General features: G+C 72.5%; 104 protein-coding genes and 3 pseudogenes (2 of these 107 running past the window's edge). 59 read left to right on the plus strand and 48 right to left on the minus strand.

Features of this window, described 5'->3' with window-relative positions; genetic code table 11:
- Together ACGFWJ_RS05570 and ACGFWJ_RS05575 are read right to left on the minus strand one after the other, a co-directional pair.
- Positions 1-1,267 carry the 5' portion of a hypothetical protein gene (locus ACGFWJ_RS05570; protein WP_392945572.1) on the minus strand. It extends 134 nt beyond the left edge of the window, so only the first 1,267 of its 1,401 coding nucleotides appear in the window; its start codon is at positions 1,265-1,267; its stop codon lies beyond the left edge, outside the window.
- A 327-nt stretch (positions 1,268-1,594) separates the two neighbouring features.
- On the minus strand, positions 1,595-3,028 hold the full coding sequence (locus tag ACGFWJ_RS05575) for an FAD-dependent monooxygenase (protein ID WP_392945574.1): 1,434 nt from the start codon (positions 3,026-3,028) through the stop codon (positions 1,595-1,597).
- Between the two features lie 400 nt (positions 3,029-3,428).
- On the opposite strand from ACGFWJ_RS05575, the gene ACGFWJ_RS05580 reads away from it, so the two are divergent.
- Complete coding sequence (locus ACGFWJ_RS05580; protein WP_392945576.1) at positions 3,429-3,857, plus strand: hypothetical protein; 429 nt, start codon at positions 3,429-3,431, stop codon at positions 3,855-3,857.
- Positions 3,858-4,095: 238 nt separating this feature from the next.
- The gene (locus ACGFWJ_RS05585; RefSeq protein WP_392945578.1) at positions 4,096-5,580 is read left to right on the plus strand and encodes a SulP family inorganic anion transporter; all 1,485 of its coding nucleotides are present in this window, start codon (positions 4,096-4,098) and stop codon (positions 5,578-5,580) included.
- Positions 5,581-5,680: 100 nt separating this feature from the next.
- On the opposite strand, the gene ACGFWJ_RS05590 is transcribed toward ACGFWJ_RS05585, so the two are convergent.
- Genes ACGFWJ_RS05590 through ACGFWJ_RS05600 form a run of 3 tightly spaced genes read right to left on the minus strand, consistent with a single transcriptional unit; the run spans position 5,681 to position 8,081 of the window.
- Positions 5,681-6,721, minus strand: coding sequence for a hypothetical protein (locus ACGFWJ_RS05590; RefSeq protein WP_392945580.1), 1,041 nt, complete (start codon positions 6,719-6,721; stop codon positions 5,681-5,683).
- Positions 6,718-7,644 carry an ABC transporter ATP-binding protein gene (locus ACGFWJ_RS05595; RefSeq protein ID WP_392945582.1) on the minus strand — a complete coding sequence of 309 codons (927 nt, stop codon included), beginning with the start codon at positions 7,642-7,644 and terminating at the stop codon, positions 6,718-6,720. Before ACGFWJ_RS05595 ends, ACGFWJ_RS05590 begins: the two co-directional genes overlap by 4 nt.
- Positions 7,645-7,652: 8 nt before the next feature.
- On the minus strand, positions 7,653-8,081 hold the full coding sequence (locus ACGFWJ_RS05600) for a GntR family transcriptional regulator (protein WP_392945584.1): 429 nt from the start codon (positions 8,079-8,081) through the stop codon (positions 7,653-7,655).
- 223 nt (positions 8,082-8,304) lie between these two features.
- Between ACGFWJ_RS05600 and ACGFWJ_RS05605 the strand changes: the two genes are divergently transcribed.
- A complete protein-coding gene (locus ACGFWJ_RS05605; protein ID WP_392945586.1) occupies positions 8,305-9,270 on the plus strand; it encodes a TIGR03557 family F420-dependent LLM class oxidoreductase in 966 nt (321 codons plus the stop codon).
- A gap of 32 nt (positions 9,271-9,302) precedes the next feature.
- On the opposite strand, the gene ACGFWJ_RS05610 is transcribed toward ACGFWJ_RS05605, so the two are convergent.
- Positions 9,303-10,244, minus strand: a complete 942-nt coding sequence (locus ACGFWJ_RS05610; protein ID WP_392945588.1) for an alpha/beta fold hydrolase — start codon at positions 10,242-10,244, stop codon at positions 9,303-9,305.
- 91 nt (positions 10,245-10,335) lie between these two features.
- On the opposite strand from ACGFWJ_RS05610, the gene ACGFWJ_RS05615 reads away from it, so the two are divergent.
- Entirely contained in the window at positions 10,336-11,004 is a 669-nt protein-coding gene (locus tag ACGFWJ_RS05615) for a TetR/AcrR family transcriptional regulator (protein WP_392945590.1), read from the plus strand.
- Between the two features lie 22 nt (positions 11,005-11,026).
- On the opposite strand, the gene ACGFWJ_RS05620 is transcribed toward ACGFWJ_RS05615, so the two are convergent.
- Positions 11,027-11,593, minus strand: coding sequence for a type 1 glutamine amidotransferase domain-containing protein (locus tag ACGFWJ_RS05620; RefSeq protein ID WP_392945592.1), 567 nt, complete (start codon positions 11,591-11,593; stop codon positions 11,027-11,029).
- A gap of 337 nt (positions 11,594-11,930) precedes the next feature.
- On the minus strand, positions 11,931-12,506 hold the full coding sequence (locus ACGFWJ_RS05625) for a hemerythrin domain-containing protein (protein WP_392945594.1): 576 nt from the start codon (positions 12,504-12,506) through the stop codon (positions 11,931-11,933).
- A 119-nt stretch (positions 12,507-12,625) separates the two neighbouring features.
- Here ACGFWJ_RS05625 and ACGFWJ_RS05630 point away from each other — a divergent pair, with 119 nt between their 5' ends.
- Positions 12,626-12,847, plus strand: a complete 222-nt coding sequence (locus tag ACGFWJ_RS05630) for a hypothetical protein (RefSeq protein ID WP_392945596.1) — start codon at positions 12,626-12,628, stop codon at positions 12,845-12,847.
- 100 nt (positions 12,848-12,947) lie between these two features.
- On the opposite strand, the gene ACGFWJ_RS05635 is transcribed toward ACGFWJ_RS05630, so the two are convergent.
- Positions 12,948-13,175 carry a hypothetical protein gene (locus ACGFWJ_RS05635; protein ID WP_392945598.1) on the minus strand — a complete coding sequence of 76 codons (228 nt, stop codon included), beginning with the start codon at positions 13,173-13,175 and terminating at the stop codon, positions 12,948-12,950.
- Between the two features lie 336 nt (positions 13,176-13,511).
- Between ACGFWJ_RS05635 and ACGFWJ_RS05640 the strand changes: the two genes are divergently transcribed.
- Positions 13,512-14,525, plus strand: coding sequence for an AI-2E family transporter (locus ACGFWJ_RS05640; protein ID WP_392945600.1), 1,014 nt, complete (start codon positions 13,512-13,514; stop codon positions 14,523-14,525).
- 36 nt (positions 14,526-14,561) lie between these two features.
- On the opposite strand, the gene ACGFWJ_RS05645 is transcribed toward ACGFWJ_RS05640, so the two are convergent.
- From ACGFWJ_RS05645 to ACGFWJ_RS05660, 4 genes are all read right to left on the minus strand, one after another.
- The gene (locus tag ACGFWJ_RS05645; RefSeq protein ID WP_392945602.1) at positions 14,562-14,900 is read right to left on the minus strand and encodes a hypothetical protein; all 339 of its coding nucleotides are present in this window, start codon (positions 14,898-14,900) and stop codon (positions 14,562-14,564) included.
- Positions 14,901-15,032: 132 nt separating this feature from the next.
- On the minus strand, positions 15,033-15,563 hold the full coding sequence (locus ACGFWJ_RS05650) for a hypothetical protein (RefSeq protein WP_392945604.1): 531 nt from the start codon (positions 15,561-15,563) through the stop codon (positions 15,033-15,035).
- Positions 15,564-15,791: 228 nt separating this feature from the next.
- Positions 15,792-16,448: a class I SAM-dependent methyltransferase gene (locus ACGFWJ_RS05655; RefSeq protein ID WP_392945606.1), complete on the minus strand. Its 657-nt coding sequence runs from the start codon at positions 16,446-16,448 to the stop codon at positions 15,792-15,794.
- Positions 16,449-16,479: 31 nt separating this feature from the next.
- Complete coding sequence (locus ACGFWJ_RS05660; protein WP_392945608.1) at positions 16,480-17,064, minus strand: TetR/AcrR family transcriptional regulator; 585 nt, start codon at positions 17,062-17,064, stop codon at positions 16,480-16,482.
- A gap of 61 nt (positions 17,065-17,125) precedes the next feature.
- Between ACGFWJ_RS05660 and ACGFWJ_RS05665 the strand changes: the two genes are divergently transcribed.
- A complete protein-coding gene (locus ACGFWJ_RS05665; RefSeq protein WP_392945610.1) occupies positions 17,126-18,031 on the plus strand; it encodes an alpha/beta fold hydrolase in 906 nt (301 codons plus the stop codon).
- A 14-nt stretch (positions 18,032-18,045) separates the two neighbouring features.
- Here the strand turns inward: ACGFWJ_RS05665 and ACGFWJ_RS05670 are convergent, their stop codons facing one another.
- Complete coding sequence (locus ACGFWJ_RS05670; protein ID WP_392945612.1) at positions 18,046-18,348, minus strand: hypothetical protein; 303 nt, start codon at positions 18,346-18,348, stop codon at positions 18,046-18,048.
- A gap of 211 nt (positions 18,349-18,559) precedes the next feature.
- Here ACGFWJ_RS05670 and ACGFWJ_RS05675 point away from each other — a divergent pair, with 211 nt between their 5' ends.
- From ACGFWJ_RS05675 to ACGFWJ_RS05715, 9 genes are all read left to right on the plus strand, one after another.
- Positions 18,560-19,516 (plus strand): SigB/SigF/SigG family RNA polymerase sigma factor, encoded by a 957-nt coding sequence (locus ACGFWJ_RS05675; RefSeq protein ID WP_392945614.1) that lies wholly within the window; start codon positions 18,560-18,562, stop codon positions 19,514-19,516.
- Between the two features lie 81 nt (positions 19,517-19,597).
- Positions 19,598-20,182, plus strand: coding sequence for an STAS domain-containing protein (locus ACGFWJ_RS05680; RefSeq protein ID WP_392945616.1), 585 nt, complete (start codon positions 19,598-19,600; stop codon positions 20,180-20,182).
- Positions 20,179-20,697: an ATP-binding protein gene (locus ACGFWJ_RS05685; RefSeq protein WP_387647045.1), complete on the plus strand. Its 519-nt coding sequence runs from the start codon at positions 20,179-20,181 to the stop codon at positions 20,695-20,697. The genes ACGFWJ_RS05680 and ACGFWJ_RS05685 overlap by 4 nt, the downstream gene beginning before the upstream one ends.
- A gap of 208 nt (positions 20,698-20,905) precedes the next feature.
- Positions 20,906-24,403, plus strand: coding sequence for a HAMP domain-containing protein (locus tag ACGFWJ_RS05690; RefSeq protein WP_392946489.1), 3,498 nt, complete (start codon positions 20,906-20,908; stop codon positions 24,401-24,403).
- A gap of 4 nt (positions 24,404-24,407) precedes the next feature.
- A complete protein-coding gene (locus tag ACGFWJ_RS05695) occupies positions 24,408-26,741 on the plus strand; it encodes a SpoIIE family protein phosphatase (protein WP_392945618.1) in 2,334 nt (777 codons plus the stop codon).
- 22 nt (positions 26,742-26,763) lie between these two features.
- A complete protein-coding gene (locus ACGFWJ_RS05700; RefSeq protein WP_392945620.1) occupies positions 26,764-27,189 on the plus strand; it encodes an SRPBCC family protein in 426 nt (141 codons plus the stop codon).
- A gap of 59 nt (positions 27,190-27,248) precedes the next feature.
- Complete coding sequence (locus tag ACGFWJ_RS05705) at positions 27,249-28,115, plus strand: Rieske 2Fe-2S domain-containing protein (protein ID WP_392945622.1); 867 nt, start codon at positions 27,249-27,251, stop codon at positions 28,113-28,115.
- Positions 28,112-28,711 (plus strand): endonuclease, encoded by a 600-nt coding sequence (locus ACGFWJ_RS05710; protein ID WP_392945624.1) that lies wholly within the window; start codon positions 28,112-28,114, stop codon positions 28,709-28,711. Before ACGFWJ_RS05705 ends, ACGFWJ_RS05710 begins: the two co-directional genes overlap by 4 nt.
- A gap of 101 nt (positions 28,712-28,812) precedes the next feature.
- Positions 28,813-30,279: an MFS transporter gene (locus tag ACGFWJ_RS05715; RefSeq protein ID WP_392945626.1), complete on the plus strand. Its 1,467-nt coding sequence runs from the start codon at positions 28,813-28,815 to the stop codon at positions 30,277-30,279.
- A gap of 30 nt (positions 30,280-30,309) precedes the next feature.
- Here the strand turns inward: ACGFWJ_RS05715 and ACGFWJ_RS05720 are convergent, their stop codons facing one another.
- The gene (locus ACGFWJ_RS05720) at positions 30,310-31,590 is read right to left on the minus strand and encodes a ricin-type beta-trefoil lectin domain protein (protein WP_392945628.1); all 1,281 of its coding nucleotides are present in this window, start codon (positions 31,588-31,590) and stop codon (positions 30,310-30,312) included.
- 198 nt (positions 31,591-31,788) lie between these two features.
- Here ACGFWJ_RS05720 and ACGFWJ_RS05725 point away from each other — a divergent pair, with 198 nt between their 5' ends.
- A complete protein-coding gene (locus ACGFWJ_RS05725) occupies positions 31,789-33,138 on the plus strand; it encodes an NAD(P)/FAD-dependent oxidoreductase (protein WP_392945630.1) in 1,350 nt (449 codons plus the stop codon).
- A gap of 206 nt (positions 33,139-33,344) precedes the next feature.
- Here ACGFWJ_RS05725 and ACGFWJ_RS05730 read toward each other — a convergent pair whose 3' ends face one another.
- Positions 33,345-33,935: a histidine phosphatase family protein gene (locus ACGFWJ_RS05730; RefSeq protein ID WP_392945632.1), complete on the minus strand. Its 591-nt coding sequence runs from the start codon at positions 33,933-33,935 to the stop codon at positions 33,345-33,347.
- A 70-nt stretch (positions 33,936-34,005) separates the two neighbouring features.
- Here ACGFWJ_RS05730 and ACGFWJ_RS05735 point away from each other — a divergent pair, with 70 nt between their 5' ends.
- From ACGFWJ_RS05735 to ACGFWJ_RS05760, 6 genes are all read left to right on the plus strand, one after another.
- A complete protein-coding gene (locus tag ACGFWJ_RS05735; protein WP_392945634.1) occupies positions 34,006-34,512 on the plus strand; it encodes a hypothetical protein in 507 nt (168 codons plus the stop codon).
- A gap of 10 nt (positions 34,513-34,522) precedes the next feature.
- Positions 34,523-35,368, plus strand: a complete 846-nt coding sequence (locus tag ACGFWJ_RS05740; protein WP_392945636.1) for a hypothetical protein — start codon at positions 34,523-34,525, stop codon at positions 35,366-35,368.
- Between the two features lie 113 nt (positions 35,369-35,481).
- Positions 35,482-36,042, plus strand: a complete 561-nt coding sequence (locus tag ACGFWJ_RS05745; protein WP_392945638.1) for a hypothetical protein — start codon at positions 35,482-35,484, stop codon at positions 36,040-36,042.
- Between the two features lie 129 nt (positions 36,043-36,171).
- Positions 36,172-36,906 (plus strand): hypothetical protein, encoded by a 735-nt coding sequence (locus tag ACGFWJ_RS05750; protein WP_392945640.1) that lies wholly within the window; start codon positions 36,172-36,174, stop codon positions 36,904-36,906.
- 128 nt (positions 36,907-37,034) lie between these two features.
- Positions 37,035-37,727 (plus strand): DUF6338 family protein, encoded by a 693-nt coding sequence (locus ACGFWJ_RS05755; protein WP_392945642.1) that lies wholly within the window; start codon positions 37,035-37,037, stop codon positions 37,725-37,727.
- Complete coding sequence (locus tag ACGFWJ_RS05760) at positions 37,693-37,881, plus strand: hypothetical protein (protein ID WP_392945644.1); 189 nt, start codon at positions 37,693-37,695, stop codon at positions 37,879-37,881. The genes ACGFWJ_RS05755 and ACGFWJ_RS05760 overlap by 35 nt, the downstream gene beginning before the upstream one ends.
- Positions 37,882-37,886: 5 nt before the next feature.
- On the opposite strand, the gene ACGFWJ_RS05765 is transcribed toward ACGFWJ_RS05760, so the two are convergent.
- On the minus strand, positions 37,887-42,752 hold the full coding sequence (locus ACGFWJ_RS05765) for a CHAT domain-containing protein (RefSeq protein ID WP_392945646.1): 4,866 nt from the start codon (positions 42,750-42,752) through the stop codon (positions 37,887-37,889).
- Positions 42,749-46,270, minus strand: coding sequence for a right-handed parallel beta-helix repeat-containing protein (locus ACGFWJ_RS05770; RefSeq protein WP_392945648.1), 3,522 nt, complete (start codon positions 46,268-46,270; stop codon positions 42,749-42,751). Before ACGFWJ_RS05770 ends, ACGFWJ_RS05765 begins: the two co-directional genes overlap by 4 nt.
- 202 nt (positions 46,271-46,472) lie before the next feature.
- Here ACGFWJ_RS05770 and ACGFWJ_RS05775 point away from each other — a divergent pair, with 202 nt between their 5' ends.
- Together ACGFWJ_RS05775 and ACGFWJ_RS05780 are read left to right on the plus strand one after the other, a co-directional pair.
- Positions 46,473-48,104, plus strand: coding sequence for an AMP-binding protein (locus ACGFWJ_RS05775; protein WP_392945650.1), 1,632 nt, complete (start codon positions 46,473-46,475; stop codon positions 48,102-48,104).
- A 25-nt stretch (positions 48,105-48,129) separates the two neighbouring features.
- Positions 48,130-48,999: a DMT family transporter gene (locus ACGFWJ_RS05780; protein ID WP_392945652.1), complete on the plus strand. Its 870-nt coding sequence runs from the start codon at positions 48,130-48,132 to the stop codon at positions 48,997-48,999.
- Between the two features lie 81 nt (positions 49,000-49,080).
- On the opposite strand, the gene ACGFWJ_RS05785 is transcribed toward ACGFWJ_RS05780, so the two are convergent.
- The 3 genes from ACGFWJ_RS05785 to ACGFWJ_RS05795 form a co-directional block, all read right to left on the minus strand.
- On the minus strand, positions 49,081-51,285 hold the full coding sequence (locus ACGFWJ_RS05785; RefSeq protein WP_392946491.1) for a M4 family metallopeptidase: 2,205 nt from the start codon (positions 51,283-51,285) through the stop codon (positions 49,081-49,083).
- 474 nt (positions 51,286-51,759) lie between these two features.
- A complete protein-coding gene (locus ACGFWJ_RS05790; RefSeq protein ID WP_392945654.1) occupies positions 51,760-52,536 on the minus strand; it encodes a sigma 54 modulation/S30EA ribosomal C-terminal domain-containing protein in 777 nt (258 codons plus the stop codon).
- Positions 52,537-52,667: 131 nt separating this feature from the next.
- A complete protein-coding gene (locus ACGFWJ_RS05795) occupies positions 52,668-53,372 on the minus strand; it encodes a DedA family protein (protein ID WP_392945656.1) in 705 nt (234 codons plus the stop codon).
- A gap of 109 nt (positions 53,373-53,481) precedes the next feature.
- Here ACGFWJ_RS05795 and ACGFWJ_RS05800 point away from each other — a divergent pair.
- Positions 53,482-54,012 (plus strand): annotated as a pseudogene (locus tag ACGFWJ_RS05800) (TerD family protein); the annotation flags it as partial.
- Between the two features lie 795 nt (positions 54,013-54,807).
- Positions 54,808-55,572: pseudogene (locus ACGFWJ_RS05805) on the plus strand (vWA domain-containing protein); the annotation flags it as partial.
- 36 nt (positions 55,573-55,608) lie between these two features.
- On the opposite strand, the gene ACGFWJ_RS05810 reads toward ACGFWJ_RS05805, so the two are convergent.
- Positions 55,609-56,220, minus strand: coding sequence for a CBS domain-containing protein (locus tag ACGFWJ_RS05810; protein WP_387864250.1), 612 nt, complete (start codon positions 56,218-56,220; stop codon positions 55,609-55,611).
- Positions 56,217-56,744 carry a pyridoxamine 5'-phosphate oxidase family protein gene (locus ACGFWJ_RS05815; RefSeq protein WP_387646984.1) on the minus strand — a complete coding sequence of 176 codons (528 nt, stop codon included), beginning with the start codon at positions 56,742-56,744 and terminating at the stop codon, positions 56,217-56,219. The genes ACGFWJ_RS05810 and ACGFWJ_RS05815 overlap by 4 nt, the downstream gene beginning before the upstream one ends.
- Before the next feature lie 201 nt (positions 56,745-56,945).
- Between ACGFWJ_RS05815 and ACGFWJ_RS05820 the strand changes: the two genes are divergently transcribed.
- From ACGFWJ_RS05820 to ACGFWJ_RS05870, 11 genes are all read left to right on the plus strand, one after another.
- Positions 56,946-58,541, plus strand: a complete 1,596-nt coding sequence (locus tag ACGFWJ_RS05820) for a M4 family metallopeptidase (protein ID WP_392945659.1) — start codon at positions 56,946-56,948, stop codon at positions 58,539-58,541.
- A 47-nt stretch (positions 58,542-58,588) separates the two neighbouring features.
- Positions 58,589-58,942, plus strand: coding sequence for a zinc ribbon domain-containing protein YjdM (locus tag ACGFWJ_RS05825; RefSeq protein ID WP_387646979.1), 354 nt, complete (start codon positions 58,589-58,591; stop codon positions 58,940-58,942).
- 136 nt (positions 58,943-59,078) lie between these two features.
- Positions 59,079-59,447, plus strand: a complete 369-nt coding sequence (locus ACGFWJ_RS05830; protein WP_392945661.1) for an ArsR/SmtB family transcription factor — start codon at positions 59,079-59,081, stop codon at positions 59,445-59,447.
- Between the two features lie 163 nt (positions 59,448-59,610).
- Complete coding sequence (locus ACGFWJ_RS05835) at positions 59,611-59,814, plus strand: hypothetical protein (RefSeq protein WP_387646976.1); 204 nt, start codon at positions 59,611-59,613, stop codon at positions 59,812-59,814.
- A 146-nt stretch (positions 59,815-59,960) separates the two neighbouring features.
- The gene (locus tag ACGFWJ_RS05840; protein WP_392946494.1) at positions 59,961-61,571 is read left to right on the plus strand and encodes a SulP family inorganic anion transporter; all 1,611 of its coding nucleotides are present in this window, start codon (positions 59,961-59,963) and stop codon (positions 61,569-61,571) included.
- Between the two features lie 236 nt (positions 61,572-61,807).
- A complete protein-coding gene (crcB, locus tag ACGFWJ_RS05845) occupies positions 61,808-62,257 on the plus strand; it encodes a fluoride efflux transporter CrcB (RefSeq protein WP_392945663.1) in 450 nt (149 codons plus the stop codon).
- Entirely contained in the window at positions 62,254-62,604 is a 351-nt protein-coding gene (locus ACGFWJ_RS05850; RefSeq protein WP_392945665.1) for a DUF190 domain-containing protein, read from the plus strand. Before crcB (ACGFWJ_RS05845) ends, ACGFWJ_RS05850 begins: the two co-directional genes overlap by 4 nt.
- Positions 62,601-62,975 (plus strand): fluoride efflux transporter CrcB, encoded by a 375-nt coding sequence (gene crcB, locus ACGFWJ_RS05855; protein WP_392945667.1) that lies wholly within the window; start codon positions 62,601-62,603, stop codon positions 62,973-62,975. The genes ACGFWJ_RS05850 and crcB (ACGFWJ_RS05855) overlap by 4 nt, the downstream gene beginning before the upstream one ends.
- Before the next feature lie 282 nt (positions 62,976-63,257).
- Positions 63,258-64,460 (plus strand): cytochrome P450, encoded by a 1,203-nt coding sequence (locus ACGFWJ_RS05860; RefSeq protein ID WP_392945669.1) that lies wholly within the window; start codon positions 63,258-63,260, stop codon positions 64,458-64,460.
- A gap of 47 nt (positions 64,461-64,507) precedes the next feature.
- Positions 64,508-64,705 carry a ferredoxin gene (locus ACGFWJ_RS05865; RefSeq protein WP_387864399.1) on the plus strand — a complete coding sequence of 66 codons (198 nt, stop codon included), beginning with the start codon at positions 64,508-64,510 and terminating at the stop codon, positions 64,703-64,705.
- 176 nt (positions 64,706-64,881) lie between these two features.
- On the plus strand, positions 64,882-65,397 hold the full coding sequence (locus tag ACGFWJ_RS05870; RefSeq protein WP_392945671.1) for an AAA family ATPase: 516 nt from the start codon (positions 64,882-64,884) through the stop codon (positions 65,395-65,397).
- Positions 65,398-65,419: 22 nt separating this feature from the next.
- Here ACGFWJ_RS05870 and ACGFWJ_RS05875 read toward each other — a convergent pair whose 3' ends face one another.
- From ACGFWJ_RS05875 to ACGFWJ_RS05905, 7 genes and pseudogenes are all read right to left on the minus strand, one after another.
- Complete coding sequence (locus ACGFWJ_RS05875; RefSeq protein WP_392945673.1) at positions 65,420-66,193, minus strand: transposase; 774 nt, start codon at positions 66,191-66,193, stop codon at positions 65,420-65,422.
- Positions 66,194-66,287: 94 nt separating this feature from the next.
- Positions 66,288-66,629, minus strand: a complete 342-nt coding sequence (locus ACGFWJ_RS05880; protein WP_392945675.1) for a hypothetical protein — start codon at positions 66,627-66,629, stop codon at positions 66,288-66,290.
- 38 nt (positions 66,630-66,667) lie between these two features.
- Positions 66,668-67,393 carry a hypothetical protein gene (locus ACGFWJ_RS05885; protein WP_392945677.1) on the minus strand — a complete coding sequence of 242 codons (726 nt, stop codon included), beginning with the start codon at positions 67,391-67,393 and terminating at the stop codon, positions 66,668-66,670.
- 155 nt (positions 67,394-67,548) lie between these two features.
- Entirely contained in the window at positions 67,549-67,956 is a 408-nt protein-coding gene (locus ACGFWJ_RS05890; protein ID WP_392945679.1) for a hypothetical protein, read from the minus strand.
- Between the two features lie 2 nt (positions 67,957-67,958).
- Positions 67,959-75,965, minus strand: a complete 8,007-nt coding sequence (locus ACGFWJ_RS05895; protein WP_392945681.1) for a ricin-type beta-trefoil lectin domain protein — start codon at positions 75,963-75,965, stop codon at positions 67,959-67,961.
- Positions 75,966-76,512: 547 nt separating this feature from the next.
- A pseudogene (locus ACGFWJ_RS05900) lies at positions 76,513-77,022 on the minus strand (transposase family protein); the annotation flags it as partial.
- A 258-nt stretch (positions 77,023-77,280) separates the two neighbouring features.
- Positions 77,281-77,661, minus strand: coding sequence for a transposase (locus ACGFWJ_RS05905; RefSeq protein WP_392945683.1), 381 nt, complete (start codon positions 77,659-77,661; stop codon positions 77,281-77,283).
- 129 nt (positions 77,662-77,790) lie between these two features.
- Here ACGFWJ_RS05905 and ACGFWJ_RS05910 point away from each other — a divergent pair, with 129 nt between their 5' ends.
- Entirely contained in the window at positions 77,791-78,588 is a 798-nt protein-coding gene (locus tag ACGFWJ_RS05910) for a transposase (RefSeq protein WP_392945685.1), read from the plus strand.
- Between the two features lie 131 nt (positions 78,589-78,719).
- Here the strand turns inward: ACGFWJ_RS05910 and ACGFWJ_RS05915 are convergent, their stop codons facing one another.
- The 6 genes from ACGFWJ_RS05915 to ACGFWJ_RS05940 form a co-directional block, all read right to left on the minus strand.
- Complete coding sequence (locus tag ACGFWJ_RS05915; RefSeq protein ID WP_387864238.1) at positions 78,720-79,274, minus strand: RICIN domain-containing protein; 555 nt, start codon at positions 79,272-79,274, stop codon at positions 78,720-78,722.
- Positions 79,275-79,297: 23 nt separating this feature from the next.
- Positions 79,298-79,852, minus strand: a complete 555-nt coding sequence (locus tag ACGFWJ_RS05920; protein ID WP_392945687.1) for an RICIN domain-containing protein — start codon at positions 79,850-79,852, stop codon at positions 79,298-79,300.
- Between the two features lie 23 nt (positions 79,853-79,875).
- A complete protein-coding gene (locus ACGFWJ_RS05925) occupies positions 79,876-80,421 on the minus strand; it encodes an RICIN domain-containing protein (protein ID WP_387646955.1) in 546 nt (181 codons plus the stop codon).
- A gap of 154 nt (positions 80,422-80,575) precedes the next feature.
- On the minus strand, positions 80,576-81,205 hold the full coding sequence (locus ACGFWJ_RS05930; RefSeq protein WP_392945690.1) for an MBL fold metallo-hydrolase: 630 nt from the start codon (positions 81,203-81,205) through the stop codon (positions 80,576-80,578).
- The gene (locus ACGFWJ_RS05935; RefSeq protein WP_392945692.1) at positions 81,205-82,290 is read right to left on the minus strand and encodes an S-(hydroxymethyl)mycothiol dehydrogenase; all 1,086 of its coding nucleotides are present in this window, start codon (positions 82,288-82,290) and stop codon (positions 81,205-81,207) included. Before ACGFWJ_RS05935 ends, ACGFWJ_RS05930 begins: the two co-directional genes overlap by 1 nt.
- An 88-nt stretch (positions 82,291-82,378) precedes the next feature.
- The gene (locus ACGFWJ_RS05940) at positions 82,379-83,059 is read right to left on the minus strand and encodes a phosphatase PAP2 family protein (RefSeq protein WP_392945694.1); all 681 of its coding nucleotides are present in this window, start codon (positions 83,057-83,059) and stop codon (positions 82,379-82,381) included.
- Positions 83,060-83,207: 148 nt separating this feature from the next.
- Here ACGFWJ_RS05940 and ACGFWJ_RS05945 point away from each other — a divergent pair, with 148 nt between their 5' ends.
- The 8 genes from ACGFWJ_RS05945 (at position 83,208) to ACGFWJ_RS05980 (ending at position 92,413) form a co-directional block, all read left to right on the plus strand.
- Entirely contained in the window at positions 83,208-84,317 is a 1,110-nt protein-coding gene (locus ACGFWJ_RS05945) for a PucR family transcriptional regulator (RefSeq protein ID WP_392945696.1), read from the plus strand.
- A gap of 714 nt (positions 84,318-85,031) precedes the next feature.
- Positions 85,032-87,035 (plus strand): LodA/GoxA family CTQ-dependent oxidase, encoded by a 2,004-nt coding sequence (locus tag ACGFWJ_RS05950; protein WP_392945698.1) that lies wholly within the window; start codon positions 85,032-85,034, stop codon positions 87,033-87,035.
- Positions 87,032-88,177 (plus strand): tryptophan 7-halogenase, encoded by a 1,146-nt coding sequence (locus ACGFWJ_RS05955; protein ID WP_392945700.1) that lies wholly within the window; start codon positions 87,032-87,034, stop codon positions 88,175-88,177. Before ACGFWJ_RS05950 ends, ACGFWJ_RS05955 begins: the two co-directional genes overlap by 4 nt.
- Positions 88,150-88,875, plus strand: coding sequence for a hypothetical protein (locus ACGFWJ_RS05960; protein WP_392945702.1), 726 nt, complete (start codon positions 88,150-88,152; stop codon positions 88,873-88,875). The genes ACGFWJ_RS05955 and ACGFWJ_RS05960 overlap by 28 nt, the downstream gene beginning before the upstream one ends.
- 14 nt (positions 88,876-88,889) lie before the next feature.
- The gene (locus ACGFWJ_RS05965; protein ID WP_392945704.1) at positions 88,890-89,153 is read left to right on the plus strand and encodes a hypothetical protein; all 264 of its coding nucleotides are present in this window, start codon (positions 88,890-88,892) and stop codon (positions 89,151-89,153) included.
- Positions 89,154-89,301: 148 nt separating this feature from the next.
- On the plus strand, positions 89,302-91,032 hold the full coding sequence (gene ctaD / locus ACGFWJ_RS05970) for a cytochrome c oxidase subunit I (protein ID WP_392945706.1): 1,731 nt from the start codon (positions 89,302-89,304) through the stop codon (positions 91,030-91,032).
- Positions 91,029-91,397: a hypothetical protein gene (locus tag ACGFWJ_RS05975; protein ID WP_392945708.1), complete on the plus strand. Its 369-nt coding sequence runs from the start codon at positions 91,029-91,031 to the stop codon at positions 91,395-91,397. Before ctaD ends, ACGFWJ_RS05975 begins: the two co-directional genes overlap by 4 nt.
- Positions 91,398-91,564: 167 nt before the next feature.
- Complete coding sequence (locus ACGFWJ_RS05980) at positions 91,565-92,413, plus strand: LLM class F420-dependent oxidoreductase (RefSeq protein ID WP_392945710.1); 849 nt, start codon at positions 91,565-91,567, stop codon at positions 92,411-92,413.
- A gap of 7 nt (positions 92,414-92,420) precedes the next feature.
- Here ACGFWJ_RS05980 and ACGFWJ_RS05985 read toward each other — a convergent pair whose 3' ends face one another.
- Positions 92,421-93,485: an aldo/keto reductase gene (locus ACGFWJ_RS05985; protein WP_392945712.1), complete on the minus strand. Its 1,065-nt coding sequence runs from the start codon at positions 93,483-93,485 to the stop codon at positions 92,421-92,423.
- Positions 93,486-93,581: 96 nt separating this feature from the next.
- Here ACGFWJ_RS05985 and ACGFWJ_RS05990 point away from each other — a divergent pair, with 96 nt between their 5' ends.
- The 5 genes from ACGFWJ_RS05990 to ACGFWJ_RS06010 all read left to right on the plus strand — a co-directional run bounded on the left by ACGFWJ_RS05990 (position 93,582) and on the right by ACGFWJ_RS06010 (position 96,467).
- A complete protein-coding gene (locus ACGFWJ_RS05990) occupies positions 93,582-93,998 on the plus strand; it encodes a MerR family transcriptional regulator (RefSeq protein ID WP_392945714.1) in 417 nt (138 codons plus the stop codon).
- Positions 93,999-94,176: 178 nt separating this feature from the next.
- Positions 94,177-94,581 carry an SsgA family sporulation/cell division regulator gene (locus ACGFWJ_RS05995; protein ID WP_392945716.1) on the plus strand — a complete coding sequence of 135 codons (405 nt, stop codon included), beginning with the start codon at positions 94,177-94,179 and terminating at the stop codon, positions 94,579-94,581.
- A 49-nt stretch (positions 94,582-94,630) separates the two neighbouring features.
- Positions 94,631-95,014, plus strand: coding sequence for a VOC family protein (locus ACGFWJ_RS06000; RefSeq protein WP_392945718.1), 384 nt, complete (start codon positions 94,631-94,633; stop codon positions 95,012-95,014).
- 56 nt (positions 95,015-95,070) lie between these two features.
- On the plus strand, positions 95,071-96,231 hold the full coding sequence (locus ACGFWJ_RS06005) for an anion permease (protein WP_387864203.1): 1,161 nt from the start codon (positions 95,071-95,073) through the stop codon (positions 96,229-96,231).
- Positions 96,228-96,467, plus strand: coding sequence for a hypothetical protein (locus tag ACGFWJ_RS06010; RefSeq protein WP_392945721.1), 240 nt, complete (start codon positions 96,228-96,230; stop codon positions 96,465-96,467). Before ACGFWJ_RS06005 ends, ACGFWJ_RS06010 begins: the two co-directional genes overlap by 4 nt.
- Before the next feature lie 24 nt (positions 96,468-96,491).
- Here the strand turns inward: ACGFWJ_RS06010 and ACGFWJ_RS06015 are convergent, their stop codons facing one another.
- Entirely contained in the window at positions 96,492-98,684 is a 2,193-nt protein-coding gene (locus ACGFWJ_RS06015; RefSeq protein ID WP_392945723.1) for an MMPL family transporter, read from the minus strand.
- A 305-nt stretch (positions 98,685-98,989) separates the two neighbouring features.
- Here ACGFWJ_RS06015 and ACGFWJ_RS06020 point away from each other — a divergent pair, with 305 nt between their 5' ends.
- Positions 98,990-100,246 (plus strand): sensor histidine kinase, encoded by a 1,257-nt coding sequence (locus tag ACGFWJ_RS06020; protein ID WP_392945725.1) that lies wholly within the window; start codon positions 98,990-98,992, stop codon positions 100,244-100,246.
- On the plus strand, positions 100,243-100,929 hold the full coding sequence (locus tag ACGFWJ_RS06025; protein ID WP_392945727.1) for a response regulator: 687 nt from the start codon (positions 100,243-100,245) through the stop codon (positions 100,927-100,929). The genes ACGFWJ_RS06020 and ACGFWJ_RS06025 overlap by 4 nt, the downstream gene beginning before the upstream one ends.
- A gap of 35 nt (positions 100,930-100,964) precedes the next feature.
- Here the strand turns inward: ACGFWJ_RS06025 and ACGFWJ_RS06030 are convergent, their stop codons facing one another.
- Entirely contained in the window at positions 100,965-102,176 is a 1,212-nt protein-coding gene (locus ACGFWJ_RS06030) for a GDSL-type esterase/lipase family protein (protein WP_392945729.1), read from the minus strand.
- 203 nt (positions 102,177-102,379) lie between these two features.
- Here ACGFWJ_RS06030 and ACGFWJ_RS06035 point away from each other — a divergent pair, with 203 nt between their 5' ends.
- On the plus strand, positions 102,380-103,621 hold the full coding sequence (locus tag ACGFWJ_RS06035; RefSeq protein ID WP_392945731.1) for a benzoate/H(+) symporter BenE family transporter: 1,242 nt from the start codon (positions 102,380-102,382) through the stop codon (positions 103,619-103,621).
- Between the two features lie 46 nt (positions 103,622-103,667).
- Here the strand turns inward: ACGFWJ_RS06035 and ACGFWJ_RS06040 are convergent, their stop codons facing one another.
- From ACGFWJ_RS06040 to ACGFWJ_RS06060, 5 genes are all read right to left on the minus strand, one after another.
- Positions 103,668-104,519 (minus strand): alpha/beta fold hydrolase, encoded by an 852-nt coding sequence (locus tag ACGFWJ_RS06040; RefSeq protein WP_387646899.1) that lies wholly within the window; start codon positions 104,517-104,519, stop codon positions 103,668-103,670.
- 272 nt (positions 104,520-104,791) lie between these two features.
- The gene (locus tag ACGFWJ_RS06045) at positions 104,792-105,868 is read right to left on the minus strand and encodes an alpha/beta hydrolase (protein ID WP_392945734.1); all 1,077 of its coding nucleotides are present in this window, start codon (positions 105,866-105,868) and stop codon (positions 104,792-104,794) included.
- A 255-nt stretch (positions 105,869-106,123) separates the two neighbouring features.
- Positions 106,124-107,095, minus strand: coding sequence for an alpha/beta hydrolase (locus tag ACGFWJ_RS06050; RefSeq protein WP_392945736.1), 972 nt, complete (start codon positions 107,093-107,095; stop codon positions 106,124-106,126).
- A 275-nt stretch (positions 107,096-107,370) separates the two neighbouring features.
- Positions 107,371-107,697, minus strand: a complete 327-nt coding sequence (locus ACGFWJ_RS06055; RefSeq protein ID WP_392945738.1) for a hypothetical protein — start codon at positions 107,695-107,697, stop codon at positions 107,371-107,373.
- A gap of 86 nt (positions 107,698-107,783) precedes the next feature.
- Positions 107,784-108,368 (minus strand): peroxiredoxin-like family protein, encoded by a 585-nt coding sequence (locus ACGFWJ_RS06060; RefSeq protein WP_392945740.1) that lies wholly within the window; start codon positions 108,366-108,368, stop codon positions 107,784-107,786.
- A gap of 66 nt (positions 108,369-108,434) precedes the next feature.
- Here ACGFWJ_RS06060 and ACGFWJ_RS06065 point away from each other — a divergent pair, with 66 nt between their 5' ends.
- Positions 108,435-109,040: a TetR/AcrR family transcriptional regulator gene (locus ACGFWJ_RS06065; protein WP_392945742.1), complete on the plus strand. Its 606-nt coding sequence runs from the start codon at positions 108,435-108,437 to the stop codon at positions 109,038-109,040.
- A gap of 3 nt (positions 109,041-109,043) precedes the next feature.
- Here the strand turns inward: ACGFWJ_RS06065 and ACGFWJ_RS06070 are convergent, their stop codons facing one another.
- The 3 genes from ACGFWJ_RS06070 to ACGFWJ_RS06080 all read right to left on the minus strand — a co-directional run bounded on the left by ACGFWJ_RS06070 (position 109,044) and on the right by ACGFWJ_RS06080 (position 111,035).
- The gene (locus ACGFWJ_RS06070; protein WP_392945744.1) at positions 109,044-109,676 is read right to left on the minus strand and encodes a restriction endonuclease; all 633 of its coding nucleotides are present in this window, start codon (positions 109,674-109,676) and stop codon (positions 109,044-109,046) included.
- Positions 109,677-110,060: 384 nt separating this feature from the next.
- A complete protein-coding gene (locus tag ACGFWJ_RS06075; protein ID WP_392945746.1) occupies positions 110,061-110,270 on the minus strand; it encodes a hypothetical protein in 210 nt (69 codons plus the stop codon).
- Positions 110,271-110,384: 114 nt separating this feature from the next.
- Complete coding sequence (locus ACGFWJ_RS06080) at positions 110,385-111,035, minus strand: MerR family transcriptional regulator (protein WP_392945747.1); 651 nt, start codon at positions 111,033-111,035, stop codon at positions 110,385-110,387.
- A 92-nt stretch (positions 111,036-111,127) separates the two neighbouring features.
- Between ACGFWJ_RS06080 and ACGFWJ_RS06085 the strand changes: the two genes are divergently transcribed.
- From ACGFWJ_RS06085 to ACGFWJ_RS06095, 3 genes are all read left to right on the plus strand, one after another.
- Positions 111,128-111,682, plus strand: coding sequence for a DUF4188 domain-containing protein (locus tag ACGFWJ_RS06085; RefSeq protein WP_392945748.1), 555 nt, complete (start codon positions 111,128-111,130; stop codon positions 111,680-111,682).
- 125 nt (positions 111,683-111,807) lie between these two features.
- Positions 111,808-112,287, plus strand: coding sequence for a hypothetical protein (locus tag ACGFWJ_RS06090; protein WP_392945750.1), 480 nt, complete (start codon positions 111,808-111,810; stop codon positions 112,285-112,287).
- Between the two features lie 189 nt (positions 112,288-112,476).
- Positions 112,477-112,998, plus strand: a complete 522-nt coding sequence (locus ACGFWJ_RS06095) for a cysteine/serine endopeptidase inhibitor (RefSeq protein ID WP_392945752.1) — start codon at positions 112,477-112,479, stop codon at positions 112,996-112,998.
- A gap of 86 nt (positions 112,999-113,084) precedes the next feature.
- Here ACGFWJ_RS06095 and ACGFWJ_RS06100 read toward each other — a convergent pair whose 3' ends face one another.
- On the minus strand, positions 113,085-113,539 hold the 3' portion of the coding sequence (locus tag ACGFWJ_RS06100) for a hypothetical protein (RefSeq protein WP_392946497.1). 316 nt of this gene lie beyond the right edge of the window; only the last 455 of its 771 coding nucleotides appear in the window; the start codon falls outside the window, past its right edge; its stop codon occupies positions 113,085-113,087.

Here is a 113,539-nt window from a genome sequence, read left to right on the forward strand (position 1 = left end):
TGGTGGTGGCCTTGGCCTGGAGGGTCAGGGTGGCGGTGCCGCCGATGGGCAGGTTGCCGACGGCCCACGCGCCGGTGCCGGGGTCGTAGCTGCCGATGGTGGCGGTGGCCGAGAGGAAGGCCAGGCCGGTGGGGAGCGGGTCGGTGGCGGTGACGCCGGTGGCGGCGTCGGGGCCGTTGTTGTGCACGGCGATGCGGTAGGTGACGGTCTGTCCGACGGTGACGGTGGTGGCGTCGGCGGACTTGGTGACGCTCAGGTCGGCGGCCGGGAGGACCTGGGTGTCGGCCTCGTTGGAGGTGGCGGTCAGCGGTTGCGGGGTCGGGCCGAGACGGTTCTCGTACGTCGCGGTGGCGGTGTTCGCGACCTGGCCGCCGGCGCTGGCCTCGTGGATGGTGACCCGGTACTCGACGGTGGTGCCGTTAGGGAGGGCGGCGGTGTTGGGCAGGCTGCCGCCCTGGTTCGCGGTCGCGCCGTTGCCCAGGTTGAACGCCACGCGGTTGTTCGGGGCGTCGAAGAAGGCCTGGTCGTCGCCGGTCTGATCGGTCTTCACCCCGGCGCCGGGGCCGTCGACGATCCGCAGTGACCCCGGCAGGTACGTCGTCCCGGCCGGGATGCGGTCGGTCAGGACGAGGTTCTCGGCGTCGCCGCCGCCCTGGTTCCTGGCGACGACGCGGTAGGTGAGCACATCGCCCACCTGGAGCGGCCCCTCCGGGATCGCGTATTTGGTGAGGGTGACGGACGGCGCGGTGCCGAAGAAGATCCCGTCCAGGAAGTTCCCGACCGTCGGGTCGCCGCCGGCGGCGGAGACGGAGCGGAACGCGAACCGGGTGGTGGGCTGCCCCGCCGGGACGGTGTAGGTGCCGGTGTAGAAGCCCCACGCGGTGTTCCCGTCGGTGAACTGGCGCTGCTGAACCACCGCGCCGGGTGCGCCGATGTCCAGCGCCATGGTGTCGTCCCCGAGCCGGCCCCGGTGGAACAGCCGCCAGTACAGGAGCGCACCCGGCGTGGTGGGCAGGTCCTGGTACAGGGTGGAGACCTGATCGGCGTTCAGCTCGGCGAACTGGACACCGTCGGCGGCCGGGACACCGAGGAACCCGGAGTGCCAGACCTCGATCAGGTGGTCGGTGGCGGTGGTCAGCCACCCAGGCACGTGGTTGGAGGCCTGGGGCTGCGAGGCGTCGAGCAGGAGCGCGTTGCCGGCACCGATGGCGGGCTGCTCGAAGCTGCCGTTGACCAGGGCGATGCGGGACGGGACGGGCGTGGTCACAGTCTTCCCCTTCGGGTCGGTGGCGTGAGTGCGGACGGTCGGACCGGAGGTGACGAGGGATCCGGAATCGCCGGCCGAGGAGCCCGCGCAGTCGCGGCCGGGCCCCGCAATTCCCCGGCGAACCGGGAGCGGAGCTGCGGCGGACCGGGCATCCGAGCCTCAGAGTGGCTGATCGTTTCTGTGCGCACCAGGGCGTGGGATTCGTGTGCGGAGCAGGGAAAGTGGCGTCCGCCTCGAACACCCCGGGGCGTGAACGCCCTGGCGCGGACCGGGGCCGGGCGCAGCGCGGCGCGTTCGCGAGCCGGGGGGCGGGGGTGTGGCGTCGCGTCAGGGCTGATGGGGGCGCGGGGTGCCGAACCAGCGGGTCAGGGCGGCCGTCAGGGTGTGCTGGTCGTCGCCTAGCCAGGCCACGTGGCCGTCCGGGCGGAGCAGGACCGCGGGGGTGGGCAAGTCCGGGCAGGGGTCGGTGAGTTGGTCGACGCGGTCGGACCAGGGGGCGGCCGAGAGGTGGCCGGTGCGGTCGAGGAGGAGGCCGCGGGCGGTGTGCAGGTGGGCGTAGAGGCGGCCGGTGGTGAGGGGGATGTCCCGTTGGTGGCGGCCGAGTTGGTCGGGGCCGTCGCCGAAGTCGTAGCGGATGTCCAGGGCCGTGATGATGCCGGTGATGTGGCGGTTGACCTCGGGGAAGTCCATCAGGCGGGTGAACAGGTGGCGCAGGGCGGTCGGGCCCGGGTCGGTGCCGATCATGATGCTCTGGGCGCGGGTGTTGTCCAGGACGGCGGCGCCCACCGGGTGGCGTTCGGCGTGGTAGGTGTCCAACAGGCCGGGCGGGGCCCAGCCGTTGACCTCCGCCGCCAGTTTCCAGCCCAGGTTGAACGCGTCCTGAACGCCGAGGTTGAGGCCCTGGCCGCCGGTCGGCGGGTGGATGTGCGCGGCATCGCCCGCGAGCAGGACCCGGCCCACCCGGTACTGCTCCGCCTGGCGGGTCGCGTTGCCGAAGCGGGACAGCCAACGCGGCGAGTGCACGCCGAAGTCGGTGCCCGCCACCGCACGCAGCTGCTGCCGGAAGTCGTCCAGCGTCGGCGCCGTCCGATCCTCGGACACGCCGTCGGCCGGCACCACCACCCGGTACTGCCCGTCGCCCTCCGGCTGCAGGCCGAACCGCACCTGGGTGCGCCGCACCCGCTCCACCACCTCGGCGATCCGCTCCGGGTCCTCCGCGGCCGACAGCTGCCCCACCAGGGTCTCCACCGTCGCCGCCTCGCCCGGGAACGCCACACCCGCCAGCCGGCGCACCGTGCTGCGACCACCGTCGCAGCCCACCAGCCAGCGCGCCCGCAGCCGCGAGCCGTCCGCCAACTCGACCTCGACACCCTCCTCGTCCTGCGCCAGACCCACCACCTCGCGCCCGCGCCGCAGCTCCACGCCCAACTCCGCGGCGCGCTCCGCCAACAGCCGCTCCGTCACCGGCTGCGGCGTCGCCAGACCGTACGGATGGGCGGTGTCCATGCCCTCCGGCCAGTCCTTCATCACGCCGCCGAACAGGCCGCCGACCCGGTACTCCGGACTCACCGCCCGGAAACGCTCCAACAGACCGCGCTGATCCATCACCTCCACACTGCGCGCATGCAGACCCTGCCCGCGGGACTCCCCGGTCGGAGCCGTCAACCGCTCAAGAACCACCACCTCCACCCCGTGCAGCCGCAACTCGCACGCCAGCATCAGCCCGGTCGGCCCGCCGCCGACCACCAGCACGTCGATCATCAACTCTCCCAAATCGTCCGGCAAGTGAGTTTTCGTCAGATTCGGCGCGTACTTCGCTTCCCGCGCTTCCCCGCCCGTGGTCGGACATTCTGCGACAGCCCGGGGGCCTTGCCGCAAGCCCCCCGTCGCGCTATAGCTTGAGAGTGGCAGGAGCGGCCCGACCGCCCTGCCGTTGCTGTTCCCGGCACCTGTGTTCGAGCCGGCGGCCGGCGCGACGGCGCGCCGCCCCCGGATGCGGCGTGTGCGCGGCGTGTGCGCGGCCGGGAACCGGACAAACCCGTGGCCGAGACCCCGGCAGACCGCCCGCAGCCGCACACCCACGGTGACCGTCCGGATACGATGACGGCACATCAAGTCCGCCGGCGGGGAGCCGGGACGGGCGCGAGCCGGGGAGGGCGGGATGCGCCGAGCCGTGCCGCCGATCCGGCAGTTGCGCGCCGGTCCGAGCGCCGCGAGGGTCGCCACGTTGCTTGCCGCGTTGGTCGCCGCGTTGACGGTGACGCTGGTCGTGGCGCTGCTCCCCGGCCCGGCCGGCGGCGACCGGTCCGCGGACGCCCGCGGGGTAGCGGTCCGGGCGGCCAACAGCGCGAGCAACGCGAGCGTCGCGGGCAGCATGGCGGAGGAGGAGCCGGAGAGCGTCGAACGTGGACGCGGCTCCACAACTCCCGCCCCCGCAGCCCCCGTTCGCCGCGAGGCCCGGCCGTCCGCGGTGGCGAAGCGATCGGCGGTCGGCGCGGCCCCGCGCACGCCGCCCGATACCGCCGGCCGTCAGTCCGCACCGGCCGCACGTCCGGCCGGGCCCGCCGTACTTCAGGTGTTCCGCCACTGAGCCGGAGCCGTCCCGCCCGGCCCCGACACCCCGTCACCGACCGACCACCGTCGCGCCGCACCGTGCCGTATCGCCCCGCACCGTGCCGTATCGCGCCATGCCGCACCGCATCGCCCCGCGCCGCGCAACGTCGCTCCCGCCTGCCCGCGCCCGCCCGCACGCCGGACGGCTGCCGGGCGGACCGGGCGTGCCCCGCGCCACCGGAAGTCCCCGTCACTGCTACGTCCGAGGACCCGCCATGCCCTGGAACCCTGCCCGGGTGCGCGCCGTGCTGCGCACCGATCTGCCCGCCTCGATCACTGTCTTCCTCGTCGCCGTCCCGCTCTGCGTGGGCGTCTCCGTCGCCTCTGGCGCGCCCGCCGAACTCGGCCTGGTCACCGGCATCATCGGCGGCCTGGTGGCCGGCGCGCTGCCCGGCAGCAGCTTGCAGGTCAGCGGGCCCGCCGCCGGGCTGACCGTGCTGGTCCACTCCGCCGTCACCACCTACGGGTTGCCCGCGCTCGGCGTGGTGGTGCTGACCGCCGGGTTGGTGCAGGTGTTGCTCGCGGTGCTGCGCCTGGGGCGCTGGTTCCGGGCCGTCTCCGCCGCGGTGGTGGAGGGGATGCTCACCGGGATCGGCATCGTGCTGATCGCCTCGCAGTCCTATGTGTTGCTGGATCGCAAGGCCGGCGGCGAGGCGCTCGCCAACCTGGCCGGTCTGCCCGTCGCCGCCGTCCGGGCGGTGGACACGGCGGCCGGCGGGGCGTCGCTCGCTGTCGGCGCGGGGGTGGTCGCGGTGCTGGTGCTGTGGAAGTTCGTGCCGCGCCGACTCGCGCTGCTGCCCGGCCCGTTGGTGGCCGTGGTGCTCGCCGCGGCCGCTGTCCGGCTGCTGCACCTTCCGGTGCCGACCGTCCGGGTGGACGGCCTGCTCGACACCCTGCAGCCGCCGGGCGCCGAGCAGTTCGCGCTGCTGGTGCGGCCCGAAGTGTGGGGCACCGTGCTGGCGTTCGCGCTGATCGCGTCCGCCGAGAGCCTGTTCAGCGCGTCCGCAGTCGACCACATGCACGCGGGGCCGCGCACCGCGTACAACCGGGAGTTGCTCGCTCAGGGCGTCGGAAACACGGTGGCGGGGGCGCTCGGCGCGCTGCCGATGACGGCGGTGATCGTCCGCAGCGCCGCCAACGTCCAGGCGGGCGCCCGGACGAAGGCCTCGCGGATCCTGCACGGCGTCTGGCTGCTGCTGTTCGCGCTGGTGCTGCCGGGTCTGCTGCACCTGGTGCCGCTGGCCGCGCTCGCCGGGCTGCTGGTGCACGCGGGCGGCAAACTCGTAGCGCCCCGGGCCCGGTTGAGGATGTGGCGCGCGGATCGCTCCGAGGCGTTCGTGCTGCTCGCCACCGCGATCGGCATCGTCGCCCTCAACCTGCTGGAGGGCGTGGTGATCGGCCTGGTCGCGGCGCTCGCCAAGACGGCCTGGGACGTCACCCACATCCGGCTGCACGTCGAGCAGTCGCCGGACGGCACGGTGGTGCGGGTGCACGGGAACGCCACCTTCGTCAAACTCCCCACCCTGGTCGACCGGTTGGAGGACGTCACCCCGACCGGCCCGGTGGAGCTCGACCTGTCCGCCCTCACCCACCTCGACGCGGCCTGCCGCCAGGCCCTCACCGCCTGGGCCGACCAGCACCGCCGACGCGGCGTCCCCGTCACCGTCACCCCCGGCCCCGAGCTGGTCGGATCGACCTGACGTATCATCAACAGCCGGTGCCCGGCACCGTGGTTGACAGCCCACGGCGCCGGGCATCGGCGCGTTCAGACGCGGCGGACCGGGCGGCCCGCCGTCGCGTTCAGACGGCGGACCGGGTGACCCGCCGGTAGACCAGGAACACCAGGGCGGCCGAGACGGCCAGCAGCAGGCCGCCCTCGACCAGCTGCATCGGGATGAAGTGCGAGTTCGGGTGGTAGGTCGCCCAGGCCTGGGTGGCCTTGTCGCACGCGTCACCGAGGTGGTAGCAGTCGGCCCCGGTCGCCCGCGTCCCGTTCGCCAGCACCGGTCCGTGGTCCACCAACCAGGCCCCGTACGGAATTTGGCCGGGGACGCCGCGCCAGTGGCTGATCTGCCCGCCGAGGTTGCCCGTTGCTTCGGACACCGGAACGAAGTACACCCGGAGCGAGCGGACCAGCAGCTCGGCCCCCAGCACGAGGACGCCGGTCACCAGGATCGACACCACGGTGCGGCGCACCAGTTGACCGACCGCCACGCCGACGGCCAGCGCGAACAGCGACCAGGCGAGCGGCGCCAGGCCGATCGTCGCGTAGGTGAAGCCGGGGAAGAGGTCGTTCCGCCCGAAGTCGAGACGGTTCATGTCGAGCGCGAGCCAGGTGTTCAGCGCGGCGAACAGGCCGATCGCGAGGATCACCAGCGCCGCCGGCGCGGCCAGCCGGGCGGTCAGCCAGCGCGCCGGCGACACCGACTGGGCGCGGATCATCCGCACCGTGCCGCGCTCGTACTCCTGGGCGAGCAGCGGTGCGCCCAGGAACATGCCGACCACCGCGGGCAGCAGGAAGAACGGCCGGTGCATCCAGTCGGCGGTCCAGTTCACCGCGTCGTTGACGTCGGTGATGAAGTGGTCGCAGGCCGGCACACCCCAACCGCCGCCATCGCGGCACTCGCCGTGGTACAGGGAGATTTCGCGCTGGATCTTGAAGTGCAGGAACAGCTGGACGGCGGCCACCAGCAGCATGGCGCCGCCGACGGTCCAGACGGCGAGGCGGTTCTGTCGCCAGGCCAGCCACGCGAGGCCGTGCAGGCGGGAGCGGCGGGCGGGAGTGGGCTCCTTGGCCGGGCCGGAAGCGGTGTCGGGCGAGGTCAGCTGTGCGGTGCTCATGCGGCGGCCTCGCTGGTGGTCGAGAGGCGGTCGCCCGGGGTACCGGCCTCGGCGGGGTTGCGCAGGTGGGCGAGCAGGAGTTCCTCCAGGCGCGGACGCGTGGCGTCCCACGACTCGGACAGGTTCCCGGTCGGCGGGCCGGCCGGGTCGGTGCGGATCAGGCCGGTGGCCTGGCGGCCGGTGACCCGCCATTCGATCACCTTCCCGGCGGGCCGCTCCGCGTCGGCCAGGCCGGCCACCAGCCGGTGCCCGTCCAGGAGTTCGTCCAGGTCGCCGGCCAGCCGGACGCGGCCGGACTGCACCAGCAGGACGTGGTCGACCACCTCCTCCAGCTCGGACATCAGGTGCGAGGAGATCACCACGGTGGTGCCGTGCTCGGCGGCCTGGGCCAGCAGCAGGCCGGTCAGGTCGTGCCGGGCCAGTGGGTCCAGATCGGCGAACGGCTCGTCCAGCAGCAGGAGTTCGGCCCGCTTGCCGAGCGCCATGGCCAGCGCGACCCGGCTGCGCTGGCCGCCGGACAGCCGGCCTACCCGGGCGTCCGGCCGCAACTCGCCGAGCTCGACCACGCGTTGGGCTGTCGCCTGGTCCCAGGACGGGTTCAGCTCGCGGCCCATCCGCAGCGTTTCGGCGACCGTGAACGTCCGGTACAGCGGCTTCTCCTGCGTCACATAGGCCACCTTGGCCCGCAGTTCGGGCGCCGCAGGGCCCGTCACCGACTCGCCGAGCACCCGCAGTTCGCCCTCGGACGGGGCGAACAGCCGTGCCGCCAAGCCGAGCAGTGTGCTCTTGCCCGCCCCGTTCGGCCCGACCACGCCGCAGACCCGGCCGGTCGGCACCGTGAAGTCGCAGTGCCGGACCGCCCATTGATTCCGGCGGTAGGCCCAGCCGAGGTCCTTCGCCTCGAGTGCGAGCGGCGTACTCATCGCTGCTGTCATTCCTCACCCTTGTCCAGTGTCGTCCGCTCCGCCGGGCGGACCCCGGTCGCGAAGCGCTGATCCAGTACGGAGGTCACCAGCGCGCCGATGTCCTCCCGCTCGAGCCCGGCCTTCCGGGCCGCGTCCACCCACGCCGTCAACTGCGCCCGCAGCGGCCCGTCCTCGGCCGTCTCCGGCCGGGACAGCGACCGCAACACGAACGTCCCCAGCCCCGGACGCGGCGCCACCAGCCCCTCCCGCTCCAGCTCCCGGTACGCCTTCAGCACGGTGTTCGCATTGACCGCCGTCCGCTCCACCACCTCCCGCGCCGTCGGCAACCGGTCCCCGGGCTGAAGGGCGCCGAGCCGCAACGCGTGCTTGGTCTGCTGGACGATCTGCTGATACGTCGGCACGCCACCGCGCCGATCCAGGCGGTACTCGATCACGGCACCACCACCCTTTCACTAATTGATTAGTGGAATGGTGGCGGTCGGGCGTGGCCAGGTCAAGTCGCCTGGTGAGAGGCATGTTTGACGCCACCTCGGGTCGGGCGGGGTGAGATGCGCGGGCCGTGGTGGACGTTCCACGAGGTGCCCGGGCTTGCTGCGAACGGCGGGAAAACCGGCGGATCCGGGTGCGGACCCGTGTGACCTGGGCACACGCGCAACCATGGTGCGAATCGGATACACGATGATGACGGAGCAGCGCGGCCCGACCGATCTGGTCGCGGACGTGGTGGGTGCGGAGCGGGCCGGGTTCGACTTCTCGGTGATCAGCGACCACTACTTTCCGTGGCTGGCCGAACAGGGGCATGCCCCGAATGCCTGGGTGGTGCTCGGCGCGGCCGCCCGGGCCACTGACGCGCTGCCGCTGATGACGTACGTGACCTGCCCGACGTTCCGCTACCACCCGGTGGTGGTCGCGCAGCAGGCCGCGACCGTTCAGCTGCTCTCCGGCGGGCGGTTCCGGCTGGGGCTGGGCAGTGGCGAGAACCTCAACGAGCATGTGATGGGCCGGGGTTGGCCCGCCGCGGCGGTGCGGCAGGAGATGCTGGCGGAGGCCGTCGAGATCATTCGGGCGCTGTTCGCCGGGGGGTACGTCACCCATCACGGGCAGCACTTCCAGGTGGACCGCGCGAAACTGTGGGACCTGCCCGAGCCGCCACCGCCGATCGGCGTCGCCGTCTCCGGCCCGGCCTCCTGCGCGCTCGCCGGACGCTTCGCCAACCTGGTGATCGCGGTCCAGCCGGAACGGTCGCTGCTGACCGGGTTCGCCGAGCACGGCGGAGCGGGAAAGCCCGCCGTCGGGCAGATCCCGATCTGCTTCGACCGCGACCGCGACGCCGCCGTCACCCGCGCCCACCAGCAGTTCCGCTGGCTCGGCGGCGGCTGGAAGGTCAACGCCGAACTTCCCGGCCCGGCCGCGTTCGCCGCCGCGAGCCGGTTCGTGCGCCCCGAGGACGTCGCCCGGATCGTCCCCTGCGGCGACCGGACGGAGGACTTCCTCGGCGCCGTCCGCCCGTTCGTGCAGGCCGGGTTCGACGAGCTCGCGCTGATCCAGATCGGCGGCGGGAGCCAACCCGCGTACCTGGACTGGGCGGAGCGCGAGCTGCTGCCCGCGCTCCGCGAACTCTGACGGAACGCCCCGCGCACGCGCCGGCGGAGCGCTCACTCTCGACGGGCCGCCGCACCGCCTGCGGGGCTGACCGCCGAAACGGAGCTGCGCGTCGCGTGGGCGCGCAGCTCGTCCGCGTACGGCGCCCAGTGTTCGCGGGTGAGCAGGTGGCCCGCGCCCGGCATGATGCGCAGGCGGGCTCCCGGGACGGCGGCGGTGAGGGCGCGGGCGGCGGACGGGCGCAGCAGCGGGTCGCGTTCGCCGTGCAGGACGAGGGTCGGTGCGGCGATCCGGGCGAGCGGCCCGCCGGACCACTTCGCGCCGATCTGCCGGCTCTGCGCCTGGGCGTCGCGGAACCCGGCGAGGCCGTGCGCGGCCTCCCGTTCGACGAACTCCCGGACGTCGTCCGGCCCGACGGCGCGTTCGGGAGCGGCGAGGATCCGGGCGAGCGCGACCGCCAGGGCGAGGTTGCCCTCGGGGGTCTCCGGGTGGTGCAGCCGGGCCAGTCGGAGCACCGGCCCCGGGCGGACGTGGCGCAGCGCGCCGAGCGCGCCCGCGTCGCTGGGCACCGCCGCGGAGGAGGTCAGGGTGAGCACCCGCTGCGGGTGCCGGACGGCGACGCGCTGGGCGACCAGCCCGCCCAGCGAGTGCCCGAACAGGTGGGCGCGGGGCCAGCCCAGTGCGTCCAGCACGGCGACGGCGTCGTCCGTCAGGTCCTCGGCCCGGTAGGCGGGCGCGGTGCGGCGCAGCAGTGCGGTGACGGGGTGCCCGGCGGGCGGCGCGGTCACGCGTCCGGACTCGCCGGCGTCGCGCTGGTCGTAGGCGGCCACGTGGAAGCCGCGTGCGACCAGTTCGCGGACCAGGCCGTCCGGCCACCAGAACCGGGTGGTGCCGAGGCCCATCACCAGCAGCAGCGGTTCGCCGCCCGTCCCGCCGAGGTCCTGGTAGGCGATCGGTACCTCGCCGTTGTACGTGTAACGCGTTGTCGTGGTCATCCGCGTCCTCCCCGACTGTTTCGCGCACAGCGTTCGCGAACACCGTACGCGATAGGTAGGCTGGCCGTCACACCCACCCCGGAGGCGCAACGTGACGCAGCGGCAGGACGGCCCGATCTGGCTGCGGCCCGAACAGGCCAGGGCCGGACGCCCGGCCGAACGCAGCCGGGCCGAGATCACCGCGGCGGCCGTCGAACTCGCCGACCGCGAAGGCCTGGACGCCGTCTCGATGCGCCGCGTCGCCACCGCACTCGGCACCGGCGCCGCCTCGCTCTACCGGTACGTCGCCACCCGCGACGAACTCCTCGACCTGATGACCGACAGCGCCGCCGCCGAGTACGACCTCCCCGCGCCCACCGGCGACTGGCCGGCCGACCTGCTCACCGTCGCCCGCCAGGCCCGGCAGATCATGCGCCGCCACCCCTGGCTGCCCGCCCTCGTCATCGGCCGCCCCACGCTCGGCCCGCACGGCGCCGACCTGCTCGAACACGTCCTCGCCGTGCTCGCCGACCACCCCGCCGCCCCGTCCCGTAAGGTCGAGGCGTTCGCCCTGCTCGGCGGCCTCACCGCCCTGTTCGCCCAGAACGAGACGGCCGCCCGCGCCGCCGACGCCGCCCACCGCACCGCCTACCTGCGCCACCTCGCCACCGACGGCGGCCACCCCCGGATCGCCGCCCTCTTCACCACCCCCGGCCCCGCCGCCCCCCACGACCCGTTCGAGGACGTACTCACCCGCGCCCTCGCGGGCGTGCTCGACTGACCGGGCTTCGGTCCGGGTCGGCTCAGCCCGCGGCCGGGCGGCCGGCGAAGGCGTCGACCAGGGCGCGCTCGAACGCGGGCAGGTCGTCCGGCCTGCGGCTGGACACCAGCGTGTTGGGCCCGTCCACGCAGACCACCACCTCCCGGTCCACCCAGGTCGCACCGGCGTTCACCAGGTCCGTGCGAAGGCTCGGCCAGGACGTCAAGGTGCGGCCGCGCACCGCGTCGGCCTCGATCAGCGTCCACGGACCGTGGCAGATCACCGCGACCGGTTTGCCGCGCGCGAAGAAGCCGCTGACGAAGTCCACGGCGTGGCGGTCGGTGCGCAGGAAGTCCGGGTTCGCCACGCCCCCCGGCAGCACCAGCGCGTCGAAGTCGGCGGCCGAGGTGTCCGCGGCGACCGCGTCCACCGGGAAGGCGTCCGCCCGGTCCAGGTGGTGGAACGCCCGGATCCTCCCGGGTTTCGTCGACACCAGCCGGGGCGTGCCGCCGCGGTCCGCGACCGCCTGCCACGGCGAGGTCAGTTCGACCTGCTCCGTTCCTCGGGGTGCCGCCAGAAAGGCGACCACGACCTCGTTCAGCTCGTTCATCTCGACTCTCCGCTCCGCGGTCGATCCGGCCCCCGCGGCGCGTTTCACCACGATCGCCACCCGGCAAACCGGCCGGCCGGGACCGGCGGGGTCTGGACCGCGTACTGCGCCGCCCCGGAGTCCCCGACCCGCCGGGCGGCGCCTGCGTCCTCGCCGCCCCGGAGTCCCCGAGCCGCCGGGCGGCGCCTGCGTCCTCGCCGGTCCGGAGTGCCCGACCCGCCGGGCGGCGCCTGCGTCCTCGCCGGTCCGGCTCACCGGCACGGCGGCGAGCCGGACCGGTCAGCCGGACCGACGCCTGCCTGCCCGGCGGTTCTTCTGCGACCTGGTGCCGCGCCGGTCAGCCCTCGCGCATGTCGCCGAAGCGGAACCGGCGGTGCATCCGCTCGTGCCAGGTCAGCTCGGGCGCGACCAGGTCGTCCGGGGGCAGGGTGTCGCGCGGCAGAACGGCCCTGGAGAGCGGCGGGGCGGTCCGCTCGGTGTCGCGGGCCTGTTCGCCCAGGGCCGCCAGCTGGAGCGGGGTGGCGTGGGTGCGGACCGTCGGGAACAACTGGGCCTCCTCCACCCCGAAGTGCCCCGTCGCCTCCTCGATCAGCCGGGCCAGCAGCCGGTCGAACTCGGCCGAGCCGGACGAGGTCGCCCGCAACTCGCGCACCAGCTCGTACAGCACCGCGTGCGTCCGCAGGCCGTGGTCCACCGTGTCGTCACGGGCCGGCCGGCCGCTGCGCGCGATCGGGTACAGGTACTCGTCCTCCGCCGCCAGGTGCCGCACCAGCCCGTCGGCGGTGAGCAGTGCCAGCCAGTTCCGCCGCGGATCGCCCAGCGGCAGGCCCGCCAGCTCACTGAAGCGCACCCGCAGCACGTCGTGATCCGTCGTCATCTGTTCCAACAGGTCCAGCTCCAGGTCGGTCGCCATCGTCAAGCACCTCTTCGTCGCGGTCCCAACCCCTCGCGGATGCGCCTGCCCGCCTCCGCGAACCGGAAACCGCACTCTCCGGCTGCGCCGCGAGACCGCCCCGGGGTCAACCTCGCAGCGTGACGAACCCGTTCACGAACCCGTTCACGGACCCGGACGTCGAGCCGACGCGCGACAGGATCGCCGACGTGCTGGGCCCGGCGATGGAGGGCTGGGACGCGTTGCTGCGCGTGCTGGCGGATGCCGGGGTCGAGACACCCTGGCGGTGGTTCCGGGACGGCGGCCGGCTGGTCAAGGCCGCGGACCGCCCCCGAGTGTCGACCGCCTGCGCCCCATCCTGAAGGCCCGCATCGCGCTGCGGTAGCGCGCCTGCGGTGGCCCGCGCCTGCGGTGGCGCGCGCGGCCCCGGACGGACGGTTCCTGGTGGGCGGACCGACCCGTTCAGCCCTCGCTGGCGATCTCGATGCAGGCAAGGTCGATCTGGTCGGCGAGCTGGCGGACCAGGCTGGCGAACACTGCGGCCGTCACCGGGTCGAGTTCATTGTCGTCGCGCTGCGCCCAGTCCTGCCACTCCTCGGGGAGTGCGCGCAGCAGGGCGACCACTTGCAGGGCGGGAATGGCCAGGTCGCCGGAGAGTCCGCAGACGATCGGGACGCTGAGTTGCGCCATGGTGTCCACCTCCTGCTGCGTCGATGCCCGTCCGGGCGTCTGCCCGCGAGCAGGGGGCGGAAACGGGGGGCGGTGCGGCTGTCCTGCGGATGTGCTGCGAGCGGGCCCGGGGTGGCGGGGGTAGTAGTGGTGGTGGCGGGTGGTGAAGGCGCGGGCCGGCGTGCGGGTTGCGGCGGGTCCGGGCGGACGGGAGGCGGGAGTGTGATGGCCGGACGCGCAGGTGGGCCGCGCGAGCGCAACGTCCGTGCGCCGCGAGGCAGTCGCCCGGCCAGGTCGGGGCGGCCGGCGGCCTCGCGCGGCGCCGAGGTGCCCCGGCGGCCGAGCGGGCTGGAGCGGATGGCCGGACGGGCCTGGCGGTTGCTGGCCATCGCGGTGGCCGGGTACGCCGGCTATCTGATCGTCAGTCGGCTGCTGCTGCCGGTGGTGGCGGTGTTCGTCGCGCTGGTGGTCACCGCCGTGCTGCGCCCGCCCGTCGATCTGCTGGCCCGCCGGATGCCGCGCGCGTTCGCGGTGCTGTTCACCGTGCTCGGCGCGATGCTGCTGCTCGCCGCGGTGGGGACGCTGATCGCGGTGGTGACCCAGGCCCAGTCCGGGCAGCTGGGAGGGCAGGTGCGGGACGGCCTGGACCGGCTGGAGCACTGGCTGGAGGGCCCGCCGTTCCACGCCCGGGCCGGCACCCTCGGCGACCTGCGGCACCGGCTCGGCCAACTGCTCAGCACGCACCGGCAGGCCGTGCTGTCCACGGCCGTCACCGGCGCCGGCTGGGTGGTGGAGGCAGCGGCCGGCGCCGCGCTGGCCCTGTTCTGCGCGGTGTTCTTCACGCACTCCGGCGAACGGATGTGGAGCTGGGGGACGTCCCTGCTGCCCGCCCGCACCGGCGAACTGTGGCAGCGGGGCGGCCGCGCCGCGTGGCGGACCTTCGCCGGCTACACCCGGGGCCTGTTCCTGGTCGCGGGCACCAACGCCGTCCTGGTCGGCGTGGTGCTGGCCGTACTCGGCGTGCCGCTCGCCGTGCCGCTGGCCGGCCTGGAGTTCGTCGCGGCGCTGATCCCGCTGATCGGTTCGCCGATCGCCCTCGCGGTCGCCTCGCTGGTCGCACTCGCCACCCGCGGACCGGTGACCGCGCTGGTGGTGCTCGCCCTGATCGTGGTGATCGGCCAGCTGGAGGGCCACATCCTGCACCCCCTGGTGATGGGCTGGGCGGTGCGCCTGCACCCCGTCGCGATCGCTCTGGCCGTCGCCGCCGGCGGCACGCTGGGTGGGATCGTCGGCGCGGCCGTCGCGGTGCCGGTGCTGTCGGTGGGCTGGGGGGTGTTCCGCGAACTGCGCGGACCGGCGGGAACGACCTGAGGGGGCGCGCGGCGGGGGAGTTCGTGCGCCCGGCGCTCATTGGTCGTAACGGTGGCTGCCCCGTGACTGGGTGCCGGTGGTCGGGTCGATGGTGCCCGTGCCGAGCGGGTCGGTGGTGGTGGTGGCGGCCGGGTGGCTGCGGCGGTGGCCGTAGTGGTGGCGCCGGTGCAGGCCCGCGCGGATCAGGAGCAGGCCGGCGCCGAAGATCAGCGTCAGGGCGATTCCGGCGAGGAACGCGCCCAGGGTGCTGATGGTGGCGATCTGGTGACCGAACATCGTCACGGCCGTCTCGGGTCCGCCGCCCAGGTTCTCGGCGATCAGCAGCCCGGCGAACGCACCGGACGCGGCGAACAGGAGGAGTCCGAGCAGCAGCATGGGTCCACGTCCTTTCGCGTGCTCCATTGCTCCGTTCACGCGGCGTCTGCCCGGTGGCCCCCCGCTCAATCACCGGGCCCGGCCGAGACGCGTGACCTGCCGCTGTGTCCGGCCGTGTCGGGATGTGCGCCCTCAGATGAGGTCCGGGCACTCCTTGGCGAAGCCGTCCGAGACGGGCTGCCAGACGCCTTCGTCCTGGCGTGCGCTCAGTCGGTCGGCTTCGGTGGCGGTCTCGATCAGCTGGGCGGTGGTCAGGTGGACGGCCGCCGTGAAGACCCGACCGAGGTGGTGGCAGTGCATCACCGGGCGGAACTCCTCGGAGTACGGCTCGTCGGCGACCGCGAACAGGTCGGGCAGCGTCCAGCCCAGTGGGCCCGCGATGGCGCACAGCTGGTACCAGTGGTGCGGACTCGGCTCCCAGCTCTCCACCATGCTGGGCAGGGTGCTGCGGGACAGGCCCATGAACGGCAGTTCGCGGAGGCCGAAGCCGCGGTTGTGGATCATCGTGCCGAGCGTGGCGGCGAAGCCGGTCTGGGCGGGAAATGGCTCAGGCCGTACCGCGGGCTCCGTCGCGGCGATGCGGGGCAGTGAGCGGACGAGCGCCTCCAGGGTGACGAGTTGCGCGTGGTTGCAGTGGCTGACGCGGTAGGAGAACCGGTCCATGACCTTGGCGTCGCGCCGCGGGGGGAGGAGTTCCGGCGGGACCGGGTGGCCGGCGACGGCGCACAGGTCGGCGAGGGGTAGGCCGAGTTCGGCGGCGAGTTCGGTGAACCGCTGCGGGCCGGGCTGGTGTCGGTTCCGCTCGCGGCGAGGCTGCCGAGGATGGTGGTCCGTTCCAGGGGAGGAAGGTAGCGGATCCGCGAACTCCCCTTCCGGGCAGGCCGGGTGGGGTCAGGCGCCCTGGCGGAAGACGAGCAGGTAGCGCCAGAACAGCAGGCGGCGAATGCGGCACCCGGGCAGCAGCGAAGCGGCCTCCCGGCGGATCTCGTGCAGGGGCATGGTCGGCATGGCGACCGGCGCCGTGCCCGCCGGTGGAGCCTGACGGCGGCGGAGCGTTTCGGCGGCTGCCACGGCGAGCCGGGCGGCGGCGTTGACGGGTACGGCCGCCAGGCTCCACGCCCAGTCGCGGCGGGTCTTCTCGGGGTAGCAGCCCAGGATCACCAGGACGCCGCCGGGCGCCAGCGCGTCGCGCAGTGCGGCGACGGTGGCGAAGGGCATGTGGTGGACGGTGGCGAGGCAGGAGATGAAATCGTAGTGCCCCTGGGGGAGTTGGAGCTCCGTGAGGTCCGCGTGCCGGAAGTGGGGTGCCCGGTCGTCGGCCGTCCGTGCGGACGCCGCGCGGGCCTCCGCTATCGCCTCCGCCGACCGGTCGATCGCATCGACCCGCAGGCCCGACTGGGCGAGTCGGCGGGCGAATCGGCCGGTCCCGCAGCCGACGTCCAGGGCCGCACGGCCGTTCCGCGGCACCTGGCGCAGCAGCAGGCGGTGGTAGTGGTCGTTGTGATCGAAGGGCATGATCCGATCCTGCCACGGCGACCGCAAAGGCAACTCGCCTGCGTACCGCTGCTGTTGGGGGGAGTCAGGCCGTCCGGAAGAGCCGGTCCAGGTGGTGGTGGAGGACGGCGATGGCGGCCTCGGGGGTGCGCTGGCCCAGGAGCACGCTCAGGCCGAGGCCGGCGGAGAGGGCGAGGAGGACGACGGCCTCGTGCTGGGGGTCGGTGATGGCGGCGGCGGTGAGGTGGGCGACGAGGAAGGCCTCCATCTCGTTCGGGGTGGAGAGGAAGGATTGCTCGGCGAGGGCCGGGTCGGTGACGGAGAGGACGGCGTACGCGGTGTAGACGAGGTGGAAGGTGCGGCTCTCCTCGTCGGTGGGGACGGCCTCGACCAGGACGGCTTCGACGATCTCGCGTGGGGACGGGGTGGCGGCGGTGGCCCGGACGCGGTCGCGGACGCGTTCGCCCATCCGGACCCCGAGGCGGGTGAGGGTGGCCAGGAGCAGCTGCTCCTTGGTGTCGAAGTAGTACTGCACCAGGCGGACCGAGACGCCCGCCTCCTGTGCGACGGAGCGCATCGTGACGGCGTGCAGGCCGGTCCGTGCGGCGGAGCGCAGCAGGGCGTCGATGATCAGGGCCCGCCGTTCCTCGTGGTCGACCAGCTTCGGCATCCGGGCTCCTTCGAACGTTTTTGTGGTACAAACATACCATCAAAAGCTCCGGAGGGGATTCATGACCAGGACCAGCGTCGGACACTTCGTCAACGAGGAGGCCCGCACCGCGTTTCTCGACGCCTACGATCGGGCCATGGGCCTGTGGCCCGCCCCGCACAGTGCCCTCGACGTCGAAACCTCCTACGGCACCGTGCACGTCCACCACTACGCGGGGCCCGGCGCGGGGGAGCCGGTCGTGCTGCTGCACGGCCACGCCGGCCACCCGGCCAACTGGTACCCGCAGATCGCGGCGCTCGGCGCCCACCATCCCGTGTACGCGATCTCCACCCTGGACGACCCCGGCCGCAGCGTGCAGCGCGCCGTCGCCGCAGGGCCGGCCGAGAACGCCGAGTGGCTCAGCGAGGTGCTGGCCGGGCTCGGCCTGGAACGGGTGCACCTGGTCGGCGTCTCGTACGGCGGCTGGCTGGCCCTCAACCAGGCGATCCGCGCGCCCGAGCGGCTGGCGTCCATCGCCCCGCTGGACCCGGGCGGCATCGAGAAGGTGCCGGTCCGGTTCTACTTCCACATGATCGCGGGCCTGTTCGGCATGCTCGCACCCCGCCGCTTCCGTCCCGCCCTCGCCCGGTTGCTCGCCAACCCCGCGCTGATCGCCCCACCCGAGATGCTCGCCCCGATGATGCTCGCCATGCGCAGCTGGAAGCCCACCGGCCGTCCCGCCGCCCCGCCGTTCGGCGACGAGGAACTGCGTGCCGTCACCGTCCCCACCCTCGTGCTGGTCGGTGCCCGCAGCGCGCTGCTGCGCCCGCGCCGGGTGCTGGCCCGGGTCACCGGCCTGATCCCGGGCGTCCGGGCCGAGATGGTTCCGGGCGCGGGGCACGGCCTCACCCTGGAACGGCCGGAGCTGGTCAACGCCCGCCTGCTGGAGTTCTTCGCGGCCACGAGGTCGGAGCACGCGGCGGGTTGACGTTGTTCGGCGCGCTACCGGCCGAGCGGGGGAGAGGCGGGCTGGGGCTCGGGTTCGGGGGTCGGCTCGGGGCCGGGCCGGCCCGGGTCCGGCGGCTCGGGCTCGCTCGGGGGAGGCCCGGGGACGGGCTGGAGCGGCTGCGGGTCGTGCGGAATGGGCGGCGAGATCGGCGGGTCCGGGTCCGGCGTGACGGGCGTCGGGCTGTACGGGCCTGGCGGGTCGGTCGGACGCGGCGGGCTGTCCGGCGGTTCGGGCGGACGCACGTCCGGGTCGCCGGGGATCGGCAGGGTCAGCCGAATTTTCTCGGCGTAGGGCATGACCGCTCTCCTTTCGTGGCCGGAAGGGGTCACGTCCGCGCATACCCGGATCAGTCGGGACGAATCGGGTTCAAACGCGGCCGATCGGGTACAGGTGGGGCGTCGCTCCGAGCAGGCTGCCCAGTGCGTCCCAGTAGCGACGTGCCCGGAGCCATGACCAGAAGCCCGGGCAGGCGCCAGGGCCCACGCCGTCCCCGGGAGATGACTCCCAGTGATCACCACGACCCACCGCCACCGGCCGGCGCGCCGTCGCCGCGCCGGCCGGCCGAACGACCGCCGGTACGGAGAAAACGACCGCCGGTACGGAGAACGCGGCAGCCGTGAGATCGACCCGATGTACCGGCCGACCCGGCGCGAGATGCGGGCCATGGGCAAGTTCGAGGCCCGGGAGCTCAGTGACGCGCTGTTCCGGCGGCTGGCCGAACTGCCGCCCGAGGATTCGCGGTCGAGCTATGTGCGCGGCACCGTGATCGAACTCAACATGCCGCTGGTGCGGTTCGTCGCCGCCCGGTTCCGGCACCGCCCGGAGGAGCTCGACGACATCCTGCAGGTCGGCACGATCGGCCTGATCAAGGCCGTCGACGGGTTCGACCCGGACCGGGGCGTCGAGTTCGTCACCTACGCGATCCCGACCATCGCCGGTGAGATCAAACGATTCTTCCGCGACACCTCGTGGCCGCTGCGGGTCCCGCGCAGCGTCCAGGAACGCTACCTGGCCGCCGCCCGCGCCTCCGACCGGCTCGAACAGGACCTCGGCCGGCTGCCCGACACCGCCGAACTCGCCGAGGAACTGCACGTCACCGAGGCCGAGGCGGCCGAAGGGCTGGACGCCGGGCGGCTGTGCCGCTGCGACTCGCTCGACTCGCTGCGCGACGACGAGTCCGACGAGACCGGCAGCGCGCTGATCAACCGGCTCGGCTGCTGCGACCCGGAACTCGAACTCGCCGAACTGCGCGTCGCGGCAAGGCCGTTCATCGGCCGACTGCCCGAACGGGAACTCACCGTGCTGCTGCTGCGGTTCTGGGGCGGACTCACCCAGAGCGAGATCGCCGTCGAGATCGGCGTCTCGCAGATGCACGTCTCGCGGATCCTCACCGCCACCCTGACCGGGCTGCGCGAACAGATCGAGGGCGGGACGCGCGGCACCACGGACACGGCGCGTGATTGAGCCTCGCCCAGCCGGGTAGCCGCGCGGACCGTAGCCGCCCCAGGGCGGGAAACCCTACCGTCGGCAGGAGGTGTTCGCACCGTGGACGCCCGGACTGCCATCGGTGCCCCCCTCACCGTCACCCTGCGCCGTCCCCCCGGCGCACTGGTGGTGCGCCCCGAGGGCGAACTCGATCACGACAGCGTCGGCCCGCTCCGCGAAGCCCTGGAGCGGGCCGTCGCCGACCCGCCCGCCCGGCTGGTGGTGGACTGCGGCGGCCTCGACTTCTGCGACTCCACCGGCCTCAACCTGCTGCTGCGGGCGAACGCCGCCCTCCAGCAGGCGGGCGTCCCGCTGCTGGTGGCCGCTCCCGGACGGGTGATGCTCCAGATACTGGAGATCACCGGCGCGGACGAGGTGCTGGCCGTGCGGCCCACCGTCGAGGACGCGCTGACCGACGGGCCGGCCGGGAACGCGGCAGCGCCGGCGAGCAGCGATGAGAAGCCGGCAGCGCGGCCGGGCGGTGGCGGGCCTTCGGGCGGTACTGAGTCCGGCGGTGCCGAGCCTTCGAACAGTACCGAGCCTTCTGCCGCGTCTTCGAACAGTACCGAGCCTTCTGCCGCGTCTTCGAACAGTGCCGCGAGTCCGGAGCCGGGCGGCGCGGAGAGGCACGGGGAGCAGCGATGAGCGGCCGGCCCGTCGAGGGTCGCACCGAGCGCCGCCGCCTGCCGCTCACTGCCGCGCCCGGCGCGGTCGCCCGCAGCCGGGAGTTCACCCGCCTCGCCCTGCTGGAGTGGGGCTGGCTGCCCGCGCGCGACGCCGTCGGCCGGGCCGCCGCCGAGGACGTGCTGCTGATGACCGGCGAACTCGTCACCAACGCCTGCCAGCACGCGGCCGGCCCGTACGCGCTGGAACTGACCAGGTGCGGGCCGCTGCTGCGGGTCGCGGTGTGCGACGGCGACGACCGGATGCCGGTGCTGCGCGCCCCGCACGTGCCCGCGCGGCCGGGTGGCCACGGTCTGCGGGTGGTCGACCGGCTCGCCGCGGCCTGGGGCAGCGAACCGGTTCCCGGCGGCGGCAAACGGGTGTGGCTGGAGACGATCCGCCCCCCGGCGGAACCCTGGCGGCGACGGTGCCACAGTGGAAGAGATGTCAGTGAACGGCCGGGGCCCCGCCTCACCCGGCGGGCCCGGCCCCGATGACCGGACCCGAGGTGGTGGTGACGTGGACAGCGCGCCCGACCCGCGCACACCGGATCCCGCACGACCCGCGCCCGGATCCGAGCCCGCGCCCGAGCCCGCGCCCGGATCCGAGCCCGCGCCCGAGCCCGAGCCCGCGCCCGAATCCGAGCCCGAGCCCGAGCACGCCGACGCGCGGCACCCCGCGGCGCCCCGGCCCACGTCCGACGGCGTGGCGCTGCGCCGGCTGCTGGCCGGGCTGACCGCCGTGCGGGACGGCGACCTGTCGCTGCGGCTGCCGAACGCGCCCGGGGTGCTGGGCGAGATCTCCGGCGTCTACAACGACATGGCGGAGCGGCTGTCCCGGCTGAACGCCGAGGTGACCCGGGTGGCCCGCGAGGTGGGCACCGAGGGCATGCTCGGCGGCCAGGCCGAGGTGCCGCAGGCGGTGGGCGCGTGGCGGGAGCTGGCGGACTCGGTGAACGCGATGGCCGGCAACCTCACCGCGCAGGTCCGCAACATCGCGCAGGTGACCACGGCGGTGGCCCGCGGCGACCTGACCCGCACCATCGCGGTGGACGCCCGGGGCGAGATCCTGGAACTCAAGAACACCGTCAACACCATGGTGGAGCAGCTCAGTTCGTTCGCCGCCGAGGTGACCCGGGTGGCCCGCGAGGTCGGCACGGAGGGCATTCTCGGCGGGCAGGCGGACGTGCGCGGCGTGTCGGGGACGTGGCGCGACCTGACCGACAGCGTGAACTTCATGGCGGGGAACCTCACCGCGCAGGTCCGCTCGATCGCCCAGGTGGCGACGGCGGTGGCCCGCGGCGACCTGACCCGGAAGACCGACGTGGTGGCCCGGGGCGAGATCCTGGAACTGAAGAGCACCGTCAACACCATGGTGGAGCAGCTGAGTTCGTTCGCCGGCGAGGTGACCAGGGTGGCCCGCGAGGTCGGCACCGAGGGCATGCTCGGCGGGCAGGCGGACGTGCGCGGCGTGTCGGGGACGTGGCGCGACCTGACCGACAACGTCAACGTGATGGCGTCCAACCTGACCGGCCAGGTCCGGTCGATCGCCCAGGTGGCGACGGCGGTGGCGCGCGGCGACCTGTCGCGCCGGGTCACCGTCGAGGCGGAAGGCGAAGTCGCCGAACTGGTCCGCACGTTGAACGCGATGGTGGACACCCTGTCGGCGTTCGCGGCGGAGGTGACCCGGGTGGCCCGGGAGGTCGGCACCGACGGCATCCTCGGCGGCCAGGCCCGGGTGCCGAACGTGGCGGGCACCTGGAAGGACCTGACCGACAGCGTCAACTTCATGGCGCACAACCTGACCAGCCAGGTCCGCAACATCGCGCAGGTGACCACGGCGGTGGCCGGCGGCGACCTGACCCGCAAGATCGACGTGGACGCCCGGGGCGAGATCCTGGAACTCAAGAACACCGTCAACACCATGGTGGAGCAGCTCAGTTCGTTCGCCGCCGAGGTGACCCGGGTGGCCCGTGAGGTCGGCACCGAGGGCCGGCTCGGCGGGCAGGCCGAGGTGGAGGGCGTCTCCGGCACCTGGAAACGGCTGACCGAGAACGTCAACGAGCTCGCCGGGAACCTGACCCGGCAGGTGCGGGCGATCGGCGAGGTCACCGGCGCCGTCACCGCGGGCGACTTGACCCGGTCGATCACCGTCGAGGCGTCCGGCGAGGTCGCCGACCTGAAGGACAACGTCAACGTGATGGTGGAGTCGCTGCGCGAGACCACCCGGGCCAACGGCGAACAGGACTGGCTGAAGACCCACCTGGCCCGCCTCACCGGCCTGATCCAGGGCCGCCGCGAGCCCGCCGCCGTCGCCGAACTGCTGATGGACGAACTCTGCCCGCTGCTGAACGCCCAGTACGGCACCTGCTACCTCTCCGAGGAGTACCTGACGGAGGACGGCGCGGCCCGGGCCGGCGCCGGGCGGCCGGTGCTGGTGCGGGCCGCCGCCTACGGCCACCGGGCGAGCGACACCCCGCGCCGGTTCGGCCTCGGCGAGTCGCTGATCGGCCAGGCAGGGCGCAGCCGCCGCCCGATCGCCCTCACCGACCTGCCGCCCGGCTACGCCGAGATCGGCTCCGCGCTGGGCTCCGGACCCCCGCGTGAACTGCTGATCCAGCCGATCACCATGGAGGACCGGCTGCTGGGCGTGGTCGAGGTCGCCACCCTGCACCACTTCACCGACCTGCACCGGGACTTCCTGGAACGCCTCGCCCAGGACATCGGAACCACCCTGGCCACCCTGCTGGCCAACGCCCGCACCGACGAACTGCTCCAGGAGTCGCAGCGGCTGACCGCCGAACTCCGGGCCCGGTCCGAGCAGTTGGTCGACGGCCAGGAGGAACTGCGGCGCTCCAACGCGGAACTCGGCGAGAAGGCCGAACTGCTGGCCGCGCAGAACCGCGACATCGAGGCGAAGAACCTGCAGATCGAACAGGCCCGCCGCGAACTCGAGGACCGCGCGCGCCAGTTGACCTCCGCCTCGATGTACAAGTCGGAGTTCCTGGCCAACATGAGCCACGAGCTGCGCACCCCGCTCAACAGCCTGCTGATCCTCGCCCAGCTGCTCGCGCAGAACTCCGAGGGCAACCTGACGGACAAACAGGTCGAGTACGCCGAGGTGATCCGCTCGGCCGGCTCCGACCTGCTGCAACTCATCAACGACATCCTCGACCTGTCGAAGGTCGAGGCCGGCAAGCTCGACGTCACCGTCGAACGGTTCCCGCTGCGCGAACTGCTCGACTACGTCGACACCGCCTTCCGCCCGCTGGCCGCCGAGAAGGGCCTCGACTTCCGGATCGGCGCCGCGCCCGGCGCGCCCGCCGAACTGCGCACCGACCAGGCCCGGTTGCGGCAGATCCTGCGCAACCTGCTCTCCAACGCCGTCAAGTTCACCGACCGCGGCTTCGTCGAACTCACCGTCGAACCCGCCCGGAACGGTGAACTGCCCGGCGGGCAGCGGGAGTCGGGCGCCGTCGCGTTCCGCGTCCAGGACTCCGGCATCGGCATCGGCGCGGACCACCTGGAATCCATCTTCGGCGCCTTCCAGCAGGCCGACGGCACCACCAGCCGCAAATACGGCGGCACCGGCCTCGGCCTGTCCATCAGCCGCGAACTCGCCCGGCTGCTCGGCGGCGCGGTGAGCGCCGAATCGGTACCGGGCGAAGGGAGTTGCTTCACCCTGCTGCTGCCCGACCGGCTCGCCCCCGCACCCGAAGCCACCGAACCCCGCGCCGCCGAACCCCGCACCGGTGAACCCCGCGCCGGCGAAGCCGCCGGCCCGCCCGGCGCCGCACCCGCCGCCCCGTCACCCGCCCGCGCGGGCCAACTGGCCGGCCGCACCGTCCTGGTCGTCGACGACGACTCGCGCAACGTGTACGCCCTCAGCACCGCCCTCGAACTCGAAGGCGCCACCGCCCTGCACGCCGCCAACGGCCGCACCGGACTCGCCATGCTGCGCGCCCACCCCGAGACCGACCTGGTGCTGATGGACCTGATGATGCCCGAACTCGACGGCTACGCCGCGACCGCCGCGATCCGCGAGAGCGCCGAACACGCCACCCTCCCGATCATCGCCGTCACCGCGAAGGCGATGCCCGACGACCGCGCCCGCAGCCTCGCCGCCGGCGCCGACGACCACCTCACCAAACCCGTCGACACCAACCACCTGATCGCCACCGTCCAGCACTGGTTGGAGAGTTGACGCCGTGTCGAAGCCCAGCGAGCCGCACCGCGCGGGGGCCGATCCGCGCCGTCTGCTCGCCCTGCGGCTGCGCCACGCCCAGGACGAGACCGAGGACCTGCGCGCCGCCCTCGCCGCCCGCCCGCTCACCGCCCTCGCCACCGGCGTCCTCGCCGAACGGCTCGGCTGCGGACCCGCCGAAGCCGGCAGCCAACTGCTCGCACTCGCCGAACGCGCCCGGCTCACCCCGCAGGAACTCGCCGCCGACATCCTCACCACGCTGCCCGGCCCCGCCGACGGCGACACCACGCCCGCCGCCACCGCACCGCCCGACCGGCCGCCCGGACGGCCCGAACCCACCGTCGAGGCCGCCCTCACCCAGGCCGCCGCCATGGTCGCCGCCACCGCCGCCGTGCTGTGGACCGCCCGCCCCGGCGGCGTCCTGCACCCCGCCGCCGCACCCGGCTTCGGCGACACCGAACGCGCCGACTGGCGACACGTCCCGCCCGGCCTCGACACGCCCGCAGGGCGCGCCCTGCGACAGCGCACCACCCAGGGCCCCGAAGGCCCGGTCGCCGCCACCCTCGGCGCCGCCCGCGCCCCCTACCGCCTCGCCGTGCCCGTGCACCGCGCCGACGGGCCCGCAGCCGTCCTCGAACTCGCCTGGCCCGAGCGCCCAGGCGACCCCACCACCGCCGAACGCCGCCGCCTGCAAACGATCGCCGAGGTCTGCGCGCTCGCCCTCACCGACCCCGGGCTCGCCACCACCGGCCCCGCCCCCACCGACACCGGCGCCCTCGACGCCGCGCTCGCCCCTGCCGCGCTGCTCGACCCCGAACCCGCCCACGGCACCCCCGCCGACTTCCGCCTCGCCCGGGTCAACGCCGCCTTCACCGACCTCGCCGACCGGCCCCCGCACCGCCTCGAAGGCCGCACCCTCACCGAGACCTACCCACTGGCCTGCGCCGACGGCCTGCTCGACCTGCTGCTCGAAGTGCACGCCACCGGCCGCCCGCAGCACCACGACAGCCTCGCCCTCACCTTCCTGGCCGGTCAGACCCCCGCCCCCGTCCTGCTCGAACTCGCCGCCGCCCGCCACGGCAACCGCCTGCTGGTCAGCTGGCAGCCCGCCGCCGGCACCGACCGCACCGACCACCTGCTGCGCGCCGCCCAACGCCTCAGCCACCTCGCCGGGTTCGAGGAGGACCTGCGCACCGGCGAGATCCACTGGACGCCGCGCACCGCCGACCTGCTCGGCCTGCCCGCCGGCACCGCCCCCGTCCCGCTCGCCGCCCTCGCCGCGCACGTCCACCCCGACGACGAACAGACCGTCCGCCGGGTCGTCAACTCCGCCGTCCAGCACGGCCGCGCCGACTCCGCGGTCTTTCGGATGCGACACCTCAGCAGCTACACCCACTACGTGCGCCTGGTCGCCGAACCCGTCCTCGACGCCCACGGGCACACCGCCGCCGTCCGCGGCGCCTACCAGGACGTCTCCGCCCAGCACTGGACCGAGACCGCGCTCGCCGCCACCACCGAACGCCTCGCCGACACCCGGCAGGAAGCCGCCGACAACCACCGCCTCGCGCTGCGCCTGCAACAGGCCATCCTGCCGCCCGCCCCGCCGCCGCTGGAGAGCGCCGGCCTGCGCGCCGCCGTCCGCTACCGGCCCGCCTCGCAGCGCGACCGGGTCGGCGGCGACTGGTACGACACCACCCTGCTGCCCGACCGCACCGCGCTGCTGGTGGTCGGCGACATGGCCGGACACGGCGTCGAGGCCGCCACCGGCATGGTCGCCCTGCGCAACGCGCTGCGCGGCCTCGCCTACACCGGCGCCGGGCCCGGCCGCCTGCTCGGCTGGCTCAACGAGGCCGCCGCCGACCTCACCGACGCCACCGCCACCGCCGTCTGCGCCCGCTACCACCCCGACACCCGCACCCTGCACTGGGCCCGGGCGGGCCACCTGCCGCCCCTCCTGCTGCGCGACGGCACCGTCGGCCCGCTGCCCATGCCGCACGGCATCCTGCTCGGCGCCGCCGAGGACCCCGAGTACGAGGAGGCCCGGCACACCCTGAGGCCCGGCGACATCCTGGTGCTGTACACCGACGGCCTGATCGAACGACGCGACCAGTCCGTCGAGGAAGCGCTCGACCACCTCGCCCAGGTGCTCGCCGAACCCGCCGCCGACCTCGACACCCTGCTCGACCGGGCCCTGGAACTGAGCGTGGCCGACACCGACGACGACACCTGCCTGATCGCCGTCGAGGTCCTCGGCACGGTCCTCGGCACCACGAACGACACGTCGGACCACGCGTCCGACCCACCCGCACCGGCCGCACCCCCGACCGGGACGACCTGACGAGAGACGGAGGAGAGCAGCCATGACCATGATCCAGGAGACCGTCGAGGTGGACGTCCCGCTGCACACCGCCTACAGCCAGTGGACGCAGTTCGAGGACTTCCCCCAGTTCATGGACGGCGTCGAAGAGGTCACCCCGCTCGACGAACGGCACAACCACTGGCGCACCAAGATCTCCGGCGTCAGCCGCGAGTTCGAGACCGAGACCGTCGACCGGCAGCCCGACCGGAAGATCGTCTGGCGGACCGTCGGCGGCGACACCGACCAGATGGGCATGGTCAGCTTCGCCCGGCTCGACGACGACCGCTGCGAGGTGCGCCTCGCGATGGACTACGACCGGCAGGGGATGGCCCACCACACCGCCGACACCACGGGGATCATCGACCGGCGGGTCCGCGGCGACCTGGAACGGTTCAAGTCCTTCATCGAGGAGCGTGGCGTCGAATGAGGACCCCGGGTTCGCGTCCGGCCGGGTTTGAGGCCCGCCACAACGGACAGCCGCCCCACATGGACAGAGCATGCTGCTCAGGCCCCGCCGACTGGCTGGACGCCCCCACCCACTGGACGTTCCTCGACCCGGTCGCCGACCGCCTCGCCGACTTCATCCAGGCCCTGCCGCTCGGCCGGGTGCGCGACGTGCTGCACGGCGTCCCGCTAGGCCACCCGCTGCACCCGGCGCTCGTCGACACCCCGATCGGCTGCTGGCTGGCCGCCGGAGTGCTCGACCTCACCGGCGGCGACGACCGGGCCGCCCGCACCCTGACCGCCGTCGGGCTGATCAGCCTGCCGCCCGTCTTCTGGTCCGGCTGGGTGGACTGGTCCCGGCTGCCGCCCGCCCAGCGCCGCCTCGGCCTGGTGCACGCCGCGAGCGCCGCCACCGCCGCCATCCTGCACGGGTGCTCGCTGCGGGCCCGCTGCCACGGCCACCCGCTGCGCGGCCGGGTGCTCGGACTGAGCGGCACCACCCTCGTCGGCCTCGCCGCCGGGCTCGGCGGACACCTGGCGTACCGGCACGCTGCCGGCGCCGCCCACGCCGAGGCCGAGTTCCGGCTCGCACCGCCCGACTGGCAACCGCTCGGCGACACCGCCGAGTTCCCCGAAGAGGTCCCGGTGCGCCGCCGGCTCGGCGAGGTCGCCGTGCTCGTCGTGCACGGCTCCGACGACAGCTGGACGGTCCTCGCCGACCGCTGCACCCACACGGCCGGATCGCTCGCGGACGGCGAACTGATCGACGGCTGCGTGCAGTGCCCGGAATGCCAGTCCCGGTTCCGGCTCAGCGACGGCCACCCCGTACAGGGCCCCGCCACCGCCGTACAGCCCCGCTTCGAAACCCGGATACTGGCCGACCGGCTGGAGGCCCGGCCACCCCGATGACCACCGTCCAGGACCTGCTCGACCGGCACGGCACCACGTACGCCGAGCAGGCCGGCATCCGGCTGCGCGACACCCCCGCGCCGCTCTACCAACTGCTGGTCCTCACCCAGCTGTGCGCGATCCGGATCCGCGCCGACACCGCCGCCGACGCCGCCCGCGAGCTGTTCGCCGACGGGCTGCGCACCCCCCGCGCGATGACCGGGTCCAGCTGGCAGCAGCGGGTCGACGCGCTCGGCCGCGCCCACTACGTCCGGTACGACGAGAGCACCGCCACCGCGCTCGGCGAGGGCGCCGCACTCGTCCGGGAACGCTGGCACGGCGACCTGCGGCGGCTGCGCGAAGAGGCCGAACGCGACCCCGCCGCGATCGGCCGGCTGCTGCGCGAGGTGCCCCGGATCGGCCCCGTCGGCGCGGACATCTTCCGCCGCGAGGCCCAGCTGCTCTGGCCCGAGCTGCGCCCGTTCTTCGACCGCCGCGCCCTGTCCGCCGCTGCCGGTCTGGGCCTGCCGCGCGAGCCCGACGCGCTTGCCGCGCTGGTCCGCCCCGACGACCTGGCCCGGCTCTCCACGGCGCTCGTTCGGTCCACCTTGAGCTGATCGGCGGTCGGCCAGGTGGGCGCCGGGGACGGAGCTGGGCAGACGCGCTGACGGTACGTTCGGAACCGCCGGATGTTCGGGACGGTTCGACGGAGGCCGAGATGTCCGCACCGCAGCGCCAGTCCACCGTGGCCGTGGAGACCGACGTCCCCGGCAGACTCGACCGGCTGCCGTGGTCGCCCTGGCACTGGCGGATCCTGATCGGCCTCGGCACCGTCTGGATCCTGGACGGCCTGGAAGTCACCATCGTCGGCAACCTCGCCGCCCGGCTCGCCGAACCCGGCAGCGGCATCGCCATCAGCACCGCCCAGGTCACCACCACCGCCGCCGCGCTGTACGTGGCCGGCGCCTGCTGCGGCGCGCTGTTCTTCGGCTGGCTCACCGACCGGCTCGGCCGCAAGAAGCTGTTCATGGTCACCCTCGCGGTGTATCTCGCCGCGACCGCCGTCACCGCACTCTCCTGGACCGCCTGGTTCTTCTTCCTGTGCCGCTTCTTCACCGGCTTCGGCATCGGCGGCGAGTACGCGGCGATCAACTCCGCCATCGACGAACTGATCCCCGCCCGGGTCCGCGGCCGGATCGACCTGATCGTCAACGGCAGCTTCTGGATCGGCGCGGCGATCGGCGCGTTCGCCTCGATCGCCCTGCTCAACACCGCGCTGTTCGCCACCGACGTCGGCTGGCGGCTCGCCTTCGGCATCGGCGTGGTGCTCGGCCTGGTCATCCTGCTGGTGCGCCGGCACGTCCCGGAGAGCCCGCGCTGGCTGATCACCCACGGCCGCCGCCGGGAGGCCGAGAAGATCGTCACCGAGGCCGAGAAGACCGTCGAACGCGAGACCGGCGAACCCCTGCCACCGGTGGACGAACCACCGATCCGGATCCGCGAGCGCGGCCCGATCGGCTTCGGCACCATCACCCGCACCCTGGTCGCGCACTACCCGCGCCGCACCGTCCTCGGCCTGGCGCTGTTCATCGGCCAGTCCTTCCTCTACAACTCCGTCACCTTCGGTTACGCCGCGATCCTCACCACCTTCTTCGACGTCCCCGCCGGCGACACCGGCTACTACTTCGCGGTGATCGCCGTCGGCAACTTCCTCGGCCCGCTGCTGCTCGGCCACCTCTTCGACTCGGTCGGCCGCAAACCGATGATCGCCGGCACCTACATCGGCTCCGGCGTCCTGCTGTTCGGCACCGCCTGGCTGTTCCAGCGCGGCTCCCTGGACGCCGCCACCATGACCGCCTGCTGGACGGCCGTGCTGTTCCTCGCCTCCGCCGGGGCCAGCGCCGCCTACCTCACCGTCAGCGAGATCTTCCCGCTGGAGACGCGAGCGCTGTGCATCGCGTTCTTCTACGCCGTCGGGACCGCCGCCGGTGGTATCTCCGGCCCGCTGCTGTTCAACGGCCTGGTCTCCAGCGGCCAAGTCGGCGACGCCACACTGGCGTTCTGCATCGGCGCCGCGCTGATGACGCTGGCGGGCCTGGTCGAGGCACTGATCGGCGTCAAGGCCGAACGGCGCAGCCTGGAGTCGCTGGCCGCGCCGCTCAGCCAAGTGCCGTCCGAGCGGTGACGGTGCGTCAACCGTCGCGCGGGGGTCGCGTCAGCCAAGCGTCCACTGCTGGGCGGGCGTGCTGTTGCAGGTCCACAGCTGGAGCCGGGTGCCGTCGGCGGACGAGCCGTTGGGGGAGTCCAGGCACTTGCCGGAGCCGGTGTTCACGAAGGCGCGGCCGCTGCCGTACGACCACTGCTGCGCGCCGGTGCCGTTGCAGGTGTACAGCTGGATCGCCGCGCCGTCGTTGTGCGAAGCGGCGTCCACGTCCAGGCACTTGCCGAGGGCGCGAACGGTGCCGTCGCTGCCGACCGACCACTGCTGGGCGGCGCTGCCGGTGCAGTTGTGCAACTGGATCGGCGTGCGGTCGGCACTGGAAGCCCCCGCCACGTCCACGCACATGCCGCCCGGGCCGGTGATCCGGCCGGTGTAGGGCACCGGGCCGGTGCCCGACGTGGTGGCGTGCACGTAGTCGACCACCATGGTCTGCGGGAAGGCCGACGACCCGTCCGGGCTGCCCGGCCAGTCGCCGCCGACGGCCAGGTTGAGGATCACGAAGAACGGGTGGTCGAACACCCAGCGGTTGCCGCCCAAGTCGGCCGGGGTACGGGTCTGGTAGGCGTGGCCGTCCACCGACCAGGTCACGGCGGACGGGCTCCAGTCGACGGCGAAGACGTGGAAGTCGTCCGCGAAGGACTGCCCCGCCGGCAGCGAGTACGGCGCGCCGATGCCGCCCGCGCCCGAGTAGCCCGGCCCGTGGATGGTGCCGTGCACGGTGCCCGGCTCGCGGCCGATGTTCTCCATCACGTCGATCTCGCCGCTGTAAGGCCACTGCACCGTGCCGATGTCGTTGCCGAGCATCCAGAACGCCGGCCAGATCCCCTGCCCGCGCGGGATCTTGATCCGGGACTCGAAGTGCCCGTACGCCTGGGCGAAGCTCCGGGCGGTGTTCAGCCGGGCCGAGGTGTACTGGCAGGTGCCGTACCAACAGCCCAGCCCCGCATCGGTGTTGCGCTTCGCCGTGATCACCAGATGCCCCTGGCCGTCCAGCGCGGCGTTCGCCGCACCCGCCGTGTAGTACTGGAGCTCGTGGTTGCCGTTGCCCGAACCGCCGGTCTCCACCGTCCACTTGGCGGGATCGACCGCGGATCCGGCCGGGCCGTCGAAGTCGTCGCCCCAACTCTGTGCGGCGGTCGGTTGGTTGGCGATCGGCGTGGCGACCGGGGCGGCGTGGGCAGCCGGTGCGGCCGGGGCGGCGCCGAGCAGCGCGGCGGCCAGGAGAAGCGCGAGGCCGCCGAAGGGTCGACGGCGGGTGGACGGTGCAGCAGTCATGGACGAACCCGCTTCCTGCTAGCGCTCGTTGACGATACGCCTGATGGTAGGAACGCGCTCTCGCCATGGCAATGTCAAGGTAGCGGTCGCCGCGTGACGGATTTCGATCACCTGCTGTGCACAATCGGTCGCCGCGTGTGAGCGGTGCGGCTTGTGGGCACGGGCACCCCGCAGCCCCCTCGCGGATCGGAGCTCACGGTGAACCTGGCACGCAGCTCGGAGACGGGCGCCGGCCATGCCCTGGTGCTCGGCGCCGGCATCAGCGGCCTGTGCGCCGCCCGGGCCCTCTCCGAGGTCTACGACCGCGTCACCCTGGTCGAACGGGACACCCTCACGGGCGACGGCACCGTCCGGCGGGGAGCGCCGCAGGGGGCGCACGTGCACTCGCTGACGGTCCGCGGCGCGAACGTCCTGGAGGAGTTCTTCCCCGGCTTCGCCGACGAACTCGCCACCGACGGCGCCACCTTGGTCACCGCGCTGAGCGAGGTCGACATCGTGTTCTTCGGCTCCCTGCTGCACAAAGTGCCGCTGGGCACGGTCCTCCAGGCCGGGCGCCCCTTCCTCGAGGAGCGCCTGCGCGCCAAAGTCTGCGCGGCGCCCAACGTCACCCTGCTGGACGGCCGGGAAGCGACCGCCCCGCTCACCGCACCCGACCGCACCAGGGTGACGGGAGCCCGGCTGGCACGCCCGGGCACCTTCGAGGACATCGACGCCGACCTCGTCGTCGACGCCATGGGACGGGCGGGCCGAGGCGCCACCTGGCTGGCGGCACTCGGATACGACAAGCCCACCGAGCAGCGCCAGCGCGTCGACGTGGCCTACGCGAGCCGCCGCTACCGGCTCCCTCCGGGCGCCCTCGGCCCGAACAAGGCCCTCCTGGTCGGCGCGACCCCCGCACGCCCACGCGGCCTGGTCCTCACCCAGCAGGAGGACAACCTCTGGGTGCTCTCCCTGTACGGATTCGGCCGCCAGGACCACCCGCCGACCGCACCCGACGAATTCCTGCTGTTCGCACAGGAGTTGGCCACCGCCGACGCGTGGGAAGCCCTCCGGAGCGCCGACCCGGTCACCGGCGTCGCCTCCTTCGCGTACCCCCACTCCGTGCGCCGGCACTTCCACCGGCTCCGCCGCCTCCCCGACGGCCTGATCTCCATCGGCGACGCGATCTGCAGCCTCAACCCGATCTACGGCGCCGGCATGACCGTCGCCGCACTCGAAGCCGCCGCTCTGCGCGACTGCCTCGCCGACGGCACACGAGACCTCCCCCGCCGCTTCTACCGGTCCGCCGCGAAATCCGTGCAACTCTCCTGGCTCTTCGCCACCCTGGCCGACCGTTCCATGCCCCAAGTCCCCGGCACCCGCCCCGCGTTGGCCGCCCTCCTGGCCAAGTCCTTCCGCGCCACCATGCGAGCCGCGGCCACCGACCCCAAGGTCGCCGCCGCCGTCTGGAACGCCGTCAGCCTCACCGGCTCCCCGGCCGACCTGGCCCGCCCGCACATCATCGCCGCTACGCTGCGCAACTGGCCGCGCGAGAAGCCCGAAGGCTAGCCCAGAGCGACGCTGAACACGTCGCCGTGCCCCGGCCGGCCGTCGCGTTCCTCGCGGCTGTCGACGACGAGCGCCGAGACCCGCAGGGCCTGCACGGCGGGCCGTCGTGGTCTTTCCGGCCCCGGGGAGGCCGACCATCAGGAACAGTGTGGGCACGCCCCGATGGTGTCAGCCTGCCGATCTGGACGGTCACCCGATTGTTGCCCTCACGGGACGTTCCAGGCGGCGATGACCGGGTGGCCGTGTTCGGTGGCGAGGGTGCTGAGGGTGCCGGGGTGGGGGTGGCCGAGGAGGCCGGCCGCGGACGGGGCGAGGTCGAGCCAGCGGGCGGCGAGGATGCGGGCCAGGTGGCCGTGGGCGACGACGGCGACGTCACCGTCGGCCAGCAGGGGGCGGATTCGGGCCAGTGCCGCGTCCGTGCGGGCGGCGACCTGCTGGAGCTGCTCGCCGGGGAAGGCCGCTCCGCCGGGGATGACGCCGTCCCGCCACAGGTCCCAGCCCGGCCGGGACTGTTCGATCTGGTCGGCCGTCAGGCCCTCGTAGCCGCCGTAGTCCCACTCGATCAGGTCGGGGTCGGCCATGACGTCGGACAGGCCCGCCAGTTCGGCCGTCCGCAGGGCGCGGCTCAGCGGGCTGCTGAACACCGCCACCGGGCGGCGGCGGGCCGCGAGTCGCGGCGCGAGCGCCCGGGCCGTCGCCTCGCCGGCGGCGGTCAGCGGGACGTCGGTGCGGCCGGCATGACGGCCCGACAGGCTCCACTCGGTCTGGCCGTGCCTGATCACTGTCAACTCGCCCATGGCTGTGCAGGTTAGCCGATGATGTGATCACCGTGGCGGGAGGTATGCGCGATGCGGCAGGCTGACCGTCATGGAGACGACGCCGTTGGCCGATGGAGATGTTCGCTGGGTGTTTCCGGAGCTGGAGCGCCCTGCCGAGGTCGAGGCGCTGCTGCGCGAAGCGGGCGCGCTGATCGAGGCGCTGGCGGAGCGCTTGGGCGTCCGGCCGAGCTGGACGGGCAGCGGGTTGGAGTTCTGCCGCCCGGGCGGCGAGCCGAACGCGTCCCTGTTCGGTTGCGCCGAAGTGCCCGAGGTCTCGTTCGTCGTCGACCTGGAGGCGGAGCGTGGTGCCGTGCGGCGCTGGGAGGTCGAGGCGAGGATCTCCGTGCGCTGCGACCACGCGGGGCCCTGGGACTGCGGCCATCACACCATCGAGGAGAGGTCCGCGTCGTTCGGCTCCCCGGCGGCCGCAGCGCGAGGCCTGGTGGAGGCGGTCGCGTGGTTGCGGGAGCGTTGCGCGGCCGAGCCGCTGAGCGTCTGGCGGGAGCGGGACGACGAGCCCGGGGAGCGCCGGTCGGTGTCCTCGCGGGCAGTGTGACAATCGGGGCGTGAGTGAAGAATTCGTCGACCTGGGGTTCGTGACGGCGCCGTCCGGTGTGCTGGTGTTCGGCATGGCGTCGTGGATCGACTACTGGCCCGAACTCGGGCTGCCGCTGTCCGAGCGGGCCGCGGCGGCTGCGGCGTCCGGTGGCGGCCATCTGTGGGACGGCGAGTGCGAGGCGGTGGCCGTGCCGGCGGCCGGGGACCGGAAGTTGGCGGTGCGGGCGCAGACCGCGCTCTCCTGGTACACCGAGGAGCCGGTGATCTCGCTGCTCGAGGTCGACCTCGGCCTGACCTGGGCCGGGGTTGACGACGTCCCGATCCCGCTCGGGGACCTGCCGGTCGACCGGTGTGGCCTGGTCCTCGGCGACGGTGTGGCGCTCGACGCCTGGATCGGGATGGAGGGCGAACCGGCCGACGGTCTCGCCGACCTCACCTACTGGGGGCTCCACGGGCCGGACGCCCACGCGCAGTTCGGCGGGCAGGAGTTCACGACGGACGGCACCTGGGGCTGGCTCGACCTGCCGGTCACGCAGGCGGAGGCGCGCGCGGCCGAGATCGAGGCGTGGCGGGGCGGCCTGCGGAGGGGAAAGGGCGTTGCCGTCACGGTCAGCAAGCACACCGACTACCACCTGTTCCAGCGTGCCGGCGCGAACCACCCCCTGCTGGCCGGAGCGATCGAGGTCGGCGGCTGCCAGGTGCTCGGCATCGACTGGGAGCCGGCCGACCACTCGATGACCCATCACGGCGAACGGGCCCTCGGCCAGGTCTACCCCGTCACGCTCGAAGCGGACGGGGCCGGCGGGACGGTGCTGCGATGGGCGGTTCAGCCGACTGATGAGCACGAGGACTGACGGTCAGGTGGCCTCGCCGCACAGGTCCGCGTCGCCGCGACGACTGCCAGGCTGCTCGGGATCGTACATCGCACCAGCATGCCCACCGGCGTCGATGTCGACAAACTGTGCGGGTGCCCGATGAGTTCGTCGGTGCAGGCGTGCTACACAGGCGCATGACATTCTTCCGTGACCTGAGCCCGTACACCTATTCCGAACGGGAAGTCATTGCCGACGGGCCCTATTTCGCGACGTTCGCCCCCACCTACCGCAGGGTGAACGTGGGGTGGCTGAGCAGATGGCACCGATACTCGAGCGGCGCCGCCCCGGAGGGTTTCCTCGTCCGGCTGCTCGACATCGTCCAGTGGCAGCGCGTGAACGGCACGCGGGGGTTCCACAGTTGCGGGTTCTGTCCGCCCTGGCGGCGGCAGGACGGGGCGTTGACGGTCGAGCACCAGGGTGGGGCCGTCGCTCTGGGGTCCAGCGAGATTCGTGTCCCGGGCCGGGCCGGCGAGGTCTTCGCGGCGCCGACGTTGGTGGTGCATTACGTGAGCGCGCACGGGTATCTTCCGCCGCCGTCGTTCGTCGAGGCGGTGCCGGCCTGTCCCGAGGGGTGGATGTCCGGGCCGGACGCGGCTGGGGTGCCGGACGGGGCGGAGCGGCAGGACTATTCGGCTCGGGTCGGGGAGGGGTAGCCGGACCGTCAATTCGCGAATACCGGGAGCCGTGGTCAATTCCCTTGGCGGAGCCGGCAGCTGCGGCCCATTCAGCGGTGGGGGACGCGACTTTCCAATGACGGCGTTGATCACTAAGGTCTGGGGTCTGTGACCACGAGTGAACCCGGCGACGACCTGTGGGCAGAGTTCGTCAGGGAGTTTGAGAAGAACAACGCGGTGCACGAGCCGAGCGCCGCGGAGCGGGCGGCGGCGGCCCGGCAGCGGCCGGTGCGGCGGCGTTCGCGGCGGTGGCTGGTGCTTCCGGCGGCGGCCGTGCTGCTGGCGGCGGCGGGTGCGACGGCGTACGTGATGCGGCCCGCGGAGAAGAAGGCGCCCGTGGTGGCGGCCGGCCCGTCGGGGGTGGCGGGTGCGGCGATCCCGCCGGCCGTGTTCCCGAAGCAGGTGCAGGGGTTCACGCTGGTGGCGGCCGTGCAGAACCCGAGTTGCACGGGCCCGGACACGGTGGGGGCGACCCTCGCCGGGATGATCGCGCAGGGGAAGGGGTGCCTCGGCGTCGATCTGGCGCTGTACAAGGACGCCGACGGCAACCAGTACAACCTGGCGCTGTTCACCATGAAGGACCCGGTCGAGGCGCTGCACCTGGTGACGTTCCTGGCCGGCAACGCCGACACGTACCAGGTCGCCGTCCAGCTCCCGCCGAAGGACTCCGGCCTGCGCGAACTGCCCGCCGACAGTGGCCTGGTGCAGAACTTCGGGTCGTACGGGCACGGCATGCTGGTCGGTATGGCGCAGTGGTCGGACGGCCGCACCGCCGACTTCAACAAGCTGGCGGACCGGCTCAAGCCGCTGACCGATGCCGTCATGAAAGACATTCCGGCCTGAAGAGAAGCATGACGATGCGTCAACTCACTTGAACCGTCCCGGGCCGGTGGCCTGCTCGGTTAGGGTGAGGCTGCGCTTCGGTGCGGCGGCGGACGCGGTCGTCGCGGGGCGGGGGAGGAATGGACGCGGTGGTTCCGAGCACGGTGCAGCAGTTGGCCATCCTGGTGGCTCTCGTTCTGCCCGGGATCTTCTACCAGGCCGTCTCCGACCGCCTGCGCGGGCCGCGGGCCTCCGAGCAGGAGCCGCAGAACCGTGCGCTGCGGGCGGTCGCGATCAGCGGTCTGCTGGACGCCGTGTACGCGGTGGTCGCGGGGCCGTGGTTGGCGCGGCTGTTGACCGGGGGCGACGGCGGGCCGCTGGCGGGGGTGCTGCGGCATCCGCGGCAGGCGGGGCTGGCGGTGCTGCTGCTGGTCGTGGCGGTGCCGGCGGGCGCGGCCTGGGCGGCGGCGGCCGTGCGGCGGCGGCGCGAGCGGGCGCACTACGAGCCGACGCCGACGGCCTGGGACTTCCTGTTCGCGGACCGGGACCCGTGCTTCGTCCGGATCCGGCTCAAAGGCGGCCTGTGGGTGGGCGGTTGGCTCGGCTCGCGGTCGGCGGTGTCGGCGTTCCCGCAGCAGCAGGACATCTATCTGGAATCGCAGTGGCGCCTGGGCAGCGACGGGACGTTCCTCGGCAAGGTGCCCGGCACCGCCGGGGTCTACGTCAAGGGCAGCGAGGTCGAGGTGCTGGAAATGCTGGCGCCGCCCGAGTCGGTGGAGGTGCCGGTGACACGGAGGGAGCAGAACGATGGCAGCGAGCAACCCGAAGAAGCGCGGCAGTGACGACGACCTGTCGCTGGAGGCCCTGATCGAGGAGCACGGTTCCCGCCGGATCTTCCGGATCGGCGGCGGCTCGACCGAGCCGGACCAGGGCCCCGAGGGCGCCTCCGGCACGGCGCAGAGCGAGAAAGCACCCGAGAACGGCAGTTCCGAGTAGCCCGCTCACGGCCCGATGTGGAGGTGCGCCGCCCACAAGTGCGGTGCGGGCAGCAGGTGTTCACGCAGTGAGCGGACGGCGTGGTGCAGGGCCAACGCCGGGTCGAACGGTCGGAGGCCGGCGGCGTCGTCCTCCGCCAGGGCGGCGTAGAAGTCTCCGGTGACGCGGCGGGCGACCTTGTCGGAGACGCTCCACAGCGTGCCGACGACGTGGGTGAAACCGGCCAGCTGGAACGACGGCGCGAGGTGCACCGCCTCGTCCGGCAGATCGACGCCGCCCTGGGACGTTGAGCAGGCCGACAGGAAGGCCAGTTCGGCGTCCACCGGGCGCTGCGCGAAGAGGTCGAGGGCGCTGAGCCGGCCGTCGTGCAGGATCAGGCCGCTGTTCGACGGGCTGCCCGGGTCGCTGATGCCGTGACAGCTGAAGTGCACCCAGGAGTGCCGGGACAGCGCCCGGCGGACCTGCTCCACGGTGGCGTGCTCGCCGTCCAGCCGCAGGCCGCCGGGGAAGAGTTCCGTCACCAGTGCCGCCTCGGGCTCGGCGCCGGGCAGCGGCGGGCCGCCCGGGGTGTGCGGGAGCGCGACCACCAGCGGGGCGGGTCGCCGTCGGGGTGACGCGGTGGCCCTGCGCCGGGCGCGCAGCAGGGAGCGCACGGTCGGCGTGTACGAGGAGACGGCGCGGTCCATCACCCAGGTGCCGGGGATGTTCCGGCCCTTGCCCGCGGCGTGCAGCGGCAGGAACGCCAGCCGGCCGGTCGGGCACCACCGCAGCCGCGGCCACTCCTCGCCGTCCAGCGGGGTCCCGCGCAGGCCGAGCCGGTTCAGGACGGGCGCGGCCAGGCTGTCCCACAGCCACTCGAGGAGTGTGCTGTGGAAGGTCATCATCTGCTTGGCGGCCGCCATGCCCTGGTCCCCGTAGGCGACGTCGATGCGCCGCTCGTCGAAGGCCAGCGCGGCCGTCAGCACCTCGTCCGGGCTGAGGTCCGGCAGCGGCAGGACGTCGATGCGCGGCTCGCCGCCGCCGCGGGCGGCCAGGATCAGGGCGTGCGAGCCGTACGCGCTGACGTTGACCACCACCACCGGCCCGTGCTCCGCCACCGAGAGCAGCTGACGGGTGGTCGGTGGGCGCAGGAAGTCGTCGAGCCCGTCCAACTCCCGGATTTCCTCCAGGAGTTGGTTCCATCGGCGGGACAGCGTGTGGCGCTCCTCGGCGTCCCGCAGGGCGGCCGCGCCTGCCGTCTCCTGGACGAAGAAGGCGTCGGGCCCTTGCTGTTGCAGCGCGGGGTGCTCCTGGCTCAGCCGGTCCCGGATCCGTTCGAACTCCGCGGCGCGGGCCGGGTCGAGCGCACGCAGCCGGGACAGATCGCCCTGGTTCTCCAGGCCCTGGGCCAGCAGCACGCCCCGGCCCTGTTCGAGCAGGGCCAGCGCCCGCGCCGGATCGCCCGCCCGGATCGCCAGGGCCGCCGCCGAACTGGCCAGCCCCCGGCCGGAACTGAGCCGGTCCTCCTGGTCGATCCGGGCGAGATGACGCGGCGCCACGCTCGGCAGCAGGCCCACCGCGTGGGCGAAGCCGTCCAGGGCCTCCGCCCACCGGCCGGTTCGGGCCGCGATGCCGCCCCACGTGCGGGCCGCCTCGAGCCGGGTGTGCGGCGGGAGGACCGGATCCTCGGCCGTCTGCCGGTTCAGCCGGATCACCTCCGCCAGATCGACCCGCTCGCCGTGATCGCCCCGCCGCAGCTGCGCCGTCCCCTCGACCCGCTCCCCGTACTGGGCCCGCCGCAGCTGCGCCATCGCCAGCACCTGACGGGCCAGGGCGTGCATCGGGTCGGGGGAGTGCGTGTGGTCGGCGAGGGCCTCGCGGGCGGCCGCCGCGGCCCGGCGCAGCGCCGTCCTGGCGGCACGTTCGGGGAGCAGCTCCGAGGTGCGCAGAGCGGCGAGGGCCAGCCGGGCCAGCGCGGTCGTCCGCAACGGGTGCGGGGAGCCGAGCTCCATCACCAGGTGCTCGAACTGCCGGCAGACGTCCAGCGCGGCCGGGGCGTCCTCGGCCTCGCGGGCCTGCTCGAAGCGCACCACGGCCAGGTTGAGCGCGGCGCGCTCCCGGGCCGGGGACATTCCGCGGTGCCGGTCGGCGGCCTCGCTCAGCAGGGCGAGCGCCTGCTCGCGCAGAGCCGGGTCGTCGGTGGTCGCGGACAGGCCGGACAGGGCCAGGCCGAGGTTGTTCAGCACCTGCGGGCGCTGCACCGAGCCCGGGGCGGTGTGCTCCACGGCCGACCGGAACACGGCAACGGCCTGAACAGCCCAGCTGCGGTCGCCCGTTCGGGACGCCCGGCTGAGCAGAGCGGCCCCGAGGTTGGTGAGGACCAGGCCCCGGTCGCCGTACCCCTCCGGTACGGCGGCGAGCGCGCCCTTCAGGGTGCCCAGCGCGGCATCCAGCTGCTCGTCCGAGCCGGACTCCGCCGCCAGCGACCACTGGAGATAGCCGAGGCCGGCCTGCACGGTCGAGCGCTGCGGGGCGTGCTCCGGCAGGTGGAGCAGCGCGGCACGGCAGCACTCCATCGCTTCGGCCCGAAGCCGCGCGTCCGGCCGGAAGCCGTACAGGTCGGCGAGGCAGGTGGAGAGCCCCTCGAGGGCGTACGGGTGGGGTTTCGGCGCGGTCAGCGCGATGGTCTCGCGGTGGCGGGCGGCGGCCTGCTCCAGGTACGCCGGGTCGCCGGTGAAGTGGAAGCGCATGCGCAGGTTGTTGCCGAGGGCCACCAGGCAGTCGGCACGGTCCGTCCGGTCCTCGGTCGGCTCCGCCAGGGCCTCGGACAGCAGGGCGGCGGACCGGTCGAGCGCGGCGGTGTCCGAACGCAGCCAGCCGGACTTGTCGAGCGCGGCGGCGAGACGGTGGATCACGGTCAGCTGTCGCGGGTCGTCGGAGGGGGCCATCGCCAGGGCCAGTTCGAGGTAGTGCACCGACCGGTCGAGCACGTCCGCGTCGTCACTGTGGTTGGTGAGATCCAGCAGCGCGGCGCCCAGCAGCAGCCGGTAGTACGCGCGGTCGGACGTGGTGCACCGCTCGTCGGCCGTCACGACCGCGTCCAGCACGGCCACCGCCGTACGGTGGGCGGCCGGGTCGCCGGTGTTCGCCGCGCGCTGCATCCAGTGACCGCCGAGCCGGGCCTCCAGGTCGAGCCGCCGCGGGTCGCCCGGGGGCAGCAGCGCGGCCGCGCTGCTCATCGACGCAGTGGCCTGCTGCCACGCGTCCCCGACCTGCTGGTCGGTGCCGAGCACGAGGGCCGTCCCCAGCGAGAACCGCACGTCGGCCTCGAAGTCCGGTTCGGGGTAGGGCAGTTCGAGGCATTCCCGGTAGTGCACCACCGCCTCGGCGGCGCGCTCGCCCCGGTCCTCCCTCGCTGCGGAGCCGAGCAGGCAGTCGGCCAGGTGCCGCAGCGCCAGTGCGCGTGCGGCCGTGGGCTGCGGCAGTTCCCCGACCAGCCGGCGCAGCAGCGTGATCGACTCGGCCGACGGGTCGTCACTCCCCTCGGACTCGGCCCGCAGACCCAGCAGGTCCGCCAGCGCCGAGCCCCGCTCCAGCCGGAGCACCGGGACCTGCGGCGAGGTGGCCTCGAAACCCGCGCCGGCCAGGGCGACGGCCTCCGCGAGATCCCGGGGGTCATGGCCGGCCCGGTAACGCCTGGTCAGGGCGAGCGAGAGCATCGTCAGGGCGTTGGCGGACAGCGCGGTCCCGCCCGGTGCGAGACCGGCCACCTCCCGGGCCGCGTCGAGCGCGGCAGCGGTGGCCTCGGCGTCGTCCTCGGCGGCGGCCCCGAGCAGGGCGAGGCTCAGGTTGTGCAGGTACTGTAGCCGCAAGCCCTCGGTGGGCGCGACCTCGGCGGCCCTCCGACAGAACGCGACACCTTCGGCCCGCAGCCCGGGCTCTGTTGCAGCCTGGGTGATCAGCACCATGCCCAGGTGGCAGAGCACGTCCGGGTACCCCGACGGGTCGGCGGCGCCGTCCGCTCCGCGCAGCGCCTCGCGGAGGAGGGCGGCGGCCTCCGGCAGGGCGTCGCGGTCGTCGAAGAGGACCGCGGACTGGGCCAGGGCTCGGCCGAGTTCGAGGCGGTAGGCCGCGAATTCGGGGGAGTCGGGCGGGCAGGACGCGAGCGCGGTACGGGTTTCGGAGGCGGCGTCGCGGATCGCCTCGTTGTCCAGGGTGACGTCCGCCCAGAAGCGCAGGGTGGTGCCCAGGTTGGCGTGCCGGAGGGCCTGTTCGTCGGGCGTGCCGGGGACGGCCGCCACGGCGGCGCGGCAGACCTCCACGGATTCGGCGAGCGAGGGGAGTTCGGCGCGGTCCTGCCAGTCGTACAGCAGGGCCACCCCGAGCCGGGACAGCACCGAGCCCCGCACCGGGCTGTCCGGCGGGCACTGGGCCGCCGACCGGCGGAACAGCCGGACCGCGGCGGCGGGCGCGCCGGGGTACCGCCAGCGCTGGTACGCCAGCGTCATGCCGATCGCCGCCGCGTTCGTGTGCGCGAGGCTCGGCCCGTCGTCCTCGGGGACGTCCTCGCCGGCGGCCACGGCCAGGACCGGCGCGTATTCGGACGGAATCTCTTCCGGCCGGTGCCGTCGCACCTGGAGCAGGCAGAGCAGCCCCTCGCCGAGCAGCGCTGGATCACGTTCGCCGCCGGCCCAGTACGCGAGCAGGTCGGCGCAGCCGAGCAATACGGCGTGCTCGAGCGGGAGTCCGGCGGCGGGTGGCACCCCGCCGGCCCGGAGTGCGGCCGTTGCCGCGTACGCCTCGGCGGTGGTGAACCACGTCAGCGCCGCAGGATCGGCCGCCGGAAGGTCGAAGTGGGCGGACAGCAGTGCGATCGCCTCGTCGTCGGTCACAGCCAGTTGCTCTCCGCCGGGATGTCGTCGGCGAGCAGCACGATGAGGTCCTCGCGGCTCGGGGTGTCGGCCCCGGCGAGCCGGGAGGCCTGCCGTTCGACCATCTCCTCCAGCAGGGTGCGGGCGTCGCGGGCGTTGGCGGGGTCGCCGCGGAGCTCGCGGCGGGTGAATCGTTCGACGAGCCGGTCGGTGACTTCCGGGGCGAGGCGGTAGGTGTGCCGTTCGGCTTCGCGGACCACGATCTCGGTGAGTTCGGCCGGGTCGTACGGGTCGAACTCGAGGATGCGGGAGAACCGGGAGCGCAGGCCGGGGTTGGAGTCCAGGAAGGTCCGCATCTCCTCGGTGTAGCCCGCCGCGATGACCACCACGTCGTCGCGGTGGTCCTCCATCAGTTTGGTGAGGACGTCGATGGCTTCCTGGCCGAAGTCGCTGTTCGCGCCGAACCGCCGGGCCAGGCTGTACGCCTCGTCGATGAACAGCACGCCGCCGGACGCGCGTTCGAAGGCCTGGCGGGTCTTCTGCGCGGTCTGCCCGAGGTACTCGCTGACCAGGTCGCCGCGGGCGACCTCCACCAGGTGGCCCTTCTTCAGCGCGCCGAGCGCGGCGAGTATCTGTCCGTACAGCCGGGCCACGGTGGTCTTGCCGGTGCCGGGCGGGCCGGAGAAGACCAGATGGTGTGCTCGGGGCGGCGGGGGCAGGTCGGCGTCGGTGCGCCACCTGGCCAGCCGGAGCAGGTCGACCTGGATGTCGACCTGCCGCTTGGCCTCGGCGAGTCCGATCATGCGCCCGAGTTCGGTGATCGGGCCGGTCTCGGGCCGCAGGATGTCCTCCGCGGTGGCGCCGGTGCGCAGGTTCTCCGTCCGCACCCGGTCGTTGGAGATCAGCGCCTCACCCTCGCAGCCGGTGATCTCGCAGTCCGTCAGGCTGCCGTACACGTTCTCGTCCAGGCGGACGCCGTCGCTCCCGGCGCCGTGCACCCGTACCCCGCTGAGCGTCAACTGGCTGGTGTTGCGGGCCCACAGGGCCGTGCCCCGGCTGGCGGAGATCTCCAGCCGGTCGATCTCCACGGTGGTGTTGTCGAGGGTCAGCAGCCCGACCTCACCGGCCTTCGTCACCGTGCAGTCGTGTGCGGTGAGCCGGCTGTCCTCGCGGCAGTTCAGGCCGTACAGGCCGGCCCGTTCGATCGTGACGGCTTCGGCGGTGAGACGCGCGGTGTTCTGCAGCAGCAGCCCGGAGGTGGTGACGTCGGCGATGACGGCGCCGACCAGCCGGACGGTCACGCCGGTGCCGATGCAGCGCACCCCGTTCTGGCAGCGTTCCAGGCGCAGTTCGGTCAGTTCCACCACCGATCCCTCCTGGATCAGGACTGCGCTTTCGGACTGGTCGTGGACCCTCAGCCGGGTGAACTCGCCGCGCGCCTTGTGCACGTTGACGCCGGTGCCGCCGAAGGCCACCGCGCAGTCGTCGATCAGCGGGACGCCGCCGGAGGCGACGCTGATGCCGTGCACGCCGGCGTTCTCGATCCGGCACCGCTCCAGCCGTCCGCGGCCCTGGTCCTCGACGATCACGCCGCAGTCCCGGCAGCGCGCGAACAGGCAGTCCCGGACCTTGGGTTCGGCGCCCCGGGCGATGTAGAGGCCGACGGTGGCGCCGCTGACCGTGGTGTCCTGGACGGAGCCGCGCGCCTGGTGGTCGTAGACGATGCCGGTGGCGTGCACCTCGTCGATCCGGGAGCCCAGGATCTGTACGGCGGAGTGGTCGCCGGCGGCGATCGCGGTGTCGCCGGTGCCCCGGAACTCGCAGCCGCGGATCTCCGCCGTCGAACCGGTCACGTCGATGCCGCGGCCCCGGCTGTCGACGACGGTGCAGTCGGTGATCTCGGCGTTCGCGCGTTCCTTCAGCACCAGCGCGTGGCCCTTGGCGGAGCGGAACGCGGTGCGCTCGAACGTGCCGCCGGCGCCCGCGAGTTCGGTTCGGCCCGCGGTGATCTCGCAGTCCCGCACGGTCAGTTCGGCGCCCTGGGAGGCGAGCAGCGCGTACTCGCCGGGCGCGTCGATCCGGCAGTGGCGCAGCTCCAGGCGGCCGGTGGTGGAGACGGCGATCGCGCCGCGGCCCTCGACGGTCAGGGAGTCGAGCGTGACGGCGCCCTCGCACTCCAGGGCGGACCCTTCGGGGGTCTCGATCACCACCGGCCCCTCGCCCTCCGCCCGGACCACCTCGACGGTGCCGGACACCAGCAGCGGCCCCGCCTCCCGGTACCGGCCCGGCTCGATCAGCACCCGCACCGGCCGGTCCCTCGGCGCGGCGCGCAGCGCCGACCCGAGACTCCGGTGCGCCGCCCCGCGACCCTGCCCGACCCGGACGGTCACGGCCTCGCCCGTCACCGACTCGGCCCGCCTGGTGTGCCTGGCGAGCAGGTTCGAGCCGTACGGGGTCAGCGCGTTCGCCAACTGCGCGGGAAACACGGCGAGTCCGTGCATCTGGGCGAGCACCGGCGAGTTCAAAGGCAGCAGCTGGACGGCCGGCCCGTCGGTGCGGAACGGCCAGTGCGGCAGCGGCGCCGGAGGGTTCGCCCCCGGGTTGAGCCGGGCCAGCACCGCCGTCACCGCGTACCGCCGCCCGGCGCGCGTGACGGTCTGCTGCCCGGCCTCCAACGAGGCGATCTCGGACCACGGCACGGTCCGCTCCCGGCCGCCGACGGCCACCACCACGCCCCGGCTCTCCACCCGCAACTCGCAGCCCCGGGACAGCCGGAGCGCCAGCCACCTGATGCCGAACGTACCGAACACCACCACGGTGAGCAGCGCCAGCAGCGGCTGGACGGGCGCGAAGGCGCCGAGCGGGGCCATGGCGAGGACGGCGGCGACGATCACCAGCAGCATCACCACCCGGAACCCGCGCAGCAGCACCCGGCCCGGCAGGGACAGCAGCGCGCCGGCCGCGAACACCGAGGCCCCGCCGGGGCCGTCCGGCAGCCGGGTCGTCCCGCCCCAGCGGTCCGACAGGCGCGGGACGAACACCTGGTCGAGGCGCGCCGCCGGCACCGCCAGCGGCGCCAGGTCGAGCAGGATCCCCTGCCACTGCGCCGACCAGCGCGGCGAGCCGCCGCCCGGCAGCGCGGCCGGGCTGCCCAGCGAGGTCCGCACCAGCAGCGAGCCCCGGAAGTGCGGCGCCTCGTACGCGGCCACGAACCCCCGCATCGGCAGCACGCACATCCCGTCGACCGCGTCCCAGGGCAGCCGCACCTTCCGCAGGCCGCCGCGGAGTTCGAGGTACTCGGGATCGACCACCACCGTGACGGGCGCCCACGCGCGCACCGCCTGCCGGACCAGCACCACCGCCCACACCACGGCCGTCAGACCGTCGACCAGCATCGCCGCCGGCCGCGTCACCACCCCGGCGAACAGCGGCAGCCCGCAGCCCGCGAACGCGCCGGCCGCGAACAGCGCGAACGCCGCGCGCCGGCGGCGGTACTGCGCCGACGGCCGCAGCCGCACCTGCTCACTCTCCTGTGCCATCGCGCCCCCAGCAACGCCGACTGCCCTCCTGGTCATCAAATCAGCGAACTCCGGCCCCGGCGGCCGGTTCGGCGTTTTGACCGGTCTGCTGATGGGACGTCAACGACGCGCGCACCACCCCCACTTGGAGACTGGTCAACGGCGGCCCCGGTGGCCAGCATGGGTACCCGTCGTTCCGCACCACCGCGCCCAGGAGGCCTTCGTGTCGCACGCCCCGAGCCAGCCGAGCCACTCCTCCGGCCCGTCCGGAACCCCGCTGCTCGGCGACACCGTCGGAGCCAACCTCGACCGGGCCGTCCGCGCCTTCCCGGACCGCGAGGCACTGGTGGAGTGCGCCACCGGCCGGCGCTGGACGTACGAGCGACTCGCCGCCGACGTCGACGCGGTGGCGCTCGGCCTGCGCGCCAGGGGCGTCGGCCGCGGCGACCGGGTCGGCATCTGGGCGCCGAACCGCGCCGAGTGGACGCTCACCCAGTACGCCACCGCGAAACTCGGCGCCATCCTGGTCACCGTCAACCCGGCCTACCGCACCCACGAGCTGGAGTACGTCCTCAACCAGGCCGGCGTGCGCCTGCTGGTCGCCGCCCGCGAGTTCAAGACCTCCGACTACGCCGCGATGATCGCCGACGTCCGCCCGCGCTGCGCCGAACTGGCGGACGTGGTGCTGCTGGACGGGCCGGACTGGGACGAGCTGCTGCTGGCGGGCCGCCGGGAGGATCGGGCGGTGCTGGCCGGGATCGCGGAGGAGCTGGCCGCCGACGACCCGATCAACATCCAGTACACCTCCGGCACCACCGGCTTCCCCAAGGGCGCCACCCTCTCGCACCGCAACATCCTCAACAACGGTTATTTCGTCGGGGAGTTGTGCGGCTACACCGAGCAGGACCGGATCTGCATCCCGGTGCCGTTCTACCACTGCTTCGGCATGGTGATGGGCAATCTCGCCGCCACCTCGCACGGCGCCTGCATGGTGATCCCGGCGCCCGCGTTCGACGCCTCCGCGACGCTGGCCGCCGTCGCCGCCGAGTCCTGCACCTCGCTGTACGGGGTGCCCACCATGTTCATCGCCGAACTCGCCGACCCGGACTTCGACCGCCACGACCTGAGCAGCCTGCGCACCGGCATCATGGCGGGCGCGCCCTGCCCGATCGAGGTGATGAAGGACGTCATCGGCCGGATGGGCATGACCGAGGTGTCCATCTGCTACGGCATGACCGAGACCTCCCCGGTCTCCACCCAGACCCGCGCCGACGACTCGGTCGAACGCCGGGTCTCCACCGTCGGCCGGGTCGGGCCGCACCTGGAGGTGAAGGTCGTCGACCAGGCCACCGGCGCCACCGTCCCGCGCGGCGAGACCGGCGAACTGTGCACCCGCGGCTACTCGGTGATGCTCGGCTACTGGGGCGAGCCCGAGCAGACCGCGCAGGCGATCGACACCGAAGGCTGGATGCACACCGGCGACCTCGCCGTGATGGACCAGGACGGCTACCTGAGCGTCACCGGACGCAGCAAGGACATGGTGATCCGGGGCGGCGAGAACCTCTACCCGCGCGAGATCGAGGAGTTCCTGTACACCCACCCCGACGTGCTCGACGTCCAGGTGATCGGCGTCCCCGACGCCAAGTACGGCGAGGAGTTGATGGCCTGGGTGCGGATGCGCGAGGGCGCCCGCCCGCTCACCGCCGAAGCGGTCCGGGAGTACTGCACCGGCCGGCTCGCGCACTTCAAGATCCCGCGCTACGTGCACGTGGTCGACGAGTTCCCGATGACCGTCACCGGCAAGATCCGCAAGGTCGAGATGCGCGAGCAGGCGGCCCGGATGCTGAGCGACTGACCGACCGTCGGGGGAGCATGGGGGAGTGCCCGTTCTCGCCGTCCTGTTCGCTGTCCTCGGCGCCGCCTCCAACGCCACCGGCACCGCCTTCCAGCGCAAGGCGGCCGCCAAGCTCGGTCACGGTGGCGGCCTGCGGTTCGTGCTCACCCTGGCGCGGGACCCGGCCTGGCTGATCGGCATCGCCGGATTGGCCGGCGCGGCCCTGTTCCAGGCGCTCGCGCTGAGCTTCGGGGCGCTCGCGCTGGTGCAGCCGGTGTTCGTGCTGGAGCTGCCGTTCGCGCTGCTGATCGCCTCGCCGCTGATGCACCGCCGGGTGCCGCAGGCCGGCTGGGCCGGGGTGGCCGCCGTGGTCGGCGGACTCGTGCTGTTCCTCGGCAGCGCCGCGCCCACCGGGGGCACCGACAACGCCCCGATGAGCCGCTGGGTGCCCGTCCTGGTGGGCTGCCTCGGCCTGATGGGCGCCGCCGTCCTTGCCGCCCAGCACTGGCGCTCCCCGCTGTTCCGGGCCGGCGCGCTGGGCAGCGCGGCGGCCGTCGGCAACGCGCTGACCGCCGCCCTGATGAAGTCCGCCACCGGGACCTTCGCCGACCACGGACCGGCCGCGTTCTTCTCCGTCTGGCAGACCTACGGCTTCGCGCTCACCGGAATCGCCGCCGTCCTGCTGCTGGAGAACGCCCTGCAGGCCGGCCCGCTGGCCATCTCGCAGACCGCCCTGACCATCGGCGACGCCGGGGTCAGCCTGCTGCTCGGCGTGGTGCTGTTCGACGAGACCGTCCGCACCGGCTGGTGGGTGCTGCCCGCGCTGCTCGGGCTGGCCGTGGTCATCGGCGGCGTGCTGACCCTGGTGCGGGCCGTCCCACACATCCAAGAGGTCGTCAGCTCCGGGAAGAAGTGAGCTTCCGGGAGCTGACGACCTCGGTAAGACGGTGCGTCAGGAGATTGCGCGTCAGGAGACCGCGCGTCAGGAGACCTCGCGTCAGAAGATGAGCTTCCAGTTGTCGATGTAGCCGGTGTCACCGCGGTACATGTCCTGGACCTTCAGCCGCCAGGTGCCGTTGGCGACCTGCGCGGAGGCGTCCACCGTGTAGGTCTCGAGCACGTTGTCGGCGGAGTCGCCGACGTTGGCCTTCTTCAGCGAGTAGACCTTGCCGTCGGGGCCGACCAGGTCGATGTTCAGGTCACCGCGCCAGGTGTGCTTGATGTCCACGGACACCTTGAGGTCGCTGGGCGCCTGGCCCTCGACCTTGTCGACGACGATGTCCGAGAAGACGGCCGGGCCGCCGCCGTCCGGGATCGGCACCCGGGTGGCGTTCGAGACGATGGCCCGGGCGACCTTCCAGGTGAACTTCGTCGTGACGCTGCTGTGGTGCGAGGCCTTGGCGAGCAGCGTGACCTCGTAGGTGCCCGGCGTGGTCGGAGTGCCCGAGACCTTGCCGGTGACGGGGTGCACCTTCAGACCGTCGGGCAGGCCCTCGGCGTGGAAGGTGAGCTGACCGGGGTTGAAGTTGGTGGCCTTGAACTGGAGGTCGACCTCCTCGCCGACCGCGCTGATCTGGGAGTCGATCGAGTCGACCATGATGCCGTCGACGACCCGCGGACCGACGTTGATCGCCGCCCAGGCGTTGGCGGTGTTCATGTAGGTCTGGCTGGTCTGCCCGTACAGGTCCGCGGCGGCCTTGAGGGTCGCGACGCGGGCGGCGGCGTAGTTGGTGGAGGAGGTCATGTAGGTGGTGAGCGCCCGGTACCAGATCTTGGCGGCGGCGTCGCGGCCGATCCCGGTCACCGGCAGGCCGTCGGAGGTCGGCGAGTCGTAGTTCACGCCGTTGACGGTCTTGGCGCCGCTGCCCTCGGAGGCCAGGTAGAACCAGTGGTTGGCCGGGCCGGACGAGTAGTGGACGTCGATCGAGCCGAGGCCGGAGTACCAGGCGTCCTTGGACTTGCCGTCCTTGGAGGGCTTGTCCATGTAACGCAGCGGGGCGCCGGTGCCGTAGATGTCGATCTTCTCGCCGACCAGGTAGTCGCCCTTGTCCTGGGGGTTGTTGGCCCAGAACTCGATGGCGGCGGCCATGATGTCGGAGGTCGCCTCGTTCAGACCGCCGGACTCGCCGCTGTAGATCAGGCCCGCGGTGTTCGAGGTGACGCCGTGGGTCATCTCGTGGGCGCCGACGTCGATCGAGGTGAGCGGGTGGGTGTTGCCCGAGCCGTCGCCGTAGGTCATGCAGAAGCAGCTGTCGGACCAGAACGCGTTGACGTAGTTGCTGCCGTAGTGGACCCGGGTGTAGGCGCCGACGCCGTCGTTCTTGATGCCGTTGCGGCCGTGGACGTTCTTGTAGTAGTCCCAGGTGAGCTGGGCGCCGTAGGCGGCGTCCACGGCGGCGGTCTGCCGGTTGGAGACGGTGCCGTCGCCCCAGGTGTCGGTCGGGTTGGTGAACAGCGACTTGGTCGAGCCGCTGGTGCCCTTCAGGTCGTACGTGCTGTGGCCGCCGCGGGTGGGGTCGGTCATCGCGAAGCCGCCGCCGGCCGCCGCCGAGGTGCCGATGTTGACCTGGCCGGAGAACTGGCTGTTGCCGATGCCGGTCTCGATGCCCTGGAACTCGAAGATCTTCTTGCCGGTGTTCGCGTCGGTGATGACGTGCAGCTCGGACGGCGTGCCGTCCTCCTGCGTGCCGGTGACGATCGTCTCCCACGCCAGGGTCGGGGTGCCGGACGCGGCCCAGACGACCTTGCGGGCGTTGTCCGCCGCCGGCTCCTCGACCTTCGCGTCCCCGGCGCTGTCCAGCGCGAGGCCCTTCGCGGAGTCGGCGCTCTCCTTCTCGTTGGTGTCGACGGCGATGTCCGCCTCGGTGGCCTTGGTGACGCCCGTGGTCGAACCGTCCGGGGCGGTGTGGACGACCAGGTCGCCGCCGAGCACCGGCAGCCCGGCGTAGGTGCGCTCGTAGCGGGTGTGCACGCTGCCGTCCGCGTCCTTCGTCACGGACTTGGCGATCAGCGCCTCCTCCGACCGCAGGCCCAGCGACCTCGCGGTCTCGGCCTTCGACGCATCCGCCGAGGCCAGCAACTCGCCACGCTGCTCCGGCGACAGCTGCACCGGCAGCGCGCCGGCGATGGCCTGGACCTCGGCCGGGGCCTGGTCCGTGGTGTCGGCGGAGGCGACACCGGAGGTCAGGGCGGCCGCGATCATGGCGGCGCCGGCTATCAGAGCGGTTGCGCTGACGGTCTTTCGGGAGGATCGAGTCACACGGAACTCCTTCTGCGACGGCCGCGTGGGTACGGCCGGAGTCAGCCGGGAGGGCAGGGATGGAGCCGCCCGGTAGAGCTGGTGGTTCGAACGAGCAGGACGGTGTCCGACGGGTCGCCGCATCGTGGTGGTGCGTGTGCGTCTGCAAGGACCTCTGCGGCGATGGGACGGTACAGTGCCAGCTTTGTTGGGAACGCGTCACCCATGCGGCAACAAGTTGGCCGAAATACTTCGTTGCCGACGTAATGTCGAGGTAATCGGCCGTCAGAACGTTGGTAATGCGCCAAAAAAGCGGGAGCCGGGGACGGCCCCACACCGTCCCCGACTCCTCTTCCCGCGCTCCCGGACGGGCCCCACACCCGCCGGGAGCTCTTCCCGCCTCCGGACAGACCCCCACGCCTGCCGAAGGCTCGACCGCTACGCGGCGGGCGTGATCAGCCCGTAGTGCCCGTCGTAACGGTGGTACATGACGTTGCCGCGGCCGGTCGCGGCATCGGTGTAGAACACGAACGGCAACCCGGTCAGCTCCAGCCGCGCCCGGGCCTGCTCACCCGTCAGGCGGGGCACCGTCAGACGGCTGACCACCAATCCCGTCACCGGGTGCGGCAGCGGGCCGGTCGAGGCCAGCCGGTAGCCGCCCGCCGCACCGCGGTAGACCAGGCTGTCGCAACCGCTCTCGGCGTCCGTGAACAACTGGAAGTCGTAGTCCATCGCCTCCAGTTCGAACACCGCGTCGAGCGCACCCAGCCGCGCCGCACTGTAGCTGCGGTGCCGCACCAGCCGACGGTCCTCCGGCTCCACGTGACGGCGCTGCGGGCGGTGCTCCGGGTCCAGGCCGTCGGCCCAGCCGAGCGGCGTGCGGGCCGGCCGGCGGTGATGACGCAGGCGGGCGACCCGCGACACCAGGCGGTCCTGGAGCAGATCGATCGCCTCACGCATCGTCGCCGCAGCGACGTGCGCCCGCACCGGACGTCCGTTGACGTCCACCGTGGCCTGCGCCAACGACGGCCGGGCCACCGCGTGGTTGGGCTCCTGCACCAGCCGCACCCGGACCGCGAGCACCGGCTCGTCCAGCCGGTCCAGCACCGCGGCGATCTTCACCCGCGCGTAGTCGGGGGCGCCGGCCGAAACCTCGCCGCGGGTCTCCACCAGCACCTCGACCTCGGCAACACTACGGGTCTGCAGACGGTTCATCAGAAACTCCTTTCCCGATGACTCCAGCCTGCTCCATGGCCGCCGCCGCGCAGAGGGCCGAACGGTCCACGTGGGGGAGCCGACGGGCCTGGCTGTTTCGGGACGGTCGGCGGGCATGGTTCGACGAGATGTCAGTCCTGCTTCGGCTCGTCGTTGCTGTCATCGGCCTGTTTGTGCTCGTCTTGGTGCTCGTCTTCGTGCTCGTTTTCGTGCTCGTTTTCGTGCTCGCGGCGGGCCTCGCGTCGCCGGGAACGCAGGTGCCACACCAGCAGGGCCACGAGCACCACCGCCGCCACCACGATCGCCGCCGAACGCCCCACCACGGCCTCGATGTGCGAATACGCGGAGCCCGCGAAATAGCCGAGCAGGACGAACCCCACGCCCCAGATCACCCCGCCGATCGCGTTGAACAGCAGGAACCGGGGGTACGGCATCCGCGACACCCCCGCCAGCGCCGGCATCATTGCCCGGAAGAACGCCACGAACCGCCCCAGCAGCACCGCCATCGGGCCCCGACGGCGGATCAGGCTCTGTGCTCCCTCGACCCGGTTCGCGTGCCGGCGCATCGTCTTCGTCCGCAGCACCGCCGGACCGAACCGGCGGCCCACCTCGTACCCCGTCGAGTCGCCGAGGATCGCCGCGGCCACCACCACCAGCACCATCAGGCCCAGCGACACCTTGCCCTGATGGGCAAGCACTCCGCCGAGCACCGCCGCCGTCTCGCCCGGCAGCACGAACCCGACGAACAGCGCGTCCTCCGCGAACACCAGGGCCCCCACCACCGCGTACACCACCGGGCCCGACAGCCCCCGCAGCCAGTCGGTGAGGCCGTGCACCCGGACCACCTCGCTCCCGGCTCGCCCGCCGTCCGGCCCTCACCGTAACGCCGAGCCCGCGCCACCGCCCGCAGAACCCGCTGCCCGGGGGGCGCGTCACATGCCCCCGATGGGCCAGACTGTGCCGGTGACCGCGAGATCCCTGGCCAAAGGCAGCAACCTCCCGATCGACGTGCCCGCCGTGCACGCCGACCTCAGCTGGACGCCCGCACCCGGCGCCCCCGACCTCACCGCCGCCGCGCTGCTGCTGACCGCCGACGGCCAGGCCCGCGACGCAAGCGATCTGATCCGGCGTCGACGCACCCCGCACCGTTCCGGCGCCGTCCTCTGCCGCGGCCGCACCGGCCCCGCCGACGCCCCCGTCGAACGGATCGAGGCCGACCTCGCGGCGCTCGACGTCCGCGACGCCGACGTGCAGCGCGTCCTGCTGCTGGCCGCCACCGACGGCGAGGGCACCTTCGGCCGGATCCGCGACCTGACGCTGGCGATCTCCGACGCCCGCACCGGCCTGCCCCTCGCCACCTTCACCATCGAGGCCGGCCGGGAGACCGCCCTGATCGGCGGCGAGCTCTACCGCCGCAACGGCCACTGGAAGTTCCGCGCCGTCGGCCAGGGCTTCGCCAACGGCCTGGACGGGCTGGCCGCGGCGTACGGCTTCACGCTGCCCACGGACTCCGCCGGGCAAGAGCCGGAGCCGGAGCCGGTGTTGGTGTTGGAGACGGCATTGGAGCCCGAGCCGGAGCCGGATTCGAGGCGGGAGACCGGGAGTTCGCCCGGGCCCGAGGCCGTGGCGGGGCCGGCGCCGGATGCCGGCGGCGCGCTCACGGTGCCGCGACCGGCGGCAGAGCCGTCGCCCGTACCCGAGCCGAAGCGCGAGCCGGCCCCGGAGACCGGGCGGGCGAACGGGCCGCACACCGCACCGGAGTTGGAGGCCGGGCCGGCACCCGAGCCCCTGCCGGGGCCGGATGCCACCCGTGAGTTGAGGCTGCGCCTGTCGGCCGGGCCCTCGCCCGAACCGGAGCCGGTGCCGGAGGGCGTGCACTTCACCCGCGAGCTCAGGCTGCGCCCGGCGGAAGAGCCTTCTCCCGCACCGGAGTTGGAGCCCGGGCCCGAGGGCGTCCACTTCACCCGCGAGCTCAGGCTGCGCCCGCTGCCGGCCCCGCAGCCCGCGCCCGCATCCGACCCGTTCGCGTCCTCCCCGGCCCCGCAGCCCGCTCCCGCGCCCGACCCGTTCGCGCCGTCGCCGGAACAGTCCGCGCCCGCGCCCGACCCGTTCGCGCTCCCGCCGTCGCCGGAACAGGTCGCGCTCCCGCCGTCGCCGGAACCGCTCTCGGTGCCGCCGGCCGTCCCCCCGCGCCCCACGCACGCGCCCGACATCGCGGCCGCCGCCGCGCAGCAGCTCGCCGCCGCCGCCGCGCAGCAGCTCGCCGCGGCAGGCGAGTCGCAGCTGCCCGTCGACATGCGCAAGCGCCTCTCGTTGCGCAAGCAGCAGGTCGCCGTCAGCCTGCAGAAGCACGGCGCGCAGGGGGTGGTGGCGCGGATTCTGCTGGTGCTGGACGCGTCCGGGTCGATGGCGGGGTTGTACGCGCGGGGCGTGGTCGCGGACGTGGTGGAGCGGATGGCCGCCGTGGCCGCGCAGTTGGACGACGACGGGACGATGCAGGCGTGGACGTTCGCGTCCCGCTCGGCCCGGCTGCCCGATCTGAGCGTGCCGGGGCTGCCCGAGTGGCTGCGGCTGCACGTCCGGCCCGGTGAGGCGAGCATGGGCGGGCTGTTCGGCCGTCGTCGTATCCGGGCGCCGAGGCCCGACGGGCGGGTGGACATGAAGGCGGTCGGGATCCAGAACGAGGAGCAGAAGGTGATCGCCGAGGTGCGGGAGTTCGTCCGCGCCTTCCCGTCGCCGCTGCCCACCCTGGTGCTGTTCTTCTCCGACGGCGGCATCTACCGCAACTCCGAGATCGAGTTCCAGCTGCGCTCGGCCGTCGAGGAGCCGATCTTCTGGCAGTTCGTCGGCCTCGGGCATTCCAACTACGGCGTGCTGGAGTACTTCGACCGACTGCCGGGCCGCCGGGTCGACAACGTCGGGTTCTTCGCCGTCGACGACATCAGCACCCTGCCCGACCCGGAGCTGTACGACCGGCTGCTGTCCGAGTTCCCGCAGTGGATCACGGCCGCCCGCCGGGCCGGCATCCTGCGCTGACGGGCCGGCATCCTGCGCTGACGAGCCGGCGGGACGTCAGGCCGCGGCGCGCGTGGTCCGGTCGGTGACCGAGACCACGCCGTCGACGGCGGCGCAGAGTTCGCGCAGGGCGAGGGTGTGGCAGTGCGGGGCGGTGGTGCCGCTGAGGGTGACCTCGCCCTGGACGACGTCGACGCTGATCAGGGCGGGGCTGGTGCCTTCGACGGTGGTGAGGATCTCCTCGACGATTTCGCGGCGGATCGCCTGGTCCTCGCGGAGGAAGACCCGCAGCAGGTCGCCGCGGCTGACGGTGCCGATCAGGCGGCCGTCGGTGGGGGAGACCACGGGCAGGCGTTTGACTCGCCGACGGGTCATCAGGCGGGCGGCGGCGACCACCGTGCTGTCGGGGGTGGTGCAGACGGCGGGGGTGGTCATCAGGTCGGCGGCGGTGGTGCCGGTGCCGCGCAGGTGGACGGGTGCGGGCAGCAGGGATGCCGGGTCGTACTGGGCGAGTTGGGTGCGCAGCAGGTCGGCCTCGGAGACGACGCCGAGCGGCCGGTGGTCGGTGTCCACCACCGGCACGGCGGTGATGTCGTACTCGGCGAGCAGTGCGACGATCTCGCGGAAGCCCGTTCCGGGGCTGACGGTGACCACTTGACGGGTCATCATCGCTCCGACGGTGCAGTGCCGCATCGTCCTTCGCCTCCTCGGTCCGCGCCGGTCCGATGCCGACGTTCCCACTCTGCGGGGTGTGCGGCGTCGGGGGCGAGGGCCGGAGGTCCCGGGTGGTGGGGCCGGTCGGCGGGGCGGGGGCGGGGCGGCAGCAGCCGCAGTCCGGACACCCATTCGGGGCGGATCCGGACGGAGACGGCGGGCGGGCCGGTGGCGGCGGTGGGGTGTACGGCGTCGGCGTGGCCGAGCACGGTGACTGTCCAGCCGCTGCCGTCGGCGGGGTCGACCTGGTCGGCCTGGAAGGCGACGACAGTGCCGGTCACGGCACGCAGCAGCTCTTCGTCGGGCTGGTCGACCAGGACGCTGCCGCCGTCCGCGAGGCGGTAGCGGACCGGCAGGACGGCGGGCAGGGCGTGCCGGGTGTAGACGAGCCGGCCCACCGAGTGACGGGCCATCAGGCGCAGACACTGGCCCGGGTCGAGGCTGAGGCCATCGGGGGAGGAGACGGGTTCGCTGGTCATATCTCCGATCCTGGGCGGTCGGACCCGTGTGGCGGGAGGGCCGTTGGTCGTTTCCGTACCGGTCGAGCGTCCTTCCGATCGGCGGGGGTGGGGCTCCGGGATACGAACCGATTACGTTCTTTTTCTGTTCATAGAACTGTTTGTATGTTCATCGACAGGCTGTCAGTCGGCCAGCCCCCCGCTACCCGACTGGAGTCACGAGTGAGCCCCTCCTCCTCCGCGCGCCGACGCACCCTCACCGCCGGCGCCCTCGCGGCGAGCGCCGCACTGCTCGTCGCCGCAGTCCAGGTCGACACCGCCTCCGCCGCCCCCGGCCGCGACGCCGCGATCGCCCGCGCGGAGGCGAACGTCTCCCACCACGCCGACCTGTTCGGCTTCGGCGCCGGCCAGGGCCTGAAGGTCAAGGACGTCATCATCGACGCGGACGGCACCCAGCACGTCCGCTTCGACCGCACCTACCGCGGCCTGCCGGTGATCGGCGGCGACCTGGTCGTCCACCAGGACGCCCGTGGCAAGCTCGCCGACTCCTCCCGCGCCAAGGGCCACGACGCCGCGGTGAAGTCCGTGGTGCCCGCCGTCTCCCCGCAGCACGGCGCCGCCGCCGCGCTCGGCCAGGCCCAGGGCATATCCGGCGCGACCGCCACCCCCGAACTGGTCGTCTGGGCCGCCGACGGCACCCCCCGCCTCGCCTGGCAGACCACCGTCAGCGGCGAGGGCAAGCAGGGCCAGCCGGCCGGCCGGATCGTCGTCACCGACGCCAACACCGGTGAGGCGATCGAGAGTTACGACTCCGAGCAGTCCGCGGCCGGCACCGGCCACTCCGAGTACACCGGCGACGTCCGGATCGACACCACCCAGCAGGCCGACGGCAGCTACACGCTGACCGACCCGGTCCGCGGCCACCTCACCAAGGACGCCAAGAACCTCGGCGCGAGCAGCGTCAAGGCCAGCTCCGGCAGCGCGCTCACCAGCACCACCAACGTGTGGGGCGACGGGAAGAAGTTCTCCACCGACCGGTCCACCGCCGCCGTCGACGCCCACGCCAACACCGCCTGGACGTACGACTACTACCTCAACACCTTCGGCCGCAAGGGCATCAAGAACGACGGCCGCGGCGCCACCGTCTTCGTCCACGTCGGCACCAACTGGGACAACGCCCAGTGGTCCGACACCTGCTTCTGCATGATGACCGGCGACGGCAACGGCACCACCGACCCCGAGCAGGTCGACCTCGACACCATGGGCCACGAGATGACCCACGGCGTCACCAGCGCCACCGCCAACCTGCGCTACAGCAGCGAGTCCGGCGGCCTCAACGAAGCCACCAGCGACATCTTCGGCACCATGGTCGAGTGGTACGCCAACAACGGCGTCGACACCCCCGACTACCTGTTCAGCGACCAGTCCACCCCGCCGTGGCTGCGCCGCTTCGACAAGCCCTCGCTGGACGGCCGCTCCGCCGACTGCTGGAGCAAGACCGTCGGCAAGCTGGACGTGCACTACTCCTCCGGCGTCGCCAACCACTGGTTCTACCTGGCCAGCGAGGGCAGCGGCAGCAAGACCATCAACGGCTTCACCTACAACAGCCCGACCTGCAACAACTCCACCGTCACCGGCATCGGCAACCAGAAGGTCGCCGCCATCTGGTACCGGGCGCTCACCGTCTACATGACCTCCACCACCAACTACGCCGGCGCCCGCACCGCCTCGCTGAACGCCGCCCGCGACCTGTACGGCGCCACCTCCACCGAGTACGCGACCGTCGCCGCCGCGTGGAGCGCCGTCTCCGTCGCCTGACCGCACGCGTGTCCGGATGGCGACCGATCGGCCGCTATCCTGGCCCGATGAGCGACAACCTTCCCCCCTGCCCCAGCTGCGCCGGCCAGTACACGTACGAGATGGACGCCCTGATGGTCTGCCCCGAGTGCGGCCACGAGTGGGCGCCCGCCGAGGACGACGCGGCGCAGCCGGCGGGGGAGCGGGAGATCCGGGACGCCGTCGGCAACGTGCTGGCCGACGGCGACACCGTCACCGTGGTCAAGGCCCTGAAGGTCAAGGGCAGCGCCTCCGGCATCAAGGCCGGCACCAAGGTGCGCAACATCCGGCTGGTCGACGGCGTCGACGGCCACGACATCGACTGCCGGATCGACGGGTTCGGCGCCATGCAGCTCAAGTCGAGCGTGGTCAAGAAGGCCTGACCCGCTTCCTGCCCCGCCGTGCTCCCGGACTCCCCGCGTGGGGGCCGGGAGCACGATCATTGTCGGGGTCGGCTTGCTAGGGTCGGCGCGACGCCCCCGTGCCCTTTCGGGCCTTGAACGAGACGGTGACGACCACGTGAACGCCGAGAACCCGCAGTCGCTCCCGGTGGCCAGTGTGCCGCTGTACCAGCTGAAGGCGGAGTTCTTCAAAACGCTCGGGCACCCCGTGCGGATCCGGGTCCTGGAGCTGCTCAGCACCCGCGACCACGCCGTCGCCGAGATGCTCCCCGAGGTCGGCGTGGAGCCGGCCAACCTCTCCCAGCAGCTGGCCGTGCTGCGCCGCGCCAAGCTGGTGCACGCCCGCCGCGAGGGCTCCACCGTCGTCTACACCCTCGCCAGCGGCGAGGTTGCCGACCTGCTGCGGGTCGCCCGTTCCATCCTCGGCTCGCTGATCACCGACCAGGCCGGCCTGCTCGCCGACCTGCGGGCCGCCGACAAGGGCTGACGCGCCGTCACTTCCCTTGCTGTGCCCGCGAGGGCGCCGGTGTGCCCCCAACATGCAGACATTGCGACTTGCGAAATTCTTCAAGTCGATACATTCTGATCGGGTGCCCGACAGGTCCGTCCTGCCCGGGCGCCTGCGTGCCGACATGGGGAAGGGGCCGGACGTGACCGAGCTGTTCGAGGATGAGGTCCGCGAGCAACTCGCCCTCGCCGAAAGGGCGTTGCGCGAGGCCCGGGACGCCGACGACGACCATGGCGCGCAGGCCCAGGCCGGCCGGATCGCCGGGCTGCTGCGGATCGCGGAGCAGCACGGCGTCGCCGTCCCGTCCCGGTCCGGAACAGAGCCGGAACCCCAGAAAGAGAGCTGAACGGTGCCCGCGTCGCAGTGTCAGGCCCAGGCGGAGGTCCATGATCCGCTCGCCACGATCCGATGCGGCGGGGCGGCGTGAACGGCGGGGGTGTGATCGGACGGCGGGTGCGGGCGGTACTGCCGAACCGCAAGGTGCTGGCCACCATGGGCCGCGACCCGCGCCGCGACTTGATCGCCGGCCTGACGGTGGCCGTCGTGGCGCTGCCGCTGGCACTGGGCTTCGGAGTGTCCTCCGGGGCGGGCGCGGCGGCCGGGCTGGCCACCGCCGTGGTGGCGGGTGCGATCGCCGCCGTGTTCGGCGGCTCCGGCCTCCAGGTCACCGGCCCGACCGGTGCGATGACCGTGGTGCTGGTGCCGATCGTGGCCCACTACGGCACCCCGGGCGTCCTGACCGTCGGCCTGCTCGCGGGCCTGATGCTGATACTGCTGGGGCTCGCCGGGGCCGGGCGCTGGATGGCGTACGTGCCGGTGCCGGTGGTGGAGGGCTTCACGGTCGGTATCGCCGGTGTGATCGCGCTCCAGCAGGTGCCCGGCGCGCTCGGAGTGGCCAAGCCGGAGGGCGAGAACCCGGCGGTGGTCGCCGCCCGCGCCGTGAAGGCGTTCGCGGAGACCCCGCACTGGGCAGCCGTGCTGCTCGCCGCGGGCGTCGCCGCCCTGATGCTGATCGGCGGGAAGCTGCGGCCTGCCGTCCCGTTCTCGCTGATCGCCGTGGTCGCCGCCACCGTGCTGGCCAAGGCCGTCGACCTGCCGGTCGGCGTCATCGGCAAGCTGCCGGCCGGGCTGCCCAGCCCCTCGCTCGGCTTCCTCGACCTGTCCGCCGTGCCCGGGCTGCTGCCGTCCGCGCTGGTGGTGGCCGCGCTCGGTGGGCTGGAGTCGCTGATGTCGGCGACCGCCGCCGATGCGATGACCGCGAACGACCCCCGCCGGGGCGGCGAGCGGCACGACAGCGACCGGGAGCTGTTCGGCCAGGGCCTGGCCAACCTGGTCGCCCCGCTGTTCGGCGGCGTTGCCGCGACCGGCGCGATCGCCCGCACCGCCGTCAACGTGCGCAGCGGCGCGGTCTCCCGACTGGCCGCGCTGGTGCACGCCGCCGTGCTGGCCGTGGTGGTGTTCGCCGCCGCGCCGCTGGTCGCCGACATTCCGCTGGCCGCGCTGGCCGGCGTGCTGATAGCCACCGCCGTCCGCATGGTCCAGGCCGGGGCGCTGCGCGCACTGGCCCGCACCGGCCGCGGCGAGGCCGCCGTGCTGGCGGCGACCGCCGTCGCCACCCTCGCCTTCGACCTGGTCACCGCCGTCGGGGTCGGCCTGCTGCTGGCCGGCGCGCTGGCACTGCGCTCCGTCGCCCGGGGCGCCCGGCTGGAGCGGCTGCCGGTGTCCGAGGAGGACCACGCGGGCGGGCGGATCGCCGCCTTCAGGCTGCACGGCCCGCTGCTGTTCGCCGCCGCGCACCGGCTGCGGACAGAGCTGACGGCCGCCGCGCGGGCCGAGGTGGTGATCCTGCGGATGTCCCGGGTCACCGCGATCGACGCCAGCGGCGCGACCGTGCTCGGAGAGGCGCTCGCCGACCTGCACCGCCGCGGCACCCTGGTACTGGTCTCCGGGCTGCACGACGAACACCGGCGACCGCTGGACGCCCTCGGCGTGCTGGACGAACTCCAGCTCCAAGGGCGGCTGTTCGGCACCTCGGCGGAGGCCCTGGAATACGCCCGGGACAGCCTGCCGTCCATCCCCGCACCGGCCGTCGGCACCCGCTGAACGGCCCGGGCCGCTCGCACGCCGGGCCGCTCGCACGCCGGGCCGCTCGCACGCCGGGCGGCCCGGCCTGCCCGGTAGAGTGGGCCCAGTAGCACCCCTCGGGGTGCGTGACGGCGGTGGGGCCCGCCGGACACGAACCGCAGCGGTCTGCTGCCAACGGTCCCTGCTTGTACAGTGGCGCGCCCGGAATTCTCGGGTGCCGTGCGAGTAGGAGACGTGTGCCCGTGGAGAGTCCGATGGCGGTCGATGCCGAGGCCCGGCAGCGGCCGGTGAGGCGGGGGCCGGACAGTGAACTGGCGGCCGTGATCGGTGTGGTGGCCGTCGGGGGTGTGCTGGGGGCGTGTGCCCGGTACGCGATCGCGCTGGCGTGGCCGACGCCGGTGGACGGGTTTCCGTGGGCGACGCTGGTGATCAATGTGGCCGGGTGCGCGGTGATCGGGGCGTTCATGACGGTGCTCACGGAGGCGTGGCGGGCGCACCGGCTGGTGCGGCCGTTCTTCGGTACCGGTGTACTGGGCGGGTTCACCACTTTTTCCACCTACGCGGTCGACATCCAGCGTCTGATGCTGGCCGGCCGCGCCCCGGCGGCGCTGGGGTACCTGGCCGCGACCCTGCTCGCCGCGATGGTCGCGGTCTGGGCCGGCGCGGCGGTCGCCCGCCGGGTGATCCGACGGAGGACGCGATGACCACACGCATCGAACGGGCGCTGCGGATGACGGCGCTGGTCGGCGAGGACGAGCGCTGGCACCACCGCCCGCTGTACGCCGAGATCGTGCACCGGGTGCACGCCGCGGGGCTGGCCGGTGCCAGCGTGTTCCGCGGGGTCGAGGGCTTCGGCGCGTCCTCGATGGTGCACACCTCGCGGCTGCTGTCGGTCGGCGACGACATGCCGATGGCGGTCGTGGTGGTGGACCGCGAGGAGCGGATCCGCTCGTTCCTGCCGCAGCTGGACGACCTGCTGGACCGGTGCCTGGTGACGCTCGACGCGTGCGAGGTGCTCCGGAAGGTCAAGGACGACGGGGTGGCGCGGTGAACTGGCTGCTGGTGATCGTCGGCGCGGCGGTCGGCGCCCCGCTGCGCTACCTGACCGACCGGGCGGTGCAGGCCCGGCACGACACGGTGTTCCCGTGGGGGACGTTCGCCGTCAACGTGTCCGGTTCCCTGGTGCTCGGTCTGCTGACCGGCGCGGTGGCCGCCGGCGCGGCCTCCTCGCAGCTCCAGCTGCTGCTCGGCACGGGCTTCTGCGGGGCGCTGACCACGTATTCGACGTTCTCGTACGAGACCTTGCGGCTGGCCGAGAGCGGGGCCCGGTTCTACGCGGTGATGAACGCGGCGGGCAGCGTGGTGGCGGGTCTGGGGTCGGCGTTCACGGGGTGGGCGATCGCCCAGGCGCTGTGGGTGTGAGGCCGTGGCCCGTTCTCGATCGGCCGTAAGGATGATCCTCCGGCCGTGACGGACCTGGGCATGGCTGGTGGGCGGGGGTCCCGGACCCCGGGGGAGTGGCGGTGCGTCGCCGTGATCCGGACAGAATGCCCGCCGGGGCCAGGATCATCTTCCCGTGGGCACGGACCGCGAGTTAGCGTGACGTTGAGTTAGTTGCCCGAGGCACTCAACTGCCCGGGCCGCGCAGTCGCAGGCTCCATCGCCGACGCCACCGCCGGCCCAGCTCCGGGAAGGGAGCACCAGATGGCCACCGCCGCAGAAACCTCCCCCACCATCCACCCCGCCCCGCGCGAGGCGACCTGCCCGTTCGCCCCGCCGCCCGCCTACCAGCAGGCCCGGCACGACGAGCCGATCAGCCGCGTCACCCTGTACGACGGCAACACCGCCCTGCTGATCACCCGCCACGAGGACGTCCGCGCCATCCTCGCCGACAACCGGTTCAGCTCCGACCCGGCGAACCCCGGCTTCCCGTTCCTCACCGAGGGCTCCCGCCAACTCCTCAACGTCAAGCCCACGTTCATCCGGCTCGACGACCCCGAGCACGGCCGGCTGCGCCGCATGCTCACCGGCGACTTCACCGTCCGCAAGACCGCCGAACTGCGCACCGAGATCCAGCGGATCACCGACGAACTCATCGACAGGATGATCGACGGACGCCAACAGGCCGACCTGGTCGGCGAGTTCGCGCTGCCGCTGCCGTCCCTGGTGATCTGCCTGCTGCTCGGCGTCCCCTACCAGGACCACGACTTCTTCCAGGAGTGCAGCCGCACCCTGCTGCACCGCGGCGCCACCACCGAGGAAATCGTCGAGGCCAACAACCGCCTCACCGAATACCTCGACGTCCTGACCGCGTCCAAGCGCGACAACCCCGACGACGGCATCCTCAGCCGCCTGGTCGAGCGCGGTGAACTCGAGATCGAGGACATCGGCGCGATGGGCCGGCTGCTGCTGATCGCCGGGCACGAGACCACCGCCAACATGACCGCGCTGTCCGTGCTGGCCCTGCTCCGCAACCCCGAGCAACTCGCCCACCTGCGCGCCCACCCCGAGGACACGCCCGCCGCCGTCGAGGAGCTGCTGCGCTACCTCAGCATCGTGCAGACCGGCCTGGTCCGGGTCGCCGTCGCCGACGCCGAGATCGGCGGCACCAAGATCCGGGCCGGCGAGGGCGTCATCCTCCAGGTCAACACCGCCAACTGGGACGACGGACGCTACCCCGGGGCCGACACCCTCGACCTCACCCGCGACACCCGCCACCACCTCGCCTTCGGCTTCGGCGTCCACCAGTGCCTCGGCCAGCCGCTCGCCCGGCTGGAACTGGAGATCGCCCTGGAGACCCTGCTGCGCCGGCTGCCCGACCTGAAGCTCGCCGTGCCGTTCGAGGACGTCCCGTTCCGGCACGACATGCTGATCTACGGCGTCCACGAACTCCAGGTCGCCTGGTGAGCGCCACCACGCCGGCCCGCACCGGTGACCCCGCGACGGCCGGAACCGTGACCGTCTCCGTCGACCAGGACCGCTGCTGCGGCGCCGGACAGTGCGTCCGCAACGCCCCCGAAGTGTTCGACCAGCGCGAGGAGGACGGCGTGGTCGTGCTGCTCGACGCCCGCCCGCCCGCCGAGCTGCGCTCCGCGGTCGAGGACGCCGCCGCGTCCTGCCCCTCCGGGGCGGTCCGGATCACCGAGAACTGACCCGGACGCCCCCGGTAAACTGCCGAACCGTCCCGCCGACCGATGGCGGGACGGTTCGACGTCTGAGGAGGAGTCCCGTCGAGGCCACCGTCGAACTCGCCCCGCACGGTGTCACCGACCTGCGCGGGCAGGCAGGCCCGCCGCTGACGATCCGCTACGGCCCGGGCGCCGCCGTCGTGGTGGCCGGACTGCCCGGCAGCGGCAAGAGCACCCTGCTGCACCGCTGGGACGGCCGCGCCCCCGTCCTCGACCCGCGCACCAGCCGCCTGGCCGCTCAGGCCGCGATGCCCGCCCGGCTCCCGTACCCCGTCTACCGGCCCGCCGTGCGCACCCTGCACCTGCTGCGCACCCGCGCCGCGCTGCGCAGGCCCGGGCCGCTGCTGGTGCACGACTGCGGCAGCCGCCGCTGGATGCGCCTCGCCCTCGCGCACTGGGCCCGCCGGTACGGGCGCGAGCTGCACGTGGTGCTGCTCGCCGTCCGGCCCGAGCAGGCGCTGGCCGGCCAGCACGCCCGGGCCCGGACCGCCGCCCCGCGCACCTTCCGCCGCCACGTGCGCGGCCTGACGGCGCTGCTGGCCGCCGTCGAACGGCGGGGGCGGTCAGCGTTCCCGGGTGCCTCGTCCGTGCTGCTCGCGGACGAGACCTCGCGGGAGCGGCTGACCGCCGTCCGGTTCGGCGCGGCGAAGGGCTGACGGCGGGATGCTCCTATGGCAGTCAAGCCGCAGGGGCCAGGTTGGTTTTCGTGATCTGCGTTGTTGGTGTGCTGGTCAGGGTGCGGTAGACCTCGCGGGCGACGAATCGTTTGAGGCAGCGCATGATGTCCCTCTTGGACAGGCCTTCCTTGGTGCGGCGTTCGACGTAGGCGCGGGTGCGCGGGTCGAAGCGCATGCGGGTCAGCACGATGGTGTGCAGGGCGTTGTTCGCGGCCCGGTCGCTGCCGCGGTTGAGGCGGTGGCGGTGGGTGCGGCCGGAGGACGCGGGGATCGGTGCGACCCCGGTCAGGTGGGCGAACGCGGCCTCCGAGCGCATGCGTTCGGGGTTGTCGCCGGCGGAGGCCAGGAGTTGGCCGGCGGTCTCGGGGCCGACACCGAACAGGTCCAGCAGTATGGGGGCGGCCTTCTTGACCAGCGGGCCGATCTCGGTGTCGAACTCGGTGATCTCCTCGTCCACCGCCTGGTGGCGCCGGGCCAGTCGCCGCAGTGCCGCCCGGGTCGCCGCCACCGGACCCGAGAGGTCGTCGCCGGGCCGCAACCGGGGGAGCGCGCGTATCAGTTCCGTGCGTGACAGGCCGGCGAACTGCTCGCGCAGCAGGGCCGGAGCGGAGACGAGCAGGCCGCGGATCTGGTTCATGGCCTGGGTGCGGGCCTTGACCGCGCCGCGGTGGGCGGCCCGCAGCACCCGCACGGCCTCGACCAGGCCGTCGCGGCTCTTGGGGATGCCGGTGGCCCGCCCGGACAGCACGGCGGTGGTAGCCCGGGGATCGCTCACCGCTGACGCCCCGGTACCCGGACGCCGGGGCGCGCATCCCATCCTGGGGGTGAGGCTGGCCGGCAGGAATCCGGACAGCCTCACCCCGCTGCGGTCAGGACGAGCGGTTGCCCGGCCGGTTCCGGTGCTGCCTCAGCCGCTTGGCCGTCACCACGCGTTGCCGCCCGGGACACACCGGACCGGCCTGCGGGGCGAACCGACGCTTGACGCGCCGCAGCTCTTCGATCCGGCCGCGGCGGGACAGCCGTCGCGAAGTCGACTTGCCCCGGCGTCGAGGAGCCCGGCGCAGCCGCCCGGCGGACAGTTCGTCGGGCGAGGGCTTCCGTCGCCGCTGGACCACCACCTGCAGCAGCAGTTCCAGCAGAACGCTCAGGCCGAACCCGAACGCCTTCACCGTGGCCTCCTCGGACCACGGCGATTCGAGGACATGACGCATGATCACCTCTCAGTTGAAGAACCGGAGGGTGTGTCAGATCAGGCAGCCAGGCTGAGGTTCAGCCCGTGGTCGCCCACCCCGAAGCGACCGGCCGCGCAGATCGGTCCTGGAGCCCTGGGCACCAGTGGCCTGCTCAGTCTCGTAATCCCGCAGGCAACGGCCAGGGGCTCCACGTCGCGGATGAAGGACACGACAGGTGCTGGCGTAGTCGACCACGTCGTGGCCGAGGCGAGCGCCAACGCGAGCCAGTACCCGGACTCCAGCCTGCTCAAGGCGCTCTGGAGCTTTGCTTGGACGACCAGCCCGTCGGGCCACACGACATCGGCAGTCGAGCCGCGCCGCTGTGAGTACTTAGTCTGCTCCACGTCGACGCCGTGGGAGACCATCGAGGCGACGGGCAACGCTTCGAGGAAGCTGAGGTGCGGCTCGCCGCGTTGGACAGCCGCAAGACGGTGCTGACCGTCGATCAGGACGAGATCATCGATCGCCGTAAGCCGTAGCATCCCGTCCGGCACGACGAAGTTCTCGACCCTGCGGAACTGCTCTACGAGACGAGCAACGCGCTTTCGGCCGATCCTGCGTTGAAAGGGCTGCTCGACCGGTTCGACCGTGCGGTCGGTGGTAGTCGGGGGCAGCGAACCGAAGGCGAAGTCGTCCAGCAACTGCGGACGCGCGGCGACATGCCAGGAAGCCCCGAGCCTCGCGGGCCGCTGGACCGACTGCACTGCACTGGACGTGATGCCGTCCAGCACGATCGGCTGCATGGCCGCGCTCTACTTCGTGACCGGTCGGCAAGGTGCCAGATCAAGAACCGGCTCGCCCACAGCGTGCAGCCGCGGAGTCGGACAAGGACACCAAAAAAGCGCTTCGGCAGCGGGGGTGCCGCAGCCGAAGCGCCTTTGTTCTTGGGTCTGTGCTGTTAGTTCCGCTCCAGGGCGGTCCTCTCCCAGTTCGAGAGGTCGGCGGCGACGCCTCGCCGGTCGACCCACTCTCCTTCGGGTACCCGGACTCGAAGGGTCAGTTGGCCACCGTTGCGAGAGAGCGAGAGGTTGACCTCCTGCCGGTCGATCCGGTCCAGGAACTGAAGGATCCGATGGGTCGGCACGTCGTCGAACACGTAGTTCTCGAAAAGGATCCGAGCCAGACGGGCACTCTCGCTCACCATGACCAGGAACTCGTGGCCTGTCACGGTTTCCAGGTGGATGTCGAGCAGTCTCGGAGCCTCGGCGACCTCGACCGTCTCGACATCCGCGAACGCCGTGGACAGACGGGCGGCCTCGGCCACTTCCTCCGCCGAGCAGCCCGGAGCGAGTCCGTCATGTGTCACCGTTACCTCCATGGTCCGTTCCAGAGGTCGTACTTCTTGCCTGCCATCTTGACTCGGAAGACGGCCCGGGCTTTCTGTTTCTTCTTCGACATGGACTGTGCCGGGTGTGCCTTGAAGGGGGAGGTTCCCTTCCAGTTCGTTCGCGCGCTCCAACCTGCTGACCACCTTGAGTCCCTGCCACCGCGATTGAGCAAGCCTGATCTCTTGGCGCCGGGAGCGAACTTGTCACCGAACAGCAGCGACTTCCTGCCGATTATGGGCGCTTTGAAGAGCCGTACGCCCACCCTGGAGTCCTTGAAGATCGCGTTGGCCCGATTGGCGGCCCTGACGGCCTTCACCGCGGTGATGACTCCCTTGGCCGCGACGCCCGCGCCGATCATCTGGGCCGCCCCGACCGCAGCCATCTCACCGGCCTTGGCCCAGTTGCCGGTGGCCGCGTACGAGACGGCCGAGACGACTGCAGCCGCAGTTCCGATCGGGCCGGGGATGTAGGCGGCGACTTCGGCGACCTTGGCGACGACGTTGAGGACCTTCTTGAAGGAGAAGCCCCAGTTGCCGTCGAGGTCGGTGCAGTTGATCGGGTCGCCGGTGCAGTAGTCGTACGGGCTGGCGTTGCCGCCCGGGGTCGGGTCGACCTGGAGGAAGCGGCCGAGCGCCGGGCTGTAGAGGCGGGCGCCCATCAGGATGTCGCCGTCGAGGGCTTCGGCGGAGCGTTGCTTGCCGCCGAGCCAGCCGTAGCGGACGTTTGCCTGGCCGTCCTGCGGGATGCCGAACTCGTCGAAGTCCAGCACCACGGGCTTGGTGAGCGCGGTGTCGGTGGTGACGACGACGCTGCCGAACAGGTCGGTCAGGTGGAGGGTGACGTCGCCGGTCTTGCTGGTGGTCGCGACCAGGTCTGTGTCCGGGCCGGACACGTTGCGGGTCAGGGTGCCCTGCGTGGTGTCCTCGATGGTCCAGCGGACCTCGTCGCTGTCGTCGCCGTAGTGGTTCAGCTTCGACGAGGCGTTCGCCCAGGTGCCGTCGGCCTGCTTCTTCGCGGTGGTGAAGCCGGTCAGCCGGTGTGCGGCGTCGACCTGCCACTCCTGCTTGGTGTCTCCCTTCTCCTGGGAGGCGACCTTGTCGTTGGCCCAATAGGTGTTGGTGGAGCCGCTGCCGGTCTTCGCGGTGCGGCCGAAGGCGTCGTAGGTGAAGCCTGCGTCGGTGAGGCGGTCGGCGCTGTCGTAGGTGTGGTTCTCGGCGACCGGGTTGGCGGTTGCGCACCCACCGGTCGAGGCGGACGGGGAGGTGAGCTTCGCCAGGCGGTTGGAGTGCGCGTCGAAGGTGTACTGACGTGTCACGCAGCCGGCGGCGACGGTGCTCTGCTCGGCCTTGGTGAGGCGGCCGAGGCGGTCGTAGCTGTAGGCGCGGGTTGCGGTGGACGAGGTGTCCTTGGCAACGGCGCCCTGGGTGGACACGTCGACGGACTGCGACCAGACGGTCACGCCGTCGGCGGCGCGGGTGTAGGTGCGGCCGGTGGCCTCGCCCACCGCGTTGAAGGTGTCCTTGCGGACGATCCCGCCGGGGTACGTCTGTTCGGCGAGCCGCCCGTCGGGGCCGTACTTCGCGGTGAACTCGCCTGCCAGGCTGTCGGTGACAGAGGTGACCATGCCGCGGGGTTCCTTGGCGCGGTCATAGCCGTAGGTTGTCGAGCCGGTGGGGTCGGTGACCTTGGCGGGCTTGCCGTACTTGTCGAACTCCGTGGTGGTGGTGCCGCCGTCGGCGTCGGTATAGGAGATCAGCCGGCCGAGCGCGTCCAGGACGCGGGTGAGCGACTTGCCTCCGGCGGTGGTCTTGACGATGTGGCCGGTGGCGGGGTCGTACTCGGTGGTGACCTGCGGCAGGGCCAGGCCCTCGTCCGAGGTGATCTCGGCCGAGACGATCCGGTCCGCGCCGTCGTAGACCGTCACGGACTTGCGGGACTTGCCCGCGTTGGTCTCCGTGGTCTCCTCGGTGTTGCCGAAGCGCGAGTACCTGGTGACCCGCTTGACCGGCAGGGTGGTCGGCATCCGGGTGGCGTCGCCGCCGGTGACCGCACCGCCCGGGCCGGTGGTGCACGGGGCGCCCGCCCACTCGGGGCGGTTGCCGCAGGCCGCGTCGTCCGGGTTGGCGCCGGCCGTGTAGAACACGGTCTTGACGGTGGTCGCGTCCGTGCCGGTGGAGCCGGGCTTGCGGGACTCCAGCGCGTGGCCGGAGGCGTCGTACTTGATCGTCGCGGTGAGCGCCTGGCCGGCGGCGTCGGTGGTGACCGAGGTCGGCGTCTTCAGCGTCCAGCCGGAGGTGCCGCCGATCGGTGTGCCGTAGCCGTTCTTGGTGACCCGCAGTTCGGTGTCCTGCGCGTAGCCGTCGATTCGGGCGCCGTCGGTGGCAGTGGTGACCAGGTGGTAGGCCTGGCCGTCGGGCTTCCCTTCGTCGTAAGTGCTCGTGTTGTGGTCGCGGACCAGGACCGGGGTGCCGGCGGCGAGCGACGGGTTGAGCGTGGTCTTGGTCAGGGTCAGGGTGTCGATGCCCGCCTGATAGAACGGCGAGACGGCGGACGGGTTGGTGCCGGTGACGACCAGGTCGAGCTGGTGGTCGCCGCGGGCCAACTGTGCGGCGCTTCCGGCGGACCACGGGGAGGTGGTGACGACGTTGTTGTAGCCGTCGAAGCTGCCGGTGACGTCGGTGCCGTCGAGGACGAACTTGACGACGCCGTAGTCGGCGGCCTTGGTCATCTTCGCGGAGAGCAGGTACTTGCCCTCCTCCGGGACGGTGACCCGGAACGAGGCGCTGTCGCCGGCCTTCTTGCCGACCAGCATCACCTGTGCGTTGCCGGACCAGCCGCCTCCGCCGACCCAGCCGCCATCGTTCTGGGTGATGACCTGCGCGGTGGTGCCGAGGCGGGGCATGTTCTCGCCCTCGACGGTGACGCTCGCCGGGGCGGTGCCGCCCGCGATGTCCTCGGAGAGGGTGGCGCGGTACAGCGGCCCGAGGGTCTCGGTGACGTCGATGCCGTCGGTGCTGTAGGTGGTGCGGGAGTCGAGCAGGCGGGCCCGGTCCGCGGACGCGGCGGGCAGGCCGAGTTCGTCGGTGAACCGCGCGCTGTCCGGGTGGCTGCCCAGTGCTATCGACCGGTTGGTGGCGCTGAGCGTGCGCACGGCGTGGCCGTAGCGGTCGTACTCGCTGGTGTCGATGTCTCCCTTGTCGACGACCGACGGGGTGGCGGTGTTGACCTCGTTGCCGGAGGCGTTGAGGTAGTGCACCGTGGCGGGCTTGTAGCCGTCCTTGCCAGGGGCGGTGGCGGTCGCCGAGTGGGTGCCCGGCTCGTCCTCCGGTCCGAACACTGCGGTGGCATCGGTGGGGGCGTCGGTCTGCGCCCACTGCGCGACGTCCGCGCCGGACAGGTCGTACGGGCCGCCCACGCCACGGGTCAACGGCACGTTGTAGACGACCTTGGTGGCGATCTCGCCGTTGACCTGGTCCTTCGTGCCCGGCGCCAGGGTGCCGCGGCGGACCTTCAGGAGCCGTCCGGCGTCCGGGTCACCGGCTGCCGCGCCGTAGTCGAAATCCCACGGCAGCTCGCCCGCGGGGGCGATCCGCTTGACCCGGCCGGTGGCGTCATACGTGTAGGCGGTCTTCACCGGCTGGTCGAGGCGCGGGTCCCAGACCTGCACCATCCGGCCCTGCTCGTCGTACAGGTATCGGGCGACCTCGACGGCCTCCTGCTTGGATGTGGCCGGGTTCCACGACCATGCCTTGACGGAGCGGATCCGGTCGGTGAAGTCACCGGGTGTCCCGGCCACCGCGGTGGTCGAGGTCGCGTAGTCGAAGTCCATTGCCTCGCAGCCGCGCGGCAGCGGATCGGTGAGGCAGCCGCCGGCGTCGTCCACACCGGGCTCCACCGTCGGGACGGCGCGCTTGGGAAGCGCACGGCCGTCGGTGATGTCGTAGACGTAGCGGGTGGTGGAGGCCGCCTCGGGGCCGGTCTCGCTCTGGACCAGGAATTGACTGCTGCCCCGGCCGCGGCCGAACACCGTGGTGGTGCCGTCGAGGTCGGTGAGCTTGTAGGTGGTACCGGTGTTGTCGGGCGTCCACTTCTGGTTGAGACCGCCGTGGCACCAGTGCTGGGTGACCTGGGTGCCCTGCCCGCCGGAGTCCGGGGCGTCGAGGCACTTGCCGGAGTTGGCGTTCATCAGACTGCCGTCGGCGCGGAGCTCCCACTTCTGGGCGCCGCTGCGGTTGCACTCCCACAACTGGAGCTTGACGTAGTCCGCGGTGGAGCTGTTCGGGACGTCCAGGCACTTGCCGAGCGCCCGCAGCGAGCCGTCGTCGGCGAGAGTCCACTGCTGCGCGGTGGACGGGTTGCAGTCCCAGGTCTGCACGGCGGTGCCGTCGGCCGTGTTGGAGCCGTTGACGTCCAAGCAGCGTCCGGTGGTCGGGGTGGTGATCCGCCCCGCGACGGCCGGCTGCGCGGTGAGCGTCAGCGACTCGGCGCCGGGCTCGGGGAAGAAGGTTCCGGCGATGCCCGTGGCAAAGGTGAGCGAGGAGTCGTCGGTGAGCTTGATCTCCGCCAGATCGGACTCGGGGAAGGACAGCGAGCGGTAGTCGGAGCCGGCTCCCGCGTCCGGGCCGCCGGACCACTGCGGGCCGAGCGGCGCGACGATCTCCTTCAGCGACAGGTCGTCGAAGAACACCTCCTTGCCGGCCGCCGAGAACCCGTTGTAGAGGCGGAAGAACGCCTCGGTCGCGCCCTGCGGGACGAACATGTCGACAGTCAGCTGCTGCCAGCCGTCGGTGAAGGCGGCCTTCTGTGAGGTCACCTGGGCGTAGCCCGCGGACGTGCGGGTGAAGCCGGCCAGGCGCAGACCTCGGTCGGTGTAGTTGGGACTGAGGCCGGTGGCACCGGGGACGTAGATCCAGCCGGTGAGCCGGTAGGTCTTGCCCGGCTGCATGCCCATGGCCATGGAGTTGTCGCCGCCGACGGCGGCGTAGGAGTCCTGGCCGGTCGCGACGATCCGCAGTGAGTCGGTGCTGTTGTCGTGACCGCGCGCGGTGGAGCGTTCGACAGTGTTCTGGCCGGCGGTGAAGCCGTCAGTGCTGTAGCCGATCTGCCGCTGATTGGCCGTCAGGCGCTCGCCCTGCGGCTGCCAGCCGCGCGCGAGGTCGCGCGAGGAGGAGGTCCGCTTCACCGAGGCGCCGAACTCGTCGGCGTCGGTGACGTCGACGGAGTAGTCGCCGGTGAGCAGGTTGACCGAGCCGGGGCCGATGTCGGTTCCGGCCGCGCCGTCGGCGTTGCGGTCGACGGTGATGGTGTTCCAGGCGGTGGCGTAGCCGTTACCGGAGCCGTCCTGCGGGAACAGCACGGCGCGGATCTGGACGACGCCGCCGATGTTGCCGAGGGTGTCGACGACCGTCCAGTTGGCGTGCGGGCCGAGGTCGGCGAGCAGCGGCTTGGGGTCGGTGACAGGGGTGTTGTCGGCCTTGGTCAGGTTGGCGGTCGGCACGTTGTACTCGGTCGCGCCGGGGCCGCGCCGGTACTGGTAGACGACCCGCTTGTACTGGGTCTGGGCGTCGACCTGCAGCTTGACGCGCTTGGCGGACTGGCTGCCGTCGACCGGGGAGACGAGTCCGGCCTGGCCGACCGAGAAGGCGTATGACGTCGGGTCGGACAGGTTGCCCGCCCGGTCCTTCGACTGGACCTTCAGGGTGTGGTGGCCGTCAGTGGTGGGGGTGATGGTGGCGTTCGCCGCGCCGGTGGCATCGACGGTCACCGCGGCGGCGCCGTCGAGGCTGTACACGAAGGCGATCTGGTCGGTGACGCCGGTGGCCGGGGTGAAGGTGAAGGTGCCGGCCTGTCCCGCCCCGCCGTGCCACAGGTCGTCGGACGGGTAGAACGCGGAGCTGACGAACGGTGTGCCGGGCTTCACCGTGTCGGCGATCACCGTGACGCTCGGCGTCCAACCGGAGTTGACCATGCCGTCCCACAGCCGCGCGCCGATCGAGTAGGACACGCCCTCGTCGAGTCGGGACAGGCCGAAGTCGGTGGGGCGCGCCTGCAGGTAGGTGCCGTTGGGGCCCTGCTTGTAGACGCGCTTGACGAAGACGCCCGCCCGGTACAGGTCGAAGTCGGCGCCGACCTCACCGCCGTCCGGGTCGCTGGCCAGCACCTGGAAGACCGGGTTGGCGGAGGAGGTGTAGCGCGGGTCGCCCTGTTGGGAGGGCAGCACGTCGACCGTCGACGGGGTCGGCGGAATCGAGTTGTAGGTGATCGACAGGAACGGGGAGTGCGCGCCCTCGGAGGACTCGAACCGCTTCCAGCCGTTGGAGTCGTTCTCGTCCGCGGCCTTCAGACCGAGCGCGTAGGTGCCCGCGCCCATGCCGGCCCAGTCGCGCACCAGGTTGGTGACGTCCGCCTGCACCCAGTAGGTGCCGCCGGGGCCGTAGCAGTCGTAGTTGTCGCCGTCGTTCGCGATGTCCCGCGTCTCGTCCGAGACGGCGTAGCGGGAGATCAAACCGGGCTGGTTGTTCCAACGGCTGCTGGTGGACGCGTACTGGGCCGCCCACACCTCCCACTGCTTGGGGGTGCAGGAGTAGGAGTGGAAGTTCGCCAGATACAGCTTGGCGCCCAGGATCTGCTTACCGTTGAACCCGCCACCAGGGAAGTGGAGGAACGAACGCGCCTTTACAGCACCGCCGTTGTACGTGCCGATCTTCAGCTCGGTGGCCGATGACTGGTCGCTTGTGTAGTCGCTCTGCACGAAGGTGTCGAAGTTCGTGCCGACGTCGACCACCGGGTCGACGGTCACCGGGAACTGCGTCGCCGGGTCGGCCAGGTACGCGGTGTCCGGCGTGAACACCAGCTCCGCGGAGGCGCCTTCGCCGCGCAGCTCCATCGACACCGCGCCGCGGTGCAGGTGCTCGCCGGACTTCTCGTCCAGCGCGGCGTCCCACATCGTCGGGGCGGGGATGCGCACGGTCGGCTTGCCGCCCGCCGGGTCGGTCAGGTGGATCGAGCCGTCCTCCTGCCGCTCCACCGTGTAGCCGGTGGTGTCCAGCGGCAGCGTCAGCGTGCCGGCCTGGGACACCGCCTCCCGGTTCTTGACGATCAGGTACTGCTCGAAGCCAGTGCGGGTCGCCTCCAGCACCAGGTCCACACCCGGGCGGGCATCGACGTAGGTGGCGGTGGAACCAGACAACTTCGGCTTGGGTAGCTTGCCCAGCCACCGAAGCTCGACCTGGCGGTCGCCGGAGCCGATCTTCACCAGATCCCGCTGGGGCAGCACCGCTGTCTGCGGGTCGGCCGCAGGTGCGACCGCCCGAGGAGCGGTACGGGAAGCCCGCTCGTTCTCGGACGCCGCAGCGGACGGCGAAGTTGTGCCCGAAGGCGCCACCGGGACGGAGGGCGACACGGACGCCGAAGGCGACGCAGACGCGGAAGGCGCAGCAGAAGGCGACGTCGACGCGGACGGGGACGGGGACGACGCCGGCTTGCCGGGCGCGTCGGAAGCAGGCGCCGACACGGACGCGGACGCGCTCGGGGCGGCGGACGGCGTGCCAGCGGCCGGAAGCGTGTCACCGACCTTGACCGAGGCCTCACCGCCGGCGAACACCAGCCCCTCAGGGTGGGCCTTCGGCGCGATGCTCCCGTCACCGGTCTCCACCAGCGTGGTGTCGACGGGCACCCACGCCTCGCCGACTTTCATCCGGATCTGACCGACCGACAGGTCCTGGCTCAAGGTGCCGTCCGGATTGGCCCACAGCGTCGTGGTCTCCGTCCGGGCGCCCGTCACCTCGATCCGCCGATTGTTCAATCGCGCCGCCATCAACGCCGACGCCTGGTCCGGTGCCTCCGTCGCCGATGAAGCGGCCGGTTGGGCCGAGGCCGTACGTTCCGTGGCCGCCGCCGGAATTGCGGTCAGCGCATCGAGCGCCACACCGGTCTCCACCAGCAGGCCGAGCGCGGCGAGCACGGCTATCCGCCGCGATCTGCGCACAGTGAAGGCCCCACCTGCAAAAGCACGTGAGGCCCGGGACTTCCGTAGCAAAGCTACTCCCAAGGGATCGTTATCTGTACATCCGACCTGATGAAAGGTCAGGGCACGAAGATCCCATAAGAAAATCATCAAAAATGCTCGAAATCCATATCAATTAGGACACGAATCGGCCGAAATGTCATCAGAATCGGGGCGACCTGCGTGATTCATCCACGATGCGGACAGTAATGACTGAACGTGACATTTCCATCGATAGCGGACATTTGTCTCGACCATCTCCTGCCTGTAGGTCTCGGAGCGAGGAGCCCGGCGTTGTCGCGCTCCTCGGCCGTTCTGGCGTCAACTGCTCGTTTGATGGGGATTGGCGGCGGTGAAGTCCCTGATCACCTCTGTGGCGGGCTCCCACGCCTGCTGCGGTGTGTCGAGGGCGTGGTGCCAGTGCCCGGCGGGGTTGGCGGTGAGGCGCTGGAGGCGGTTGCTTCCGGCTACGGCGAAGGCGAGTGCGGCGACGGTGCGCAGGTCGATGCGGGAGCCGCGGGCCCGTCCCCAGGGCCGGGATACGTAGCCGGACGCAGGTCCTGACGATGCGGTGGGTACGGGCGGCGGTCAGGTCGTGGGTGCGGCCGGGCAGGGCGCGGGAGATCCACACGAGCTTGCCTGTCGGGCCGGTGATGACCTGGTGGTTGACGCCGTGGCGGCGGTGCTTGCCGGAGTAGTCGGCCCGGCCGTCGCCGACGCGGTCGCACTCGGCGAGGGTGCCGTCGACCAGGACGTACTCCGGATCGGCCTCGCGCAGGGCCCGGGTCGGGCCGGGCGCCTTCCGGGTGAGCAGGTCGGTGACCTGGTGGGCGTAGGCATGGGCGGTGCCGACGCTGATCCGGAAGCCGGCGGCGATCTGGGCGAGAGTGTCGTGCTTGCGTAGGTAGGCCAGCGCGACCAGAGCCCGCTGCGAGGGCCGGAGTTTGCAGCGGCGGTCACCCTCGCGGGTGACGATGAGCATCGTGACCCACTCGACGAGCGCGTGCGGCAGGTCCAGTGCGGCAGGATAGGCGACCAACGAGGCTCCCTGGCTGGTTGCTTGAGACGTGAGACATCTCGCTCAACCGCCCGGGAGCCTCGTTCGTTCTGCCCACACACCGACCGCCAGGCCGTCACTCGATCGGTGCCCGCCTTGAAAAGGCTCATTGACGCCTGGAGCTGGCTGAACTACAAGCCGGTCATGTTCAGCCCGCCGAGGCGGGGAGTGGATCGTTCGCTGAACTCGCCTCGGGCTGGAGGCCGTCCTGAGCTTCCCCCATTGCGCGGGAGGTGCTGATTACATGGTCAGGATGGGTGTGGGTGGGTCGACGGTCACGGGTTCGGCCGTCGCCTGGTCGGCGTAGTACTTCGCCTCGTACTCGTCGGGGCTGAGCCAAGCGAGGCGCTTCTGGATGCGGCGGGTGTTGTACCAGCCGTCGATGTAGGCGAACAGGGCGAGGTCGGCGCCGGTGCGGGTGGCGAAGGTGGCGCGGCGCACGCACTCGGTGTTCAGGACGTTCCAGAAGTTCTCCGCGAGGGCGTTGCCGTAGGAGTCGCCGACTGTTCCCATGCTGGGCTCGATTCCCGCTTTCAGTAGGCGGGTTGTGAACTTGATGGACGTGTACTGGCAGCCGTGGTCGCTGTGGTGGATCAGGCCATGTCCGGCAACTTTCCGCACCTCGGGGGAACCTCACTGACCGACACCCGTCCGGTGTGGCTCGACAGAGGTATGGACGTGAGACCACTTCAAGTCAGGATGCCCACCGCAGTCCACCTCCCGTCTCGTCGAGCGCAAGGCCGGCTGCCCGTGATCCTGTTGGGCACCGGCGGCAACCGCAAGACGGACGAGGCCGATGCCCGCCATGTTGCTCAGGTCGCCCTGTTCCGTCCCGATCTGCGGCAGGTCGCCGCCGAGGACCAGACCACGATCCTGCGGCTGCTGACCGAGCGGCGCGACGACCTGGTCCACGAACGCACCCGCGTCCTCAACCGGTTGCACGCCGTCCTGCGTGACCTGCTGCCCGGCGGAGTGGCCACCGGCCTGTCCGCCGACAAAGCCGCCGCCGCGATGAAGCGCATTCGCCCCGTCACCGCGACCGACAACTGCCGCCGGGACGTAGCCCGCGACCTGCTGGCCGACCTGCGGCGCCTGGACCGTCTCGTCAAGGACAACGAGATCCGGATGCGCGAGGCGCTGGCCGCAACCCGCACCACGCTCACCAGCCTGCGGGGCCTGGGCACCGCGCTGGCCGCCAAGGTTCTCGGCCACGTCGGCGACGTCACCCGCTTCCCCACCGAGCAGCACTTCGCCAGCTACACCGGCAGCGCGCCACTGGACGCCTCCAGCGGCAACAACGTCCGCCACCGGCTCAACACCAGGGGCAATCGGGCCCTGAACTCGGTCCTGCACGTCATCGCCGTCGTTCAGATCCGCGACGGTGGCCGCGGCCAGGAGTACTACCAGCGCAAGATCGCCGAAGGAAAGACCCCGTCCGAGGTCCGCCGAGCCCTCAAGCGACGCCTGTCCAACGTGGTCTACCGGATCATGAAACGCGACCATCGCACCCAACTCGCCCAAGCCGCTCGACACACAGTGGCGCTATGAAGTCAAACGCCCGTCCGGCCGCGTGCGTGGTGATGCCCGGCGGGCCGACCAATCCCAAACAGGACAGTCGAGACGTCAGTCAGGCGGAGGGTCAGACCCGCCGGCAACATCACCACGTCACATCCTCACTGTCAGGCGTAGATGACGTTCCACTGCTGGTTGCGGTCGCCCGTGCGGCAGCCCTCGATCGTCACCTGGCTTCCGGCGTGGGAGGTCAGGCAGCCCTGGTCGCCGTCGGCGGAGTGGATGTACGTGCCGATGTCGCCGGCCGCATACCACCAGCGCGACCGGGACGCGGTGTTGTCGTACGGGTCGTACCAGGGGTTGTACTCGGACAGTTCGCCGGTGTTGTTGAAGCTGTTTCGCAGGTTCCGGTAGCTCTTGGTGGTGCACCAGCCGTCGGTGCACTTCTCCGTCTCCCAGGAGGAGAAGACGACCTGGTTGGCGGAGGTCATGGTGACGTACCACCACTGGTTGGACTGGCCGGTCTGCGCGTAGCTGTACACCGGGGCGCCCTGGTCGATGTTGTGCGCGTAGTCGTCCAGGTACTGGCCGGTGCCCATGTTCAGGACATGCACCCAGCCCCGGGGCACGGCGGCCTGCGCGGGGGCCTCGACGGCGAACACGCCGGCGAGGACGGACAGGGACACGCCGGCGGCGGTGAGGATCGTTCGGATGTTCTTCACGGTGGGACTTTCCTTCCGGCGGGTCAGCTGTAGGTGATCTGCCACTGCTGGTCGTGGTCGCCCGAGCGGCAGCCCTCGACCGTCACCTGGCCCCAGGCGTGGGCGGTCAGGCAGTCGCCGTTCCAGGCGGCGGAGTGGATGTACGTCCCGGCGTCGCCGCCCACGTAGTACCAGAGCTGCTCGCCGGGCAGTTCACCGAAGCGGGTGTCGTGCTGCCAGCGCTGCTGCGGGCCGAGGACGCCGCGGTTGCCGCTGTCTCGGGTGAGGTTGCGGTACCACCAGCCGGTGAGGCCGTTGCCCTGCTGGGTCTCGTAGGAGGAGAACGAGACCGTGTTGTTGCCGCTGTTGTCCACCCACCACCACTGGTTGGACTGCCCGGTCTGCGCGTACGTGTACACCGGGGCGCCCTGGTTGGTGTTGTGGGCGTAGTCGTCCAGCAACTGGCCGGTGCCGACGTTCCGGATGTGCGCCCAGCCCTGCGGCACGGCGGCCTGCGCGGGGGCCTCGACGGCGAACACGCCGGCGAGGACGGACAGGGACACGCCGGCGGCGGTGAGGATCCTTCGGATGTGCTTCATGGTGCGGCTCTCCTTCCGGCCGGTCAGCTGTAGAGGACGTTCCACTGCTGGTCGTGGTCGCCCGAGCGGCAGCCCTCGACCGTCACCTGGCCCCAGGCGTGGGCGGTCAGGCAGTCGCCGTTCCAGGCGGCGGAGTGGATGTACGTCCCGGCGTCGCCGGCCACGTAGTACCAGAGCTCCTCGCCCGGCAGGCCGCCGAAGCCGATGTTGGCGGTCCAGAGCTGCTGCGGGCCGAGGACGCCGCGGTTGCCGCCGTCGCGGACGAGGTTGCGGTACCACCACTTGGCCACGCTGCTGTACTGCTGCGTCTCGTAGGAGGAGAAGGTGACCGTGCTGTTGGTGTTGTTGGCCACCCACCACCACTGGTTGGACTGCCCGGTCTGCGCGTACGTGTACACCGGCGCGCCCTGGTTGGTGTTGTGCGCGTAGTCGTCCAGGTACTGGCCGGTGCCGACGTTCTGGATGTGGGCCCAGCCCTGCTGCACCATGGCGTCTGCGGGCGCGGCCGCGGTGATGGTGGCGGCCAGTGCGGCGCCGGCCACCAAGGCACCGACGAATCTCTTCTTCACTGTCTTTCCCCCTTGTTCCTGTTCTGCGGGCGACGCCCCCGCGTCGCCGACCAGGTGAGGGGACGGTATGAAAGGCCGTTGGACAGATGATGGACAGCCGAAAATGCCGCCGCCCCGGACGTGGCGTCCGGGGCGGCGGATGGTTGACGGGCCGTCAGTGGCCGCGGGCGATCCACTCCGCCAGCTGCGGGGCCTCCGCGCCGACGGTGGTCGAGTCGCCGTGGCCGGTGCGCACCACCGTCTCGGCCGGGAGCGTCAGCAGACGGTCGCGGATCGAGTCGACGATGGTCGGGAAGTCGGAGAACGACCGCCCGGTGGCGCCCGGCCCGCCCGCGAACAGGGTGTCGCCGGTGAAGACGGTGCCCAGCTCCGGCGCGTACAGGCTGACCGCGCCCGGGCTGTGCCCCGGGGTGTGCAGAACGGTCAAGGCGGTTCCGGCGACGGTCAGTTGCTGACCGTCGGCGAGGGCGCCGTCGGGCCCCCGGTCCGGGTGGGTCTGGTCCCACAGCACCTGGTCGTCCGGGTGCAGCAGGATCGGCGCGCCCGTGCGGGCGGCCAGCTCCGGCGCGGCGTCGATGTGGTCGTTGTGCGCGTGGGTGGAGACGATCGCCACCAGTGTGCGCCCGGCCACCGCCGCGGCGATCGCGTCCGCGTCGTGCGCGGCGTCGATCACGATCACCTCGTGGTCGTCGCCGACCAGCCACACGTTGTTGTCGACCTGCCAGGTGCCGCCGTCCAGGCAGAACTCGCCCGCGGTGACCAGGTGTTCGATCCGGGCCGCCATCAGAAGACCACCACCGAACGCAGCACCTCGCCGCGGTGCATCCGGGCGAACGCCTCCTCGACGCCGTCCAGCGGGATGGTCTCGCTGACGAACGCGTCCAGGTCGAGCCGGCCCTGGAGGTACAGGTCGATCAGCATCGGGAAGTCCCGCTCGGGGAGGCAGTCGCCGTACCAGGAGGACTTGAGCGCACCGCCGCGGCCGAACACGTCCAGCAGCGGGAGTTCGAGGGTCATCTCCGGGGTCGGAACGCCGACCAGCACCACGGTGCCCGCCAGGTCGCGGGCGTAGAACGCCTGCTTGTACGTCTCCGGGCGGCCGACCGCGTCGATCACCACGTCCGCGCCGTTGCCGCCGGTCAGCTCGCGGATCGCCTCCACGGCGTCGATCTCCCGCGAGTTCACCGTGTGGGTGGCGCCCAGGCCGCGGGCGGTGACCAGCTTGCGCTCGTCCACGTCCACCGCGATGATCCGCGACGCGCCCGCCAGCCGGGCACCCATCACCGCGGCGTTGCCGACGCCGCCGCAGCCGATCACCGCGACGCTGTCGCCGCGACCCACCTGGCCGGTGTTGATCGCCGCGCCCAGACCGGCCATCACGCCGCAGCCCAGCAGGCCCGCCGCGGCCGGCGAGGCCTCCGGGTCCACCTTGGTGCACTGGCCCGCCGCGACCAGGGTCTTCTCGGCGAACGCGCCGATGCCCAGGGCCGGCGACAGCTCGGTGCCGTCCTCCAGCGTCATCTTCTGCTTCGCGTTGTGGGTGGCGAAGCAGTACTGCGGCCGGCCCCGCCGACACGCACGGCAACGGCCGCACACCGCACGCCAGTTGAGGATCACGAAGTCACCCGGCACGACATTGTCGACACCCTCGCCGACGGCCTCCACCACGCCCGCCGCCTCGTGGCCCAGCAGGAACGGGAACTCGTCGTTGATCCCGCCCTCCCGGTAGTGCAGGTCGGTGTGGCACACGCCGCACGCCTGCACCTTCACCACGGCCTCGCCCGGACCCGGATCGGGCACCACGATCGGCACCACCTCCACCGGCGCGCCCTTCGCCCGAGCGATCACACCCCGCACAACCTGAGCCATCCCGAAACCCTTCTTGCATTTACGGCAATTTCGCGGCGCGGACGCGCCTGTGCCGAACCTACGCCGATCTGCCCGCGCGGCGGACCGTTCAGTCCCCGGACGAGCGACCCGCGGGCCGACGATCCAGCAGCACAGCGCCACTTTCCCGGCCCTGACGTGCCAGCAGCGTACCCAGCGCCAGCCACCCCGCCGCCAGCAGCCAGCCGCCCAGCACATCCAGCGTCCAGTGCACCCCCAGGTACACCCGGCTCGCACCGACCGCCCCCGCGAACAGCACCGCCCCCACCACCGCGAGGCGGGCAGCCGCCGGACGGGCCAGCACCACCGCGAGCGCCAGCAGTCCCGCACAGGCCGCGGCCGTGAACGCGTGCCCCGACGGGAACGAGAAACCGGAGGCGTGCACCGCCCGGTCCGCGAGCGGCGGCCGCGGCCGGCCGAAGCCGTGCATCAGCAGCTGGCGCAGCCCCTGGCCGAGCAGCAGCCACACCGTCGGCGCGAACAGCACCAGCGCGACGGGCTTCGGTACCCGCCGGACCATGAGCGCGCCCGCCGCCAGCGTCATCAGGTACGGCAGCGGCGCCGAACCCAGCGCCGTCACCATCGTCGCCACCGTCGTCGCGCCGGGCGGCCGGTGCCCCACGCACCAGTCCAGCACGGCCTGTTCGAACCCGAACGGCCCCCACCCGTGCGCGGCCAGCACCCCCGCCAGCACCGCGAACGCCGCCCAGCAGCCGACCAGCGCCACCACTGCCTTCCGGCCAGCCGTCATCGTGGAATCTCCCGAGGTCGCAAGCGGCGCACCGCCAGGAACCGCACGCACCGCAGGGGACATCGTACGGGTCCGAACAACAGCAGTCGGAACCGGTCGGCGATCGCTAGGATTCGGCGGTCGAACAGCAGGTGAAGGAGTGTCAAGGATGGCCGAGCAGGCGGTGGCCGCGGAACTCGGCGACCGGTACGTCGGGATGCTCGCCGAAGTCTCCCGCTCCGGACGCCGGTTGACCCGCGCGGAAGTCGAATCACTGCGCGCCCTCGGCGAACGCGGCGCCGAGACCGGACAGGGCCTGCGCGACCTGGTCGCCCACTGCATGAGCGCCGGACGCCGGGCCTGGCCCACCCTCCCCGGCATCGCCGGCGCCGGCACCGTCGGCGAACTGCGACAGGTCGGCGAAGCCCTGCTGATCGCCGCCGAAACCGCCCTCGCCGCCCTCGGCGAAGGCCATGAGCGCGCCCAACGGCTGGCCGTCCGCCAGGAGGAAGCCGCGCGCCGCGAGTTCATCGACGACCTGCTGTACGGCCGCAGCGACCTCGGCACCCTCGCCGAACGCGCCGAACGCTTCGGCCTGCGCCTGGCCCGCACCCACGCCGTCGCCGTCGCCGTCGGCGCCGACCAGCCCTACGGCCACCTGGACGCCGTGGTACGCCGCGTCGAACGCGAACTCACCGGCCGCTTCGGCGAACGCGACGTCCTGCTCGCCACCAAGGACGGCCGGCTGGTGTGCGTCGCCCCCGAGAGCGAACAGGCCGTCCTCGACGCCTTCGCCCGCCTCGCACTGCGCCCCGGCCCCGGCTACCCACCCGCCCGCCGGGTCGCCACCGGACGACGCCACTCCGGGGCCGGCGGCGTGGTGCGCAGCTACGAGGAGGCGCTCGACGCGCTCGACTTCGCGGAACGGCTCGACCTGCCGTCGGAGCTGCTCAAAGCCGAGGAGTTGCTGGTCTTCCCGGTCCTGATGCGCGACCGCGCGGCGATGGCGGACCTGGTGCGTACGGTCCTCGGCCCGCTCGCCGCTGCCCGCGGCGGGGCCGGCCCACTGCTCGACACCATCGCCGTGCAGGCGGAGGCGGGCTACGTCAACGCGGAAGCGGCTCGCCGCCTGGGGGTCAGCGTACGGACGCTCGGCTACCGGACGGAGCGCATCAAGGCGCTGACCGGGTACGACCCGGCGGACGCGCTGCACCGGTACACGCTGGAGACGGCGGCGATGGGGGCTCGGTTGCTGGGGTGGCCGGGGCAAGGTCTTTAGCTGCGCGCCAAGCGCAAGCCGGTCCGTGAGGTCGCGAGCACGTGCAAGTCATTGTTCGGTGTCGCGATCTTGCCGGCAGTTGCGTTCCCCTTCGCGCAGTTCCGCCCCCTCGCTTCGCTGGGGGTACCCCCAGCGCCCCTGTTTTCGCGCCCGTCCTGGCACATGCGTGGATTGCGCGTCAAGAGGGCGTCAAGATTGCCGGGTTCTGGCAATGTGCGGAGGGGGCCCGAGCTGACACGATCTTCCTGTCGCCGGGAGATCGGCGCGGATGGGCCGGCGGGAATCGGGGGATTCGTTCCGTTGGCCCGGGTGTCGACGCTCCGGACCGGGGGGGTACGGGGGTCGGCACTGGAGGGGGGAGGCGTCCCGACCGGGGGGTAGGGGCGTCGATGAAGGGGGGAGCGGCGTCCTGACCGGGGGTAAGGGCGTCAACGAGGGGGGAACGGCGTCCCGACCGGGGGGTAGGGGCGTCAACGAGGGGGAAGGGGCCGGCGTCCGTGGGGGGCGGAGCCGGCGCCTGCCCCGTTTTGGGGGTTCTGCGGGGCGGGGCCCGTTGAGGTGATTGTCGGATGAGTGGGCTGCGAGCCGTCGGGGGCGGTCGGGGCCGAGCTGCCAGGGTGGCTGACGGCTCATCCCTCCTGCCCCGCGCGTGCCGTGCGCTTCTCGGGCCCGTGCGGGCAACCCCCGACCACGGACGAAGAGGACATCGCAGCGATGACCGACGAGATCGCCTACGCCCGGATCCATCCCGCCATCGGCATGGCCCGGATCGGTAACAGCACCCGCGAGGACGGCTGGTTCTACGGACCGGAGACGCCGGATCCGGAACCCGCGCCGGTCGGGTTCTACAAGGACGACAGCGGCGCGATCAAGCGTCAGGCCGCCCGGTTCCGGATCTACGGCTACGACAGCCGGCACCAGGTGGTGCGTGAACTCACCGCCACCGAGGCGGGGGTGACGATCGAGTGGGCCGTGCACGTGGCCAACCGGAAGGCCGACTGGTACAACTTCGACCTCGCGCTGGACATCCCCGACATGAAGGGCCAGGCGTCGGCCCGCCGCAACCTCAAGCAGCCGGACCGCGGCAGCCTGATCATCGACCCCGGGCCCAAGATCCTGACCGCCGGGACCAAGGACGTCGTCGAGTTCACCGGTGGCACCTTCCTGGGCAAGTCGGTTCCGCTCGGCCGGATGCACACCGACGACCAGGGCCGCCTGGTGGTCCTCGGCGGCACCGGCGACTCCGGGGCGCCCGGCGGCGAGCCGTTGCACTCGTTCGGCAACAACGACGGCTGGTACGACGACACTTCGGACGGCCCGGTCACCGCGACCCTCACCCTCGGCGGCAGGGAGGTTCCGGTGCAGGGCGCGTGGGTGGTGGTCGCCCCGCCCAACTACGGCCCGGACCTGAAGGCCGTGCGCACCCTGTGGGACGTGCTGCACGACGTGTTCGGCGCAGGTGCCGGTTTCGGCGACAACGACGAGGACGGCGTCAACTTCCAACGGGACATCGAGCCGATCCTGCGGCGGTTCTGCGAACTCCAGTGGGCCAACAAGGGGTTCGCCACCCACTTCGGCTTCGGCGGCCCCGAGGACTTCCTCGCCCCGGAGCTGCTGAAGCGCCTGTCCAGCCCGGCCGAACGCAACCGCGAGCTGCGCCACCAGGTGCTCACCACGATGCGTGACTACAGCCGCGACGGCATGTCGCCGGTGCCGTGGCCGTGGATCTACGGCGACGCGATGGCCCGGACGCCCAAGTCGGCGCTCCAGTACCTGGCGCTGTCCGACACCCAGATCACGCACCTGATCGCCTGGTCCAAGGGCGAGTTCAGCACCACCCCGTGGCCGGGCTTCCCGCGCCGGCTGGAGGACGCCGAGGTCGCCGACCAGCCCGGCCTGCTCGACCGTGCCGCCCTCGACTTCTGCCTCGCCGACGCCTTCCACCCCGGCTGCGAAGTCACCTGGCCGATCCGGCACTCGTCGATGTACGAGCACCCGTTCCGGATCCTGCGCCGCCCGGACGGGCAGCAAGAACCCGACTACGGGCCGCAGTTGAGCGCCGAGCGGGCGCTCGGCCCCGACGGCCCGCTGCACGCCCAGGGCCCCGGCGACCTCACCCGCTGGATGGCGATCCCCTGGCAGACCGACACCGCCAGCTGCCGGGCCGGCTACGAGATCCAGGCCCTGCCGCCCGACCGCTACGACCCGTACGTGCCGACCTTCTGGCCCGCCCGGGTGCCCAACCACGTGCTCACCGACGAAGACTTCCGGATCGTCAACAAGGAGGACGGGCAGGGCAGTTCGGACGAGGAGCGGGAGGACGCGTTCGCCCGCCGGGCCTCCTGGCTGCGCGGCCTGTTCGGCGAGTACCCCGACCAGCTGGCGCAGGCCGTCAGGGAGTGGCACCACTTCGGCATCGTCGAGACCCGCCGGTACACCGTCGGCGACGGGAAGTTCCCGCCGGTGATTCAGGTCGAGTCCGTTCCGGGCTTCGATCTGGAGGGCGTTCCGCACGACCGCAACCTGGTGACCGTGCACGTGCCGGAGACCTCCGTGCTGGACGTCACCACCGTCAGCGGCGTGCTCGGCGACGCCGTCGAACGCACCGGCTTCCGGGCCGAGCAGATCACCGTCGGCTACATCGACAAGCTCGACCCGTTCGGCGAGGAGGCCGCCAACGGCGGCGGCGCCCGCCCGGCGGAGCCCACCAACAAGTGACCCGCTACGACGTCCTGGTGGCCGGCGGCGGACCGGCGGGCGCGGCCGCCGCGCTGACGCTGGTCAGGGCCGGGCGCAGCGTGCTGCTCGCCGACGCCGGACGCGGCCCCGCGCCCGTCGGCGAGGCGCTGCCGGCCGCCGCCCGGGTGCTGCTCGGCGACCTCGGCGCGGGCGGCGTCCTGACGGCCGGCCATCTGCCGTGCCTGGCCAACCGCTCCGCCTGGGGCGGGCCCCGGCTGGCGTCCACCGACAGCGTCTTCGACCCGCACGGCCACGGCTGGCACCTGGACCGCGTCCTGTTCGACCGTCAACTGCGCGAGTGCGCCCGGGCGCAGGGCGCGCACCTGGTCGCCGGCGCGGTGCGGATCAACGGGCGGGCCGGGGACGGCAGTTGGAGCGTCGAGCTGCGCGGGGCGGGGGAGCGGCGGACGGTGCGCTGCCGGTGGCTGGTCGACGCCACCGGGCGGCGGGCCGCGCTCGCCACCGCGTGCGGGGCGCGGCGCCGCACCGGTGACCGGCTGGTGGCGCTGCACCTCACGCTGGGGCCCGCCGACCCGGCCGACCCGGACACCACCACCACCGTCGAGGCCGCCCCCGACGGCTGGTGGTACACCGCGCCGCTGCCCACCGGCCGCCGCCTGCTGGTCTGGTACACCGACGCGGACCTGCCCGCCGCCGACCCCGGACCACCGGCGTTCGCGGCCCGGCTGGCCGCCACCCGGCACGTCCTCGAACTGGCGGCCCGGCACCCGTGGCCCGCCGGCGCCGCACCCCGGCGGGCCCCCGCGCACACCGCCCGGCTGGCGGACGTCACCGGCGACGGCTGGATCGCCGCCGGGGACGCCGCGGCGGCCTTCGACCCGCTGTCCTCGCAGGGCATCCTCACCGCCCTGTACACCGGCCTGGCCGCCGGCCGCGCCGTGCACGGCCGGCTGGCCGGCCGGGCCGGGGCGCTCGACGCGTACCGCGCCGAGCTGGCCGCCATCGACGCGGCTTACCTGCGCAACCACCGCACCCACTACTGCGCCGAACAGCGCTGGCCCGACCGGCCGTTCTGGCGCCGCCGCCACCCGCACCCCGGCGGGAGCGGACACCCGACCCCCTTGGAGACCGCATGTCCACCGACCCCCGTGCCGATGTGACCAGCCGCGCCGCCGACGCCCCCCGGCACGGCCACCGCTTCCTGCTGCTCGGCCGGAAGACGATCTTCAGCTACCACCTGGCGCTGTACCACGTTCCCGTGCACGCCTTCCAGATGGTCACCCTGTTCGGCCTGGCCGACGAGCTCCGCGCGCTGTACCTGAAGGACCTCGCCGAGCACGAGCGCGAGCAGGTCTACTACGCGCTGTTCTCCGAGGGCCACTGGCCGCTCAAGGAGATCGTCGACGGCACCCGCCGCTCGCTCCCGGTGGAACTGGAGCGCGTCACCGTGGACGAACAGGGCAACCGGACCTTCACCACCATCCTGCCCGCCACCGACGCCACCTGCCGCAAGGAGGACGTCCTGCACTACCAGCCGCTCGACGCCACCGGCTACCCCGACTACCTGACCCTGCTCTCCTTCGGCCAGGGCGACGAAGTGCACCTCGCCCACCAGCTCGCGGCGTCGCCCAACTGGGACGAGGTGGTCACCACCGTCGAGCCGCAGGGCTTCGGGCCCGCCGACCTGCGCCCCGCCGGGACGGTCACCATCCCGTCGATCAAGGACGCCCACGGGGTGGTCGGCAAGAGCCCGCTGGTCACCGGCGGGAAGTACCAGGGCCGGATCGACGGCCGGACCGTCAACTTCATCGCGGGCCGCCAGGGTTGGTGGAACAACACCTCCCTGAACGCCAAGTAGCCCGGCCCCCCTCGGTGCCGGCCGCCACCAACTTCAACTCGGCCGGTGGCACCAACACGCTGGCCGTCGGCATCCCCAGCACCGCCACCCTGCCGAGCCTCGCCGTGCCTGCCGACCACGCCCAGGTCACCGCGTTCGGCAGCGGCGCCGGGTACTGCCAGCTCGCGCTGCCCTGGGCGCGCAGCTCCGGCAGCGTCCAGCTGTACCCGATCTGCTTCACCCCTGGGGGTGGGCCCACCACCGCACCCTTCTTCACCGCGTACACCTCGGCGTTCTGACGAGTGTTCTGACGCTGCATCGTTTTTGCGCCCCGCCCCCCTGTCCTCGGGAGGCGGGGCGTGGTGCGTCCACAAGCCGTTTCGTAACCGTACGGGTTCAGGTGATTACTGATAGAGATGGGGGGTCCGTCTCGGCAAGGGAGCCGTCATGACCGTCCTGACCGACCGCAATCCGTCGCCCGTGGCGGAGCCCGACTCGCGCGGTGCAGCGCGCAAGCCCGGGAGCGTGCTCGTCCGCTGGATCACCACCACCGACCACAAGACGATCGGCAGCCTTTATCTGATCACGTCGTTCGCGTTCTTCCTGATCGGCGGAGTGATGGCGCTGATCATGCGGGCCGAACTGGCCCGGCCGGGCACGCAGATCGTCTCCAACGAGCAGTTCAACCAGCTGTTCACCATGCACGGCACGGTGATGCTGCTGGTGTTCGCCACCCCGCTGTTCTCGGGTTTCGCGAACTGGATCATGCCGTTGCAGATCGGTGCGCCGGACGTCGCGTTCCCACGGCTGAACATGTTCGCCTACTGGCTGTACCTGTTCGGCTCGCTGATCGTGGTGGGCGGCTTCCTCACTCCCAACGGCGCGGCGGACTTCGGCTGGTTCGCCTACTCGCCGCTGTCGGACGCGGTGCACTCGCCGGGCATCGGCGGCGACATGTGGATCATGGGCCTGGTGTTCTCCGGCTTCGGCACCATCCTCGGCTCGGTCAACTTCATCACCACGATCATCTGCATGCGAGCCCCCGGCATGACGATGTTCCGGATGTCGATCTTCGTCTGGAACACCCTGCTGACCGCCGTGCTGATCATCATGGTCTTCCCGCTGCTGGCTGCCGCGCTGCTCGCCCTGGAGGCCGACCGCAAGTTCGGCGCCCACGTCTTCGACCCCGGCAACGGCGGCCCGATCCTCTGGCAGCACCTGTTCTGGTTCTTCGGCCACCCCGAGGTGTACATCATCGCGCTGCCGTTCTTCGGCATCATCTCCGAGATCATCCCGGTCTTCGCCCGCAAGCCGATGTTCGGCTACTCCGGCCTGATCGCCGCCACCATCGCCATCTCCGGCCTGTCCCTCACGGTCTGGGCGCACCACATGTTCGTCACCGGCCAAGTGCTGCTGCCGTTCTTCTCGTTCATGACGCTGCTGATCGCCATCCCGACCGGCGTGAAGTTCTTCAACTGGATCGGCACCATGTGGAAGGGCTCACTGAGCTTCGAGACACCGATGCTGTGGGCGTTCGGGTTCCTGGTCACCTTCCTGTTCGGCGGCCTGACGGGCGTGCTGCTCGCCTCCCCGCCGATCGACTTCCACGTCTCCGACTCGTACTTCGTCGTCGCGCACTTCCACTACGTGGTGTTCGGCACCGTCGTCTTCGCAATGTTCGCCGGCTTCCACTTCTGGTGGCCCAAGATGACCGGCCGGATGCTCGACGAACGAATCGGCCGGATCTGCTTCTGGACGCTGTTCGTGGGCTTCCACACCACCTTCCTGGTCCAGCACTGGCTCGGCGCGGAAGGCATGCCCCGCCGCTACGCCGACTACCTGGCCTCCGACGGCTTCACCACCCTCAACATGATCTCCACCATCGGCTCCTTCCTGCTCGGCCTGTCGATGCTGCCCTTCCTCTACAACGTCTGGAAGACCGCCAAGTACGGCGAGAAGGTCGAGGTCGACGACGCGTGGGGCTGGGGCCGCTCGCTGGAGTGGGCGACCTCCTGCCCGCCGCCGCGGCACAACTTCGTCACCCTGCCGAAGATCCGTTCCGAATCCCCGACGTTCAACCTGCACCACCCCGACGTCCCCGACGAGCTCCAGGACGCCGGACACCAGGGCGGACGGCAGCAGGGGGCCCCGGCGATCCCGCGCGACGACCAGCGATGACCGAGCGGACGCCCACCGGCCCCTCCGTCGGCGCCGCCGGCGAGACCGACGCGGGCCTGCGGCAACTCGAGGGCTACCTGTACTGGCAGGACCAGACCCGGCAGGCCCGGCGCGCCGCAGCCGAGTTCGCCGACCTGCTGCCCTGGCTGACCGCCACGCAACGCTTCGACCTGGAGCACCACTTCGCGCACGCCCAGCTCCAGGCCAGCCGGCGCCGGCTCGAACAGTTCCGGGAGACCCGCGAACGGCTCCGCGAGCAGTACGGCGCGCGCTACCGCCGGCTGCGCGCCCGCTGCCTGCTCTCCGCGCTGCTGGCCACCGTGCTCTGCACGACGGCGTTCCTGGCGATCGTCCGGCCGCACTGACCGGGCGCCACCGGTCGCCGGGGGTGTTCCTGGGACAGGCCGGGGACGGCCCGGGGAATGATCGAGGTCGCTCGCCTGTTCGGAGGTGGGTGAGCAGGGGCCGGTACGGCTCCGGCCGGTTCGCGGCCGGAGCCCGGGCCGGGGCAGGGGCGACGGAGGCGGGGATCATGGAACTGGGTGTGTACGGGCTGAGCGCCAAGGCGACGCTGGGGCCGGCCGACACGGCGCGGCTGGCGCGCAGGGCCGAGGAGTGGGGCTACCGGTCGTGGTGGGTCGGCGACCACGTGGTACTGCCCAGCCCCCGGGTGCCGGAGTCGCCGATGGCGCCCACCGATCCGATCCTCGATCCGCTGGTGCACCTGTCCTACGTCGCGGCGCTGACCGAACGCATGGAACTGGGCACCGGAATCCTCATCCTGCCGCAGCGCAACCCCGTGGTGCTGGCCAAGCAGGCCGCCAGCCTCGACGTGCTCTCCGGCGGCCGGCTGCTGCTCGGCGTCGCGCCCGGCTACCTGGAACCGGAGCTGGCCGCCGTCGGCGTGCGGCTCGCCGAGCGCGGCGGGCGCACCGACGAATACCTGGACGCGATGCGCCAGTTGTGGAGCTCGCCCGAACCGGAGTTCCACGGCCGGTACGCCGACTTCGACCACGTCGACGCGCACCCGCGCCCCGTCCGGCCCGACGGCCCGCGGATCATGATCGGCGGCCACAGCCCCGCCGCCTACCGCCGGGCCGTGGCCAAGGGCCACGGCTGGATCGGCAACGGCCACAGCCCGCAGGACCTGGCCCGCCACCTCGACGGGCTGCGCAAGGCCGCGGCCGAGGTGACCCGGCCCGCGCACCTCGGCCGGCTGGAGATCAACTTCATGCAGATCGACCCGGTCGAGACCAGCCCCGACGACGCGCGGCGCTACGCCGACCTCGGCGTCGACCGGCTGCTGCTCTACCCGCTGCCGCTGGAGGACTCGGCCGACGTCGAAGCCTTCCTGCGGCGGCACGCCGACCTGCCCCGCTGAGCGGTCGTCAGCGGTCCGCCGCCGCCTCCGCCGCCGCACGCTCGGTGGCCGGGCGGCGCCGCGCGGACGGGGCGAGCGCAGGGGGAGTCCAGACACCGTCCGGGTGGTACACGTTGGTGCCCGGCGCGACGATCGCGTCGATCCGGTCAAGCGCCGCGTCGTCCAGCACCAGCGAGGCGCCCTTCAGCAGCCCCTCCAACTGCTCCACCGTGCGCGGACCGATGATCACCGAGGTGACCGCCGGGTGCGCCAGCGGGAACGCCACCGCCAGCTCCGGCAGCGTGCAGCCCAACTCGTCCGCGAGCTCGACCAGTTGCTCCACCGCCTCGAGCTTGCGGGCGTTCACCGGCAGCGCCGGGTCGAAGCGGTGCGGGTGCAGCGCCGCCCGGCCCGAGGACAGGTCGATCGTGCCGCCCTTGCGGTAACGGCCGGTCAGGAAGCCCGACGCCAGCGGGCTCCAGGTCAGCACGCCCATGCCGTAGCGCTGCGCCACCGGCAGCACCGAGGACTCGATGCCGCGCGCCAGGATCGAGTACGGCGGCTGCTCGGTCCGGAAGCGCGGCAGCGCGCGGCGCTCCGCCACCCAGTGCGCCTCGACGATCTGCTCGGCCGGGAAGGTCGAGCAGCCGAACGCCCGGATCTTGCCCTGCCGGAGCAGATCGCCCAGCACCGACAGGGTCTCCTCGATGTCCGTCCGGTGGTCCGGTCGGTGCACCTGGTACAGGTCGATCCAGTCGGTGCGCAGCCGCCGCAGGCTGTCCTCGACCGCCTGCGTGATCCATCGCCGCGAGTTCCCGCCCCGGTTCGGCCCCTGGCCCATCGGGAAGTGCACCTTGGTGGCCAGCACCACGTCCTCGCGCCGCCCCTGCAGCGCCTTGCCGACGATCTCCTCCGACTCGCCCGCCGAATACATGTCCGCGGTGTCGACGAAGTTGATCCCGGCGTCGAGCGCCGCGTGCACCAGCCGGATGCCCTCCTGGTGGTCCGGGTTGCCGACCGACCCGAGCATCATGGTGCCGAGGCAGTGTGCGCTCACCTCGATGCCGGTGAGTCCGAGAGTCCGGTAACGCATGGTCAATCCCCTTTGTCTGGCTGTTCGTTGTGCGGCGCGCCGGTAGTCACTGTAGGAACTGGAGTGGGCTCTAGATCAACTCTCTATGCTGATCCGATGCAGACCCCGCCCACCCCGGCCGCGCCCCTGACCATCGGCCAGGTCGCTGAACGCACCGGCCTGAGCGTGCACGCCCTGCGCTTCTACGAACGCGAGGGAATCCTCGCCGCCCCCGTGCGGCGCACCTCCGGCGGCGGGCGCCGCTACAGCGAGAGCGACGTCGAGTGGCTCAACCTGTGCATCGTGCTGCGCGCCTCCGGCATGCCCATCCCCGACATCCGCCGCTACACCGAACTCGCCCGCACCGGCGCCGGCACCGAACCCGACCGGCTCGCCCTGCTGCGCGCGCACGAGGCCCGGGTGATCGATCAACTCGCGGAGCTGCAACGGTCGTTGGACCTTGTGCGGTACAAGGTCGCGGTGTACGAGGACTATCTGGAGCAGCATCCGCAGGGCGCTGCTCCGGCGTGCTGAGCCGAGAGTTCAGGCGCCGTTCGCGGGGCGGGCCGCGGGCTGGGCGCCGCTGAGCACGTGCGCGAAGGCGACGCGGGCTGACGGCGGTGCCTCTGCGGTTGTGAAGGTTCGGGGTGCGAGGCGCTGGGGCGGGCGGGGCGGGGTAGCCGCCGGGGGACACCGAAGGAGGGCTTCTCGTATGACAGTCTCCGCCGCCCGGGCCACCCGGGTCACGTTGCCGGACAGTCCGCACCCCGAGGCCGGCGTCGAAGCGTGGCTGGGGTTCGACGCCGCCGAGCCGTACGCCGTGTGCCTGATGTTTCCGCCGTTGCGGGCCGAGGACGAGCCCATCGAGTGGTGGTTCGCCCGGGACCTGCTGGACGCGGGGCGGCACGCCCGGGCCGGGCGGGGGGACGTGACGGTTGCGCCGGGGCCCGGCGGGGCTGTGCACGTCACGTTGCGGGGCGAGACCGGGGAGGCGGTGATCAGGGTTCCGGGCGAGGTGGTGGACGGCTTCCTGGGCGACTGTTTCGCGCTGATTCCGGCGGGTGCCGAGTCGTTGCAGCTCGACCTCGATGCCGAGTTGGTACGGCTGCGGGCCTGAAGCGTCCGGGAGTTGGCGTGCGGTCGGCGGATCGGGGAGACTCGCGCGCATGGTTTCGGTAGTGCAGAACGTGGCGATCGACTGCGCCGACGCGTACGGGCTGGCCCGGTTCTGGGCCGAGGTGACGGGCCGGCCGATCGATTCGGACGCGGCGCCGGGGGACCGGGAGACGCAGGTGTCGCTCGGTGGTGGGCTGGTGCTGTACTTCAACCAGGTGCGCGAGCCCAAGACGGCCAAGAACCGCGTCCATCTGTGCCTGCGCCCCGAGACCGCGCGCGACGGGGAGGTCGAGCGGCTGCTGGGCCTCGGCGCGGCCTTCGTCGCCGACCGCCGCAACCCCGACGGCACCGGGTGGGCCGTGCTGGCCGATCCCGAGGGCAATGAGTTCTGCGTGCTGCGGAGCAGCGCCGAGCGGGTCGCGGCGGCGGACTGAGCCGATCGGCGTGCCACGCCGATTCGGGATCGGGAATGCCCGGTAGATTCGGGCCCGTGACCGGCAACGACGCGGTCCTGGCGTTGATGGTGGTCACGGCGCTGGGGTTCGATTTCACCAACGGGTTTCACGACACGGGCAATGCGATGGCGACTTCGATCGTCACCGGTGCCCTCCCACCGCGAGTGGCGGTCGCCGTCTCGGCGCTGCTGAACCTGGTCGGGGCGTTCCTGTCGACCGCGGTGGCGGCGACCATCGCCAACGGGCTGGTGGAAACCGGGGTGGTGACCTTGACCGTGGTCTGCGCCGGGCTGACCGGCAGCATCCTGTGGAACCTGGCGACCTGGTACCTCGGGATCCCGTCCAGCTCCTCGCACGCGCTGATCGGCGGCGTGATCGGGGCGACGATGGCGGCGGCCGGGGCCTCGGCCGTGAAGTGGCAGGGCCTGGTCTCCAAGGTGATCGTGCCCGCCGCGCTGTCGCCGTTCATCGCCGGCGCGGTGGCCGCGACCGGCACCGTGCTGGTCTACCGGTTCACCCGGGGCGTCGCCGAGGACAGGCGCGGGCGCGGGTTCCGGTACGGTCAGATCGGTTCGGCGTCGATGGTCTCGCTCGCCCACGGCACCAACGACGCGCAGAAGACCATGGGCGTCATCACGCTGGCCCTGATCGCCAACGGCACCCTGCCCGCCGGGTCGAAGGCACCGGACTGGGTGATCCTGTCCTGCGCGGTGGCGATCGCGCTGGGCACGTACATCGGCGGCTGGCGGGTGATCCGGACGCTCGGCAAGGGGCTGGTGGAGATCGAATCGCCGCAGGGAATGGCCGCCGAATCGGCCTCGGCCGCCGTGATCCTCTGCTCCACCGACTTCGGCTACTCGCTCTCCACCACCCACGTCGCCACCGGATCGATCCTCGGCTCCGGGGTCGGCCGCACCGGCGCGATGGTGCGCTGGCAGCTCGCCCGGCGGATGGTGACCGCCTGGCTGCTCACGCTGCCGTCCGCCGCGCTGGCCGGCGCGGTGGCCTACTGGATCGCCGACGGGATCGGCGGGACGGCGGGCGTGGTGGTGATCTTCGTGCTGCTGGTGCTGGCATCGACGGCGTTCTACATCGCGTCCCGCCGGGCGGCCGTGACGCCGGACAACGTCAACGCCGAGTGGACGGGCTCGGTGACGCCCCAGCCCGTCAAGGCCAACAACCGGGTGAGCCCGTGAACTCCTGGATCAACCTGGACGCGCTCTGGCGGATCGTCGTGGTCGGCCTGCTCACCGGCGCCGGCCTCCCCGCCCTGTTCGCCATCGGGCTGCGCCTGCTCAACCCGCCCGGCACGTCCGTGACGGCGGCGCGGCCGACCGCCGGAGCGGTCGGCCGCGTACTGGCCGGGCTGATCTTCGCGGTGGTGCTCGCGGCGATCGGCTGGGGAATCTCGGTGATCGTCAACCACCGGTGAGCGCCCGGCCTGCTGCCGGGTGGTTCAACTGGCGCTCCGCTCGAAGGAGTTGACGGGCTCCGGGGCGGAGTGGATGGCACTGGCGGTGGGGTGCAGGGGCCACCAGAGGGCGCGGCCGAGGAGGGCGGCGAGGGCGGGGACGAGAACCAGGGAGAGGACGGCGGCGGAGAGCAGGATGCCGAGGGTGAGGGCGAAGGCGATCTGTTCGGTGCCGGGGGTCGCGGCGAGGGTGGCGAAGGAACCGGCCAGCACCAGGCCGGCGGTGGCGATGGTGGGGGCGGTGTGGCGGACGGCGCGGGCGACGGCGGCGCGGGCGGGGCCGGGGTGGCGCATCTCCTCGCGGATCCGGTCGGTGATCAGGATGTTGTAGTCGGTGCCGAGCGCCACCACGAACAGGAACAGCACCAGCGGCAGGGTGAAAGCGACACCGGGTTCGGACCGCAGGTGCTGGAAGACCAGGGTGGACGCGCCCAGCGTGGCGGTGAAGCCCGCGCCGACGGCGAGCATCAGCGCCAGCGGGGCCAGCAGACTGCGCAGGAGCAGCAGCAGGATGACGGCGATGAGCGCCGCCGCGACCGGGAAGACCAGCTTCAGGTCGTGGTCGATGGCGGTGGAGATGTCCGCGAAGATTGCCGCCGTCCCGCCGACGTGGGCGCTCGTCCCGGCGGGGGTGTGCGCGGCGACGGCGGCGCGGACGGGGCCGGAGACCAGGTCGCGGGCCTGCTGGCTCTGCGGGTCGGCGGTCGGGTAGAGGTCGATGCGGGCGGCCCGGCCGTCGGGGCTGAGGGCCGTCCGGCCGACCTGGCCGATGCCGTCCACCCGGGCCAGCTCCTTGGCCAGACCGTCCAGTTGAGCCACCGCGACGGGGCCGCCGTTGTTCGCCGTGACGTACACCGTGGTCGGGTCGGAGACGCCCGCCGGCAGCGCCCGGGAGATCTCGGCGGCGGTGGCGGTCGCCGGGGTGCCCGAGGAGGCGGGCGGGCTGTAGTTCATCCGGATGCCCACCATGCCGGCGGTCAGCGCGCCCAGCAGCGCGACGGACGCCAGCAGCAGGGCCGCCGGACGCCGGGCGACCAACTCGCCGAACCGGCCCGCGAAACCCTCCCGGGCCGGGCGGCGCAGCGCGCGGGACGGCCAGAACATCCCCCGGCCGCAGGCGGCGAGCAGGGCGGGCATCAGGGTGAGGCTGGCCAGCAGCATGACCAGCACGGCGACCGCGACGGCCGGACCGAGCGAACGGAAATCGCCGAAGCTCGCCACACCCAGGGTGGCGAACGCCGCCACGATGGTCAGCGCGGCGGAGGTGATCGCCGTGCCGACCCGGCCCGCGACCTCGGCCGCCGCCTCCCGGACGGGCTGCTCGGGCCGGGCCCGCAGCTGCTCGCGGAACCGGAACAGCAGGAACAGCAGGTAGTCGACGCCGATGCCGAGCAGCACCACCGTGATCAGACTCGACGTGGACGGGGACAGCTTCAGCCCGGTGAGCGCCGCCGCCCCGGCCACCGCCCCGCTCGCCGCGCCGCCGACGATCGCGACCGCCAGCAGCGGCAGCAGGGCCGCCAGCACGCTGCGGAACACCAGCACGTTGAGCAGCACGATCAGTCCGGCCAGCAGCGCGCTGCCGATCGCGGCGGCGGTCCGGTCCCTGTCGGCGGAGTCCGCCGAGTCGGCCAGGCCGCCGGTGAAGCCGGTGCGCATGCCGGCCTCGGCGAAGCGCTCGCGAGTATCGTCGCGGAAGGTCCGGTAGACGCTCTGCACACCCTCGTTCGAGGAGTCGCCGGTCAGTTCGACGGCGAGCAGTTCGAAGCTGCGGTCGGGGGCGAGCATCGCCGGGGCGACCTTCGGGGTCTGCGAGTGGTCGGGCACCAGGAAGGTCGGCTCGTCCTTCTTGCGCGGCATGACGACGCGGTGCTTGCCGAGCCGGTCCGCCTCGGCCTCGATCCGCTTCTGGTCGTCGTCGGTGAGCGCCCGGCCGTCGGTGCGGGCGACCAGGACGGTGACGACGGTGGCGTCCGGGTCCAGCCCGAAGTGGTCCTCGGCGATCCGCAGCGCGGCGGCCGAGTCGTAGCTGCGGGGCAGGAAGTCGCCGGACTGCGACTGGGTGACCTTGTCGAACAGCATCGGGCCGAGCCCCGTCAGTGCGATCCCCAGCACCGCCCAGACGGCGATGACCTTCCAAGCGTTTCTGGTGGCGAATCCGGTCAGTGCGCGGATCACGAAACCCTCCCGTTGATGGACGCGCACGCCGCCCCTGAAATCGGAGATCGGTGGGTGTGAACGTCGGTGTTTTCGCCGGGACTTTCCGGCCTGATCACAGCTCATCAGCCGATTCGGGCCCAGGCGTCGGGTCGGCGGACGATCCGGGGCGGGGCCCGCGCTCCCGCCGCCCGGCAGGGCCTGGGACCGTGCTCCCAGCGAGAGCCACCGCAGGGGCCCATGTCCGGCCCGTCCGGCCGGTGCGAGAATGGGGCATCAGCGCAGATCAGCGACCCGGGGCCGACCGGGCACCGGGGAGTTGGGACATGACGGGGACGGTGGGTCCGGAGACGGCGGGCTCAGCAGCTTCGGGGACGGCGGGCTCAGCAGCTTCGGGGACGGCGGGCGCGCTCTCGCGTCGTTGGCCGGAGGGGCTGCCGTGGAGCCAGACCGATGCGCTGGTGGCCGTCGGCGCGAGCCTGCTGGACGTGCTCGGCTACCTGCTGTTCGCCGCAGCCGTAGGCGGCGTCGGCGTGCCCGGCTTCCTGCTCGCCCTGTGTTCCGGGATGCCGCTGCTGGCGCGCCGCACCCACCCGGTGCCGATGTACGCCGGCGTGCTGCTGCTCCAGGCGGCCACCAACCTGGCCGAGCCGGTCGGCATCCACTTCGGTGCCGTCCTGACAGTGGCGCTGTACACGCTCGCCCGCCACGCCCGGCTCCGGGTGACCGCCGCGGCCGTCGCCGTCACCTCGCTGATGACGGTGCTGACCCAGAGCCACTTCCGGGCGCCCAGTTGGGATGCCCTGGTCTCCGCACCGGCCTCCTGCGTGCTGGTGGCGGGCGCGGCCCTGGTGGTCGCCCGCTGGCAGCGCGAGGTGGCCGCCAACCGCCGGCTGATGGCCGACCGGGCGGTGGCCGAGGAACGCCGGCGCATCGCCCGGGAGTTGCACGACATCGTGGCCCACCACATCACCACCATGCAGTTGATGGCCGGCGGCGCCCGGGCCAACCTCGCCGACCCCGAGGTGGTCCGGGACGCCCTGATCACGCTGGAGTCCTCCGGCCGGCTCGCGCTGCGCGAGATGCGCCAACTGCTGGACGTCCTGCGGGCGGGCGACGAACCCGACGCCGCGCCGCCCGCCCCGCAACCCGGCACCGACGACCTCGAACGACTCGCGGACGACTCCCGCCTGGCCGGCCTGCCCACCGAACTGACCGTCCACGGCGTCCCGTGCCCGCTGCCGCCGAGCCTCGGCCTGACGGTCTACCGGATCGTCCAGGAGGCCCTGACCAACACCCGCAAGTACGCCGGCCCGAAGGCCCGCGCGACCGTCCGCCTGACGTACCGCTCGGACGCCGTGGTGGTCCTGGTGCGCGACGACGGTGTGGGTGCCGGCGGAGGAGCGGGTGGCGAGGGCGGCGGTCACGGCCTGATCGGCATGCGTGAGCGCGTCGCCCTGCACGGCGGCAGCCTCAGCTGCGGCCCGCACCCCGACGGCGGCTTCGCCGTCCTGGCCGAACTGCCCCTGACCGCCGACGAGACCGCCGGGGCCGAACCCCGGTACGGAGAGGTACCCGCATGAACGCCGCCGCCCCCGCGATCCGCGTCCTGGTCGCCGACGACCAGCCCCTGGTCCGTCGCGGACTGACGCTGATCCTCTCCCCGAACCCGTCCTTCGAGGTGGTCGGCGAGGCCGAGAACGGCGAACAGGCCGTCGCCCTCGCCCAGCGCCTGCGCCCCGACGTGGTGGTGATGGACCTGCGGATGCCCGTCCTCGACGGCGTCGCCGCCACCGAACAGCTCGCCGGCCTCCTCCCCGAGTGCCGGGTGCTCGCGCTCTCCACCTTCGACCTCGACGAGTACGTGGTCGCCGCGCTGCGGGCCGGCGCCCACGGCTTCCTGCCCAAGGACGTCTCCCCGGAGGACCTCGCCACCGCGATCCGCACCGTCCACGCCGGTGACGCCGTGGTGGCGCCCCGCCTGCTCACCCGCCTGATCGCCACCCACGTCCGGTCCCCGCAGCCCGCCCCGCCGACCGCCGCCACCGCCTCGGTGGCCGACGACATCACGCCGCGCGAACGCGAGGTCTGGCGGCTGATGGCCACCGGGCTGGACAACAACGCGATCGCGGACGCGATGGAGATCAGCCCGTCCACGGTGAAGAACCACATCACCGGCCTGTTCGCCAAGCTCGACGTGCGCGACCGGGCACAGGCCGTCATCGCCGCCTACGAATCCGGGCTGATCACGCCGCAGCGATCCTGAGCGACCCGGACGGGCTGCTGCTTCCTGGTGGTGCGTCAAGTCGCGTGAATGGCAGTGGTGTTGAAGGGTTGATTGGGGCCGAAGGCGTGGCGGGCGAAGTGTTCGCCGATTCGGCGGTGGGCGGCCGCGTCCGGGTGGAGGCCGTCGGGAAGCGGGAGTTCGGCGTACTCGTGTTCGCCGTACAGTCGGCGGCCGTCGAGGTAGTGCAGGTGCGGGTCGTCGAGCGCGCGCAGGCCGACGATCCGGGCCAGTTCCTCGCGGATGACGGTCAGCGTCAGGCGGCCGGCGGCGCGTTCGGCCGGGTCGCCGGTGGCGCGGAAGCGGAGCGTTCCGGCGGTGAAATCCGGCATCAAGGGGCCCGGGGTGTCCTCGTGCAACGGGCACAGTAGCGGGGAGACCAGCAGCAGCGGGGTGTGCGGGTGCCCTTCGCGGATCGTGTCCAGGAAGCCGTGCACCGCCGGGCCGAACGCGCGCAGGCGCATCGCGTCGCTGTTCACCACGTTGATGCCGACCTTCAGGCTGATCAGGTCGGCCCGCGCGTCCCGGATCGCCCGGGCCGTGAACGGGTCGAGCAGCGCGCTGCCCCCGAACCCCAGGTTGACCAGCTCCACGCCGCCGCGCGCCGCCGCGATCGCCGGCCAAGTCCCGGTCGGGTGGGCCGCGTTGGAGCCGTGGCTGATCGAACTGCCGTGGTGCAGCCAGATCTTGCGCCCACGCCCCGGAAGCGGCTCGACCGGCGCGTCGGTGCGCAGTGCGACCAGCTCGGTGACCTCGGTGTGCGGCAGCCAGATCTCCACGTCCTTCGCCCGCCCCGGCAGGCCCGTGAACCGGGCCGCGCCGATCGGGCCCTCGGTGAGTTCGGCTTCCTGCGTCAGCAGATCCGTGACGGTGCGCAGATTGCCGCCCGCGACCGTGGCCTGAGCGGTCAGCCGCCCGTCGATCAGCAGGTCGTACACCCCGGCGGCGGGCGGCGGGAACCCCCGGTAGGCGCGCCTGGTCGGCAGCGTGTCCAGCTCGATCCGGGTGGCCGCCGTCCGGAACACCACCCGCACCCCCGACGGCTGCGCCTCCGCGACGGCCAACTGCCGGTCCGGCACCTGCCGCCGCGCCCGGCTCGGCAGCCGGTGCGGCAGCAGGCCGTGCGGGGTGATCTCGAAGTCGAGGTGGCCGCGCAGGAGTTGGGGGGTGATGGGGGTGGTGATCCAGTCCGGTGCTTCGGTGCTTGGTGCTTCAGCCTTGGGTGCCATGGCCTCTCCCTCGATCGCCTATGCGCATCATGCTGGTTCCTAAGTGGCTTAGGCAAATATGGTGGTGATGATGGCGTGGCGTGAAGTGTCTTTGGCGTCGGCGGTGGGCCGGAGCGGCGAGGTGGAACGGGGTGCGGTGCCAGGAGTCGCAGAGCGGCTGACCCGTTGTCGGTCCCTGGCCGGTGGATCGGGATACTGCCGGAATGACAGACGATCTGACGGTCCGACCGGAGAGCGGTGCGGGTGAGGGCGAGCGGCGGCGGAGTCTGCGGCGGGACGTGTCCGGGCCCGCGTTGCTGGCCGGGCTGGTGTGTGTCGCGGTGTCGTTCTCCGGGCCGTTGGTGGTGGTGCTGGCGGCCGCCGCGGCCGGGCGGTTGGATGCCGCGCACACCGCGTCGTGGATCTGGGCGGTGGCGATCGGCAGCGGGATCAGCGGGTTCGCGCTCAGCTGGTGGACCCGGACGCCGGTGGTGACCGCGTGGTCGACTCCCGGGGCGGCGCTGCTGGTGACGAGTCTCGGCCACTACCCGTACCGGGAGGCGGTCGGCGCGTTCCTGGTGAGTGCCGTCGCGGTCACGCTGTTCGGTGTCACCGGCTGGTTCGGACGCCTGATCGCCGCCGTGCCCGAGGGGATCGTGCACGCGATGCTGGCCGGCATCCTGTTCTCGTTCGGCGCCGGGATCTTCGGGGCGGTGCGCGGTGCGCCTGTGCTGGTGCTCGGGAGCTTCGTCGCGTTCCTGCTCGCGAAGCGGCTCGCTCCGCGGTACGCCGTGGTGATCGCCCTGGTGGTCGGCGGGGTGCTGGCCGCGCTGACGGTCGGACTGCGGCTGCACCCCGGCTCGGGTGGGCCGACCGTGCCGGTGCTCACCGCCCCCGCGTTCTCCTGGCCCGCGCTGGTCGGCCTGGCGCTGCCGCTCACCATCGTCTCGCTCGCCTCGCAGAACGCGCCGGGGCTGGGCGTGATGCGAGCGTTCGGCTACCGTCCGGACGACCGTCTGCTGATCGGCGTGACCGGCGGGGCGTCCGTCCTGCTGGCGCCGTTCGGCTCGCCCGGCGTCAACCTGGCCGCCATCACCGCCGCGATCTGCTCCGGTCCCGAGGCGCATCCCGACCCGCGGCGCCGCTACGTCGCGGGCATGTCATCCGGTGCGCTGTACGTGCTCGTCGGCAGCTTCAGTGGCGTGCTGGTCGGCCTGTTCACCGGCCTGCCACGGGAGTTGATCGCCGTGATCGCCGGCGTCGCGCTGCTCGCCTCGCTGCAGAACAGTCTCGCCGCCGCGCTCGCCCCCGAACCCGGCCGCGACGCCGCCGTGGTGACGCTGCTCGCCGCCGCCTCCGGCACGACCCTGTTCGGCATCGGCTCCGCGTTCTGGGGCCTGGTGTTCGGCCTCGCCACGCATGCGGTCACGTCCGGACGGCTGCCGCGGTTGGGCCTGCGTCGCTGACGAGCCCCACTGCCGGCGGCAGTGGGGCTGTCGGTGGGCCGGTGGTTCAGCGGGTGTCGCGGGCCGCGCGGACGATGAGGTCGGTGACCTCGGCCGGGTGGGAGACGGCGACCGCGTGGGAGGCCTTGTCGATGGTGACGGTGTAGGCGTGGGCGCGCTCGGCCATCCACTTCTCGGCCTTCGGCGGGATGTTGTGGTCCTGGCCGACGGTCATGGCGTAGGAGGGGATGTCCTTCCAGGCCGCCTTCGAGGCCTTCTCGTCCAGGGCGAGGGTGGTGACCGGCCGCTGGGAGGCCGCCATGATCGCGGCGGTGGGAGCGGGGACGTCGGCGGCGAACTGCTGGTGGAACAGCTCCTGCTTGATGGTCAGTTCGGTGCCGGTGCTGCCGTCGGGCATGGGGATGGAGGTGGGGCTGACGGCGTCGCCCAGGGTGCTGCCCGGGTACTTGGCGGCCAGGTCGCTTGCGCTCTCGCCGACGTTCGGGATGAACGCGGCGATGTAGACCAGCGCCTTCACGTCGGGGTCGCCGGCGGCGGCCTGGGTGATCACCGAGCCGCCGTAGGAGTGGCCGACCAGGACGATGGGCCCGTGCACGCTGTCCAGGACGCTGCGGATGTAGGCGGCGTCGCTGGTCACGCCGCGCAGCGGGTTGGCCGCGGCGATGACCGGGTAGCCGTCGTTCTTCAGACGCTTGACGACGCCGGACCAGCTGGAGGCGTCGGCGAACGCGCCGTGGACGAGCACGACGGTGGGCTTGGCCTGGCTCGTCACGTCCTTCTGCGGGGCGGCGCTGCTGGTCACCGTGGTGGCGGCCAGCAGGGAGCCGGCCACGGCGGTGGCGGCGGCCACGGTGGTGGCGGCCTTGACGGCTGAACGGGTGCGGGAGGAACGGGACATGACGGTCTCCTTGTAAGCGGTCGCCGGTGACACGGTCCGGCAGAAAGACGCGGGTGTGCCGCGCTACGGACCGTTCTGGGCGGCGACGGCGGTTGAACGGCCGCACCGATGACGGCGGGCGGCCGGCTGAGCCGGACAGGTCGGCCGGAAGGGCTGCGCGGTGCGCGGCGTCCGGCCTTGGGGGGTGCAGGGCATCCCAGGGCGGCCCGGGGGGAGCCGGGCCGCCCTGGAGCAGGGGCCCCGGGGGGAGCCGGGCCGCCCTGGAGCAGGGGTCAGGACCCGTTGTGCAGGCCCGCGTAGAGGAAGCGGTTGGCCTGGTCGACGGCCGCCTTCGCGGCGTTGGTGTTGGCGAGGGCGTCGAGCATGGCGAAGTCGTGGATGATGCCGTTGTAGCGGACGCTGGTGGTGTCGTTGCCTGCGGCGCGGAGCTTCGCGGCGTACGCCTCGCCCTCGTCGCGCAGCACGTCGGCCTCGTCGGTGATGACCAGGGCCTTGGGCAGGCCGGCGAGCTGGTTGAGGTTCGCGCGCAGCGGGGAGGCGGTGATCTGCTCGCGGTCCTTGGCGTTCGGGGCGTAGGCGTCCCAGAACCACTTCATGGCCTTGCGGGTCAGCCAGGGGCCGTCGGCGAACTCCCGGTAGGAGGGGGTTTCGAAGTTGGCGTCCGTGACGGGGTAGAACAGCACCTGCTCGCGCAGGGCGGGGCCGCCGCGCTGCTTGGCCATGAGCGTGACGGCGGCCGTCATGTTGCCGCCGACGCTGTCGCCGGCGACGGCGATCCGGGAGCCGTCGACGTTGATCTCGTCACCGTGCTCGGCGACCCACTTGGTGGCCGCGTACGACTGCTCGTTGGCGATCGGGTAGCGGGCCTCGGGCGCGGGCGTGTAGTCGACGAAGATGACCGCGGCCTGGGCGCCGTTGGCGATCTGCCGCACCAGCCGGTCGTGGGTGTTCTCGTTGCCGAGGACCCAGCCGCCGCCGTGGAAGTACATGACGGCCGGGAGCTTGCCCGTCACGCCGGCGGGGCGGACGATCCGGACGTTCACCTCACCGGTGGGTCCCACCTTGAGCGTGCGGTGGCTGACCTCGGCCGGCAGCTTGTCGACGGGACCGCTCTGCGCGCCGTCGAGCGCCTTGCGGGCGTCCTCGTAGGACAGCGTGTAGATCGGCGGGTTCTTCGCCGCCGCGTCGGCGAACGCCTGGGCGTCCTTCTCCAGCACCGGCCCGGACGCCTTGGCGGGCGACTTGGCCGGAGCGGCCGAGGCGTTGGCGGCGATCGTGGCGCCGGCGACGAGGGTGACGGCCGCGACGACGGCGACCTTGCGGTTGATGCGGAAGGGGATGGTGCGCATGGGGAAACTCCTGGTCCGGTGGCGAACAGTGAGCGCAACCGGATCGTCAAGGTGGGGTGAGACCGGATCTACGAGGTGAGACCGGAGGTAACTTGCGGGCGCTGCTTGTGGGTTGAGCGGGCGCTGCTGGTGGATCGAGCGTGCTCGGCGAGTGGGTTGAGCGGGCTCGGCGAGTGGGTCGAGCGTGCTCAGCGAGTGGGTCGAGCGTGCTCAGCGAGTGGGTCGAGCGGGCTCAGGCGGTGCCGAAGGCGGTCTTCAGGCGTTGCCGAAGGCGGTGCGCAGAATGGCGATGGCCTGGCTGATGGCGCCTTCCGCGGCATGGGTCCCGCGCAGGGCGTTGAGCATCACGAAGTCGTGGATGACGGCCTGGTAGCGGACGGCGGTGACGGGGACGCCGGCCTGGCGCAGCTTGTTCGCGTAGGCCTCGCCCTCGTCGCGCAGGACGTCGGCCTCGCCGGTGATGACCAGGGCCGGGGGCAGGCCGGTGAGCTGCTCTACGGTGGCGCGCAGCGGGGAGGCGGTGATCTCGGCGCGCTGCTGCTCGTCGGTCGTGTACTGGTCCCAGAACCACTGCATGGCGTCGCGGCGCAGGAAGTAGCCGGTGGCGAACTGGTGGTACGACGGGGTGTCGAAGGACGCGTCGGTCACCGGGTAGAACAGCACCTGCTGCACCAGGCGGACGTCGCCGCGCTCCTTGGCCATCAGGGTCAGCGCGGCGGACATGTTGCCGCCGACACTGTCGCCGGCCACCGCGAGGCGGGTGGCGTCCAGGCCCTCGCCCGCGCCCTCGGCGACGATCCAGCGGGCGACGGCGTAGTTCTGCTCGATGGCGACCGGGTAGCGGGCCTCGGGGGAGAGGTCGTACTCGGGGAAGACGACGGCCGCGCCCGCGCCGACGGCCAGTTCGCGCACCAGGCGGTCGTGGGTGTGCGCGTTGCCGAACACCCAGCCCGCGCCGTGGATGTAGAGGATCACCGGCAGCGTGCCGGTGGACCCGGCCGGGCGGACGATCCGCGCCCGCACCGAGCCGGTCGGCCCGCTGGGAACGGTGATCCACTCCTCGTCGATCGCCGGCAGCTCGACCTCACCGGACTGAACCTCGTCGACGGCCTTGCGGCCCTCCTCCGGACCCAGGTCGAACAGGTACGGCGGGTTGGCGGTGGCCTCGGCGAAGTCCCGGGCCTGCGGCTCGAGGAACGGGCTGGGGGTGGACTGCGAGTGGGACATGGTGAAGGGCGGCCTCTCGGTGGTCGAAGGGGGGTAAAGCCCAGGTTAGGAACCCGGGTCCGCCCCGCTTGTACGCGCAGCGCACTCGTTCCGGCCGGTCCGCGTACTCGTCGCCGGCACCCGTTGGGGCGTCGACTCGGCGATCACCGAAGGTAGGGAAAGCCCAGGGTCAACAGGGGTAGAGGTGGTGCCGGTGCATGCCGACCTCGATCGCGGTCGCCACCCGTACGCACGGGCGGACCGCCCCCGCGCCCGGCCGGGCCCGGGACCGGGCTTCAGCGGTCGGCGGCCCCTTTGTGCCGCTTCCCGTGCTTGTCGGCGGGTTCGGCCTGGTCGTTCGGCCAGTCGTGCGTGACGGTCGGCGGACGTCCCTCCGCGCGGTAGTTTTCGCGGGGCCGCCGGTGCAGCACGCCGACGGGTTCGGCCTGGTCGCTCGGCCAATCGTGCCCGACGGTCGGCGGACGTCCCTCGGCGCGGTGGTCCTCGCGCTGCTCCTCGGGCGCGTCGGTGCGGGCCTTCGCCCGGCGCTCTTCGCGGAGCGCCTCGCGGTCCTGTTCGGGCGTGGGTACGCCGCCCGCGCCGCCCTGCGGCATCTCGTCCATGGCGCCGGCTCCCTTCCTCGCCGTCGGAGCCGTCCGACGGGGTCACTTCGCGGGTGCCCGGCCGGGCGGAGTCCAATCGTGTGTTCTCAGTTCGGCTGGTGCAGCGGCGCTCCGCGGTGCGTCGCGGCCAGCGCGAGCACCTGGTCGACCGTCCAGTGGTCGGCCGCGTGGGTGCCGTAGTGGGCGGCCAGGACCCGGCCGTCGGGGGCGAGCAGGAAATCGGCGGGCAGCCCGAGCCGGCCGCCGAGCGGACGGGCGGCGGGGAGCCGCTCGCGGCCGCGCAGGACCAGCGGGATGCCGACGAGCACGGCGCGCGCGATGGCGGGCCAGACCCGCGGGTCGAGCAGTGCGCGGGCGCCGCGCCCGACGCCGTACATGCGGTACAGGCGCTGCGAGGGGTCGGCGACCAGGGCGAACGGCAGGCCGTCGGCGTACGGCCGGAGTTCCTCGACGGGGGAGTGGAAGACGGCCGCCTCCCGGATCCCGGCCTCCTGCAACTCCCGGTGGCGGACGGCGAATTGGCGCAGGTGCAGGTTGCAGATCGGGCAGCCGGCGAAGCGGCGGAACTGGAGGTGGGTGACGCCGCCCGCGGGGACGGGCGGGAGGGGCGCGCCGGTGGTGTCGGTGGTGGGGACGGTCGGGGCGGCGGTGCCGATCCGGAGGCGGGACATCTGGGCTCCCTCGTAGGTGTAGACCGTACGCCTAAACTGTAGGCGTATGTCGTACGCTGTCAACCCGTGCCCCGTCCCCGCTCTCTCACCAACGACCAGATCGCCGCCGCCGCGCTCGCCGTGATCGACCGCGACGGCCTGCCCGCGCTCTCCATGCGCACCGTCGCCACCGAACTCGACCGCCGCACCATGGCGCTGTACCGCTACGTCGAGGACCGCGAGGAAGTGGAGTGCCTGGTGGTCGACCTGGCGCTCGGTGCCGTCCTCGACCGCGCCGCCGCCGAGCAGCCGACGCCGCGCGCGCGGGTGCTCGCACTGCTGGAGCTGATGCGCGAGGCGGTCGGCGCCCACCCGGGCGTCCTGCCGCTGGCCATCCGCCATCACCGCACCTGCCGGCCCGCGCTGCGCTGGCGCGAACGTCTGCTGGAGGCCCTCACCGATGCCGGCCTGGACGGCCCCGCCCGCGCGGCGGCCCTGCACGCGCTGGTCGCCTACACGATCGGCGCGCTCGAACTCGAACACCAGGGCGCGGCCCCCGGCCCCACCCCCGACGCCTTTCCGCTGCTCGCCGCCGCCCTCGCCACCCGCGACACCACTCCCGCCGGCCCCGCGTTCACCGCCGGGGCGCGGACCGTCCTGGACGGCCTCGGCCTCGGTCTCGGTTTCGGCTGACGGTTACGCGGCGATGTCCAGGATGTCGTAGAGGTGTTCCCCGGCGCCCCAGCGCTCCAGCGCGGCCCGGTCGACCAGGTGGATGCGCTGCTGGTGGGCGAACTTGCGGGCCGGGGCGGTGAATCCGGACAGGCCGACCACGATGGCGATCCTCGCCCGGTGGACGGGCCGGGCGGTGCCGTTGAAGGTCTGGAGCTCGGGGCTGCCGACGGGGCGGCGGTAGCGCTTGCACTGGACGACCACCTTCCGGCCGTCCTCGTCGTGCGCGATCACGTCGGCCCCGAGATCGCCGGCGCCGCCGACCCGCAGCGCGCCGGAGAAGCCGTCCCGGTCGAGCAGCGCCCGGCACATCTCCTCGAAGCCGCGCGGCGAGGAGTTCGCGAAGTCGTCGAGGGTGAAGTCCGCCGTCCAACTCGCGGCCACCGCCGGGTGGTTCGGGACAGCGGGCAGCCAACCGGGCGCGGTGGCCCGGACATAGAGGGTGGCGGTGACGGCGGCCAGCAGGGCGATCCCGCCGAGGCCGATGCCCAGGTACAGCAGGTGCGCGGCGGCCCACCCCCAGGCCGCCTTCAGCACCACGATGGCGGCGCCCAGGGCGAGGATCCACAGCACGACCTTGACCGCGTCGTCGCTCATCGCCGCCCCAGTTCCTTCCGCTCGTCGGTCCGGCGCCCGCCGCGCCCGACCGTTGGTGTACCAGCGGCGGGGGACGGCAGGCGGGCGGTTGTCCGCACTCGGACCGCCCGGTGGCCGTGATCAGGACATGCGCGCCGGGGGCGTACGCCGTGGCTCCACCTCGCGGGCGGTCGGCGGTCTGTCGATCGGTGAGGGCGGAGTCCGGGCGCGGCCACCGCCGACGAGCTGCGGCGACGGCCCGCGCGGGGCGAACACCCAGGCGCCGTCCGGAGATTGGCGGAATCCGAACCGGTCGGGCCTGTCTCCCTCTCGGATCCTGCTGGATCGGTGAGTGGCTTTTCGGGTGGTCAGCGAGCGCTACGACGAGCCCGGGCTGACCGCGTTCTACGGGCCCGGCCCCTGCTTGGCCGCGGTGGCGATCAGCGCGGTGGGTGGCCCGATGGTGCGTCTGGGGGAGGTCGAGCTGGTCGCCAGGGCGCCCTCCGCGGCCAGCGCGGACCTTCGCCGCCTCGCCCTGGAGGAGCAGACCGAGGCGCGGGTGAACCGGCACGGCGAGGCGGAGGTGCCGGCCTGGGGCGTCTCCCTGGTGGGCACGAGCAGAGCGGGCCGGAGACACCTCGGTCGGCGCGGCCTGCTTCTGCGTCGAGGGCTGGGAGTACCACGGCTGACACCACAACAGGGGCCCGGTCGGCGAGCCGGCTCACCATGCTAGAGGCCGTAGCGGCGGCCGGACTGTTCGGCCTGGGCGAGGCGGCGGAGGTTGAGGAGGACGGGTTCGAACAGGACGGCGGCGGCGACCGCGTACTCGGCCTGCTCCTGGGGGGTGGGGAGGACCTCCATGCGGTCGAGGTCGTAGACGGCGGCCTGTTCCATGTAGCGGGCGTACGGGAGCAGGTCGTCGGTGCTGAGGGGGTAGCCGAGGCGGCCGAGGGTGGCGAGGGCGGCGACCAGGGCCCGGTGGGCGGGGGAGAGGTCTCCCACCTCGCAGGGGGCGGACCAGCCGAGGCGGGTGAACAGGTCGTCAGCGAGCTTGCGGGCGGCGGCAGTTGGCTGGTCCTCGTCGGCCGCGAGGGTCGGCTCGGTGGGGTGGGGCAGCGTCCTCAGGGCCGCACCGAGGCGGAGAGTGAGGCCGAGGGAGTCGTCGTCGACGTGCGCGAGCACCTCCCGGACGGTGGCGACCGGGATGCGGCCGACCTGGATCATCGCCCGCACCAGGCGGAGCCGTCGCAGGTGCGATTCGTCGTATTCGGCCTGGGTGGTGTTGATCAGGCGGCCGGGCGGGAGCAGGCCCTCGCGCAGGTAGTACTTGATGGTGGCGAGGGAGACACCGCTGCTTTCGCTGAGATCTGCCAGGCGCATCCTCTTGTGGCCTCCGTCGGCGAGTGTCACTATCCAAGGCATTGATGAGTGGGGCTATCCAATCACGGACGGTCCGACGACAGGGGGATGCCATGTTCGCCAAGCCGATACCGGGTCGAACCACCGCCGCCGCCGAAGGGAACGTCGTCCTCTTCCTGATCGGCATGCGGATCAACCACTTCTGGGCGCCGCACCACTGGCTGCCCGTGTTCCTCGCGATGCCGCGGATGCTGCGCGAACTCTCCCGCGACCCGCAGAGCGGACTGCTCGGCTACCAGCTGCTCACCGGCTCGCCGCGCACCTACTACGTGGTCCAGTACTGGGAGTCCGAGGAGAAACTGCTCAAGTACGCCGCCGCGCCGCAGCAGTTGCACCGCAAGGCCTGGGCGATGATCAACCGCTTCGAGCGCAAGTCCCGTCAGCACGTGGGGATTTGGCACGAGACGTACATCGTCCCGCCCGGCTCCTACGAGTCGATCTACGGCGACATGCCGCCGTACGGCCTCGGCGCCGCCACCGGCACCCTGCCGATCGAGCGCCGCGGCGCCACCGCGCGGGAGCGCTTCGCGCACGGCGCCAAGGGTGCGGAGAGTGCGGAGGGCCCGGAGAGTGCGGAGGGTCGAGAGGGTCAGGAGGATGCTTCCTGACCTGGGGGTTGACCGAATGTGATCGGATGGCGGCGGATAGAGTCTGGCCCGGATCGGCGCCCGGTGTGGGCGTCGTGAGGGCTTGACCTGGCGAGGGTGTGTTGCAGGAGAACGGTGTCGGGGCGATGGATCCCGACCAGGGCGGGAAGCTGGCGGCGCGCTGGTGGAAGTGGGCGCTGTCGGCGCCGGAGGAGAGCTCGCCGGTCGCGGACCGGACCGGCGAGTTCGCCGGCTGGCAGCAGCCGTCGGACGTCTGGTTCCTGGCCGGGACGTACGGCGGCCGGGTGGTCCGGCGGTGCCAGATCCCCGCCGGGAAGCCGCTGTTCTTCCCCGTCCTGAACACCACCCGTCCGGCGCTGGGCTTTTCCGCGCGTCCGTGGCGGATGGACGTGTCCCGGGCCGAGGCCGATCTGAACGGAATCCCGCTGCCGGTGCGGGAGTTCGCCTCCCGGCGGTTCATGGTGGGTATTTTCCCGCAGGTCGCGTGGGGCCTGTGGGGTGCGCTGGAGCCGCTCACGCCCGGGCAGTACGTGCTGGCGATCAACGGGACGGCCGGGGACTTCGAGGTGGACACCACCTACCACCTGGACGTGGTCGCGTCCTGACGCAGGGCCCTTCGAGGGTGGTCCGGCAAAGTTTACCGAGTTGTGGCCATGACAACTTGTCAAAAGTGTGGACCGTGAACGGTCGCTTCCGTAGGTTCGGTGCCTCCCGGTGACAGTGCGATCGGCGAACTCCCATTCGGGTTCGGCGAGTTGCCACTGCCACATCGAGTGCTGCGATGCGGAGGAAGCATGCGTGTCACCCGTAGGAACCTGAGGCTGCTGGCGGGCGCCCCGCTCGCCGCAGCCGCCCTGCTCGCGCTGACTGCCGGCCCCGCCGGCGCCGCGATACCGATCAACAAGCCGATGACCGGCATGGCCACCTACTTCACCGACACCGGCTACGGCGCCTGCGGCACCCAGATCAACGCCGGCACCCAGATGCTGGTCGCCGTCCCCGCCAGCTGGTGGACCACCGCGAACCCGAACAACGATCCGGTCTGCAAGGGCATTTCGGTGAAGGTGACGTACCAGGGCAAGACGCTGACCCTGCCGGTCAAGGACAAGTGCCCGTCCTGCGCCTCCACCCACCTGGACCTGAGCAAGCCGGCGTTCGCCCAGCTCGCCCCGCTCGACCAGGGCGTCATCAACGGGATCACCTGGCAGTTCGTGCAGACCACCCTCACCGGGCAGACCGTCGCGCTGAGCGCCCCGGTCAGCGGTTCCGTCGGCGGGCAGGCCGCGCCGCAGGACGCTCCGCTCACCGGCTTCTAGGCGCCGCTCGGCCGGTGTCCGCGTTCGCGTGCGGGCACCGGCCGGGGCGGTCCGTCGGCGCCGCCGACCGTCAGCGGCGCCGACCGTCAGCGCCGCCGACGGTCGGCGGACGCCAGGGCGAGGACGGCCGCCACGATCACCACGGCCAGCACCAGGCTCACCGGGCCGGTGCCCAGGTCGAGGCCGCCGCGTTCCCGGCTGACGCCGGCCCAGTCGGCGAAGCACGCGCCGAGCGGGCGGGTGAGGACGTACGCCCACCAGAACGCGAGGACCGGCGGCAGCCGCAGCAGTCGGTGGCCCAGCGCGGGCACCGCGATCAGGGCGGCGAACAGCAGGCCGGACGGGAGGTACCCCCAGCCGAGGGTGGCGGCGGTCAGGTCGCCGACGGCGGTGCCCAGGGCGAAGGTCGCCATCACCGCCGTCCAGTAGAAGACCTCCCGGCGGCCGCCGCGCACCGTCTCCACCGCGAGCGTCCCCTCCGTGCGGCGCCACACCCAGAACACGGCGGCCAGCGCCAGCGTGAACGCGGCGGCCGAGACCG

It is taken from the genome of Kitasatospora sp. NPDC048407, assembly GCF_043200475.1.
GTDB lineage: Bacteria > Actinomycetota > Actinomycetes > Streptomycetales > Streptomycetaceae > Kitasatospora.

Coding starts and splice junctions, on each gene's coding strand:
- ACGFWJ_RS05640 (WP_392945600.1), top strand. CDS start 13,512: ATGGCCGGACGGGCCTGGCGGTTGCTGGCCATCGCGGTGGCCGGGTAC.
- ACGFWJ_RS05885 (WP_392945677.1), bottom strand. CDS start 67,393: ATGCAGCCGATCGTGCTGGACGGCATCACGTCCAGTGCAGTGCAGTCG.
- ACGFWJ_RS06080 (WP_392945747.1), bottom strand. CDS start 111,035: ATGCGCCTGGCAGATCTCAGCGAAAGCAGCGGTGTCTCCCTCGCCACC.
- ACGFWJ_RS05685 (WP_387647045.1), top strand. CDS start 20,179: ATGAGCGGCCGGCCCGTCGAGGGTCGCACCGAGCGCCGCCGCCTGCCG.
- ACGFWJ_RS05930 (WP_392945690.1), bottom strand. CDS start 81,205: ATGGCGGCCCGGATCGAACACCTGGTCACCGCGGGCGAGTTCTGCCTG.
- ACGFWJ_RS06030 (WP_392945729.1), bottom strand. CDS start 102,176: ATGGCACCCAAGGCTGAAGCACCAAGCACCGAAGCACCGGACTGGATC.
- ACGFWJ_RS05650 (WP_392945604.1), bottom strand. CDS start 15,563: ATGGACCGGTTCTCCTACCGCGTCAGCCACTGCAACCACGCGCAACTC.
- ACGFWJ_RS05705 (WP_392945622.1), top strand. CDS start 27,249: ATGGACAGAGCATGCTGCTCAGGCCCCGCCGACTGGCTGGACGCCCCC.
- ACGFWJ_RS05720 (WP_392945628.1), bottom strand. CDS start 31,590: ATGACTGCTGCACCGTCCACCCGCCGTCGACCCTTCGGCGGCCTCGCG.
- ACGFWJ_RS06070 (WP_392945744.1), bottom strand. CDS start 109,676: ATGAGCGACGACGCGGTCAAGGTCGTGCTGTGGATCCTCGCCCTGGGC.
- ACGFWJ_RS05935 (WP_392945692.1), bottom strand. CDS start 82,290: ATGGCTCAGGTTGTGCGGGGTGTGATCGCTCGGGCGAAGGGCGCGCCG.
- ACGFWJ_RS05735 (WP_392945634.1), top strand. CDS start 34,006: ATGGAGACGACGCCGTTGGCCGATGGAGATGTTCGCTGGGTGTTTCCG.
- ACGFWJ_RS05665 (WP_392945610.1), top strand. CDS start 17,126: ATGACCAGGACCAGCGTCGGACACTTCGTCAACGAGGAGGCCCGCACC.
- ACGFWJ_RS05995 (WP_392945716.1), top strand. CDS start 94,177: ATGACAGTCTCCGCCGCCCGGGCCACCCGGGTCACGTTGCCGGACAGT.
- ACGFWJ_RS06000 (WP_392945718.1), top strand. CDS start 94,631: ATGGTTTCGGTAGTGCAGAACGTGGCGATCGACTGCGCCGACGCGTAC.
- ACGFWJ_RS06090 (WP_392945750.1), top strand. CDS start 111,808: ATGGATCCCGACCAGGGCGGGAAGCTGGCGGCGCGCTGGTGGAAGTGG.
- ACGFWJ_RS05960 (WP_392945702.1), top strand. CDS start 88,150: ATGTCCACCGACCCCCGTGCCGATGTGACCAGCCGCGCCGCCGACGCC.
- ACGFWJ_RS06095 (WP_392945752.1), top strand. CDS start 112,477: ATGCGTGTCACCCGTAGGAACCTGAGGCTGCTGGCGGGCGCCCCGCTC.
- ACGFWJ_RS05980 (WP_392945710.1), top strand. CDS start 91,565: ATGGAACTGGGTGTGTACGGGCTGAGCGCCAAGGCGACGCTGGGGCCG.
- ACGFWJ_RS05660 (WP_392945608.1), bottom strand. CDS start 17,064: ATGCCGAAGCTGGTCGACCACGAGGAACGGCGGGCCCTGATCATCGAC.
- ACGFWJ_RS05840 (WP_392946494.1), top strand. CDS start 59,961: ATGGGCCGCGACCCGCGCCGCGACTTGATCGCCGGCCTGACGGTGGCC.
- ACGFWJ_RS06025 (WP_392945727.1), top strand. CDS start 100,243: ATGAACGCCGCCGCCCCCGCGATCCGCGTCCTGGTCGCCGACGACCAG.
- ACGFWJ_RS05575 (WP_392945574.1), bottom strand. CDS start 3,028: ATGATCGACGTGCTGGTGGTCGGCGGCGGGCCGACCGGGCTGATGCTG.
- ACGFWJ_RS06045 (WP_392945734.1), bottom strand. CDS start 105,868: ATGCGCACCATCCCCTTCCGCATCAACCGCAAGGTCGCCGTCGTCGCG.
- ACGFWJ_RS06085 (WP_392945748.1), top strand. CDS start 111,128: ATGTTCGCCAAGCCGATACCGGGTCGAACCACCGCCGCCGCCGAAGGG.
- ACGFWJ_RS05635 (WP_392945598.1), bottom strand. CDS start 13,175: ATGGCGCAACTCAGCGTCCCGATCGTCTGCGGACTCTCCGGCGACCTG.
- ACGFWJ_RS05700 (WP_392945620.1), top strand. CDS start 26,764: ATGACCATGATCCAGGAGACCGTCGAGGTGGACGTCCCGCTGCACACC.
- ACGFWJ_RS05590 (WP_392945580.1), bottom strand. CDS start 6,721: ATGAGCACCGCACAGCTGACCTCGCCCGACACCGCTTCCGGCCCGGCC.
- ACGFWJ_RS05825 (WP_387646979.1), top strand. CDS start 58,589: ATGAGCGACAACCTTCCCCCCTGCCCCAGCTGCGCCGGCCAGTACACG.
- ACGFWJ_RS06055 (WP_392945738.1), bottom strand. CDS start 107,697: ATGGACGAGATGCCGCAGGGCGGCGCGGGCGGCGTACCCACGCCCGAA.
- ACGFWJ_RS05810 (WP_387864250.1), bottom strand. CDS start 56,220: ATGATGACCCGTCAAGTGGTCACCGTCAGCCCCGGAACGGGCTTCCGC.
- ACGFWJ_RS05595 (WP_392945582.1), bottom strand. CDS start 7,644: ATGAGTACGCCGCTCGCACTCGAGGCGAAGGACCTCGGCTGGGCCTAC.
- ACGFWJ_RS05610 (WP_392945588.1), bottom strand. CDS start 10,244: ATGACCACGACAACGCGTTACACGTACAACGGCGAGGTACCGATCGCC.
- ACGFWJ_RS05670 (WP_392945612.1), bottom strand. CDS start 18,348: ATGCCCTACGCCGAGAAAATTCGGCTGACCCTGCCGATCCCCGGCGAC.
- ACGFWJ_RS05850 (WP_392945665.1), top strand. CDS start 62,254: ATGACCACACGCATCGAACGGGCGCTGCGGATGACGGCGCTGGTCGGC.
- ACGFWJ_RS06035 (WP_392945731.1), top strand. CDS start 102,380: ATGACAGACGATCTGACGGTCCGACCGGAGAGCGGTGCGGGTGAGGGC.
- ACGFWJ_RS05710 (WP_392945624.1), top strand. CDS start 28,112: ATGACCACCGTCCAGGACCTGCTCGACCGGCACGGCACCACGTACGCC.
- ACGFWJ_RS05580 (WP_392945576.1), top strand. CDS start 3,429: ATGCGCCGAGCCGTGCCGCCGATCCGGCAGTTGCGCGCCGGTCCGAGC.
- ACGFWJ_RS05770 (WP_392945648.1), bottom strand. CDS start 46,270: ATGGCACAGGAGAGTGAGCAGGTGCGGCTGCGGCCGTCGGCGCAGTAC.
- ACGFWJ_RS06060 (WP_392945740.1), bottom strand. CDS start 108,368: ATGTCCCGCCTCCGGATCGGCACCGCCGCCCCGACCGTCCCCACCACC.
- ACGFWJ_RS05645 (WP_392945602.1), bottom strand. CDS start 14,900: ATGCTGCTGCTCGGACTCCTCCTGTTCGCCGCGTCCGGTGCGTTCGCC.
- ACGFWJ_RS05950 (WP_392945698.1), top strand. CDS start 85,032: ATGACCGACGAGATCGCCTACGCCCGGATCCATCCCGCCATCGGCATG.
- ACGFWJ_RS05815 (WP_387646984.1), bottom strand. CDS start 56,744: ATGACCAGCGAACCCGTCTCCTCCCCCGATGGCCTCAGCCTCGACCCG.
- ACGFWJ_RS05990 (WP_392945714.1), top strand. CDS start 93,582: ATGCAGACCCCGCCCACCCCGGCCGCGCCCCTGACCATCGGCCAGGTC.
- ACGFWJ_RS05920 (WP_392945687.1), bottom strand. CDS start 79,852: ATGAAGCACATCCGAAGGATCCTCACCGCCGCCGGCGTGTCCCTGTCC.
- ACGFWJ_RS05945 (WP_392945696.1), top strand. CDS start 83,208: ATGGCCGAGCAGGCGGTGGCCGCGGAACTCGGCGACCGGTACGTCGGG.
- ACGFWJ_RS05715 (WP_392945626.1), top strand. CDS start 28,813: ATGTCCGCACCGCAGCGCCAGTCCACCGTGGCCGTGGAGACCGACGTC.
- ACGFWJ_RS05860 (WP_392945669.1), top strand. CDS start 63,258: ATGGCCACCGCCGCAGAAACCTCCCCCACCATCCACCCCGCCCCGCGC.
- ACGFWJ_RS06050 (WP_392945736.1), bottom strand. CDS start 107,095: ATGTCCCACTCGCAGTCCACCCCCAGCCCGTTCCTCGAGCCGCAGGCC.
- ACGFWJ_RS05760 (WP_392945644.1), top strand. CDS start 37,693: ATGGCAGCGAGCAACCCGAAGAAGCGCGGCAGTGACGACGACCTGTCG.
- ACGFWJ_RS05790 (WP_392945654.1), bottom strand. CDS start 52,536: ATGAACCGTCTGCAGACCCGTAGTGTTGCCGAGGTCGAGGTGCTGGTG.
- ACGFWJ_RS05785 (WP_392946491.1), bottom strand. CDS start 51,285: ATGATCGCGGCCGCCCTGACCTCCGGTGTCGCCTCCGCCGACACCACG.
- ACGFWJ_RS05730 (WP_392945632.1), bottom strand. CDS start 33,935: ATGGGCGAGTTGACAGTGATCAGGCACGGCCAGACCGAGTGGAGCCTG.
- ACGFWJ_RS05605 (WP_392945586.1), top strand. CDS start 8,305: ATGGTGCGAATCGGATACACGATGATGACGGAGCAGCGCGGCCCGACC.
- ACGFWJ_RS06040 (WP_387646899.1), bottom strand. CDS start 104,519: ATGTCCCGTTCCTCCCGCACCCGTTCAGCCGTCAAGGCCGCCACCACC.
- ACGFWJ_RS05880 (WP_392945675.1), bottom strand. CDS start 66,629: ATGCGTCATGTCCTCGAATCGCCGTGGTCCGAGGAGGCCACGGTGAAG.
- ACGFWJ_RS05620 (WP_392945592.1), bottom strand. CDS start 11,593: ATGAACGAGCTGAACGAGGTCGTGGTCGCCTTTCTGGCGGCACCCCGA.
- ACGFWJ_RS06020 (WP_392945725.1), top strand. CDS start 98,990: ATGACGGGGACGGTGGGTCCGGAGACGGCGGGCTCAGCAGCTTCGGGG.
- crcB (WP_392945663.1), top strand. CDS start 61,808: ATGGCGGTCGATGCCGAGGCCCGGCAGCGGCCGGTGAGGCGGGGGCCG.
- ctaD (WP_392945706.1), top strand. CDS start 89,302: ATGACCGTCCTGACCGACCGCAATCCGTCGCCCGTGGCGGAGCCCGAC.
- ACGFWJ_RS05940 (WP_392945694.1), bottom strand. CDS start 83,059: ATGACGGCTGGCCGGAAGGCAGTGGTGGCGCTGGTCGGCTGCTGGGCG.
- ACGFWJ_RS05975 (WP_392945708.1), top strand. CDS start 91,029: ATGACCGAGCGGACGCCCACCGGCCCCTCCGTCGGCGCCGCCGGCGAG.
- ACGFWJ_RS05985 (WP_392945712.1), bottom strand. CDS start 93,485: ATGCGTTACCGGACTCTCGGACTCACCGGCATCGAGGTGAGCGCACAC.
- ACGFWJ_RS05625 (WP_392945594.1), bottom strand. CDS start 12,506: ATGGCGACCGACCTGGAGCTGGACCTGTTGGAACAGATGACGACGGAT.
- ACGFWJ_RS05585 (WP_392945578.1), top strand. CDS start 4,096: ATGCCCTGGAACCCTGCCCGGGTGCGCGCCGTGCTGCGCACCGATCTG.